Below are 114,327 nucleotides of genomic sequence, written 5' to 3'. Positions count from 1 at the left end.
GTACCGCCTGATGAGCCGCCTCGACTACCTGCCGTCGTCGCCGACGCTCTTCAACTCCGGCACCCGCCACCCGCAGATGTCGTCCTGCTACCTCCTCGACTCGCCCCTCGACGAGCTGGACTCCATCTACGACCGCTACCACCAGGTGGCGCGCCTCTCCAAGCACGCGGGCGGCATCGGCCTCTCGTACTCGCGCATCCGCTCGCGCGGTTCGCTGATCCGCGGCACGAACGGGCACTCCAACGGCATCGTGCCGTTCCTGAAGACCCTCGACGCGTCCGTCGCGGCCGTGAACCAGGGCGGCCGGCGCAAGGGCGCCGCGGCCGTCTACCTGGAGACGTGGCACTCCGACATCGAGGAGTTCCTGGAGCTGCGGGACAACACCGGCGAGGACGCCCGGCGCACCCACAACCTCAACCTCGCGCACTGGATCCCGGACGAGTTCATGCGCCGCGTCGCCGACGACGGCACGTGGTCGCTCTTCTCGCCGTCCGACGTGCCCGACCTCGTCGACCTGTGGGGCGAGGAGTTCGACACCGCCTACCGCGCGGCGGAGGCCGCCGGGCTCGCGCAGAAGACGATGCCGGCCCGCGACCTGTACGGCCGCATGATGCGCACCCTGGCGCAGACCGGCAACGGCTGGCTGACCTTCAAGGACGCCGCCAACCGCACCGCCAACCAGACGGCGGAGCGCGGCAACGTCGTCCACTCCTCGAACCTGTGCACCGAGATCCTGGAGGTCACGGACGACGGCGAGACCGCGGTCTGCAACCTGGGATCGGTCAACCTCGGCGCCTTCGTGCGGGAGGGAGCCGACGGCGGGGAGATCGACTGGGAGCGCCTGGACGCGACCGTCCGCACGGCGGTCACGTTCCTCGACCGTGTCGTCGACATCAACTTCTACCCGAGCGAGCAGGCCGGCCGCTCCAACGCCAAGTGGCGCCCGGTGGGCCTCGGCGCGATGGGCCTCCAGGACGTCTTCTTCCAGCTGAAGCTGCCCTTCGACTCCCCCGAGGCGAAGGCCCTGTCCACGCGGATCGCCGAGCGCATCATGCTCGCCGCGTACGAGGCGTCCGCCGACCTCGCCGAGCGCAACGGCCCGCTCCCCGCCTGGGAGAAGACCCGTACCGCTCGCGGCGTGCTGCACCCGGACCACTACGGCGTCGAGCTGACCTGGCCGGAGCGCTGGGCCGCGCTGCGCGAGCGCATCGCCGCCACCGGCATGCGCAACTCCCTGCTGCTCGCCATCGCGCCCACCGCGACGATCGCGTCCATCGCGGGTGTCTACGAGTGCATCGAGCCGCAGGTCTCCAACCTGTTCAAGCGCGAGACGCTCTCCGGCGAGTTCCTCCAGGTCAACTCCTACCTGGTCAAGGAGCTCAAGCGGCTCGGCGTGTGGGACGCCCAGACCCGTGAGGCGCTGCGCGAGTCCAGCGGCTCCGTGCAGGGCTTCAGCTGGATCCCGGCCGAGGTGCGCGAGCTGTACCGCACGGCGTGGGAGATCCCGCAGCGCGGCCTCATCGACATGGCGGCGGCCCGTACGCCGTTCCTCGACCAGGCGCAGTCCCTGAACCTGTTCCTGGAGACGCCCACCATCGGCAAGCTCTCGTCCATGTACGCGTACGCCTGGAAGTCGGGCCTGAAGACGACGTACTACCTGCGCTCACGCCCGGCGACGCGGATCGCGCGCGCGGCGTCCGCCGCCCCCATCCCCGCCCAGCAGGCCGCCGACCCCGACGCCGTCGCCTGCTCCCTCGAAAACCCCGAGTCCTGCGAGGCCTGCCAGTAATGACCACCCCGACCGACAAGACCGAGAAGAACCTGCTCGACCCGGGCTTCGAACTGACCCTGCGTCCCATGCGCTACCCGGACTTCTACGAGCGCTACCGGGACGCGATCAAGAACACCTGGACCGTCGAGGAGGTCGACCTCCACTCGGACGTCGCCGACCTCGCGAAGCTGTCGCCCGGCGAGCAGCACATGATCGGCCGGCTGGTCGCGTTCTTCGCGACGGGTGACTCGATCGTCTCGAACAACCTGGTCCTGACGCTGTACAAGCACATCAACTCCCCCGAGGCGCGCCTGTACCTGTCGCGCCAGCTGTTCGAGGAGGCCGTGCACGTCCAGTTCTATCTGACGCTCCTGGACACCTACCTGCCCGACCCGGAGGACCGCGCGGCCGCGTTCGACGCGGTCGAGGAGATCCCCTCCATCCGCGAGAAGGCCCAGTTCTGCTTCAAGTGGATCAACGAGGTCGAGAAGCTGGACCGCCTGGAGTCGAAGGCCGACCGCCGCCGTTTCCTCCTCAACCTGATCTGCTTCGCGGCCTGCATCGAGGGCCTGTTCTTCTACGGCGCCTTCGCGTACGTCTACTGGTTCCGCTCGCGCGGCCTGCTGCACGGCCTGGCGACCGGCACCAACTGGGTCTTCCGTGACGAGACGATGCACATGAACTTCGCGTTCGAGGTCGTCGACACCGTTCGCAAGGAGGAGCCCGACCTCTTCGACGACGAACTCCAGCAGCAGGTCACCGACATGTTGAAGGAGGCCGTCGCGGCGGAGCTCCAGTTCGGGCGCGACCTGTGCGGTGACGGCCTGCCCGGCATGAACACCGAATCGATGAGTCAGTACCTGGAGTGCGTCGCCGACCAGCGTCTCCAGCGCCTCGGCTTCGCGCCGGTCTACGGCTCGGAGAACCCCTTCTCCTTCATGGAGCTCCAGGGTGTCCAGGAACTGACGAACTTCTTCGAGCGCAGGCCGTCGGCGTACCAGGTGGCGGTGGAGGGCTCGGTCGGGTTCGACGAGGACTTCTAGGCGACGGTCGTGAACTCGGCGCGGCGGGACGGGCGTTCGGCGTCCCGCTCCGCCTGCCGGGCCTGCCGGATCTGCCGGTCGATCCGGCGGTCGTGGGCGATCCCGTAGAGGGACGGGGCGGCCAGGAGGAGGAAGACGAAGAGGACGGTGAGGGCGTTCATCGCTGTGTTCATGTCCTCTACTTTCGTCCTCCGCGGACACATCCGGCAGTGGCAGGACTGCCACTGACCCTCGAATTACTGCCAGTCATGCGGCACACTGGACGGCATGCTGAAGAACGTGGCCGCAGTGCTGCTCGACGGTGTGCATCCTTTCGAACTCGGCGTGGTCTGCGAGGTGTTCGGCCTCGACCGGAGCGAGGCCGGGCTCCCCGTGTACGACTTCGCGGTGGCGTCCGCCGACGGGCCGACCCTCTCGACCCACGCGGGCTTCACCGTCTCCACGCCGCACGGTCTGGAGCGCCTGGAGGAGGCCGACCTCATCGCGGTGCCGGCCGCGAGCAGGCGCGACAGCCACCCGCCCGAGCTGCTCGACGCGCTGCGCCGGGCAGTCGACCGGGGCGCCCGGGTGCTCAGCGTGTGCTCGGGCGTCTTCGTGCTCGGCGCGGCCGGACTGCTCGACGGGCGGCGGTGCGCGGTGCACTGGCGGTACGCGCAGGAACTCGCCGTCGCGTTCCCGCGCACCCGGGTCGACCCCGACGTCCTGTACGTCGACGAGGGCTCGGTCATCACCTCGGCGGGCACCGCCGCCGGTATCGACGCGTGCCTGCACATCGTCCGTGAGGAACACGGCGCCGAGGTCGCCAACGCCATCGCCCGCCGCATGGTGGTCCCGCCGCATCGCGACGGCGGCCAGGCCCAGTACGTGGAGCGGCCGCTGCCCGTCACTCCCTGCGACACCGTGGGGGGCGTACTGGCGTGGATGGAGGCGCATCTGGACGAGACGCTCACGGTCGAAGAACTCGCGGCGCGCGCCCATATGTCGCCGCGCACCTTCGCGCGCCGCTTCCAGCAGGAGACGGGGACGACGCCGTACCGCTGGCTGCTTCGCCAACGGGTGCTCCTGGCCCAGGAGTTGCTGGAGGGCACGGACGAGACGGTGGAGTCGATCGCCGGCCGCGCCGGCTTCGGCAACGCGGCGGCGATGCGGCATCAGTTCATGAAGGCGCTGGGCACGACGCCGAACGCGTTCCGCAGGACGTTCCGGGTACGGTCCGCGGCCTAGGGTCTTTCGTTTGGATCAGGCTGGATCAGGGAGCGGGGTCTGGTGCGTGCAGCTGCAAGGCGGAGGAGAGCGGCGGCGCGGAGCGTCGGCAACCGACGACAACGCCGCAGATGTGCGTGCCAGACCCCGCGAGCCCAGCCTGATCCAAACGAGAGGCCCTATGCGCGCGGGGGCTGATCGGCCCCCGCGCACCCGGCGTGATCCAAACGAGAGGCCCTAGGCCTTGCCGCGCTCCTCCACCCGCAGCAGCGCCCGCTTGGGCTGGAGCGTGATCCCGATGCGGGCCGTGCTGTCCGTCTCCGCGGCCGGAACCAGTCGCCAGCGGGGCGTCACCGTGGCCAGGATGATGGCCAGTTCGGCCATGCTGAAGTGATCTCCGGGGCACTTCCGGTTGCCGACGCTGAACGGCATCATCGCGCTCTGTCGGCTTTCCGCGGCGCGTTCCGGCAGCCAGCGGTCGGGGTCGAACTCCAGATGGTCACGGAAGGACCGCGGATCGCGTTGCATCGCATACGGGCTGTAGACGATGTCGGCACCGGCCGGAATGTGATAGCCGCCGAGCTCGGTATCGACGGCGGCCTGGCGCGTCAATATCCATACGGCGGGCCGTATGCGCATCGCCTCCGTGATGACATTGCGCGTGTGGATTAGGCCCTTGAGGTCGGCGAATGCGACGGGGCGCCCATCCGTCACGGATTCAACCTCCTCGTGCAACCGGCTTTCCTGCTCGGGGTGTTCCGCGAGGAGCTGGAACGTCCACGTGAGGGTCGAGGCGACATTTTCCGCGCCGGCCACGACGAGGGAGACGACTTGGTCGTGCACCTCCTGCTCGCCGACCGTTTCGCCATTCTCGTCCTCGGCGCCGAGCAATGCCGCGAGCAGATCACCCGGATTGACGCCCGACGCGCGCCTCTCGGCAATGATCTCGTCCACCAGCCGATGCAAATCGGCCAACGCCCGCTCGAATCGGCGATTGGCCGGAAGTGGCAGCCGGTAGAAGGGTCCGACGGACAGGACCATGCGCCGGTACAGGCCGCTGAAGACCGTGTGCAGCGAGGAGCTGAGCCGGTCGGCGCGCTCGTCGACCGAGTCGACGTGCAGGACGGAGCGGGCGACGATCCGGACCGCGGTGCGGAACACCTCGGCGCCGATGTCGACCGTGTCGCCGGGCTTCCAGCGCGCCGCCATGGCGCGCGCCTCCTCCTCCATCACGGTCGCGTGGTCGGCGATGCGGTCGGTGCGGAACGCGGGCTGGATGGTGCGCCGCTGGCGCCGGTGCATGGGCCCGTTGCTGGTCGCCACGCCCTTGCCGAGGAGCACTCCGAGGGTGTCCCAGAGGGGTCCGCCGACCATGTAGTCGGGGCTCTTGAGGAGCGCGGCCACGAGGTCGGGGTCGCAGACCGCGTACGCCGTCTTCGGGCCGAGCCTGAGGCGGACCAGGTCGCCGTCGGCGCGCAGTCCCGCGACGAAGGTGAGGGGGTCGCGCACGAGGTTCCAGGCGTGCCCGAGGAGGGGCGCGCCTCCGCCGGCGTACGGCGGCGTGCGCCGCTCGCCGGGCTCCGCGACAGCCGGAACCGAGGATTCTGCCGATTCGACGGTCATTCGTCACCTGCCTGGTCGCTGATGTACGGAGGAGTGGCCCGGTCGTCCCAGCTGTCCACCTGATAGCGGCCCGACTCGTGGTGGAACCAGTACACGGAACTGAACCAGTTCCGCATATTGGAGACGCACGACCTGAGTGCCACGGCGAGGCTCTCGCCCGCTAAAGTCCCGTCGGCCGCTTCGTCCGCCATCCGCAGGACTTCGGGCTCCGCGTCCAGGAATTCGGAAATGCATCCGCAGACCCTTCGACGGACTTCTTCCACGGCCTCTTCGAGAGAAAGCCCCTCGTGCTGGATAAGGCTTATCCCGAGGTTGTGGAGTTCATCCCCCGCGAGTTCCTTGGGCAGCGAGCAGAGGTCGTTGTACCAGGCGGCGAAATCTTGGCACGCGAGTGCGGATCGCCGATAGGCAGGGCTTTCGAGCACCCATTCCGGGAGCTCGTACTGTGCGGTCGGCTCAAGGAGATCGAGCCATATCCAGTGCGCGAAGGTGTTCCTTCGGAGTTCGATGTACTCCTCGACCGAAGGGACCGTTCCCGAGGTCCGGTTACGGAATTCCTGGTCGTACGCGTCGATCACCACGTGGAAGTGGCGGGCGAACCGGGCGTTCCATGAACGGGTGAGGGAGCCGTTCAGCCGGACCATGCTGTCGGCGAACGCCGCAACCAGAGGGTCCTTGTGGTGCAGATGGAGCTGGGGCGCCTCCAGTGCCGCATGGAGCTGGACGGCGAGGCGTCGCCAGGCACCGCCCCGGCCGTGGATCACGTCGCGGTCATGACGGTCGTCCCAGACGAAGAACCACGCGCTGTAGTCGCAAATCGCGGAGAGGAGGTCGTCGGGGGCTCCTATGTAGTAGCCCGCCATGAGGTCGGTGTAGCAAAGGCCATCGGCATATTTCTCCACCTTGTCGGCCGGCATGAGCCGCTTTTCGAGCAGCCAGGACCGCGTCTTCTCCTGAAGCTTTGGCCAATACGGGTGCAGGTTGCGAGGAAACGCCTCCTCGATCACCGGTAGCGCCAGCGCCGGTGGGACCGCTGTCTGCGTCTGTGGCTGTGTCTGCACCCGAGTCCGTGAAGTGCTGTGTGAGAAAGCAGGCACGAACAAACCCCTCTCAGCCGCCTGGTGGCGTGCGCCCCTGTGCTGTGCCGGGCGCGCGCCGTTGCGTATCCCCGCACTTTCTATTCAGCACTACAACTGACCGTTCTGGGAACGGATTTGCCCCCTCACTACCCCCGCACGCCGGAAAAGTCCCCTTAGGTGACTGATTCTGGATCATCTGGGGCCGATCCGGTTCGCACACCTGACCGCTGGGGCGCCCCGGGCCCCGAACACGCGAGCGGCGTCCGGCCAGTTGGGAACCTGGCCGGACGCCGCTCGCACGTCACTCGGGTGCACTGGGGCCCCAACGGGCCCTGCCCGCTCAGTCGTTGGGAACGACCTCGTAGCGCGGGGTGCCCTCGGCCATCTGCTTCAGGGCGTCCTTGCGCTCGCGCTTGGAGAGGCGGTCGATGTACAGGTACCCGTACAGGTGATCCGTCTCGTGCTGGAGGCAGCGCGCGAAGTAGCCCGTGCCCCGGACCTTGATCGGGTTGCCCTTCTCGTCCTGCCCGGTCACCACCGCGTAGTCGGGACGCGCGAGCGGCGCGTACGCCGTCGGCACGGACAGGCAGCCCTCGTTCGAGTCGTCGAGGCGGCGCTCGTCCGCGGGCAGCTCCTGGAGCACGGGGTTGCAGACCACGCCGGTGTGGCGCGCACCGTCGTCGTCCGGGCAGTCGTAGACGAAGACCTTCAGATCGACGCCGATCTGGTTGGCGGCGAGGCCCACGCCCTCCGCGGTGCGCTGGCTGGCGAACATGTCGTCGACCAGCTGCGCGAGCTCGTCGCCGAATTCGGTGACGTCCTTGCACTCCTTGTGCAGGACGGGGTTCCCGACGACGGTGATCGGCCGCGACGTGCCGCGCGCGACGGCTGCCTCCTCGCGGGCGGCGTTGTCCTCGGTGTCGAGGACGAAGCCCTCGTCGTCCACGGGGAGCACTGCGGAGTGCTCGTGCTCGGTGTCCTGCTGCGCCATGTCCGACGTACGCCTTCCGGTACCTGCTGCGACAAATTTTCCGGGGTACAGCCTACGGGGACCGGTCAGCAGACCTCTTCAAGGTCCCGCCAGTCCCGGGAGTCCGGGCTGTCCGCGACCCAGCCGTCGAGCAGCCCCCGCACGAGCGCCGCGGGCGCCGCGACTCCGCACTCGCGCTCGGGCACCCACAGCTGGCCGTCAGTGCGGTGGCCGAGCGGACCCGGGTGTCCGGGCTCGCTGTGGTCGTGCGGATCCAGGTGCTGACCGTCGCCCTCGTCGGACGGCATCCGCGACTCGGAGCACATCCGGCACAGCAGCCGTACGGAGGACGACCAGTCCTCGGCGGCGAACCCGGCGTCGGAGGCGAGCTGCTCCAGGGCGTCCCGGTCGGCCTCGGTCGCGGCCTCCAGGAGAACGACCCAGGTCGGGACGGGCGAGGGGGCCCACAGCTCGATCTCGTCGAACACGGGGTACGAGTGTCCGGCGGCCGTCGTCCGCTCCCCGTGGGGCACGCCGTCGTGCAGCACGACCTCGCCCCAGCGGCGCCCGGAGGACGGCAGCGGGATGGACAGGACCTCCATCCGGGCGGGGTCGAGCCTGCGCCCCCACACCACCTCGGCCTCGCCCTCCGGCGACAGGCGCACGGCGGCACTGCCCAGGTCCATGCCGGTCGGCTCACCGGCGGCGGCCGCGCCGCCCGGCACCTTCAGGCCGTACGCCTGCCAGGCCCGCCGCGCGAGCGGCCAGTCCTGCAGGGCGGTGGCCGCGATGCCGACGTTCCACCAGTCCGGGGCGCCGCTCTCGCGGTCGAGGAGGGCCACCGCGCGCAGGCCCGCGGCCCGCGCCTGCTCCCAGTCGTGGCGGAACTTGTGCAGCAGCGCGAGGTTGAACCAGGACTCCGACAGCCACGGCTCGAGGTCGGCGGCCCGGGTGAGCAGGGCCCCGGCGTCCTCGTACCGGCCGTCGCCGATGAGCGTGAACGCCCGATCGGTGGCCTGCCGCCATGAGGCGGAGGGCCGGTGCCGTCCCTTGCCGAAGATCCTCACGATTCCCGCCTGCATTCCCGCCTGTCGGTCCGGGGGACAGCGCCCTCGGGAGGCCTTCCCCCAAGGAGCACGGCCGGGACCTGAGCCCCCGGACATCCTCTTCTTCGCATCCAACCACGTGCGGCCGGACAGCCGCTCATTACCCATGGGTTACCCAGCCGGGGGCAGGGTCACCCCGCCCCTCGACACGACCCTGGCCAGGGATTCCACCACATCGGGCTGGTAGTCGCGCCCCGTGGCCAGACGCAGTCGCTCCAGGGCGGTGAGGGGCCCCTGAGGGCCTTCTCCCCGGGCCATCTCGTCGTATGCGTTGGCGGTGCGGACGATGCGCGCGGTGAGAGGCTGCTCACGGTAGGGGTCGGCCTGGCGCTCGACGACGACGGCGACCTCGGCGTCCACGCCCGTCTGGCGCACGACGGCCCCGCCGAGCAGTGCGATCCGGCGCTGCTCCTGGGCGGGCAGGGCTGCCGTGGCACCGTCGGCCACCGGGTCGACGAGGGACAGCTGGCCGATGTCGTGCATGAGGGCGGCGTACTCCAGGACGGTGAGGTCGGGTTCGGAGAGTCCCAGCTCGCGGCCCACGGCACGGCTGAGCGCCGCAACGCGCAGGGCGTGGCCCTGGGGCGTGTAGCCGGCGATCTCGGTGGCGCGGGCCAGCGAGGTGATCGTCTGTCGGTACGTGGTCCGCACGGCGGCGTACCGGCGGAAGGCGAGCTGGGTCAGGAGCAGGGGCAGGCAGAAGACGGGCAGCGCCCACAGTCCGGCGACGGCCACGGCGAGGGCGATGACGGCGCCGGTGGCGCACACCGCGGACCCGATGCCGATCATGGCCCGCAGCTCGTCCCTGAGCAGCGGCCCGAACGGCCAGCCGGTACGGGCGTGTGCCATGGCCGCGGCGAGGACGGCGTCGCACAGCGCGGTCAGGACGAGCAGCCCGACGAGCAGCAGCGCGTAGGCCGCGCCGTCGCCGAGCCAGGCTCCGAACCTGCCCTGGTTGTACAGGGGTTGGAAGCACACGGCGGCGAAGGCGACGGTGAGGACGCGCCGCGCCATGTGGTCGGCGGACGGCCCGTGCCCGGCCGCGAGGTGCGGTACGGAGCCGACGAGCGCGGCCGCGACGCAGACGGCGACGACCTGGAGCGCTCCGTGATGCGTCGCCTGCCCCGCCGTCTCTCCCAGGAGTGCGTACGCGAGCGCGCCGGCGGCCCCCAGGGGTGCGGGCTCCCTGTCCCCTCCGGGTGCCCCCCAGCGGGCGAGTTCACCGACGGCGATGAGCACCCCGAAGGCGAGTGCGGTCCCGGGTTCCTCCAGGCCGTCCTGGAGGGTGGCGGCGAGGGAGACGGCGGTGAGCCCGACCGCGAGGCCCTGGACGGCCGCGATCGTGGTGCGCGCCCGGCCGCTCCCCGGCCCAGGGGAGCGCGTCCACGTCACCGCGACGCCGCCCGCCGCACGGCGCGGGCCCGGGGCACCTGCCCGGCGGCCTCGTCCGCGGTCACGGCGGGGTTCCAGCCGTGCCGCCCGAGCGCCCGCACCAGCGCCCCGACCATCTGCGGGTCGAACTGCGCGCCCGCGCACCGGGTCAGTTCGGCGAGGGCGACACCGACGGGCCGCGCCCGCGAGTAGGACCGGGTGGACGTCATCGCGTCGAACGCGTCCGCCACCGCCACCACTCGCGCGAACTCCGGGATCTGCGCCCCCGTGAGCCCGTAGGGGTACCCGCTGCCGTCCATCCGCTCGTGGTGATGCAGGATCGCCGCCCGCGCCTCCCCCAGGAACCCGATCCCGCGCACCATCTCGTGCCCGTACTCGGGGTGCAGCTCGATGATGCGACGCTCCTCGGGGGTCAGCGGGCCGTCCTTGCGCAACAGGCGGGTCGGCACGCCGAGTTTGCCGACGTCGTGCAGGATCCCGGCGAACCGCAGGACCTCGGCGCGCTCCTCCGCCATGCCGAGTTCGCGGGCGATCATCATGGATGCCTGGCCGACCCGCTCGCTGTGGCCGCGCGTGTATCCGTCCTTGATGTCGACGGCCTGCACGAGGGCCCGGATCGTCTCCTGGTGGGCGGCGCGCTCGCGGTGGTACTGGGCGAACACCCAGCAGGAGATGTACATCGGCAGCAGCACGAGCAGCGCGGCGAACGGTCCGTACGGGCTGCGCCACAGGACGGCCATCATGAGGCCGGCGAGGCCGTGCACGGCGACGGGACCGAGGGCGCGCGGGAAGAGGCCGCGCCAGGCGGCGCGCAGCGGGACGCGTTCGGCGGTGGCGAGGATGCCGCCGTCGAGCAGGGCGAGGACGGCGCAGAAGACGAGGACGGCCGCTCCGGCGGGCACGAGCGCGTACGGGAAGTGGGGCGCGGACACCGCCGCGGTGCCGCCGAGCGCGCCGTGGACGCGGGCGGCGGCCCAGGTGGCGAGGGCGAGCTGGGCGGCGCGCCAGACGCGGCGCAGGCCGGCCGGGCGCCGGTCCGTCCGGGCGACGAGCGCGCCGGGGACGGCGACGAGCGCGGCGGCCGCCGGCGGCAGGAGGAACGCTCCGGCGAGCAGGACCGGGAAGAAGGTGCCCATGCCCTTGGGTACGCGCCGCCCGATCACGCGGCACTGGCCCGCCTGTTCGCATCCCGTGTAGAGGGCGGCGAGGAGTCCGACGGCGGGCCACGGTGTGGCCGGGCCCGCGGCGGGGACCAGGCACGCGAGGGCGCCGCCGGCCGCGCACAGGACGTAGCCGAGGGCCATTGGCGGAACCGCGCGCATATCGACCCCCCTCCCCGTGATCCCACTTCAGGTTCCGGAGAATAGAGCGGGCGGGAGGGCGCGCGGGCGGCATCGCGAGGATTCCCCGGGCCACCCGACGGCGGATTAGCACATTCGAGTGACGGGGGCGGAGAACTAAGGGCGGGGAACCGGCCGGGAACGGCGGGGTACACCGGGGAACAGCGGCGGGACGTGACGTATCGCCGTCACGTCCCGCTCATCACCGCTCGGCCTTACGGCCGCCCGCTCAGGCTTCCCGCAGCTTGGGAGCCGACGCCGTCACGTCCTGGTCGGGCACGGCCTGGCCCGACCGGATCAGGTCGATGCGGCCCATGACCTTCGACCGCAGGTCGCTCGGTACGTCGTCCTGGCCGCAGCACCGCTTGACCAGCTTCTTCACGGCCTGCTCGAGGCCGTACTTCTCCAGGCACGGAGAGCACTCCTCGAAGTGCGTCTCGAACTTCGTGCAGTCGCTGTCCGGCATCTCGTGATCGAGGAACTCGTAGAGATGGTCGAGGACTTCACTGCAATCCGTCTCGTGCGGCTCTCCGCAGCTCATGAGCCCGAGCCTTTCGCTTCGTTCGACTCTCCGGCACCGGCCGGGACCAGTCCGCGGTCGCGAGCGTAGTCCTCGAGCATGCCGCGCAGCTGACGACGGCCCCGGTGGAGCCGGGACATCACCGTCCCGATGGGTGTCCCCATGATGTCCGCGATCTCCTTGTACGCAAAGCCCTCTACGTCGGCGAGATAGACCGCGATGCGGAACTCCTCGGGGATCGCCTGGAGCGCCGACTTCACGTCCGAGTCGGGCAGGTGGTCGAGCGCCTGCGACTCGGCGGAACGCAGTCCGGTCGACATGTGCGACTCGGCGCGCGCCAGCTGCCAGTCCTCGATCTCCTCAGCGGCGCTGCGCTGGGGCTCACGCTGCTTCTTGCGGTACGAGTTGATGAAGGTGTTCGTGAGGATGCGGTACAGCCACGCCTTGAGGTTCGTGCCCTCGCGGAACTGGTGGAACGACGCGTACGCCTTCGCGTAGGTCTCCTGCACCAGGTCCTCGGCGTCGGCCGGGTTCCGCGTCATGCGCAGCGCGGCCGAGTACATCTGGTCGAGGAACGTGAGCGCGTCACGCTCGAAGCGCAGGCTGCGCTCCGCGGCGGTCTCCTCGGGCTCTTCCGCCTGGCCGTGTTCGGTCCCTGCGTCGGTGCCAGTGACCGGACCCACCTCCTCCAACGACGTGGCGGGGCCGAAGGAGACCCCACTCGAATCGGAGAATAGACGACCCTCGGTCGGGGCGGCCTGGCGATCGGCTCCGCCCGCCGTCCGAATGGGGGCGGTCTTCGCCGCGTGCAGCACGCTCCACTCCAGGTCAGCGGCGCTGCTGCGGCTCGGGCAGATGGTCGAACCCATGCGGCGGACTTCCTCTCGTAAGCACTCGTGACAACTCGTGACTTCTCGCAAGTCTTCGACAGCACTCTCGTACCGTCTGTTCCGCACAACAGACGCCCGCGCCGCAACATTCCCGGGCGTTACGCGAGTGATCCGGCCCACTGCACGACGGCGTCCACGATGAGTGCCACGGCCTCGTCCTGGCCGATGTCCGCCCGCTTCGGCACCGCGAACCCGTGGTCCCCATAAGGGATTTCGACCAGCTCGTACGCGGTGGAGCCGGGGAATTCGGCGGGCCTGCCGAAGGGGTCGTTGCCGCCCTGGACGACGAGGGTGGGAACGCCGGCGCCGAGGAGTTCGTCGGCCCGGGACTTCTCGGGGCGGCCCGGCGGGTGCAGCGGGAAGCTCAGGGCGAGAACGGCGGCCGCGCCGAGTTCCCTCGCCGTGCGGCACGCCACGCGCGCGCCCGCGCTGCGTCCGCCCGAGACGACCGGCAGCCCGGCCTTCTCCAGGGCGGGCCACACCCCGCGCCAGCCGACGTCCAGGGTCTTCGGTGCGGGTGCCACCTTCTTGCCGGCCACCCGCCAGGGCTGCTCGACGAGGGCGACGGTCACTCCGTGTGCGGGCAGCTCGGCGGCGATGGCCTTCAGGTCACGCGCCTCGATGCCGCCCCCCGCGCCGTGGCTGAGGGCCAGGACGTGCCGGGCCTTCTTCGCGGGGGCGGCCGGATGCCAGGTGATGCGGGCCTCGCCTGCGCCGGTCTCGACGGTCTCGGTCCTGGGCGCCGCCGCCCTCGTCGTGTTCTTGGTCACGTTCTTGGTCACGTCAGAAGAGTGTGCCCTCCTCGGGCCCCTCCAGCTCCTTGAGCAGCTCCGGCCCGTTGTTGCGGACGTTGCTGACCGACGTCGACACGGGGTACGCCCGCATCAGCCCCTCCGGCGGCGGTGCGAGCAGCGAGGTGAGGTCGTCGACGTCGGTGCGCGCCGGGTCGAGCCAGGCGTCCCAGCGGTCCGGCGTGAGCATGAGCGGCATCCGGGGGTGGATGTCGGCCAGCGAGCGCGGCCCCTCGTCGGGTGCGACCGCGAGCGGCGCGGTCTCCGCCTCGGTCGTGATGACCGTGCAGGTCACCCACCAGGCGAGGGGGTGCTCGTCGGGCAGGGTGCGGTCGCGCCAGAACTCGTACAGACCCGCCATCGCGAACACGGAGCCGTCGGCGGGCGTGACGAAGTAGGGCTGCTTGCGCGGCCGCTTCTTCTTGCCCTCGACCTCCAGGTCGCGCTCGCCGACCCCGGTGACCCACTCGTAGTAGCCGTCGGCGGGCAGGATGCAACGGCGGCTCGAGAAGGCGCGGCGGAAGGACGGCTTCTCGGACACGGTCTCGGCGCGGGCGTTGATCATCCGGGCGCCGCCCTCGGGTGTCTTCGACCACGACGGCACGAGGCCCCACTTGAGAGTGCGCAGCTGGCGAACCGGATTCCGGTCGGCGGCGTCCTTCACAGGGCGGTCGAGAACCGCGTAGACCTCTTTGGTCGGGGCCACGTTGAAGTCGGGCGCGAGGGTCTCCTCGGGCTCCCACTTCTCGATCTCAAAGATTCCTGCGAGATCCTCGGGCCTACGACTCGATGCATACCGTCCGCACATACGTGCCACAGTGCCAGATACTGGCCCGCCAGAGGGAGCCGCTCCAGCCATGTACGTCACCGCGAGTACCGGTGCCGCCGACCTGTGGGACCGGGTCTTCGGCAGCCAGTCCGACCCCGATCAGTGGGTGGTGTTCGCCACAGCGGCGGTCGCCCTCGCCGCGATCGTCCCGCACAACATATGGCGGCTCTCCCGCAACGCGATCACCATCGCCCACGAGGGCGGGCACGGCATCGTGGCCCTGCTCAGCGGGCGCCGTCTCGACGGCATCAGGCTGCACTCGGACACCAGTGGTCTCACGGTCAGCCGCGGCAAGCCGTCGGGCCTCGGCATGATCCTGACCGCGGCCGCCGGCTACACCGCTCCCCCGCTCCTCGGCCTCGGCGGCGCCGCGCTGCTCGCCGCGGGGCACATCACGGCCCTCCTGTGGCTGGCCACGGCCCTGCTCGTGGCACTGCTCGTGATGATCAGGAACGCGTACGGCGCGCTGACCGTGATCCTGACCGGCGGCACCTTCGTGCTCGTGTCCTGGCTGGCGGGGCCGCAGGTGCAGGCGGCGTTCGCGTACGTCGTCGTGTGGTTCCTGCTCCTGGGCGGCGTGCGGCCCGCGTTCGAGCTGCAGAGCAAGCGCAGGCGGGGCGGGGCCGGGGACTCGGACGCGGACCAGCTGTCGCGCCTCACGCACGTGCCGGCGGGGATGTGGCTTTTCTTCTTCCACGCCGTCTCACTGTGCTCACTGCTCGGCGGGGGCCGCTGGCTGCTCGGACTGTGACCCATGCCCCCGGGTGGGGGCTCGTGATCCGGCCCGATCGCCTGAGCCCACTAAAGTAAAGGCATGACCGAAAACCCCGCGCACACCTCTCTCTGGCCCGCCCCGCACGCGAGCGGCCCCGTCTTCGCGACGGTCCATGTGCCGGGGTCGAAGTCGGTCACCAACCGCGCGCTCGTCCTGGCCGCGCTCGCCGCCGAGCCCGGCTGGCTGCGCCGCCCGCTGCGCTCGCGCGACACGCTCCTGATGGCTGCCGCCCTGCGCGCCATGGGCGTCGGCATCGAGGAGGGCGTGGGCCCGGACGGTTCCGGCGAGGCCTGGCGCGTCATTCCCTCGGGGCTGCGCGGCCCGGCCACGGTCGACGTGGGCAACGCCGGCACGGTCATGCGCTTCCTGCCCCCGGTCGCGGCGCTCGCCGACGGCCCGGTGCGCTTCGACGGTGACTCCCGTTCGTACGAGCGGCCGCTGAACGGCGTGATCGACGCGCTGCGCGTGCTCGGCGCCCGGATCGACGACGACAGCCGCGGATCGCTCCCGATGACCGTGCACGGCAGCGGTGCCGTCGACGGCGGCCGGGTCGAGATCGACGCGTCCTCCTCGTCGCAGTTCGTCAGCGCCCTCCTGCTGTCCGCGCCGCGCTTCAACCAGGGTGTCGAGGTGCGCCACGTCGGCGGCCCGCTGCCCTCGATGCCGCACATCCGGATGACCGTCGACATGCTGCGCACGGTCGGCGCCCAGGTCGACACTCCTGAGTCCGGCGGCGAGCCGAACGTCTGGCGGGTCACGTCGGGCGCCCTGCTCGGCCGCGATCTGACGGTGGAGCCCGACCTGTCGAACGCCCAGCCGTTCCTGGCCGCGGCCCTCGTCACCGGCGGCACGGTCGTCATCCCCGACTGGCCGGAGCGCACGACGCAGCCCGGCGACCGGCTGCGCGAGATCTTCACCCTGATGGGCGGCTCCTGCGAACTGACCGAGCAGGGCCTGGAGTTCACCGGCTCCGGTTCGATCCACGGCCTCGACGTGGACCTGAGCGAGGTCGGGGAGCTGACGCCCGGCATCGCGGCCGTCGCGGCCCTCGCCGACTCCCCCTCCACGCTGCGGGGCGTGGCGCACCTGCGCCTGCACGAGACGGACCGCCTGGCCGCGCTCACCAAGGAGATCAACGAGCTCGGCGGCGACGTCACCGAGACCGCCGACGGCCTGCACATCCGGCCGCGCCGCCTGCACGGCGGGGTCTTCCACACGTACGACGACCACCGCATGGCCACCGCGGGCGCGATCATCGGCCTCGCCGTGCCGGGCGTGGAGATCGAGAACGTGGGGACGACCGCCAAGACCCTGCCCGACTTCCCCGACCTGTGGGCCGGGATGCTGGGGAACTGACGGGCGGATCGAGATCATGCGCCGCTACGGCAAGAACCCCGACGAGGACGACATCCGCGTCCGCCCCAACCGCAAGGGCAACCGCCCGCGCACGAACATCCGCCCGAAGCACGAGGACGCCGCCGACGGCATGGTCCTTACCGTGGACCGGGGCCGCCTCACCGTCCTCATCGACGACATCCCGGTCACCGCGATGAAGGCCCGCGAACTGGGCCGCAAGGCGGCCGTGGTGGGCGACCAGGTCTCCGTCGTCGGTGACCTGTCCGGCAAGAAGGACACCCTCGCCCGCATCGTCCGCATCGGGGAGCGCACCTCCGTCCTGCGCCGCACGGCCGACGACGACGACCCGTACGAGCGCGTGGTCGTCGCCAACGCGGACCAGCTCGCCATCGTCACCGCCCTCGCGGACCCCGAGCCGCGCCCGCGCATGATCGACCGCTGCCTCGTCGCCGCGTACGACAGCGGCCTCGACCCGCTCCTCGTACTGACCAAGTCGGACCTCGACCCGCCGGACAAACTCCTGGAGATGTACGGGGCGTTGGGCGTCCCCTACGTCGTCACCAGCCGCGAGGAGCTGGAGAGCGGGGCCGCGGTCGGCCGGGTGCGCGAGCAGCTCGACGGCAAGATCACCGTGTTCGTCGGCCACTCGGGCGTCGGCAAGACGACGCTGGTGAACGCGCTGGTGCCCAAGGGCAGCCGGCGTACGACGGGCCATGTCAACGCGGTCACCGGCCGCGGCCGGCACACGACGACATCCGCGCTCGCGCTGCCCCTGCCCGACGACAGCGGCTGGGTGATCGACACCCCGGGCGTGCGCTCCTTCGGCCTGCACTACGTCGACCCGTCCCGCGTCATCAACGCCTTCCCCGACCTGGAGCCGGGCACGGAGAACTGCCCGCGCGCGTGCAGCCACGACGAGCCGGACTGCGCGCTCGACGAGTGGGTCGCTCAGGGACATGCCGATCCCGCGCGTCTGTACTCACTGCGGCGGCTGCTCGCCACGAGGGAGCGGCGCGAGGGCGACTGACCTCAGCGTTGTTTGCGACCGGGCCGCGACGGTAAGTGCATAATCGCACCAAGCCGGACGCAAGATCGAAACCGTACGAAGCGGTCACGGAAGTCGAAGATGCTGGAGGCAAGCACATGGCGTGGCTGCTGGTCATCGTGGCGGGGATTCTCGAGACCGGCTTCGCGGTCTGCCTGAAGCTCTCGCACGGCTTCACCCGGCTCTGGCCGACGATCGCGTTCTCGTGCTTCGCCCTCGGCAGCTTCGGCCTCCTCACGCTCGCGCTGCGCAAGCTCGACGTGGGCCCCGCGTACGCGGTGTGGACGGGCATCGGCGCCGCGGGCACCGCGATCTACGGCATGGTCTTCCTCGACGACCTGGTCTCCGTCCTCAAGATCGTCTCGATCTCGTTGGTGATCATCGGGGTGATCGGGCTTCAGCTGTCGGGCTCGGCGCACTGAGCCGCCACGCTCACACGACGTCCCGTACGCGCGGGAAGTGACAGGCCGCGCTCTGCTTCCCGGCCACCGGACTCGCGGGCACCTCGCGCTCGCAGCGGTCCTTGTCAGCTCCGGGGAGGTCCGCGTAGACGGGGCAGCGCGCCCGGAAACGGCATCCTTCGTAGCGCCGCGTCGGGCTCGGCGGGTCCCCGGCGAGCAGGATCCGGTCCCGCTGCCGTGCCCGCTCCCGCTCGGGGTCGGGCAGCGGCACCGCGGACAACAGGGCCTGGGTGTAGGGGTGCAGAGGCCCCTCGAAGACGTCGGCCACGGGCCCGGACTCGACGGTCCGCCCCAGGTACACGACGCTCACCCGGTCCGCGACGTGCCGCACGACGGACAGGTCGTGCGAGACGAGGAGATAGGCGAGGCCGAGTTCCGCCTTGAGCCGCTGGAGCAGGTTGAGGACGCCCGCCTGTACGGAGACGTCGAGCGCGGAGACGGGTTCGTCGAGGACGAGCAGCTCAGGCTCGACGGACAGGGCCCGTGCGATCCCGACGCGCTGCCGCTGGCCGCCGGAGAACTCGTGCGGAAAGCGCTCCGCGTCGGCGGGGTCGAGGCCGACCTGTTCCAGGAGTTCGGGGATCCGGCGCGCGATCGCCGTCCGGTCCGCGCCCTGGGCGCGCAGCGGCTCGGTGATGATGTCGCCGACCGGCATTCGGGGATCCAGGGAGGCCATCGGGTCCTGGAACACGATCTGCACGCGCCGCCGCAATGCCGCCCGCCCCGCCTTCCCGAGGCCGCCCACGGACTGCCCGAACAGCTCGACGTCCCCGGCCTCGGGCCGTGCCAGTTCGAGGAGTTCGAAGAGGGTGGTGGACTTCCCCGACCCGGACTCGCCGACGAGCGCGAGGGTCTCTCCGCCGCGGATGTCGAGGTCCACCCCGTCGACGGCGTAGACGCTCCCGACCCGCCGCCGGAAGGCGCTCCCCTTGAACACGGGAAACGTCCTGGCCAGCCCGCGCACCTTCAACACGGGCCCCGCCGGGGGACGTTCACCGCGATCGGGGATCCCGGGCACGGGGAAGACGTCCTGCGGGGCGAGTCCACGGACCTCGTCGGCGCGCACACAGGCGGCGCGGTGAGGCGCCGCCGAACCCGCGGCGGCCCGCAGTGGAGGCACCTCGCTCAGACACGCCTCCACCGCCATGGGGCACCTGGGCGCGAACGCGCACCTCGCGCCCAGCTCCCCGGTCCCGGGCGGAGCCCCCGGCACGGGCACCAGCACGTCCGCCGCCCCGTCGAGCCGCGGCACCGCCCCCATCAGCCCCAGCGTGTAGGGCATCCGGGCCTCCCGGAACACGTCGTCCACGGGCCCGCTCTCGACCACGCGGCCGGCGTACATCACCGCCACCCGGTCGGCCATCCCCGCGATGACCCCCAGGTCATGGCTGACCAGCACGACGGCCGCACCCGTCTCGCGCTGAGCCCTCCGCAGTACGTCGAGCACCTGGGCCTGGATCGTCACGTCGAGCGCCGTCGTCGGCTCGTCGGCCACGATGACGTCGGGGTCGTTGGCCACGGCCATCGCGATCATGGCCCGCTGGCGCATGCCCCCGGAGAACTCGTGCGGGAAGGCGTCGGCGCGCGCGGCCGGTTCCGGGATCCCGACGAGGTCGAGCAGTTCTACCGCGCGTGCCCGCGCCGCTTGCGCGGACACCTTCTGGTGGGCCCGCACGGCCTCGGCTATCTGGTCCCCGATCCGGTACACGGGCGTGAAGGCCGACAGGGGATCCTGGAACACCATCCCGATCCGGCTGCCGCGCACCCGCGAGAGATCCCGGTCGGACGCGCCGACCAGCTCCTGCCCGTCCAGGCGCACCGATCCGCGGACGGCGGCGTTGGCGGGCAGCAGGCCGAGGAGGGCCAGCGCGGTCGCGGACTTCCCCGACCCCGACTCGCCCACCAGGCCGAGGACCTCTCCCCGCTCCAGCGTCAGGTCCACGCCGCGTACGGCGGGCTTCCCGTCGAAGTCGACCTGGAGCCCGGACACCTCAAGCAGCACGGCGCGCCCCCTTCCTCTTGTTGGCCCGGCTCGTCGGGTCGAACGCGTCGCGCAGTCCGTCCCCCACCAGGTTCACCGCGAGCACGAAGACGATGAGGAGCCCGGCGGGGAAGAAGAACATCCAGGGGTAGGTAATGGCCGCGCCCGTCGACGAGGCGATCAGGGTCCCCAGCGAGACGTCGGGCGCCTGTACGCCGAACCCGAAGTACGACAGCGCCGTCTCGCTCATCACCGCGCCGCCGACCGCGATCGTGGCGTCGATGATCAGGAACGAGGCCACGTTGGGCAGGACGTGGCGCCAGATGATCCGGAAGGCGCCGACGCCCATGTAGCGGGCGGCGCGCACGAATTCGCGCTCCTTGAGGGACACGGTCATCGAGCGGACCACCCGCGCGGTGATCATCCAGCCGAAGACGGCCAGCAGCCCCACGAACGCGAACCAGCCGCCGCCCCGCAGCCGCGGCGAGACGATCGCGATGATGAGGAACGAGGGGAAGACGAGGAGCAGGTCGACGACGAACATCAGCGCCCGGTCCGCCCAGCCGCCGAAGTACCCGGCGCACGCGCCCACCAGCGCCGCGAGCCCGGTCGAGAACAGGGCCACCAGAACCCCGATCACCAGGGACTTCTGGAGCCCGCGCACGGTCTGCGCGAAGACGTCCTGACCGATGCGGTTGGTGCCCCACCAGTGGTCGGCCGACGGGCCCTCGCGCAGGGCCGTGTAGTCGACCTTGCTGTACGTCCACTCGGCGAGGTACGGGCCGAGCACGGCGAGGGCGACGAGCAGCAGCAGGACCGTCGCCCCGGCGAGGGCGCCGCGGTGGCTCAGGAAGCGGCGTGCGACGACCCCGGCCCGGCCCCGGGGGCGTACGGCCGGGGGCACCGGGTCGAGCACGGCGCTGGCGGTGGTGGTCATGGCAGGGGACGTCCTCGGGCGTCAGGCGCGCCGGACGCGCGGGTCGAGTGCGGCGTGCAGGGCGTCGGCGAGGAAACCGGACAGCAGCACGACCACGGCGGCGAACACATTGACGGCGACGACGGAGTTGACGTCGTTCTTGCCGATGGAGGAGACGAACCACTCGCCCATGCCGTGCCAGCCGAAGATCGTCTCGGTGAAGGTGGCGCCCGTGAACAGGGCGAGGAAGCCGTAGCTGAAGAACGTGGACATGGGGATGAGGGCCGTGCGCAGTCCGTGCCGCAGCAGCACCGTGCGCCGGGTCAGCCCCTTCGCCTGGGCCGTGCGCAGATAGTCGGCGCCGAGCACGTCGAGCATGGCGGAGCGCTGGTAGCGGCTGTACCCGGCGACGGCGCCGAGGGCGATGGAGATCGTCGGCAGCAGCAGGTGCACCGAGCGGTCCTTCAGGACGGCCCAGAAGCCGGAGTCGACACCTGGGCTCTTCTCGCCGGTGAACTGGATGAGGTCGGTCCCGGTCCGCTGGTTGAACCAGATGGCACCGATCTTGAGCAGTACGGCCAGCAGGAAGACCGGGGTCGAGAGCAGTGCGAACGACGCGAGGGTCAGCGCCCGGTCGGACAGCCGGTACTGGCGCACCGCCGTCCACGCCCCGGCGATCACCCCGACCACCGTGCCGGTGATGGTGCCGAGCAGCAGCAGGCGCAGGCTCACCCCGATCCGCCGGCCGAACTCGGCGGCGACGGACGACCCGTCGATGGTCTGCCCGAGATCGCCGCGCACGGCGTGCCCGGCCCAGGTCAGGAACCGTTCGGCGAGCGGTTTGTGGTCGTTGACGCCCATCGCGGTGAGGTGGTGGTCGACCGCCGAGGGCGACAGGGGCGGCTGGCGGCCCTCGTAGTACGCGCGCGGGTCGAGCGCGAGCGAGGCGATCAGGTAGGAGAGGCAGACGGCGACGAGCAGCAGGACCACGTAGTAGCCGAGCCGCTTGGCCAGATATGCCGACACCGTTCCTGCCCTTCGCGGATTGCGCCGAACTCTCGTTGAAACACACCTTTTGACGACCGGGGACCGTGTCCGGCACCCCTCATCGGCCGTCATCGGCGCAGGTCATCGACTTCCAACTCCAGCATGATCGCGGCTTGTTGCTGTTTTGTGAAGAGCGCATGTCAAGACCGCCGTACCCTTCCGCCGTCAACTCCCGTGGGTCTACGGTCTCGGCTGACATGCGGCCGCTCCGCCGCCGCAGCCCGGACCGGAGGAAGACCCATGCGCAGATCCACCCTCACCGCCGTCGCCGCAGCCCTGTCGGCCACCCTGGTGCTGGCGGGCTGCGGGTCGTCCGACGACGACAAGCCGGTACGGAAGAAGGCCGCGCCGGCCGTGGACGGTCAGGACGTCAACGCGCATCCGGTGAGCGATCTCCGGCAGGGCGGGACGCTGAAGATGGGCCTGTCGACGTGGCCCGCTAACTTCAACTGGAACACCCCCGACGGCTACCAAGGTGACGCCACGGAGGTGGACGCGGCCCTGCTGCCCGACCTGTTCGACAACGACGCCAAGGGCGCCCAGCACCTCAACCCGAACTTCCTGGTCTCGGCGAAGGTCGTCTCCACGGACCCGCAGGTCGTGGAGTACGAACTGAACCCGAAGGCCAAGTGGTCCGACGGAAAGCCGCTGAGCTGGAAGGACTTCGCCGCTCAGTGGAAGGCCCTCAACAACACGGACAAGGACTACGAGGCCGCCGTCACCGACGGCTACGAGCAGATATCCAAGGTCGAACAGGGCAAGGACGCGCACGGCGTCCGGATCACCTTCGACAAGCCGTACGCCGAGTGGCAGAACCTCTTCGACCCGGTGTACCCGGCTGCGTACATCGACACCCCGGAGAAGTTCAACAAGGGCTGGACGCAGAAGCTCCCGGTCACCTCGAACGCCTTCAAGATCAAGAACATCGACAGGACGGCCCAGACGATCACCATCGTGCCGGACCCGGCCTGGTGGGGTCCCAAGCCCAAGCTGGACTCCGTCGTCTATCGGATCGTCGACTTCACCGCGACCACCGAGGCGTATCTCAACAAGGAGATCGACTCCGCCACCGCGCTGCTGCCCGAGGACTACAAGCGCCTCGTGAAGTCCGCCGGCACGGACATCCGGCGCGGCGCGCGCTGGGACGAGGTGCACATCGCGCTCAACGGCGCGCACGGCCCGCTGAAGGACGTCCGCGTGCGCCAGGCGCTCGGCAACGCGATCGACCGCAAGGGCATCAACGCCGCCTTCAGCAAGGACCTCTCCTTCGAACTGAAGCCGCTCGACAACCACTTGTTCATGCCCAACCAGGAGGGCTACCAGAACAACTCGGGCGAGTACGGCAAGTACGACCCCGAGAGGGCGGACAAGTTGCTCGACGCGGCCGGCTGGAAGTCGGCCGGTGAGGGGAAGACCCGCACCAAGGACGGCAAGGAACTCACGCTCGATTACACGCTCAGCGCGGGCAGCTCGTCGGCCCAGGTCGACCAGGCGGAGCTGGTGCAGCAGCAGCTGGCGGCCGTCGGCATCAAGGTCACGCTGAAGAAGGTCCCGGCCAACGACTACTTCACGAAGTTCGTGAACACCGGCAACTTCGACCTGACGAGCTTCCGCAACGTCGACGCCGTCTTCAAGAACATCGTCATCCCCACCTTCGTGCAGCCGCAGGGCAAGAACCTCTTCCAGAACTACGGCTCCATCGGCTCCCCGAAGATCGACGCGCTGCTGAAGAAGGCCCAGCAGACCACGGACAGGACCGAGGCGGACAAGCTCTACAACGAGGCCGACAAGGAGCTCTGGAAGATCGGCCACTCCATCGAGCTGTACCAGCGGCCGCAGATCGTCGCGGTCCGCTCCGGCCTCGCGAACTACGGCGCCGAAGGCCTCGCCAGCAGCGACTACACGAAGATCGGCTGGCTCAAGTAGGCCGTCCGGTACGTCACTTCACGCGGTGACGTCCCGGCGCCGGTGCGGCAGCGCCTCCCTCACGAGGCGCCCCGCCCCGCCGTCGCCCGGCGGGGCGAGCAGACAGGACAGGGCGAGCCGGACGGCGAGTTCGCAGTCGCGGGCCAGCTGGTCCGCCTCCGCCCGGGGCCGTCCCGCCGAACGGAGCGCGGCCGCGGCCCGCTCACGGACCAGCTTCACCAGGTCGCCGGGGCCAGGGAGCGGACCGTCGGCCCGGCGCTGTGCGGGCACGGTCGACGAGGAGGTCACGCCACCGGGCGCCGGGGCCGGCAGCCGCTCGCCCCAGCAGCCGGTCAGCACGGCCCGTACGAGCGCGCTGGAGCCGGCAGCGGTGACGGTCCACTCGGCGACGGCCTCGACCCCGGCCTCCTTCAGGGCCCGGTCGGCGCCGGCCAGATAGGCGTCGGCCTCGCGCCGGACCAGGGCGCGCGCGAGGCCTTCCTTGCTGCCGAACTCGTTGTAGAGGGTCTGCCGGGACACCCCGGCGACGGCCGCCACGTCGGCCATGCGCACCAGGGGCCAGGGGCGCCCGGCCAGTGCCGTACCGGCCGCGTCCAGCAAGGACTGCCGCGCTGTGGGCATCGTCGCCTCCCCACGCCGTAGCGGCTCAACCGCCAGGGTTGACGTGCCCGTGGGCCCTGTCAATAGCCCTCGCGGGCCGCCGGGCCCGGCGCCCTGTGGCCCGGGACCGACCTCGATCGATACTGTTCACCCATGCCCGACTATCACGATGATCTGCGTCTCGCCCACGTCCTCGCGGACGCCGCCGACGCCGCGACCATGGACCGGTTCAAGGCCCTCGACCTGAAGGTCGAGACCAAGCCGGACATGACGCCGGTGAGCGAGGCCGACAAGGCCGCGGAGGAGCTCATCCGCGGCCAGCTCAAGCGGGCACGGCCGCGGGACGCGATCCTCGGCGAGGAGTACGGCATCGAGGGCACGGGCCCGCGCCGCTGGGTCATCGACCCGATCGACGGCACCAAGAACTACGTGCGCGGCGTGCCGGTCTGGGCGACGCTCATCTCGCTGATGGAGGCGGGCGAGGGCGGCTACCAGCCGGTCGTAGGCGTCGTCTCCGCGCCGGCTCTCGGCCGCCGCTGGTGGGCGGCGAAGGGCGCGGGCGCCTACACGGGCCGCAGCCTGACGTCGGCCTCGCGCCTGCACGTCTCCAAGGTCGGGCGCCTCGCGGACGCCTCCTTCGCGTACTCCTCGCTGAGCGGCTGGGAGGAGCAGGGCCGGCTCGACGGCTTCCTCGACCTCACGCGCGCGGTGTGGCGCACGCGCGGTTACGGCGACTTCTGGCCGTACATGATGGTCGCCGAGGGCGCGGTCGACATGGCGGCGGAACCCGAGCTCTCCCTGTGGGACATGGCGGCGAACGCGATCATCGTGACGGAGGCGGGCGGCGTCTTCACCGGCCTCGACGGGCGCCACGGCCCGCACAGCGGCAACGCGGCGGCGTCGAACGGCCTGCTCCACGGCGAGCTGCTGAGCTACCTGCAGACGTGAGCGTCGCGCCGCTACGGCGCGCGGAAGCTCCGTAGCGGCGCAACGGACCTTCCGCGCCCCCTTGTTGACGGCCCGAACGGCTGCGACTCTGAGAGTCCCCCCACTTGTGAACTTGTGAATCCGTTCTCCAGGTCGGGACCGGAGGCAATCCTTCGGCATCCCGGAGGTCGCGGATTCACCAAGGAGGTGGCTCACGCCCATGCTCGTCCGCGACGCCATGAGCACGATGGTCCTCACCATCGGCCCCGCCCACACGCTGCGCAGGTCGGCCCGTCTGATGTCCGAGCGCCGCGTCGGCGCGGCGGTCGTCCTCGACCCCGACACCTGCGGAATCGGCATTCTGACCGAGCGCGACATCCTCAACTCGCTCGGCCTCGGCCAGAACCCGGACCACGAGATCGCCGGCACCCACACCACGACCGACGTCGTCTTCGCCTCCCCGGCGTGGACGCTCCAGGAGGCCGCCGAGGCCATGTCGCACGGCGGCTTCCGGCATCTCATCGTGCTCGACGACCAGGAGCCGGTCGGCATCGTGTCGGTCCGCGACATCATCCGCTGCTGGGCCCCGGCCCGCCGCCGGTCGACGACGCTGGTGAGCTAGGACCTCACCTTCGCCACACAAGAGGGCCGGCCCCCGAAAGGAGCCGGCCCTCTGCCTGCGTCAAGCGTCCCGGTCAGCCGCGAAGGGCCTGGACCGCAGCCTCGAGGCGCTTGCCGAAGTCACCGTCCGCCTGGCGGAAGTTACTGATCGCACGCTCGGCGATGTCGTCGCGCGAGACGCCCGCGATGTTGCCCGCGAGGTTCTCGATCAGGCGCGCCTTCTCGTCCTCGGACATCAGCCGGTAGAGGTTGCCTGCCTGCACGAAGTCGTTGTCCTCCGCGTGCGAGGGGGCCTCGTGGTTGCCGGTGCCGCCGGTGACGGATGTCGACACCCACAGCGGCCGGTCCGTCTGGAACGGGCCGCCGAAGGAGTTCGGCTCGTAGTTCTTCGCGCCCTGGTGGCGGCCGTCGTACAGGAAGCCGTCACGGGAGTTGGTGCGCGCCTCGGTGGCGTGCGGGCGGTTCACCGGCAGGTGGTCGGCGTTGATGCCGACGCGGTAGCGGTGCGCGTCCCCGTACGCGAAGAGGCGGCCCTGGAGCATCTTGTCGGGCGACGGGCCGATGCCCGGCACGAAGTGCGCCGGCGAGAAGATGCTCTGCTCGACCTCGGCGAAGACGTTCTGCGGGTTGCGGTTGAGCTCCAGCTTGCCGATCTCGATCGCCGGATAGTCCTCGTGCGGCCACACCTTGGTGAGGTCGAACGGGTTGAAGCGGTACGTCGCCGCATCCGCCGCCGGCATGATCTGCACCTGCACGGTCCAGGACGGGAACTCGCCGCGCTCGATGGCCTCGCGCAGGTCGCGCTGGTGGGAGTCGGGGTCCTCGCCCGCGAGCTTCGCCGCGTCGGCCGCCGTCAGGTTCTCGATCCCCTGGTCGGTCTTGAAGTGGTACTTGACCCAGAAGACCTCGCCGGTCTCGTTGTTCCACTGGTACGTGTGCGAGCCGTACCCGTTCATGTGGCGCAGCGTCGCCGGGATGCCGCGGTCGCCGAAGAGCCAGGTGACCTGGTGCGTCGACTCGGGGCTCAGGCCCCAGAAGTCCCACACGTTGTCGGCCTCCTGCGAGCCCGTGTACGGGTCGCGCTTCTGCGTGTGGATGAAGTCGGGGAACTTGATGGCGTCCTTGATGAAGAACACCGGGGTGTTGTTGCCGACGAGGTCGTAGTTCCCCTCCTCGGTGTAGAACTTCAGCGCGAAGCCGCGGGGGTCACGCACGGCGTCCGCGGAGCCGAGGCTGCCCGCGACGGTGGAGAACCGCAGGAACGTCTCGGTCTGCTTGCCGACCTCGGAGAGGAACTTCGCGCGCGTCCACTGCGAGACGTCCCGGGTCAGCGTGAACGTGCCGTACGCACCGGCGCCGCGGGCGTGCACGATGCGCTCCGGGATGCGCTCGCGGTTGAAGTGCGCGAGCTTCTCCAGCAGCGCCTGGTCCTGAACCAGTACGGGCCCGCCGACGCCCGCGGTCTCGCTGTTCTGGTTGTCCGCGACCGGCGCTCCGGCCTCCGTGGTGAGCGGTCCCTGCGACGTCACGTGCGCCTCCTGCCCCGGTGCAAGCACCGGCTCCACTGGAGCGGCTGTTGCCGCGCCCTCATCTGCTGCAAGTCCTGTCCTTGGCCAAAGCCAGGTTCGATCCTACAATGGACATTGTCTAAGTCAAGCAAGGTTCCAAAGTCACACCCGTTCGGGACCTGGTCCCCCCGCCTGTTAGGCTGACCCTCATGAGTGACCTGTTGGAACGACTGCGCGGACGCGGCTGGCGTATGACCGCACAGCGGCGCGTCGTGGCTGAGGTCCTCGACGGCGACCATGTCCACCTGACGGCCGACGAGGTGCACGCGGCCGCAGTCGCCAAGCTCCCCGAGATCTCCAGGGCGACGGTCTACAACACGCTCGGCGAGATGGTCTCCCTCGGCGAGGTCATCGAGGTCGCCACGGACAAGCGCGCCAAGCGCTACGACCCGAACGCGCACCGTCCGCACCAGCACCTGGTCTGCGCCCGGTGCGGCGCGATCCGGGACGTCCACCCGAGCGGCAACCCGCTCACCGACCTCCCCGACTCCGAGCGCTTCGGCTTCACGGTCTCGGACGTCGAGGTGACCTACCGGGGCGTCTGCCCGAACTGCGCGTCGGCGTAGCGCAGCACACCACCCTTTCCGAAGAGGGCCCGCACCGGACGGTGCGGGCCCTCTTCGCGCGCCCCTCCTCGCGTACCCCCCCTTCGCGCACCCCTCTTCACCGAGCCCCTGGCGCGCCCCTTTGGTCCGCATCTCAACAACCCACCCCCTTCCCCAATCTGACGACCCGTCATATCGTCGGCGGCGCCCACCTCCACCGCACCCCGGGAGGAAAACCGTGGGAGAGCCGCACCCCAAACTCCAGGCCCGCACACTCACCCGGTCCTTCGGCCGAGGCCACCGCACGGTGGCGGCCCTCGGCCCCCTCGACCTCACCATCGCCCCCGGCGAGTTCACCTGCGTGGTCGGCCCGTCCGGCTGCGGGAAGTCCACCCTCCTGCGCATCGCCGCCGGCCTGCTGCGCCCCACCGCCGGAGAGCTGGCCATCCGCACCGACAGCGACCGCCCGGCCGCGATGATCTTCCAGGACTACGGGATCTACGACTGGAAGACGGTCCTGGCCAACGTCCGCTTCGGCCTCGACATCCAGAAGGTCCCCCGCCGCGAGGCCGACGCCCGCGCCACCGACTGGCTCACCCGCATGGGCCTCGCCGACTTCGCCGACGCCTATCCGGCCGCGCTGTCCGGCGGCATGCGCCAGCGCGTCGCCATCGCCCGCGCGCTCGCCGTCGAGCCCGAGATCCTCCTCATGGACGAGCCGTTCGCGGCCCTCGACGCCCAGCTGCGCACGATCCTCCAGGACGAGCTCCTCGACCTCACCCAGACCACCCGCACCACCACCCTCTTCATCACCCACAGCCTGGAAGAGGCGATCGTGCTCGGCGACCGCGTCCTCGTGATGTCGGCGCGGCCGGGCCGCATCATCGCCGAGCGCCGCCCTCCGTTCGCCCGGCCACGCACCGGCGACATCCGCTCGACGCCCGAATTCACCGCACTGAAGGGCGAGTTGTGGGATCTGCTGCGGGGCGAGGTACGGCGCGACGAGGTGGTCCCGGCATGACGACGACCGCCCCGAAGGAAGACACGACGCTCCTGGTCAGACGGCCGGGCCCGCAGGAGCTGCACCCCGCCCGCACCCACCGCAGGCGCCGCGCCCTCGAACTCTCGCTCGCCGTCGCCGTCCCCCTCGCCCTCGTCCTGCTGTGGCAGCTCGCCGCCACCCAGGCGTGGATCGACGACCGCGTCTACCCGGCGCCGTCCACGATCCTCGTCGACGGCTGGCACCGCGCCGCGGACGGTGACCTGTGGCCGGACGTGTGGGCCACCCTCAAGCGCGTACTCGCCGGATACGCGATCGGCACCGTCACCGGATACGCCCTCGGCCTCCTGATGGGCTCGCTCTCCGTGGTCCGCGCCGCCCTCGAACCGATGCTGGACGCCCTCTACGTCGTCCCGAAGCTGGCCCTGCTGCCCGTCTTCCTGAACATGTTCGGCCTCGGCGAGGGCCCGCAGATCGCGCTGGTCGCCACGACCGTCTTCTTCTTCGTCTGGATCTCCACGATGGCGGCGGTGCTCGCCGTCCCCTCCGGCCACCGGGACGCCGGGCAGGTCTTCGGCGCCTCTCCGTGGCAGATGTTCCGGCACGTCCTGCTTCCGGCGTCGCTGCCCGCGGTCCTGGTCGGCGCCCGCATCGCCGCGGGCGTCGCGGTCCTCGTGATCGTCGCCTCCGAGCAGATCGCGGCCACGAACGGCCTCGGCCACCTGATCTTCGACGCCCGCGCCCTGTTCCAGAACGACGTGATGTTCGTCGGCATCGTCTGCGTCGCCGTGCTCGGCGTCGTCTTCTCCGAACTGGTGCGCATCGCGGGCCGGCTGCTCACCCCGTGGGCGCCGCGCGACCGCGGCCGCGGCCAGTCCTGACCTCCACCGCCCCTTCCCGTACGGAGAACCCATGCGCACCAGACTCGTGTGTACGACCCTGCTCGCGACCGGCGCCCTGTTCGCCTCGGCCGGCTGCGGCGGCAACAGCACCTCCTCTTCGGACACCGCGGCGAAGCCCCGCACGGTCAAGGCGGTGGCGGGCTGCGGGAAGACCGGCTGGACCGATCCGTCGGACCTGGCCACCGACCGCGCACCGGCCCGCTGCGACAAGGGCACCCCGGCCCCGGTGAAGCTCACGAAGACCCGCAAGCTCACCATCGCGACCGGCACCCTGAGCGCCGAGTACGTGGCCCCGCTCGAACTGGCCGTACAGAAGGGCGAGTTCAAGAAGGATGGCCTCGACGTCACCCTGAAGGTCCTGCCGACCCCGGACGCGCTCCCGCTCCTGGCCAAGGGCGACATCGACGCGCAGTGGGCCGCGCCCGAGGCCGCGGTGATGAACGGCATCAGCGGCGGCTTCGACATCAAGTGGGTCGCCGGGAACTTCTCCCCCGACCCGAAGTCCAAGAGCGGTATGTGGGTGCGCCTGAAGAAGGGGCAGAGCCCGGACCACGTCCCGATGGCGGGACGCAGGCTCGGCACGATGATCGGCAAGGGCTCGGTCATCTCGTACCCCATGGACAAGGCGCTCAAGAAGCACGGCGGCGGGCTCGACAAGATTCAGTTCCAGCAGCTCGGCTCGGCCGACGTGCTGACCGCGCTCCAGAACGGCGGGGTCGACTCGGCCTGGCTGCTCGACCCGGTGTGGCGCAAGGTCGACGGCGACAAACGGTTCGCGTTCCTGGGCGGCCAGCCGCTCGGCGAACCCCTCGGCGGCCTCCTGTTCGGCCCGAACCTCCTCAAGGAGGACCCGGACGCCGGGGTCGCGTTCCTGCGCGCGTACATCCGCACGGTGAACACGTACTTCGCGGGCGACTACAAGAAGGACCCGGCGTTCGTCACCGATCTCGCAGGGCTCCTGAAGACCGACAAGGCCGTACTGGAGTCGACGCCGTCGCTGCGGATGGACTGGGAGATCAGGGCGGGCACGACGGACCGGCTCCAGGCGGCGTACCGCGCGGCGGGCGTCTCCAAGGGGGCCTCGCTGCCGGAGGACAAGGTCGTGGACCGGGCGCTGTACGGGGAGGCGGTGGGCCACAAGCCGTGACGCCGGGCTCAACTGGCCGGTACCTGGCGGTACCTGGCCACGAAACAGAGCTGAGGCCCGGAACCATTGGTTCCGGGCCTCAGGCCTTCAGTAGCGGGGACAGGATTTGAACCTGCGACCTCTGGGTTATGAGCCCAGCGAGCTACCGAGCTGCTCCACCCCGCGTCGGTAAACACGACTGTACGCGAACGCCCCCGACCAGCGCAAATCCCTTCCGGCGCCTGCCCTGCGGGGCGAAATGAGGGTCTGATGGGGGGCGTGGCAGGGGCCGGTCCAGGCCCCGCCACCCGCCACACCCCCATATGCCTCCGTTACGCGGACAGCTCCGACCGCAGCGCGTCCCGCAGCCGCCCGGCCCGCTCGGACACCTCCGCCGGACCGAGTTCCACGGCCCGGTGCGCCCACCGCTGTCCCTCGACGAGGTCGCCGCGGCGCGCGCACAGCAGCGCGAGCCGCAGCGCCGCGCGCCCGTGCCCGGCGTCGGCGGCGCGCGTCCACCACAGCGCGGCCTCCGGCTCGCTCCCCTCGCGGGCGAGCAGCAGCCCGAGGTTGAACGCGCCGTTGCGCGATCCCGCTTCCGCGGCCTCGCGGTACCAGCGCGCCGCGCAGACGATGTCGCCCCGCGCCGCGGCCAGCATCCCGACCCGCACCTGCGCGCGCCGGTGCCCCTGCTCGGCGGCCCGCTCGTACCACTCCTCGCACTCGGCGCGCTCGCTGACGCACTCGCCGAGCGCGGGGGGTCCGGCCGGGGGCTGCCGTGCGTCGAGGACCGTGGCCAGGCGGTACGCGCCCTCCGCGCTGCCCCCGCCGGCGGCGCACCGCAGATGCCGCTCGGCATCCCGCTCGTCGCCGTCCCGCAGCCGGGCGATCCCGGCCTGGAGCGCGGCCTCGGTGTGCCCGCCCGCCGCGGCCCGCTCGTACCACTGGAGGGCGGCGCCCTCGTCGCCCCTGCTCGCGTACAGGATGCCGAGGTTGAAGGCGGCGTCCACGCTGCCCGCCTCGGCGGCCTTGGAGAACCACGGTTCGGAACCCGCCGCGTCGCCGCCCTGCAGGAGCAGCACCGCCAGCGCGTTCGCCGCCTCGCGGTGACCCGCGTACGCCGCACGCCGGTACCACTGGTCGGCCTGCGCGGTGCGGCCCTGCTCGGCGCAGAGCAGGCCGAGGTTGTACGCGCCGTTGATGTCGCCCGCGTCCATGGCCGCGCGGTACCAGCGCTCGGCGGTCTGGTTCTCGCCGCGCTGGGCGTGCAGGGCGCCGAGCGCGTTGGCAGCGTTGCCATCGCCCTCCTGGGCGGCGCGCAGCCACCAGATTCCGGCGCTCTCCTCGTCACCGGCGTCGCGCAGCAGGAAGCCGAGCGCGCAGGCGGCCCGGGGCTCGCCGTCCTTCGCGGAGTTCAGGTACCAGCGGCCTGCCTCCTTGAGCTCGCCGCGCTTCTCCAGGATCGCGCCGAGGTGCAGGGCGGCCCGGCGGTGACCACGCGCGGCCGCCTGCCGGTACCACTGCTCGGCCTCCGCGGCCGCGGGCAGCTTCCTGCGGGCGCCGGTCGCGGTCGCGTCGCCGGGGGCGCCGCTGTCGTCGTCGGCGGGCGCGGGCGCACCACGCAGCGCCCCCTCGGGGCGCTCCTGTGCGGCGCGCCGGTCGAGGGTGCGGGCGAGCCGGTAGGCGGCCTCGCGGTGGCCGTGCTCGGCGGCGGCACGCATCCAGCGCTCGGCGCCGACGTCGCTGCGGTGTTCGAGGAGGTCGGCGAGCGCGTACGCACCGAGGGCGTGGCCCTGTTCGGCGGACTGACGCAGCCAGTATTCGGCGGCGGGCTCGTCGCCGCGCTCGCGGTGGTGGCGGCCGAGGGCGTGCGCGGCGGGGGCGGATCCGGCGACGGCGGCGATGCGCCACCAGCCGGCGGCCTCGTCCGCGTAACCGCGCTGGAGCAGCAGGACGCCGAGGTTGTTGGCGGCGGCGCGGTCGCCCGCGGCGGTGGCAGCGCGCAGCTGGGGCTCGGCTCCGTCGAGGTCACCGCGGCGCAGCAGCATGGCTCCGAGGACGCTCATCGCCTCGACGTCGCCGGACTCGGCGGCCGGCCGATGACGTGCTTCCTCTGCGGCCGCCCCGGGTTCCTCCCGGTCGGCCGGCTGCACAAACCGCCCTGTCTCCAACAGAGTTGCCTTGTCCCCCATAACGTCCATCGTCGCACCACCTGCAACCTGGGTACACCTGGTATACCGCAGCCAGTGAGGTCACTTCAGCGTTTTGTCGACATACCCACAGAGAGATAAGTGAAACACAAAAACTTCAACTACCCCCGAGAGAAGCACGCTTCGCACATACAGGCGCTTCCGCGCACACGACGAAGGCCCGGATCCTGAAAGATCAGGATCCGGGCCTTCGTCTTCAGTAGCGGGGACAGGATTTGAACCTGCGACCTCTGGGTTATGAGCCCAGCGAGCTACCGAGCTGCTCCACCCCGCGCCGTTGTGTTCAAACCGTACCACGGCGCGAGGGGGGTCTTCGCTCAGCTGCTCGAGCCCCCGCTGTCCTTGCTGGTGTCCGTGCTCTACTCCGCGTTCTTGTCGTTGCCGGCGCTCTGATCAGCGCTCTCGTCGCTCGACTTGTCGGCGCTCTTGTCGGCGTTCTTGCCGTCGCCCGCCGCCTTGTCGGCCGCGGACTGTGCCTTGTCGGCGCGCTTGAGGGCGTCCTCCAGCTTGTCCTGCGCGTCGGCGTAGGCGTGCAGGTCGCCCTTCTTCATGGCGGCCTGGCCCTCCTCGAAGGCCTTCTCCGCGTCCGCGAGGGCTTCCTTGACGGTCGAGTTCTCCGGTGGCTTCGTCGTGTCGCCACCGGGCTTCTCCGGCTCGGCCGGCTGCGCGCCGTCCACCCCGAACGCCTGGTTGAGCGCGTCCCCGAGGTTGTCGGCGAATCCGGTTCTGTCGCCGTAGGAGACCGCGACCTTGCGCAGCAGCGGGTACTCCGCGTTGCGCCCCTGTGCGTAGATCGGCTCGACGTAGAGGAAGCCCTTGTCGAGCGGCACCGTCAGCAGATTGCCGTACAGGACCGTCGAGTCGGCGCCCTTCATGTCACGGACGAAGTTCGCCACGGACGACAGGGAGTTGAGCTTGTTCTGCACCTGTTCCGGGCCGTACACCTTGTCCTCGGTGACCCGCAGCAGTCTTATCGTGCCGTAGTTCTTGCTGGTGGCGTCCGCGTCGACCGCCATGAACGCGCGCAGGTTGGGGCGCCCGCTCGGTGTGAACGTCGTCGTCAGCGAGAACTGCTGGTCACTCTGGCCCGGCATCTTCATGGACAGGTAGTACGGCGGGACCGCGCTGTTGTCCCTCTTCGTCGGGTCGTTCGGGACCTGCCAGGCGTCGGACGCGTTGTAGAACTGGTCGGAGTCCGTGACGTGGTACAGGGACAGCAGCTCGCGCTGCACCTTGAACATGTCCTGCGGGTACCGCAGATGGTCCTTGAGTTCCGTCGGGATCGCGCTCTTGGGCTCGACCGTGCCGGGGAACGCCTTCTTCCAGGTCTTGAGGACCGGGTCCTTGTCGTCCCACGTGTACAGCTTCACCGTGCCGTCGTAGGCGTCGACGGTGGCCTTCACCGAGTTGCGGATGTAGTTGACCTGGTTCTGCTGGGCCACCACCGCACGCTGGTTGTCGCCCTCGTTGAGGGAGTCGGCCGTCGTGTCACCGAGCGTCGTACGGGACGCGTACGGATACCCGTTCGACGTCGTGTAGGCGTCGACGACCCACTGGATCTTGCCCTTGACGATCGCCGGGTACGCGTCGCCGTCGATGGTCAGCCAGGGGGCGACCGCCTCGACGCGCTCCTTGGGCGTGCGGTTGTAAAGGATCTTCGAGCCGTCGCCGATGGCTCCCGAGTACAGGATCTGCGGCTCGCTGAAGGAGACCGCGTACGCGGCACGGTTGATCGGGTTGGAGAGGCTGACGCCGCCCTTGCCGTCGTAACTCGTGGTCTTCTGCGTGCCGTCGTCCTGCTCGTAGTCGAGCTCCTTCTGGGGCCCGCCGACGATCGAATACTGGCGGGTCTTCTCGCCGTAGTAGATCCGCTGCTGGTACGCGCCCAGGGTCCCGCCGGCCGGCAGGCCCGACTCGGTGAACAGGGGTGCGCCCGGGGAGTCCGGGTCGGTCTGCGTGCCCTTGGCCGCGACCGCTCCGAAGCCGTGCGTGTAGGTGAAGTGGTCGTTGATCCAGTTCCGCTTCTCGACGCCCGCGAGGTTGAGCTCACGCAGGCCGATGACCGTGTCCTGGCCCTTGTAGCGGTCCACATCGAGGGTCTTCGGGAACTGGTAGTACTTCCGCTCCTGCTCCAGCTGCTGGAACGTCGGCGAGACCACGTTCGGATCGTTGACCCGGTAGCTGGCCGCCGAGTCGGCGTCCGTGCGCTGCTGCTTGGCGTCCTTGACCGTGCCCTTGCCGGTGTAGTCCACCGGGGAGACCCCCGCGATGCCGTACGCCTTGCGGGTCGCCTCGATGTTCTTCTCGATGTACGGGGCTTCCTTGGACTGCTCGTTCGGCTGGACCTGGAACTTCTGGACGATGGCCGGGTACAGGCCGCCGATCAGGATCGCGGAGAGCACCATCAGGCCGAAGCCGATGACGGGCAGCTGCCAGGTGCGTCGCCACAGCGTCGCGAAGAACAGCACGGCGCAGATCGCGGCGATGCAGAACAGGATGGTCTTGGCGGGCAGATACGCGTTCGCGTCGACGTACCGCAGGCCCGTCCAGTTGTCCGTCGCCTTGAAGTCGCTGGACTTCACCGCGAGCCCGTATCGGTCGAGCCAGTACGCGACCGCCTTCAGGGCCACGAACACGCCGAGCAGCACGGAGAGATGGCCCGTGGCCGCAGCGGTGGCGCGCGCCCCCGGGCTCGTGATCCGCAGTCCGCCGTACAGGTAGTGGGTCAGCGCGGACGCGATCAGGGAGAGGATGGTCGCCGCGAAGCCGAAGCCGAGCAGGAACCGGAACCACGGCAGGTCGAACGCGTAGAAGGCCACGTCGAGGTGGAACTGGGGGTCCTTCTGGTGGAACGGCACGCCGTTCACCCACATCAGCCACGTACGCCACTGGGTGGCGGCGGAGGCGCCCGCGATGAGACCGACCAGGGCCGTGATGCCGAGCAGCAGCCACTTCTTGTACGGCGCGATGCTCATGCGGTACCGGTCGAGGCTCTGCTGCTCCATCGACATGGCGCTCAGCGGGGGCCGCAGCCGGTGCGCGAGCCAGACGTTCAGTCCGACGGCGATCGCCATCAGCAGGCCGAAGACGAAGAACAGCCCGATCTTCGTCCACAGGGTGGTCGTGAAAACGGACGAGTAGTTGACCGATCGGTACCAGAGCCAGTCGGTCCAGAACCCCGCGAACATGACGAACGCCATGCCCAGTACGGCAAGGACGCCCAGCGTCATGAGCAGGGAACGGACTCGCCGGGACGGTCGGCCCACTCTGATCCGTGGCCCCGTCGGGCCTCCGCCGCGGTCCGGCATCTGGAAAGCCAAGGTGCGCACCTCGAAAAGTTCGAAATCGATCGGTCAGGCCCCCGTGATCGCGGACCCATCACCTATGCAACTTACTCACGCTTTACTCAGTTCCCGGTTCCGGGTACTAACGAGGCAGGATTGTGACCATGTCCAACACTCCCATGGCAGCGAGCCCGCTCACCCGGGCCGTACTCGAGATCGACGAGTACGCCTCCGGCCTCGGCTGGGACCAGCCCGCCCGCCTCTTCGCCCTCGTCGACACCGCCCGTCTGCGGGCCCAGGAACCCGGCCTCGCGGCCCAGCTCGGCCTGGACGGCGAGCAGGAGACCGCGGCCTTCACCCCGATCGAGCAGGACGAGGTGCCCGCCGACAAGCCGCTCGACGAGTTCCTCGGCACCATCGCCTGGCCCGACGCGGTCGTCGGCTGCGCCCTGACAGTGGAGCGGATGATGCTGCCACCGTCCGCGGAGGCGTCCGTTCCTGAGGGGCTGGGTGAGGCGGAGCTCGCCCGGTGGGTGGCGAAGCACCCGGGCCGTCAGGAGGTCCGGATGACGGTCGCGGTGCTGCGTGACGGTGCGCGCGAGTCGGCGCTGCGACTGCGCGAGAAGGACTCCCCCACCGAGGTCCTCACCGGCTCGGACCTGGTCCCGGGCCTGGCCGAGGCCCTCGCGGCGACGTTCGCGGAGTAGCACCCCCACTGCACGAGAGGGGGCGCCGCACACAGTGCGGCGCCCCCTCTCATGAACCTCTTGTCACCCCTTGACCGTGCACTTCGGCAGGTCGGCGGTGTTGCCCGAGCGGATGTCCTTGAGGGCGTTCATCGCGTCGTCGATGGTGTTGACCTTGACGAGGGTGAGTCCGCCCGGGACGTCCTTGGCCGCCTCGGCGCAGTTGTCCTTCGGGGTCAGGAAGTAGCGCGCGCCCTTGCTGCGGGCGCCGACGGTCTTCATCTGGATGCCGCCGATCGGGCCGACCTTGCCGTCGTCGTCGATGGTGCCCGTGCCGGCCACGAACCTGCCGCCGGTGAGGTCCTCGGGCGTCAGCTTGTCCACGATGCCGAGCGCGAACATCAGTCCGGCGCTGGGTCCGCCGACGTCGGCGAGCTTGATGTCGATGGCGAACGGGAACGTGTGATCGGTCCCGGCCTGGATGCCGACGATCGCGCGACCGTCCTTGGCCTTCTCCGTGGTGACCGTGACGTTCTGCGTGCGGGTGGCCTGCTTGCCCGCCTTCTCCGCGGCGGCCGCCTCCTTGACGGGCACGATCGTGAAGGAGACCTCCTCGCCCGGCTTGTGCTTGGTGACGAGCTTCGCGACGTCGGCCGGCTTCTCGACCTTGGCGCCGTCGACGGCCTTGATCACGTCACCTGCGTGCAGCCGTCCCTCGGAGGGGCTGCCCTTGATGACGGACTGCACGATCACCCAGGACTTCACGGGGATCTTCAGCTCGTTCAGGGCGGAGACCTTGGCGCTCTCCTGGGACTGGCTGAACTCCTCGGCGTTCTCCTGCGAGGACTGCTGCTCGGTCTTGCCGTCGGGGTAGAGCGTGTCGTGCGGCACGACGATGCTGTCGTGCGCGAGCCAGCCGTAGACCGCCGAGACGAGGTTCATGTTGTAGTCGGCGCTCGTGACCCGGACCGTCGTCATGTTGAGGTGACCGGTCGTCGGGTACGTCTTGCGGCCGGAGATCTGGAGCACCGGCTCGCCGTCGTGGTCCCCGAGCGTGTTGACCGTCGGTCCCGGGGTCATCTCCGCATACGGAACTTTGATGAGCACTCCCGCGCAGAGCAGCGCGATCAGCATCAGGGTCGAGGCGAGCATCGTCGCGGTGCGGCGTGGCATGGAACGACAGTACGGGACCGGTCTGTCAGTGCACCGCTGGGGCGTCCGTCCGGGACTCGACCGCGGGCAGCGAATCCGCCTCGGGATCGAGAGGAGGGTCGAGAGGATCCGTTTCCGTACCGGTGTGCGATCGCTCCATGGCCTCGCGGAAGCGGGCGTACCCGTTGAGCTCCGACACGTCGCCGGTCCTGCGGTTCCGTGCGGCCCAACTGCCCCACAGACCGGCGCCGACCGCTGCAACAAGCGGAATGAGCAGCCACAAAAGTGCCGCCATGCCGGACCTCCGACGCCGTGAGCCACTGCAACTGACTGATCAGCAGATTAACCATCCGCTGCGTCAACGCTCGCCTCAGGGGTGCAGTTACGCAACCGGAACCCCCCGTGCGGCCGAAGCCGGTGAGCGTGGCGGGCGTTCTGGGCGGTCAGCAGGCGCCGACCCACTCCTCGGTGCCGTCGGAGAACTTCTGGTGCTTCCAGATGGGCACCTCGTGCTTGAGGTCGTCGATCAGCTTGCGGCAGGCCTCGAAGGCCTCTCCCCGGTGCGGGCAGGAAACGGCGACGACGACCGCGATGTCGCCGACCGCCAGATCGCCCACTCGGTGCACGGCCGCGAGGGCACGCACCGGGAACTGGGCGACGACCTTCTCGGCGACGGTCCGCATCTCGTCCTCGGCGGAGGGGTGGCACGAGTACCCGAGCCCGTCGACGTCGGCTCCGCCGTCGTGATTGCGCACCGTCCCCACGAACAGCGCCGTGCCGCCCGCCGCGTCCTCCCCGACGGCCCGGAACACCTCGTCCACGGACAAGGGCGTGTCTCGGATCGCGAGGAGCCGGATGGGATCCTGCGCCGACTGCTCTCCGGGGTGGTCGTTCGTGGTGCGTGCCATGAGGTCATCGTGCCGTACGCGGCCACCGGCACGGAATAGAGCTTTCCACCGGCACGCGCGCGTGGTGGCTTGGAGCCTCCTACAGGGCGGGCCGGTCCGCGTGTCGGTCGGGGCGGGCTGTCAGATCCTGCGCCTGGCCTTGCGGGCCCGGCGCACCACCGCGGCCGCGCCGAGCAGAGCGACGGTGGCTCCGGCCGCTCCGGCCGCTGTCGCGTCCTTGCGTCCGAGACGGCGGCCCGCGACGGTGTGCCGCCCCGAGACCTCTTCGAGGAGTTCGGCGAGGACCTCCTCGTTGGTCCACTGGGGGCGCCAGCCGGCGTCGTGCAGCCGGCTCACGCTGACCACCCAGGGGTACATCGTGTACGCGAGGTCACCGGCGGGGGACGGCGTGAGCCCGATCCGGTGAAGCCTTGCCGCGGCGCCCAGGGCGACCGCGGAAGGCAGCTCCATGCGGCGGATCCCGCTGAGCTCCTCGACCTCCTCCTGCTCCAGCCAGCCGTCGCAGCCGACGGCGAGTTCCCCTTCGACCTTCTCCAGGACGGCGTACTCGAGGGCGCTGCACAGGTCCTCGACGTGGCAGAACTGCCAGGCGGGCCGGGACCCTGCCACGACGAGGAGCCGCGGAGACTCGAAGTACCTGGTCAGGGCGGTGTCGGTGCCGCCGACGAGGGTGGCGGGCCGGACCACTGTCACGTTGAGTCCGGGGTGGGCGCGCGGCGCGCGGCGGGCGAGTCGCTCGACCTCCAGGAGGTCGCCGACGCCGGTGGCCTCCGCGGTCGCACGCAGTTCGGCATCTTCGGAAAGGGGCAGTTCGTTGTCCTCGAGCGCTCCGTAGACCATCGCCGAGGTGCACAGGACGACACGGTGGACTCCGGCGGCGGCCGCGGCGGTGAGCACCGTCTGGGTGCCGCGCACGTTGTACGCGGTACGGGCGGCGGGGTCGGTCTCCAGGTCGAGGTCGAGCGCGAGGTGTACGACGACGTCCGCTCCGCGCAGCTTCTCGGCGATCGCCGGGTCGCGCACGTCCAGGATGTGCCAGGTCGCGGACGCGCACTCACCGCGCCGCTCGTCGATGGCCAGGACCTGCTTGATCTCGCCGGACGCAGCGAGGCGCTCGGTGAGGAGCGCGCCGACGCCGGAGGCGGCACCGGTGACCGCGACGACGGGGCCGCGCCCCACGGAACTGGTCGAAGGGTTTCGCGCTGCGCGAACCTGTGGATCTGGGGAACTCACCGGGCGTCTCCAGCGGTTGTATTCAGTACGTACGTGTATGACGTGTACGTCCAGGAGACATCCATCCTGCCGCAGGCCGTGAGTCGGCGGAGCACCGAGGCCCTATCGCGTCACGGTGTCTACGCTGGGTGTGTAGTCGGGCAAACGCCGCCGGGACAGAACCGGTGGCCTTACCAGCCGAGGAACCCCGTGAGTGACACCCCATTCGGATTCGGCCTTCCGCCGGAGGAGCCGGACGACGGCGACGAGGGCAAGAAGAAGGATCAGCAGGGCGGTGGCGGTCAGGGACCTGCCAACCCCTTCGGTTTCGGAGGACTGCCCGGCGCGGGCGGCGGGGACAACCCGTTCGCCGCGATGTTCGGTTCCCTGAACCCCAATGACCTGGGAGCCGCCTTCCAGCAGCTCGGCCAGATGCTCTCGTACGAGGGCGGCCCGGTGAACTGGGAGATGGCCAAGGACATCGCCCGTCAGACGGTCTCCCAGGGCACCGCCGACGGCACCAAGGACGCGAGCGTCGGCCCCGCCGAGCGCTCGCAGGTCGAGGAGGCCGTGCGCCTTGCCGACCTGTGGCTCGACGACGCGACGTCGCTGCCGTCGGGCGCCGGGTCCGCGGTGGCGTGGAGCCGCGCCGAGTGGGTCGAGGCGACCCTCCCGGTGTGGAAGGAGCTCGTCGACCCGGTCGCCGAGCGCGTCGGCCTGGCCATGGGCGACGTCCTTCCCGAGGAGATGCAGGCCATGGCCGGCCCGCTCATCGGGATGATGCGCTCCATGGGCGGCGCCATGTTCGGCTCGCAGATCGGGCAGGCCGTGGGCGTCCTCGCGGGCGAGGTCGTCGGCTCGACGGACATCGGTCTGCCGCTCGGCCCGGCCGGCAAGGCGGCGCTCCTGCCGGTGAACATCGAGGCGTTCGGCAAGGACCTCGGCATCCCCAAGGAGGAGGTCCGGCTCTACCTGGCGCTGCGCGAGGCCGCCCACCAGCGGCTCTTCTCGCACGTGCCGTGGCTGCGCTCGCACCTGTTCGGCGCGGTCGAGGGGTACGCGCGCGGCATCAAGGTCGACACGGCGAAGCTGGAGGACGCGGTAGGCCAGCTCGACCCGCAGAACCCGGAGCAGCTGCAGGAGGCGCTTCAGCAGGGCATGTTCCAGCCGGAGGACACTCCGGAGCAGAAGGCCGCCCTGGCCCGCCTGGAGACCGCTCTCGCGCTCGTCGAGGGCTGGGTCGACGCCGTCGTCCACGCGGCCGCGAAGCCGCGCCTGTCGTCGGCCGACGCGCTCCGCGAGACGCTGCGCCGCCGCCGGGCGACCGGTGGCCCTGCCGAGCAGACCTTCGCCACGCTGATCGGCCTGGAGCTGCGCCCGCGCCGCCTGCGCGACGCCTCGCGGCTGTGGGCCTCGCTGACGGACGCACGCGGTGTGGACGGGCGCGACGGCCTGTGGGCGCACCCGGACATGCTGCCGACGGCCTCGGACCTCGACGACCCGGACGGCTTCGTCCACCGCGAACAGCTGGACTTCTCCGAGATCGACAAGATGCTCGGCGAGGCCGCGAGCGGACGCCTGGACAAGCCGAACCTCTCCAAGGAGGACAGCCCGAAGAGCGACGGTCCTACGGACGGCTCCCAGGACGGCCCCAAGAACAGGTCCGACAGCTCCGACGACTCCAGGGACGACGAGGGCAAGTGACGCTGCACGACGACGCGGTCCTCGTACTGAAGGCCTACGAGGGCCAGCCCGAGCTGCGGCAGGCGTACCTGGACCACCTCTCCGCCCATCCCGAGGACGGCATGTGGAAGGCCTGCACGGACGGTCATCTGACCGCGAGCGCGCTGGTCATCGACCCACCACGCGGGCGGGTGCTGCTCACGCTGCACAAGAAGCTCCAGATGTGGCTGCAGATGGGCGGACACTGCGAGCCGGGTGACCCGACGCTCGCGGACGCCGCGCTGCGGGAGGCGACCGAGGAGTCCGGCATCCCGGGCCTGACACTCCTGCCGGGCGGCCCGGTGCGGCTCGACCTGCATCCGATCCCGGGACCGTGCACACGGCATCTCGACACGCAGTACGCGGCTCTCGCTCCCGCCGACGCGGTGGCCGCCATCAGCGACGAGTCGCTCGACCTGCGCTGGTTCCCGTATGACGAGGTCGCGGACCAGGCGGACGACTCCGTCGTCCGCCTGGTGGAGGCGACGCGCGCCCGACTGTGAGCGGGCATGTGTAAGGGGCGGCCACCGCGGTGGCCGCCCCTTACACATGCCCCATGACACATGGTCACTCAGGACACATGGTCACCCTTTGGGTCAGCTCCAGACGTTGCCCTGGTTCTGCCCGCGGGCGCCCTGCTGGCCCATTCCGTACTGGGCGCCGAGGCCCTGGCCGATCACCGCGTTCTGCGGGGGCAGCAGCTCGCTGGGCTGCACGAGGGCGTAGCCCTGGCCCATGAAGCTGAGCTCCCAGCCCTCACCCGTGTTGCCGCGGCGCCGCCACACTCCGGAGGAGTGCGTCTGGGCCTGCATCTGCACGCGCAGGCCGTTGGACCAGGCGACGATCGCGTCCGCGTCGGCGTTCACGTACCGGTCCGGGGTGACCTGGAGCATGAGCGGCTGCCCCGACGTCATCAGGGCGACCTTGCCGCGCCCGGTGATGTTGAGCTGGTACTTGCCGGAGCCGGAGATGCCGTACTGGCTGTCGACGGCGACGACCTGGTAGCTGAGCGAGGAGTCGAGCGCGAGGACGTAGCTGCTGTCCACGGTCAGACCGTCCTGCTCGACCTCCACCACGTGGATGAACTGGGCGAGGTTGGCGAGGTAGACGGTGCCCTGCCCATGGCAGCGCATCAGGTCGAGGCCCTCACCGGTGTTGGCGCGGGCGCGCCGCTGACCGGAGGTCTGGATCTCGCCGTCGAACTCGACAAGGCCCTGGTAGGCGACCATGGCGCCCTTGCGGGCGAGGATGTCGTCGTGGCCTTCCAGGGTGACCCGCAGCAGCTGCGGGTTCTGGACGGCGTAGCGCTCCTGGGTCTGCTGCTCGGAGTGCGCGAAAAGCGGGCTCTGCATGGTGTTCCGTTCCCCCTCAGCCCCGGACTCGGAGGCGGTCGGTGCTGTCCTCACTGGGCTGTACGACGACGATGCCTTCCCCGGAGAAGCCCATCTGGTAGGCCTCACCGCTGCCGCGCCCGATGAGCGATCCGGCCTTGAAGCTGCGCTTGCCCTTCACCTTGAGGTTCGGGGACCAGGCGATCAGCGCGTCGGGGTCGACGTACGTCTCGTCCTCGCCGCGGCCGCAGTCGACGACGATGGGGGTACCCCGGGACGTGAGGGCGACATAGCCCTGCCCGGAGATCTTGATGTTCCACAGGCCCTGTCCGGCGAACTTGGCGAGGCCCTTGACGCGCTCGACGCCCCACTGGAGGTGCGCGTCGAAAGCGAGCAGGTTCGTGCCGTTCACCGAGATCGAGTCGCCACCGAGGTTGATGACGACGATCTCGGCGCCGTAGTCGGCGAGATAGAGGATGCCGTCGCCGGTGGCCTTCATCAGTGGCGCGCCCTCGCCGGTCATCCAGTCGCGGGCGATCTGGCGGACAGCGGGCGGGTTGGGCTCGTACTGGACGAACCCTTCGTAGGCAACCATCGAGCCCACGCGCGCGAGAAGGTCGTTGCCGGTCTGCATGGCGACCTTGAGCATGTTGGCGCCGTGGTTCTCCATGCGGGCGGCTACCGGGGTCGGGGCGTAGCCCGCGAGCGGCTGGTTCATGACGGGCTCCCTCAGACCTCGAACGGCTGGACGACGATGAAGTTCCCTGGCGCACCCCGGAACTGGAGGTTCACGCTCTCCCCGCTGTGACCCGGGTAGGCGTTGTAGCGCATGCGCACCTGGCTGGACACGATCGCCTGCGCGGCGGCCGACCAGGCGACGACCGCGTTGCAGTCGGCGAACGTCGTCGGCGTCACGGGCAGCACGACGGGCGTGCCGTGCGTCTTGACGACGACCGTGCCCGTGCCCTGGAACTGCATGACGAACAGGGCGCCGCCGGGAATGCCGTGCCCCTCGATCCGCCGCACCTCGTGCTGGAGGCTCTCGTCGAACGCCAGAACGTTCTCCGCGGATACGCAGATCGCGTCGCCCTGGAGCTCGATGGGGTGCAGGTGCGTGGCCTCCTCCGCGAGGAAGACCTGGCCGCGGCCGGTGCAGCGCATCAGCTGCATCTCCTGGCCGGTCGCGTTGCCCACGATCCGGCCGGCGAAGCCCGCGCCCTTGTAGCCGAACTCGACCTTGCCCTGGTAGAGCACCATGCTGCCCTGACGGGCGAGCACCGGCTGGTCGCCGCCTGCGCCGAGGTCGACGCGGATCAGCTTCTTGTTCTGCAGGGTCCACCGCTGACCGGTGGGCGCCTCGCGGAACGCCGAAAGCGCCGCGGCCACACCGGCAGCGCCTCCGCCCTGCGGCGCACCCTGAGGCGCCCCGTACGGCGACGGAGCAGTCTGCTGGCCCGGGAACTGCCCGGGCGGCTGCTGTCCGTATCCGGGAGGCGGCGTCGGCTGCCCGTAGCCCGGAGGCGGGGTCGGCGCGTGGGGCTGCTGTCCGTAGCCGGGAGGTGCGGTCGGCTGCCCGTAGCCGGGGGGCGGGGGCGCGGTCTGACCGGGCACCTGTCCGATGGGCGGCGCGTGCGGAGAGGGCGCGGCCGGCGGCTGCATGGTGCCGGGCGGCGTGGCCAGCGGCGCGACGATCGTCGGCGCCGCGTGCACCGACGGCGGGGCCGGAGCGGGCGCGGGCGGCGGCGTGGCTCCCTGCGGCGGCGCGAAGCCCTGCTGGGCGGGCTGCGGGGCGGGCGCCGGCGCTGCGGGCGCGGGCGCGCCGAACGCGGGTGGCGCCGTGGCCTGCGCGGGCGGCGCGAACGACGGGGCACCGGCCTGCGGCGGCGCGGCGACGGGCTCCTCCTCGGCGACCTCACCGCCGAAGTTCTTCAGCAGCGCGTCGAGTCCGCCGTCGAACCCTTGCCCGACGGCCGCGAACCGCCAGACGTCCTTCAGGTAGAAGTCGCCCAGCATCACGGCACGTTCGGTCGAGAACTCCGTGCCGTTGAACGAATAGCGGGCCACCTCCTCGCCACCCGCGACGATCCGTACGTATCCGGGGGCGATCTGCGACATCTGCCCGGCGCCGTCGATCGTCGCGGTGAACGACAACTTCTGGATGTTCGCCGGGATCCGGTCGAGGGTGATGCGGAACGACTCGCTGTCGCCGGCCTGCGCGCCGAGAAGCTGAATCGACTCCTCGGGCGATTTCGGCTGATTGAAGAAGATGAAATACCGGTCGTCCGAGAGCCGTTCGTCGGCGTCAAGACCGAAGCAGCTGATGTCGAAGGTCAGCCCGGGACCCGTGATCTGCACGCCTACGTACAGATCGGTGCCCGCGGTGAGGTCACTGATCCTGGCCTTGTGGCCGCGTTGGAATTCCCTGGCCATGCGTAACGACCGTCCCCCATCCCGAAGGTGAATACGTCGCGTCAGGCTAACCGCAATCACTGACAGCGGCGGCAGCCGGTACAGCCCTGGTACACAACGGGCACGTGGCGGGCGGAATCGGCGTAGGGCGACGGACGGTCAGCCCTGGACCATGGAAGGTCATTGAGACTGACTTCTTGGACCGCCACTCCTGCACCTGGGCCGTCACTCCTGGGCAGTCACTCTTCGCGAGCGGCAGGCAGGTGCGGCAGCCGGTCGGCCGCGACGACACCCTCGAGATAGCCCCGCGCCCGCTCCGTGCGCGGATACGACTCCAGCAGGCGCCAGAACCGCGGCCCGTGACCCGGCACCAGCAGATGCGCCAACTCGTGTACGAGTACGTAGTCGACGACGTACTCCGGCATGCCCTGCAGCCGGTGCGACAGGCGGATGCTGCCCTCGGACGGCGTGCACGACCCCCAGCGGGTGTTCTGATTCGTCACCCAGCGCACGGACGTGGGGCGGGCCCGGCCCTCGAAGCACTGCTCGGACAGCCGCTCAGCCCGCTCGGCGAGCTCCGCGTCCCCCAGGACCCGTTTACTCTCCTGCGCGGCCAGCTTGTCGAGCATGACGTTGACCCAGCGCTTCTCCTCGGCGTCCGACATGCGGGCCGGGATGAGGACGACGGTCCGGTCACCCTCGCGATACGCGGAGACCGTTCGGCGCCGCCGGGCGCTTCGGCGGACCTCTACCGCGCTCGACCTCGGGCCGCTCGGCGGCGGGCTGGTCGTGCTGCGCTGCGTGTTCGTGGCACGGTGCAGTGGGTCGGCGGGCACGCCCCGACGTTACCCGCTGCACATGGGGGAAGTCCCGCCTCCGGGAGTCTTCGGTGCGGCCCCGCGCCCCTCCCGCGCGATTTATACGACTAACGCCCACCCCCTGTGGATAACTTTTCACACGGATTCTCCCCGCCGTGCATCCTGGCAATCGACCGACAAGCCACCCGGGAATTCCGGACCGCGATCACGTCACCGACGCCACCGACGCCACGACGTCACCGACCTCTCCAACCTGACCACCGCCATCGCGATCGCGATCACCATCACCAGAGCGAGAGCACAGGCACATCACGGGGGAACAGATGGGCACTTCACCGCCGACAGCCATGCATCCGATCCTGAAACCGGCACTGCGACGCGGCTGGCGCGACCTCAATACCGTCCAGTTCGGTGTAGCACCCGCCCACGCCGTCGTACTCGGCCCGGTCGACACCGCGACCGGCACCTTCCTCACCCTCCTCGACGGAACCCGCGGCGTGGAGCTGCTGCGCGACGAAGGCCGCCGGATGGGACTGCCCGACGGCCATGTCGACGCCTTGCTCCATCGGCTGACTAGGGCCGGACTGCTCGACGACGCCACCGGCGGCGGCCCTGCCTTCGACGCACTACGCAAGCGCCGAGGTGTCCTCGACCGACTCCGCCCCGACCTGGCGGCCCTCACCGTCCAATCCCCCGAACCCGCCGCGGGCGCACGGAAGTTGGCGGCCCGCCGCGCCATGCGCGTCCAGGTCCGGGGAACCGGGCGGGTCGGCACGGTCATCGCCTCAGTCCTGTCCGCCGCCGGCATCGGCCACGTCGACGTACGCGACGGAGGCTGCGTCGAACCATGGGATGTCGCCCCGGGCGGGCTCCCCGTCGAATCCGTCGGAGAACGCCGCGACGCGGCCGCGCACCGAGCTGTACGCAAGGCGGCACCCGACCGCCCGCCCCGCCCCGACCGCCGCTCCGGCCCACCCCGATCCGCGGCCCAGACCCAACCCCAATCCTCGTCGGAGAACCAAGCCCTGCCCTCAGCCGAGGAACCAGCCCTCTCCCTCGCGATCATTGCTCCGCGTGACGGCCTGTCCGCCCACACCCCCGACCCACTCGCCGCCGAAGAACTCATCGCCGCGGGCACGCCCCACTTCTACGCCGGAGTGGTCGAGGCCACCGGAGTCGTGGGCCCCCTGGTACTGCCCGGCGGCACCGCCTGTGCCGGCTGCCTGTCTCTGGACCGCACGGACCGCGATCCCACCTGGCCCCGGCTGCTCGCCCAATGGCGCTCCGGACGTCAACAGCAGGTACCGGCATGCGACCTGGCACTCGCCACGGCCGTCGCCGGACTCACGGCAGCACACGCACTTGCCTTCCTCGACGGCGAACTGCCCTCCAGCACCGGCGCTCGCTGGGAGACCTCGGCTCCCGGACTCGACTGGCACGCCCGCCCGGTATGGGCGCATCCGGACTGCTCGTGCGGAGCAGGTCAGAGAAGTAAGGGGGAGCAGACCTCCGAGGGCGGAGAGCAGCACGACACAATGGCCGGGTAACCGCCGCGGGCGGCACGGCAGGCTGGGACTTGGAGGGGCGTATGTCTGATCTTCCCCGGAAGGCGGTAACCCGGACCGCCAAACTGGCCGCGCTGCCACTCGGCTTCGCCGGGCGCGCGACCTGGGGCCTCGGCAAACGCATCGGCGGTAAGTCGGCCGAGATCGTGGGGCGGGAACTGCAACAGCGCACGGCTGACCAGCTCTTCAAGGTGCTCGGCGAGCTCAAGGGCGGAGCCATGAAGTTCGGGCAGGCCATGTCCGTCTTCGAATCCGCCCTCCCCGAAGAGGTCGCGGGCCCCTACCGCGCCGCGCTGACCAAACTGCAGGAAGCCGCGCCACCGATGCCCACCAGGACGGTCCACGCCATCCTCGCGGAACGGCTCGGCGACGAATGGCGAGAGGACTTCCTGGAGTTCGAGGACAAGCCGGCGGCAGCCGCCTCAATAGGGCAGGTCCACCGCGCCATCTGGCACGACGGCCGCGAGGTCGCCGTCAAGGTGCAGTACCCGGGAGCCGGCGAGGCCCTGCTCTCCGACCTGAACCAGCTGGGCCGCTTCGCCCGCCTCCTCGGCCCCCTGATCCCCGGCATGGACATCAAGCCACTCATCACGGAACTGCGCGACAGGGTGTCCGAGGAGCTCGACTACGGGCTGGAGGCGCAAGCCCAGCGGGCCTGCGCCGAGGAGTTCGCAGACGATCCCGATGTACACGTACCCGACGTGGTGCACCAGTGCGACCAGGTCCTCATCACCGAATGGATAGACGGAACACCGCTCTCCGAGGTGATCACCGACGGCACCGACGAACAGCGGGACCGGGCGGGACAGCTCCTTGCCCGCTTCCTGTTCTCGGGCCCGGCCCGCACCAGCCTGCTCCACGCCGATCCGCACCCGGGAAACTTCCGGCTGCTGCCCGACGGGAAAGACGGCTGGCGACTGGGAGTCCTCGACTTCGGCACAGTGGACAGGCTCCCCGGCGGCCTCCCCGAAACCATCGGCACATCACTACGCATGACCCTGGCGGGCAATGCGGAAGCGGTCTACGAACTGCTGCGCACAGAGGGCTTCGTCAAGGAGACGATCGACCTCGAACCTGACGCGGTGCTCGATTACCTGCTGCCGATCATCGAGCCGGCCCTGGTGGACGAGTTCACGTTCACGCGCGGCTGGATGCGCAGTCAGGCCGCACGCATCGCGGACCTGCGCTCCCCCGCCCACCAGCTCGGCAAGCAACTGAACCTGCCGCCCTCCTACCTCCTGATACATCGCGTGACCCTCAGCACCATCGGAGTCCTGTGCCAACTCGGCGCGACGGTACGGCTACGGGACGAACTGGAGAGGTGGCTACCGGGATTCCTGGCGGGGGACGAAGAGCCGGTGGACGAAACCGCCGGCGTCACAGCTCACGGCACGGCCGGCGGCGCAAGTGACGACGCGGCCGACGGCACGGTCGAGGGCGGCGCAGCCGACGCCACAGTCAAAGAGACAACGGCGGGAGCAGCGGCGAGCGCGGAGACAACCGAGGTCCCCTCGACTGCTGAGGCATGATCAAAATTGGGGCGGGGCGGGGTGGGAGGGGCGGGGGGGGGAGGGAAGCCCCCCAAGGAAAGTCCCGCCGAAGCTCACCACCACTCCGAATCAAGCCGCCCCTCAATAGCCCTCAGGTTCTCTCGGGCGCAGCGTTCGCAGTAGTGCCGGCCGGTCCCGTTCTCCACTGAGTAGGTCCAGGTCGGCGGGGCGCCCTGGGCAGTGGTGCCGCAGAGGGCGCACACGATGCTGCCGGGTGCGCCGGGTTCGGGGCACTGCGCTGAGTCGCCGTCGGGAAGTGACGTCACGTGGTGACGATATCTCCGTCTTCCGAGCGTGCGGGGCAACGCACCGCGGGGGCCGGTCCGTTGTGGATCGGCCCCCGCGGGGTGGGTCACTGCATGACCGCCATGGCGAGCGCGCGGCGGGCGCGCAGCGATGCGCGCTCGGCGCGGCGCTGCATCCGGCGGGCCGTTGCCAGGCGCAGTGCGCGGCGTTCGGCCTCGGCGGAGCGCAGCCGCTCGTGCATATGCGCACGAGCCAGCGCTTCTGGGATGAGTTGCATCTCTCGGGTCCTGTTCTGGCGCGAGTCGTTCGCGTCGGTGGTGGTGAAGTCTGGGGTCGCAGAGCCGGTGGGCTCGCTGGTGGACGGCTTCATCGGGGCCTGCTTCTGGGGGTCGTGCGTCAGGGGGCGGTCGATCGTTCCTCGCGCGTTCATGCCGCGACCGGGTTCTTGCGCGGACGGCCACGCGGCCGCTTCCGGGCTACGACGACGCCCTGGACGAACAGCTCGCCGCCCCAGACGCCCCAGGGCTCACGCCGCTCCTTGGCGCCGGCGAGGCAGGCCTCGACGAGCGGGCAGGTGCGGCAGAGGGACTTGGCGTACTCGACGTCCGCCGGCGACTCCGCGAAGAAGACCTCGGGGTCGTAGGCGCGGCAGGGGACGGGTACGCCGAGGTTCTCGATGGCGTCGTCGAGCGCGGTGAGCGTAGTCAGGGGGTTCAAGGTGGGGTCCTCCGTGAGACCGGGCGGGGGGAGAGTGTCTGAAGGCGGTACTGACGGGGCGTGCGCTTCGAGTTGCACGGTGTTGTTTCCTCGTCTGGTCGTTCCGGCCTGTGGGCCGGGTGGCGGTGGTACCGGGTCTTTTCTTGTCCCGAGGCCCCTTCGTTCTGTTGTCCCGTGCGGGCAAAACAGAAGGGCCGCGGATCCCGGGTGGGGTTCCGCGGCCCTGAAGGCGCCGGCCTGATCGAAGATCAGGCTGGATCACTCCAGGGTTCGAGCCCACGGAAGGCCCACATCGTGTGGTGGTGCGTCGTCTGCTTCCGGGATCCGGCACCGGCCGCCGCAGCGGCATAGGCCTGGGCCTGTGCCGTTGCTACTGCTTCCGGTGCCTTGGTCGGTCGCTCATTGCCCTCGCGGACGGGAAGGCCGGCGAGAGACAGGAAGGACTCCGGACGGGCGGCGGGAATGCCGGACGCACCGGTGCCCAGGTTCGAGAAACCGAGCAGGCAGGAAGCGACGACCGAGCGATCGGTCATTTTGGCGGTGCTGATGAAGCTGGCGTTGATGCTGATCACTGGAATTCGCCTCCTCTCGGCGTCTCTGGGACCGGTGTGAACCGGTCCGACGGCTTTAGTACAGCACGGAACCAGGGCCTCGGAGAAGAGGCGCTGTTCCCGTGCTTAAGAACCTATGGGGATTGCTGGGGCATGCGCAAACTATTTTTTCGACGAGTTTGTATCAGTCGTCCTCGTTGGCTCCTCCAACGCCATCATCCGGGGCCCCACCTGCGCAGATGGTGAGGACGTCGGTGCCGAACCGGTTGAGCTTGCGCATGCCGACGCCGGGGATGCGGGCGAGTTGGGCGGCGTCTTCGGGTACGGCTTCGGCGATGGCGATGAGGGTCTTGTCGGTGAAGACGCAGAAGGCGGGCTGTCCGAGCTGTTGTGCCTGGTCGGCGCGCCAGTCGCGGAGTCGCTCGTAGAGGCCCTCGTCCATGTCGGAGGGGCAGTCCTCGCAGCGCATGAGCTTCATCTCGCCGGCGTCGGTGAGGGTGCGTCCGCAGACGTGGCAGCGGGCGACCGTTCGGGCGGTGCGGCGTCGGACTGGTCCGGTCGTGGTGCGGGGCGTCGTCGGTGTGCCGTGTTCGATGCCGCCTTGTCCGGTGCTGGTGTTGCGGGTTGTGGTTCCTGAGGTGCCTGGCCGAATACCGTCGAGGAAGCGGCTGGGGCGGCGGTTGGGGCGGCCGCCGGGTGAGCGGGAGAGGGCCCAGGACAGGCTGAGGTGGTGGCGGGCCCGGGTGACCCCGACGTAGAGGAGGCGGCGTTCTTCCTCGATCTGTTCGTCGGTCTTGGCGTACGTGATCGGCATCATGCCTTCGGCAAGGCCGACGAGGAAGACGGCGTCCCATTCGAGGCCCTTGGCGGCGTGCAGGGAGGCGAGGGTGACGCCTTCGACCGTGGGTGCGTGCTGGGCGGCGGCGCGTTCGTCGAGTTCGGCGACGAGGTCGGTGAGGGTGGCGGTGGTTTTGGCGCGGGCGAAGTCTTCGGCGAGGCGCACGAGGGCGGCGAGGGATTCCCAGCGTTCGCGGACGGCTCCGGAGCCGTCCGGGGGTTGGCTGGTCCAGCCTTCGCCGGAGAGGACGGCGCGGACCTGGGAGGGCAGGTCGACGGCGTCGTCGAGGAGGGAGTCGTTGTTTCCGAAGCGGGCGGCGCTGCGGAGGGCGTGGCCGGCTTTGCGTACTTCTGCGCGTTCGAAGAAGCGTTCTGCGCCGCGTAGCTGGTAGGGGATGCCGGCGTCGGCGAGGGCTTGCTCGTAGATCTCGGACTGTCCGTTGGTGCGGAACAGGATGGCGATTTCGCCGGCGGAGACTCCGTTGTCGATGAGGGCGCGGATGCGACGGGCGGTGCCTTCGGCTTCGGTGGGTTCGTCGGCGTAGTCGGTGTAGGCGGGTTCTGGTCCTCGGTCCCGCTGGGAGATGAGTTCGAGGCGGTGTTCGGCGGCGCGGCCTCGGGCGTGGGAGAGGAGGGTGTTGGCGAGGTGGACGACCTGGGGGGTGGAGCGGTAGTCGCGGACGAGTTTGACGACGGTGGCGCCGGGGTGGCGGTTGCGGAAGTTGAGGAGGTGGTCGGGGGTGGCGCCGGTGAAGGAGTAGATGGTCTGGCTGGCGTCGCCGACGACGCAGAGGTTGTCCCGGTCACCGAGCCAGAGTTCGAGGAGTCGCTGTTGGAGGGGGCTGACGTCCTGGTATTCGTCGACTACGAAGTGCTGGTACTGGGAGCGGACCTGGTCGGCGATGTCGTGGCGGTCCTGGAGGATGCCGACGGTGAGCAGGAGGACGTCTTCGAAGTCGATGAGGGTGCGGTCGCGCTTGAGGGTTTCGTAGGTGGCGTAGATCTGGGCGGTCTCGGCGTTGTCGCGGGGGGTGAGGCGTCCGGTTTTGGCGGCTGCTGCGGCGTAGTCGGCGGGGACGGTCTGGGTGACTTTGGACCATTCGATTTCGGCCGTGACGTCGCGGAGCTCGCCGCGCTCGAGGCGGATGTGGCAGGCGGCGGCTGCGTCGGCGACGAGCTTGATCTTGCGGTCGACGATGCGGGGGAGCTCTCCGCCGACTGCTTTGGGCCAGAAGAACTGGAGCTGGCGCAGGGCGGCGGCGTGGAAGGTGCGGGCTTGGACTCCGCCGGCGCCGAGGTGGCGCAGGCGGCCGCGCATTTCGCCTGCTGCGCGGTTGGTGAAGGTGACGGCGAGGATGCTGTTGGGCTGGAGGATGCCTGCGCGGACGCCGTAGGCGATGCGGTGGGTGATGGCGCGGGTCTTGCCTGTGCCTGCGCCGGCGAGGACGCACACCGGTCCGTGCAGGGCGGTGGCGACTGCGCGCTGTTCGGGGTCGAGCCCGTCGAGCACCGCGTCGGCCGTGTCCGGAACCTGCGGGAAGAGGGTGGAGTGCGTTGCTGCTGTCACCCCGCCATGCTGCCAGGTCCGTGGGGGCGGGTGCGTCGCGTTGTCCACAGGGGGCGGGTGCAGTCGTATTAATGCGGTGCGTGTCACGTCTGCGGGTGTATGTGGGTGTGGTGGGCGTCATGCGTGGGCGGTGGCTGGGATGCTCGGGCGGGGTCGGGAATGGTGGCCGGGTCGCTTACGTTCGAGTCATTGCGAACAAGCATTCCGAGCCGTGAAGGAGCATGAGGAACATGCCGGGGACTGTGACGATGTACAGCACGACGTGGTGCGGCTACTGCCGTCGGCTGAAGGGCCAGATGGACCGCGAGGGCATCGAGTACAACGAGGTCAACATCGAGCACGACCCGGATTCGGCGGCGTTCGTCGAGAAGGCGAACGGCGGGAACCAGACGGTTCCGACGGTTCAGATTGTTCCGGCGAACGGTGGGGCTGAGGTCGTCATGACGAACCCGAGCCTTGCGCAGGTCAAGCAGGCGCTCGGTGGCGCCGCCTGATCGCTCCTTCATGTAGACCGGCCCCTGCTTCGGCGGGGGTCTTCTGCATTCCTGGTTCGTCGACGTGATTCCGTGCCTGACCTGCCCGGGGCCAGGCCCTGGGACAGGTCATATCAGATCACGCCAGATCGGTCAGATCAGATCGGATCGGATCGGATCAGGCCAGATCGGATCAGGTCAGGGTGCGGCTTATACGGCGTCGCCTGGCTTGGGGAGGGGCTTGCCGTACCAGAGTTCGATGAGGCGGGCGGCGATCGAGATTCCGTAGGGGGGCATGACCTCTCCGGACTCGAACGCGGCGCGCAGGTCTTCGCGGGAGAACCAGCGGGCTTCGTGGATCTCTTCGCCGTCGACGTTGATCTCGTTCGAGGTGGCGCGGGCCATGAAGCCGAGCATGAGGCTGGAGGGGAACGGCCAGGGCTGGCTGGCGACGTATTCGACGTCGGGGCCGACGACGACTCCGGCTTCTTCGAAGACCTCGCGGCGGACGGACTGCTCGATGGACTCTCCGGGCTCGACGAAGCCGGCGAGGGTGGAGAAGCGGCCTTCGGGCCAGTGGACCTGGCGGCCGAGGAGTGCGCGGTCCTCGTCGTCCGTGACGAGCATGATCACTGCGGGGTCGGTGCGGGGGTAGTGCTCGGCTCCGCAGGCCTGGCAGCGGCGGATGTGGCCCGCCGCGGCGATGACGGTGCGTTCGCCGCAGCGGGAGCAGAAGCGGTGCAGTCGCTGCCAGTTCTCGAGGGCGACGGCGTGCACCATGAGGCCGGCGTCCCGGGGGGACAGGAGAAGTCCGGCTTCGCGCAGGCCGGCGGGGCGCGCGGACTGGTCGATGCGGCCGGGGAGGGTGTCCTTCTGGAGGGCGAAGTAGCTGACGCCGTCGTCGTCCGTGCCCAGGAAGTAGCGGTGGGCTTCGGTGAGGGGCGCTTCGAAGGACGGGGTCATGACCAGTTCGGTGGCGCCGTCCGGCGTCTCGTCGATGAGCACCTGTCCGCCGGAGACCACGAAGACGCGGGTGGTGGGGTGGCTCCAGGCTGCGGCGAGCCAGGCCTCGTCGAGGCGGTGGTGTGCGGCGCGGTCGATGCCGCTGGGTGCGGAGAGCGAGAGCGGACGGTCGGTTGTGCGGTCGGTCCAGGTGGTCACTGGTGCTTCCAACTCCCCCGGTGGAATGGGTGTTTCGGCGGGACGGTTCGGCTGGGCGGGTGCAGGGCGTGGCGGGTGGGGTGGCTCAGTGTGCATCGCGCCAGTTCTCCGCGAGGTCGCCCCACAGGTGGGCGGCGGTTTCGACGCCCTTTTTGAGGAGGTCGAGTTCGACTTTCTCGTTGGGTGCGTGCCAGCCGTCGGAGGGGACGGAGATGCCGAGGAAGAGGACGGGTGCGTCGAGGACGTCCTGGAGGTCGGCGGCGGGGCCGGAGCCTCCTTCGCGCGTGAAGCGGATCTTCTGGTCGAAGGCGAGGTTCATGGCGCGGACGACGGACTGGAGTGCGGGGTGGTCGAGGGGGGTGAGGCAGGGGCGGGTGGCGGCGCCGAAGGTGATGGTGTGGCGGATTCCGGCGGGGAGCTGCCCGGCGACCCAGTCGGTGACGGCCTTTTCGACGTGGTCGGGGTCCTGTCCTGCGACGAGGCGGAAGGACAGCTTCAGCGTTGCTGAGGAGGGGACGATGGTTTTGCCGCCGGGGCCTTGGTAGCCGCCGCCGATGCCGTTGACCTCGGCGGTGGGGCGGGCCCAGATCCGTTCGAGGGTGGTGTGGCCGGCCTCACCGTGGGTGGCGTGCGACTTGGCGGTGCGCAGCCATTGGGCTTCGTCGAAGGGGAGCTCGGCGAAGAGTTCCCGTTCGCGGTCGGTGAGGGGGGTGATGCCGTCGTAGAAGCCGGGGACGGCCACGCGCGCCTGGTCGTCGTGGAGGGCGGCAACGAGGCGGGCTGCGGCGGTGGCCGGGTTGGGTACGGCGCCGCCGAAGGATCCGGAGTGGATGTCCTGGTCGGGGCCGTGGAGTTCGATCTCGCAGTCGGCGAGGCCGCGCATTCCGGTGCAGACGGTGGGGGTGTCCTCGGACCACATGCCGGTGTCGGAGACGATCACGGCGTCTGCGGTGAGGCGGTCCCTGTGCTGCTCGACGAGGGCGCGGAAGTGGGGGGAGCCGGATTCCTCTTCGCCCTCCACGAGGAGCTTGAGGTGGACGGCGGGGGTGGTGCGGCCGGTGGCGGCGAGGTGGGCGCGGACGCCGAGTGTGTGGAAGAACACCTGTCCCTTGTCGTCGGCTGCTCCGCGCGCGTGGAGGCGGTTTCCGATGACGACGGGTTCGAAGGGGTCGGTGTGCCAGCCGTCCTCGCGGGCCGCGGGCTGGACGTCGTGGTGTCCGTAGACGAGGACGGTGGGGGCGTGCGGGTCGTCGGAGGGCCAGTCGGCGAAGACGGCGGGGGCGCCGGGTGTCTCCCAGATCTCGGTGGTCGGGAATCCGGTCTCCCTCAGTTTCGCGGCGAGCCAGTCGGCGCTGCGGCGTACGTCGGGTGCGTGGTCGGGTTGGGCCGACACGGACGGGATGCGGAGCCATTCGGCGAGATCCTGGAGGAACGCGTCGTGGTGGGTCTCGATGTACGCACGGACGGTGCTGACGGCGTTGTCAGCGTTGTCGATGGACTGGCTCATGTTCCCGAGCCTATCCGTCCGCGGGGGTGTGCTCGTGCGGCGGTTCGGATGCTGTCCGGTCGCCGGGGCCGGGGGTGGGGCCTTCGAGGAGGAGGCGTTCGAGTTCGGTACGTCCGGGGAGGTCGCGGGGGGTGACTGTCTCGCCGTCGCGTACGTAGACGAACGTCGCTTTGACGGCCTCGGGCGCGAGGCCGTGCTGCTCGGCCCAGGCGAGTCGGTAGACGGCGAGCTGGAGGGGGTCGGCGCTGCGGCCGCGGGTGGTCTTCCAGTCGACGATCTCGTACGTGGTGTCGTCGCCGTCGCCTTCTTTGTAGACGGCGTCGATGCGGCCGCGGATGACGCGGCCGGCGATGGCGAGCTGGAAGGGCGTTTCGACGCGGTGGGGGGTGCGGTGGGCGTAGGACGTGCGGTCGAAGGCTTCCTTGAGGGTTTCCAGGTCTCGTTCGTCGGCGATGTCGGCCTCGCTGCCGGGGAGCTCTTCGGGGTTGAGCAGGGGCAGGCGGAGCTCTTCGAAGCGGGATTCGACCCAGGCGTGGAAGCGGGTGCCGCGGCGGGCGGCGGGCTGGGGCGGGCGGGGCATGGGGCGGGCCAGGTCCTGGGCGAAGCCGTCGGGGTCGGCGGCCAGGCGCAGGAGCTGGGAGGCGGTGAGTGTGGTGGGGAGGCGGACGTCGCGGACGGCTTGGCGGGAGCGCAGGAGTTCGCCGGTGAGGGCGTCGAGGTCGCGGTCCCAGGAGGCGAGTGTGCGGGTCTCCTCCGGGGTGAGCCGGTGGCGCTCGGTGGGCGCGATCTCTGTGGGCGCCGGGTCAGGGTGGGGGCGGGTGTCTGCGTCCTGGGGCGTGGTGGGGTGCGGGATGGCGCCGAGGTGGGTGTCGGCGGGCGCGTGCGGGGCGTCGTGCGCGTGCGGGGAGCCGTACGTGTGCGCGCCTGCGGCGCCGGGCGCGGGCCGGTTGCCGTCCGGGTGCGCGTGCGCGTCGTGGTGCGGGGCGTCGGCCGCGGGCTGCTCGTGCGCGGGGGTGCCGGTCGGGTGCGGGAACGGGGGGCGTTCTTGGGGCAGCGCGTCCCAGTCGTCCCACTCGTCCCAGTCCGGTCCGGGGCCGCCTTCCGGTGAACTGGGGAAATCGCCCTCTTCATAAAGAGGCTCGTCTTCAAGAGGCTCGTCTTCGAAGAGGGGCTCTTCGTCCGGCAGGGCCGGCCAGTCCGGGTCCGTGTACGTGGCCGGGTGGGCCGTCTCGTGGGAGTGGGAGAGGGCGTCGGCCGGGGTTTCGAGATGGGCGAGGACCGTGGCCGCGGCCGCGCGGCGGCGGGCCATGGCCGCGTCGTCGAGCGGCAGCGGCCACGCGTGTTCGGCGGATGCCTCCTGGAGCGCCGGGTTCTCCTCGTCCGCCTCCGGTTCGTCGGCCCAGGCCTCGATCTCTCCGTGTCCGGCAGCGCAGTGGTCGTACAGCGCCTGGAGGAAGTCGGAGGGGCCGCGGGGCCGCTTCTGGGCGGGGCCCCACCAGTGGCCAGAGCCGAGGAGGAGGCTGCGGGGGCGGGTGTAGGTGACGTAGCCGAGGCGGAGTTCCTCGGTGCTCTGGTGTTCCTTCATCTCTTCGTGGAAGGCCTTCATGCCCTTGGAGTCCCACGCTTCGATGTCGGGCAGGGTCGCGGCGTCGCCGCGCAGTTCGTGCGGCAGGACCTTGCTCTGGGCGGTCCACTTCTCGCGGCCCTGGGCGCTGGGGAACGTCCCGGTGACGAGGCCGGGGACGGCGACGACGTCCCATTCCAGGCCCTTGGACTTGTGGGCGGTGAGGACCTTCACGGTGTTCTCGCCGCCGGGCAGCGCGTTGTCGAGGCCCTTTTCGTACTGGGCTGCGGTGCGCAGGAAGCCGAGGAAGGCGAGGAGGGTGGCGGAGCTGTCGTTCGCGGCGAACGAGGCGGCGATGTCGAGGAAGTTGGAGAGGGTCTCGCGGCGGCGGGCGGCCAGCGCGTGCGGTGAGGCGGCGAGTTCGACTTCGAGGCCGGTGACGGCGAGGACGCGGTGGAGTACGTCCATCAGCGGGTCGGCGAGTGAGCGGCGCAGGTCGCGCAGCTCGGTGGCGAGGCGCGCGAAGCGTACGCGGGCCTGCGGTGAGAAGGGCAGCCTGTCGTCGCCGGGTTCGTCGAGGGGGGTTTCCAGGAACGTGTCGAGGGCGTCGGCGAGCGATATCACTTCGGAGGGGTCGACCCCCTCGACGGCTTCGGCGAGACGGCGGTCGGGGTCGTCGTCGGGGCCCCCGCGTGCGTGGGCGACGAGGAGGCGGGCGCGGCGGCCGAGGAGGGCGAGGTCGCGGGGGCCGATGCGCCAGCGGGGGCCGGTCAGGAGGCGGACGAGCGAGGCGTTGGCGCCGGGGTCCTGGAGGACTTCGCAGACGGCGACGAGGTCGGCGACCTCGGGGAGGTGGAGGAGGCCGGAGAGGCCGACGACCTCTACGGGGATGTCGCGTGCGACGAGGGCGCCCTGGATGGCGGCGAAGTCGGTCGCGGTGCGGCACAGGACGGCGATCTCGCCGGGGGCGGTGCCGGTGCGTACGAGGTGGGCGATGGAGTCGCCGAGCCAGTCGATCTCCTCGGCGTGGGTGCGCAACAGGGCGCAGCGGACGATGCCGTCGCGTTCGGCGCCGGGGGCGGGGCGCAGGGCCTCCACGCCCGCGTGGAGTGCGCGCAGGGGCTGGGCGAGGTCGTTGGCAAGGTCGAGGAGGCGGCCGCCGCTGCGGCGGTTCTCGCTGAGGGAGTGGCGGGCGGCGGGGCGGCCGTCGGTGTGGGCGAAGTGTTCGGGGAAGTCGTCGAGGTTGGCGACGGAGGCGCCGCGCCAGCCGTAGATCGCCTGGCAGGGGTCGCCGACGGCGGTCACGGGGTGGCCGGTGCCTGCTCCGAAGAGGCCGGCCAGGAGGATCCGCTGGGCGACGGAGGTGTCCTGGTACTCGTCGAGGAGGACGACGCGGAACTCGTCGCGGAGGATGGCGCCGACCTCGGGGCGGGTGCGGGCGAGGGTGGCGGAGAGGGCGATCTGGTCGCCGAAGTCGAGGAGGTCGCGGGCGCGCTTGGCTTCGCGGTACCGGGTGACGAGGCCGGTGAGGTCGAGGCGGGCGGCGGCGGCCTCGGGGACCTTGCGCAGGTCGGCGTTGGTGAGTTTGCGGCCTTCGAGGGTGTGCAGCAGGCGGGTGTCGTAGGCGCGGAGTTCGTCGGGGTGGACGAGGTGTTCGGCGAGCTCGCCGTCGAGGGTGAGGAGGTCGCTGACGAGGTCGGCGAAGGAGCGGGTGAGGGCCGGGTAGGGGCCGGGGGCTTCGCGCAGGACGCGGGCGGCGAGCTGGAAGCGGGTGGCGTCGGCGAGGAGGCGTGCGGTGGGTTCGAGGCCGATGCGCAGGCCGTGGTCGGTGAGGAGGCGGCCGGCGAAGGCGTGGTACGTGGAGATCACGGGTTCGCCCGGGGGGTTGTCCGGGTCGATGGCGTCGGGGTCGGTGACGCCTGCCTTGATCAGTGCCTTGCGGACGCGCTCGGCGAGTTCACCGGCGGCCTTGTTGGTGAAGGTGAGGCCGAGGACCTGTTCCGGAGCGACCTGTCCGGTGCCGACGAGCCAGACGACGCGGGCGGCCATGACCGTCGTCTTGCCGGATCCGGCTCCGGCCACGATCACCTGCGGGGCGGGCGGCGCGGTGATGCAGGCCGTCTGCTCCGGGGTGAACGGGATCCCGAGGAGCTCCTTGAGCTGCTCGGGATCGGTGAGGCGTGTGGTCACCTCATCGAGGCTAACCGGCCCCACTGACAGCGCCGGCCCGATCCGGTGGAGGCGCGCGTCACTCGGCTGGAGGCGCGCGTCACTCGGCTGGAGGCGCGCGTCACTCGGCTGGAGGCGCGCGTCACTCGGCTGGAGGCGCGCGTCACTCGACGACGTGCTTGCCCTCGGGTCGGGCGCTGCATGAGGCGCGGAACGCGCAGTGGGTGCAGTGCTGTCCGCTGGTGGGGGTGAATCGTTCGTCGAGGACCTTGCCGGCGGCGGTCGCGAGGAGGTCACCGACCCACGCTCCCTCCCCCTCGCCTTCCCCGTGTTCGCCGAGGGGTTGTTGCGCCTGGACCTTGGGGAGCGTGTCGCCGCCGTCCTTCTTGGCCGCGCCCTGGCGCAGCTGGACGAGTTCGGCTCCGCCGGGTTCGGGGCGTTCGCCGTCGAAGGGTTCGTCGACGGCGCCCTCACGGACGGCGAGCTGGTAGACGGCGAGCTGGGGGTGGCGGGCGACGTCGGCGGCGGAGGGCGCCTGCTTGCCGGTCTTGAAGTCGACCACGTAGGCGCGGCCTTCGGTGTCGCGTTCGACGCGGTCCATGGAGCCGCGGATGCGCACTTCGTAGGAGCCCGCTTCGAGGGTGACGTCGAAGGCGTGCTCGCTGGCGACGGGGGTGCGCACGCGACTGGAGTCGACGTGCCAGCGGAGGAAGCGTTCGAGCGCCACGCGCGCGTGGTCCTTCTCCTGGGCCGACTTCCAGGGGGCGTCGAAGGCGAGGGCGTCCCAGACGGAGTCGAGGCGTTCCATGAGGACGGCGAGGTCGGCGGGGGTGCGTCCGGAGGCGACCTCGTCGGCGAGGACGTGGACGACGTTGCCGAAGCCCTGGGCGGCGGTGGCGGGGGCGTCGGCCTTGACCTCGCGGCCGAGGAACCATTGCAGGGAGCAGGTGTTGGCGAGCTGGTCGAGGGCGCTTCCGGAGAGCACGACGGGCTGGTCGCGGTCGCGCAGGGGGATCTTGCTCTCGGTGGGGTCGTCCATGCCCCACCAGCGGTAGGGGTGCGCGGACGGCACGAGGGGGCGTCCGTCGTCGTCGGTGAGAGCGGCGAGGCGGGCGAGGCGCCGGGCGGCGGCGTCGCGCAGTGTGTCGGAGGCGCGGGGGTCGACGGTTGTGGCGCGCAGTTCGGCGACGAGCGCGGCGACGGCCAGGGGGCGGCGCGGGCGGCCGATGACGTCCTGGGGGTCGACGCCGAGTTCGGTGAGGAAGCGGGACGGCTGGTCGCCGTCGTCGGCGGGTGCCTTGACCGCGGTGACGACGAGGCGTTCACGCGCGCGCGTGGCGGCCACGTAGAACAGTCGGCGTTCTTCGGAGAGGAGCGCTCCGGGGGTGAGGGGTTCGGCGAGGCCGTCGCGTCCGATGCGGTCCGCTTCGAGGAGGGAGCCGCGGCGGCGCAGGTCGGGCCACAGGCCTTCCTGTACTCCGGCGACGACGACGAGGCGCCATTCGAGGCCCTTGGAGCGGTGGGCGGTCATGAGGCGTACGGCGTCGGGGCGTACGGCGCGTCCGGCGAGGGTGTCGGCGGCGATGTCCTGGGCCTCGACCTCTTCGAGGAAGTTGAGGGCGCCGCGGCCTCCGGTGCGTTCCTCGGCGCGGGAGGCGGTCGCGAAGAGGGCGCATACGGCGTCGAGGTCGCGGTCCGCGTTGCGTCCTGCGGCACCGCCTCGGCGGGCGGCGCGTTCCAGGCGCTGGGGCCATGAGGTGCCGTTCCACAGCTGCCAGAGGGCTTCCTCGGCGGTGCCTCCGGAGGTGAGGACGTCGCGGGCCGCGTGCAGCAGGGCGCCCAGGCGCTGGGCGCCGCGGGCGTGGGCGGGGTCGTGGGTGGCGAGGCGTTCGGGCTGGGCGAGGGCGCGGGCGAGGAGTTCGTCGGAGGGCGGCGGTACGTGGTTGCCGGCGTTGCGTTCCTCCTCGCGCAGGGCGCGGCCGAGGCGGCGCAGGTCGGCGGCGTCCATGCCGGCGAGGGGTGAGGCGAGGAGGGTGAGGGCGGTCTCGGTGTCGAGCCAGACGGGGGGTTCCTGATCCGGGTCGCCGTCGGGTTCGGGGGTGTCTTGCGCGACGCTGAGGGCGATGGCCCTGAGCGCGGTCAGCAGGGGGGTGACGGCCGGTTCGTGGCGCAGCGGCAGGTCGTCGCCGTCGATGTCGAGGGGGACGCCCGCTGTGGTGAGGGTGCGGCGGATCGCGGGGATGGAGCGGGTGCCTGCGCGGACGAGGACGGCCATGTCGTTCCAGGGGATGCCGTCCTCGAGGTGGGCGCGGCGCAGGATGTCCGCGATGTTGTCGAGTTCGGTGCCGGAGGTCGGGTACGTGTAGACCTCGGCGCGGCCGCCGTCGTGTGCGGGGGTCAGTTCGCGGTGGGCGCGGACCTTGTCGGCGGGCAGGCGGGTCAGGGGCATGCGCCGGGTGATGCGGCGGGTGGCGTCCAGGAGGTGTGCTCCGGAGCGGCGGGACGTCGTGAGGACCTCTACGGGGGCGGGCGTTTCGTCCGCGCGGGGGAACTGGTGGGGGAATTCGAGGATGCCGTTCACGTCGGCGCCGCGGAACGTGTAGATCGACTGGTCGGGGTCTCCGAAGGCGAGCAGGGTGCGGCCGTTGCCGGCGAGGGCTTGCAGCAGCCGGACCTGGGCCGGGTCGGTGTCCTGGTATTCGTCGACGAACACGGCGTCGTAGCGCGTGGCGAGTTCGTCGGCGACGGGGGTGCGGTGGGCGAGGAGGACCGCGCGGTGGACGAGTTCGGCGTAGTCGAGGACGCCGTGCAGGTCGAGGACGTCGAGGTATTCGGCGAGGAAGGTGGCGGCTGCTTTCCAGTCGGGGCGGCCGATGCGGTGGGCGAAGGCGTCGAGTGCGGCCGGCCCGAGGCCCAGCTCGCGGCTGCGGGCGAGGACGGCGCGGACCTCGTCGGCGAAGCCGCGGGTGGTCAGGCAGGCGCGCAGTTCGTCGGGCCAGCGGACGTGGGCGAGGCCGGCCTGCTCGAGGCCGATCTGGCCGGCGAGCAGTTCGCGCACGGCGACGTCCTGTTCGGGTCCTGACAGCAGGCGCAGGGGTTCCGCGAACAGGCCGGCGTCCTGGTGGGCGCGGACGAGGGCGTAGCAGAACGAGTGGAACGTGGTGGCCTGTGGCGCGTGGGCGGCGCCGATGCGCAGGGCCATGCGGTCGCGCAGTTCGACGGCTGCCTTGCGGCTGAAGGTGAGGACGAGGATGCGCTCGGGGTCGGTGCCTTTGGCGATACGTGCGGCGACGGCCTCGACGAGTGTGGTCGTCTTGCCCGTGCCCGGTCCCGCGAGGACGAGCAGCGGGCCGTGGCGGTGGTCAACCACCGCGCGCTGCCGTGCGTCCAGACGAGGGGGGTCCACCGGGGCCGGCGGGGTACGCACCAGTCGGTACGCGCCGGGGATCCCCTGTCGTACCTGGCGGTGCGGCAGGTTCCGGGTGGAGGAAGAGGAGCTCACGTGGATCGCTGGTCCTGGTGGGTGTGCTGGGGGGACGGGGAGGCGGCCGGCCGTCCGAGCGGGGCGGTGGCTGCGGGGTGAGGGAGGTGCGCGCCGTCGACGCTACGCCGTCGAGTGTGGCGGAAGCCGGGCTTCCGCCGGGTCCCCCGGGTCCCGTGCGGCACGGGTGTGCCGCGACTCACGAACGTACGCGGTGGTGGCGAAGTGCCCCTCTCGCCCCGTTTCCCCCGTACGGGGCACAGGCTGCTCGGACGGGGGCGCGATGGCGGAGGCTGTCAGGTGTGAGATTCCGCGCGTTCTACGCCGTCCCATCGCGCGTGCCTCATGTCGAGGCGCGGGATGTGCCCCTCGGACGCGCGGGAGGCTTCGCGCAGGGGGGTGTTCTCCGCGCGGTAGTGCCCCATGGCGTCGAGTTCGTGGCCGGGCAGCAGCACGCCGTCCGAGCGCACCACACGCCACCATGGAACGGCTCCTCCGTAGAGGGCCATCACTCGGCCGACCTGGCGCGGGCCGCCCTCACCGAGCCATTCGGCGACGTCCCCGTAGGTCATGACGCGCCCGCGCGGGATCAGCTCCGCGACCTCGAGCACCCGCTCCGCGTACTCCGGCAGCTCTCCCGCCGCACCGCTCTCCTCGCTCATCCGACCCATCCTGCCGCACCTCACCGACACTGCGACGGCCCGGTCACGGGGCGTGAAGAGGCGTATGAAGAAGCACGAATCCGCGGTTGCGGGATACTTTGCTCCCCCGCATCGCACCCTGATGCCCCCCTGTGTCAGTGGGACGTGCCACCATCGTGCGGGCGGTGACCGGTGATACGAGATCAAGAAGAAACGACGGAGCAGCAGGGCGTGCATCCCGATAAGGCGGAGGGCACCTCTGGGGCTTCGGCGCGCCCGGACGGCGAGGAGGCCGACCGGTCTCCCGTGACCGAGCGCCCCGGCCACCCGGCCGCGGAGCACCCGGCGGACGCGTCGGCGAAGACGGGAGAGGCCGGGCCCGAGCGGACCGAGGTCCCTCTCGTCGACCCGGAGTGCATCGACGCCGACGCACACTCCGAGCAGGTCGAGGGCGACGAACCCCTCCTCCCCGCGCGCGTGCACCGCCCCTCCGACCTGATGCGTCTTCTGGTCGGCGTTCTCGCGATCGCCGTTCTGCTGGCGGTCGCCGCGTTCGCGCACGGCACGACCTCGGGCCTTCAGCAGGACATCAGCAAGGGCACGGGCGCCGCACCCGACCTCATGATCAAGTTCGCGGGTCTCGCGTCGAGCATCGCGATCCTGCTCGTACCGGTCGCCTTCGCGATCGAGCGGCTGATCAAACGCGACGGGCTGCGGATCGCCGACGGTGTGCTCGCGGCCGTCCTCGCGCACGGAGTGACGCTCGCGACGGACCTGTGGGTCGCCCAGGGCGCACCACAGCCGATCCAGGACGCCCTCACCCGGCCGTCACCGGGCGACATCCACGCGCTGACCGATCCGGTGCACGGCTATCTGGCGCCCGTCATCGCCTACATGACGGCCGTGGGGATGTCCCGCAGACCACGCTGGCGCGTGGTGCTGTGGGTGGTGCTGCTGCTCGACGCGTTCGCGATGCTCGTCACCGGCTACACGACGCCGTTCTCGATCATCCTGACGGTCCTGATCGGCTGGGCGGTCGCCTACGGGACGCTCTACGCGGTCGGGTCACCGAACGTGCGGCCCACCGGCCAGACGCTACTCGCGGGCCTGCGGCACGTCGGCTTCCACCCGGTGAGCGCGGCCCGAGAAGAGGCCCACGAGGGCACTACGGAGAACGGCGACAGAGGGCGGCGCTACTTCGTCACCCTGGAGGACGGCCCCCCGCTGGACGTCACCATCGTCGACCGGGAGCAGCAGGCGCAGGGCTTCTTCTACCGCGTGTGGCGCCGGCTGACGCTGCGGGGCATCACCACGGGCCGCAGTCTCCAGTCCCTGCGCCAGGCGCTGGAGCAGGAGGCGCTCCTCGCGTACGCGGCGATCGCGGCCGGGGCCAACGCCGCGAAGCTGATCGCGACGTCCGAGCTCGGCCCCGACGCGGTGATGCTCGTGTACGAGCACACGGGCGGCCGCTCGCTGGACTCGGTGCCGGACGAGGAGATCACCGACGAGCTGCTGCGCGACACCTGGCACCAGGTGCAGGCGCTCCAGTCACGGCGTATCGCTCATCGGCGCCTCACCGGCGACGCGATTTTGGTGGATCGTTCCGGCACGGTGATCCTCACGGATCTCCGCGGCGGCGAGATCGCGTCCGGCGATCTGATCCTGCGCATGGACATCGCGCAGCTCCTGACCACGCTCGGCCTTCGTGTGGGCGCAGAGCGGGCCGTGGCGTCCGCCGTGGGAGTGCTCGGCCCCGACGCGATCGCCGACTGTCTGCCGCTGCTCCAGCCCATCGCGCTGAGCCGTACGACGCGCGCGACGCTGCGCAAGCTCGGCCGTGAGCGTTCCGAACGCGAGCGCGAGGCCGTGCTCGAAGCGTCGCGCAGGGCGAAGCAGGCCCGCCTGGACGAGGCCTCCGTGTCTGAGGCCTCCCTGGCCGAGGAATCGACGGCTACGGAGAGGGCGGCCGAGAAAACACTCTCCACGGGGCCGGTCGCCGCGCAGACGACGCCTCCGTCGGCGAAGACCACCGCCAAGGTCGGACGGCAGACGGAGAAAGCCGAGCGGCAGGCGGAGAAGGCCGAGCGACAGGCCGAGAAGAAGGCCATGGACGAGGCCCTGGACGAAGCACGCGAGGAGGATCTGCTCACCCAGATCCGCCACCAGGTGCTCCGCATCCGGCCGCAGGCACCCGTCGAACCGGTCCGCCTGGAGCGCGTCAAACCGCGCACTCTCCTGAGCTTCATCGCGGGCGCGATCGGCGCGTACTTCCTGCTGTCGCAGCTGACGCACATCGAGTTCGGCACGCTGTTCAATGAGGCCCAGTGGGGCTGGGTCGCCGCCGCCGTCCTGTTCTCGGCGCTGAGCTACTTCGCCGCGGCGATGAGCCTGCTCGGGTTCGTGCCGGAGCGGGTGCCGTTCCTGAGGACGGTCGCGGCGCAGGTGGCAGGCTCGTTCGTGAAGATCGTGGCACCGGCCGCCGTCGGCGGTGTGGCGCTCAACACCCGCTTCCTGCAACGCTCGGGCGTGCGCCCAGGGCTCGCAGTGGCCAGTGTCGGCGCCTCCCAGCTCTTCGGCCTGGGCGCCCACATCCTGATGCTGCTGACCTTCGGCTATCTGACCGGCACGGAGAAGACCCCGTCCCTGTCGCCGTCCCGGACGGTCATCGCGGGTCTGCTGACCGTCGCGGTCCTCGTGCTCGTGGTGACGTCGATCCCGTTCCTGCGGAAGTTCGTCGTCACGCGCGTACGGTCCCTGTTCGCCGGCGTCGTACCGCGCATGCTGGACGTGCTCCAGCGGCCGCAGAAGCTGCTCACCGGCATCGGCGGCATGCTCCTCCTGACGGCCTGCTTCGTGATGTGCCTGGACGCGTCGATCCGCGCCTTCGGGAACGAGACGACGACGCTCAGTCTGGCCAGCGTCGCGGTCGTGTTCCTCGCGGGCAACGCGCTCGGTTCCGCCGCTCCGACGCCGGGCGGTGTCGGAGCGGTCGAGGCGACCCTGACGGTCGGACTGATCGCGGTCGGGCTGCCCAAGGAAGTCGCGGCCCCGGCCGTGCTGCTCTACCGGCTCCTGACGCTGTGGCTGCCGGTCCTGCCGGGCTGGCTCTTCTTCAACCACCTGTCCCGGAAGGGCTCCCTGTAGGAACGCGTTTCCGAGGAGGGTCCCCCTGTAGAGGCACGTTTCAGGCAGGGTCCCCGTAGAGGCACGATTCCCGGAAGGGTCCCCGTGCAGGCACGATTCCCGGAAGGGATCCCTCTACGGGGGCGTTCGCGGGAAAGGGTCCCTCACTCGCACGGCCCCCGCCCCGAGCGCCTCGTGGACCGTCGCCGCAGGATGGATTCATGCCCAATCCGTCCCGGCCGCGTGCCGCTGTCCTGGCCGCCACCGCCGTCCTCCTGACCTCCGCTCTCGCGGCGTGCGGCAGCGACTCCAAGGACGTGGACCCGACGTCCCAGTCCCTCAGCTGGAAGGACTGCCCCCCGCCCTCGGAGTCGGAGGGCGGCGGCCCCGCGCCGTCCCCGCTGCCGGGCGGCGCCACCTGGCAGTGCGCCACCATGAAGGCACCACTCGACTGGGACAAGCCCAAGGGCGACACGATCGGCCTCGCCCTCATCCGCGCCAAGACCTCGGGCCCGAAGGACAAGCGCATCGGATCGCTCATCTTCAACTTCGGCGGACCCGGCGGTTCCGGAGTCACGACGCTGCCCGCGTTCGGCAACGACTACAAGAAGCTGCGCACCCGCTACGACCTGGTGAGCTTCGACCCGCGCGGTGTCGGCCGCAGCGACGGCGTGAAATGCGAGAACGACGAGCGGCTCGACGAGTATTTCCAGCAGGACGCCATCCCCGACACCTCCGCCGAGACGAAGAAGCTCGTCGGCAACATCACCCAGTTCAACGACGCCTGCGAGAAGAACTCCGGGCAGGTCATCCCGCACGTCGCCACCACGGACGCGGCCCGCGACATGGACCTGATGCGGAAGGTGCTCGGCGACGACAAGATGCATTACTTCGGGATCTCGTACGGCACCGAACTGGGCGGCGTGTACGCCCACTTGTTCCCCAAGAACGTGGGCCGCGCCGTCTTCGACGGTGTCGTCGACCCCACCCAGAACTCCGAGGAGGGCTCGCTCAGCCAGGCCAAGGGGTTCCAGCTCGCCCTCGACAACTACGCGAAGGACTGCACCTCCAAGGTCGAGGACTGCCCGGTCGGCGACACCCCCGAGGAGGTCAAGGCCAAGATCGCGAAGCTGCTCAAGGACCTGGACTCCAAGCCCATCCCGGGGATCTTCCCGCGCGACCTGACACAGACGGCCGCGACGAACGGCATCGCGCAGTCGCTGTACTCCAAGGACTTCTGGGAGTACCTCACCGAGGGCCTCGTCCAGGCCTACGACGGCGACGGCAAGATCCTCATGATCCTTTCGGACTCCATGAACGGCCGTAACGAGGACGGCAAGTACAGCAACATCCAGGCCGCGAACGTCTCCATCAACTGCGCCGACGACAAGCCCCGCTACACGCCGGCATTCGTCGAATCGAAGCTCCCCGAGTTCCGCGCCGCCTCTCCCCTGTTCGGCGACTATCTCGCGTGGGGCATGCTCAGCTGCACGGACTGGGCGATCCCCGGGGCCGCGGAGCACCCCGACGTGAGCGCGGCCGGATCGGCGCCGATCCTCGTCGTCGGCAACACGGGCGACCCGGCCACCCCCTACGAGGGTGCGAAGAAGATGGTCAACGCGCTCGGCAAGGGTGTCGGGGTGCAGCTCACGTACGAGGGCCAGGGGCACGGCGCGTACGACAGCGGGAACAAGTGTGTGCGGGGTGCCGTGGACGGCTATCTGCTGAACGGGAAGGTGCCGAAGGCGAACTCGGTCTGCAAGTAGCCGCAGGGCTAAGCGTGTTCGGCTCGGTGCACGGCTTGCCGATGCCGCTCTGTCGAAGTCGAAGGTGATTGCTCTGCCGCAGGTGATTGTCAGTGGCGCTGCCTAGGATGGTCTGACTGTCTTCGGATCGGAGGCAGGCGAGGGGGATCGCCAGGGGGAGGTGCCCGTGTCGCGTCACGTTCGTTCGCTCGCGCTGCTGGCCGCGGGGCTGCTGGTGGCCGGTGCCGCCGCGGGCTGCGGCGGGCCGGGAGACAACGGCGGGGACGGTGAGGGGAAAGGGCGCACGCAGCCCGCGCCCTCGACGTCACCGTCTCCATCGTCACCGTCCCGCTCGGGGAAGGCCGGCCCCGGATCGCTTCCCTCCACGCTCACGTCGCAGCGGCTCGACTGGGGCCGCTGCAAGGCGACCGACGACGGCCCCGCGCCCGGCTCCGGCTGGCAGTGCGCGACGCTGAAGGCGCCGCTCGACTACGGGAAGCCGGACGGGGAGACCATCGGCATCGCTCTCATCCGCGCCAAGTCCACGAGCGGGAGCGGACGTTCCGGCTCACTCCTGTTCAACTTCGGCGGACCGGGCGGTTCCGGGGTCTCGATGCTGCCCGCCTTCGCGCCGGACTACGCGAAGCTGCGCGAGCGCTACGACCTGGTGAGTTTCGACCCGCGCGGCGTCGGCGCGAGCGAGGGGGTGCGCTGCCGCGACGACAAGAAGATCCAGGCAGCGGAGTCCGTCGACCTCACGCCGGACACCCCCGCCGAGGAGCGGGCGTACTTCAAGGACGCCGCCGACTTCGGCGCGGGCTGCGCCCAGAGCGCCGGCAAGCTGCTCGGGCACCTGTCGACCGACGACACGGCCCGCGACATGGACCTGGCGCGCCAGGCGCTCGGCGACGACAAGCTGCACTACATGGGCGTCTCGTACGGGACCCAACTGGGCGGTGTGTACGCGCACTTGTTCCCCAAGAACGTGGGCCGGCTCGTCCTGGACGCCGTGGTCGACCCGGCCGCGGACACCATGGGCCACGCGGAGAACCAGGCGAGGGGCTTCCAGCGGGCCCTCGACGACTACCTCAAGTCCACCGGCCAGGATCCGGATCAGGGGGCTCGGAAGATCGCCGCCTTGCTGAAGCGGATCGACGCGAAGCCGCTGCCGACCTCGGGCAGCCGCGTGCTCAACCAGTCGCTCGCCACGATCGGCATCACCGTCACCCTGTACAGCAAGAGCAGTTGGCCCGCGCTGACGCGTGGCCTGGAGGCAGCGGAGAAAGGGGACGGTACGGCGCTGCTCGCGCTGGCAGACGCGTACAACGAGCGCAGTCCCGCCGGGCATTACAGCTCGCAGAGCCATGCGCAGCGGGCGATCTCCTGCCTCGACGACAAGGAGCGGCCGACGCCCGCGGAGGCGAAGAAGCGGCTCGCCTCGTTCCGTGAGATCTCGCCCGTCTTCGGGGAGTTCATGGCCTGGGACACGGCGGGCTGGTGCCACGGCTGGCCGGTGCCGGGCCAGTACGCGACGCCCGAGGTGAGCGCGCCGGGGGCCGCCCCGATCCTCGTCGTGGGCAACACGGGCGACCCGGCGACCCCGTACGAGGGCGCCCGCAGGATGGCCGACGAGCTCGGCAAGGGCGTCGGCGTCGAGCTCACCTGGAAGGGTGAGGGCCACGGCGCGTACGCCAGCGGGTCGAGCTGCGTCGACTCGACGGTGAACGGCTATCTCCTGGAGGGCCGAATACCGCGCGACGGGAAGGTCTGCTCCTGACGCGGACGCCCATGCGGCGCCCGGTGCGGCGTCCTATGACGAACGGGCCCCGCACGCGAGGTGCGGGACCCGTTCGGAAAAGCTGCCCCCTGACCGGCCTCGCGGGCCGGCGGGCGGTCTAGTAGATCGGCTTCTCGGGCTCGATCTGGTTGACCCAGCCGATCACGCCGCCGCCGACGTGCACGGCGTCCGCGAAGCCCGCGGACTTCAGGACGGCGAGGACTTCCGCACTGCGGACACCCGTCTTGCAATGCAAGACGATCTTCTTGTCCTGCGGGAGACTCTCCAGGGCGGTGCCCATGAGGAACTCGTTCTTCGGGATCAGCCGGGCGCCGGGGATCGAGACGATCTCGTACTCGTTCGGCTCGCGGACATCGATGATCTCGATGTTCTCGCCGTCGTCGATCCACTCCTTGAGCTGCTTGGGAGTAATCGTCGAGCCGGCCGCCGCCTCCTGGGCCTCCTCGGACACGACGCCGCAGAAGGCCTCGTAGTCGATGAGCTCGGTGACGGTCGCGTTCGGTCCGCAGACCGCGCAGTCGGGGTCCTTGCGGACCTTGACCTGGCGGTACTGCATCTCCAGGGCGTCGTAGATCATCAGGCGGCCGACGAGCGGCTCGCCGATACCCGCGAGGAGCTTGATCGCCTCGGTGACCTGGATGGAGCCGATGGACGCGCACAGCACGCCCAGGACGCCGCCCTCGGCGCAGGAGGGGACCATGCCGGGGGGCGGGGGCTCCGGGTAGAGGCAGCGGTAGCACGGGCCGTGCTCGGACCAGAAGACCGAGGCCTGGCCGTCGAAGCGGTAGATCGAGCCCCACACGTACGGCTTGTTGAGCAGCACGCACGCGTCGTTGACCAGGTAGCGGGTCGCGAAGTTGTCCGTGCCGTCGACGATCAGGTCGTACTGGCTGAAGATGTCCATCACGTTCTCGGCCTCAAGCCGCTCTTCGTGGAGGATCACGTTCACGTACGGGTTGATGCCGAGGACGGAGTCCTTCGCGGACTCGGCCTTGGAGCGGCCGATGTCGGCCTGGCTGTGGATGATCTGGCGCTGGAGGTTCGACTCGTCGACCTCGTCGAACTCGACGATGCCGAGCGTGCCCACACCGGCCGCGGCCAGGTACATGAGCGCCGGCGAGCCGAGGCCGCCGGCGCCCACGGCGAGCACCTTGGCGTTCTTCAGCCGCTTCTGCCCGTCCATCCCGACATCGGGGATGATCAGGTGGCGGGAGTACCTGCGGACCTCGTCTACGGTGAGCTCAGCAGCTGGCTCTACCAGGGGTGGCAGCGACACGGGGGCTCCGTTGATCGTCATTTCCGAACAGTGGTTCTTGCGTCAACACTGCCACGCCCCCCTTCATTCCGAGACACCCGTTCCGACCCGCGAGACGATGTCGTCCCAGTACCCGGGCATGGCCTCCCAGGGGTCGGCGGCGCCGCCGCGGTCCGTGCGGTCGGTGAAGTAGATCGTCCCTGCGCCCTGCCAGCGGGCGATGCGCAGCGCCTCGTCGAGGTGCCCGCGGGGCACGCCGTGCACGAAGTGGCAGAAGCGCTCGGGCGGGTAGTCGGCGGTCCACTCGGCGACCTGGGACCAGCGATAGTCGCTCCACGGCCCGGAGAAGGTCACCAACTGGTCGGCGGTCTCGGCGTATCCCGGGTACGGGTGCGTGCCGTGGCCGAGGACGATGTGGGCGTCCTCACACAGGGCGCGCAGTGTGGTGACCATGCGGCGGACCTCGGGGAGGGCGGACCGCTCGGTCGGGCAGCGGTCGAGGGAGAACCCGTCGACGCGGTACCAGTCGAGATAGCGGTGGGCGTCGGAGACGACCTCGCCGAACGAGCGGGCACCGTAGGTGAGATCGAGGTGCCCGAGGACCCGTACATCCCGGTTGCGCAGTTTGCCCGCGGCTTCGAGGCAGTGCGGGTCGGGGCGGGCCCCGGGTCCGCCCGCGACGTTCAGGACGACCCAGTGCAAGGGGGCGCCGGGGCGGGTCAGTTCGGCCCATTCGACGGGCGCCATGAGGGGGTGTGCGTAGCCGGGGATGCCGAAGCCGAGCCGTATGTCGGTGCTCGGGGTCCCCGGGGCGGTCGGAGTCAGATACGGCATGCCGCTTCCATCCAGATGTCGGCGAGTGATTCCTCGAGGTTGATGCGGGGGCGCCAGCCGAGCCGGTCGCGCGCGGTGCGCACGTCGGCCTGCTGCCAGCTGCCACAGCCGTCCGGGTACGGGTACGCGGCGGGTGCCATGTGGTCGGGGTCGGAGCGGGGGTGGCCGAGCGTCGGGCGGACGGGGCCGCCTGGTGTGTCGAGCTCGTGGAGTGCGCCGCCGAAGCCGGCGACGCGGGCGAGTACGGACGCCGCGTCCCGCAGGCGGACGGCGCGGCCCGAGCCGATGTTGATGACGCCCTGCGCGGCGGAGAGCGAGGCGGCGTGGACGGCGCGGGCCACGTCGCGTACGTCGATGAAGTCGCGCTGCGCACCGAGTCCGCCGAGTTTGAGTTCGCCGTCGCCGGACTGCATGGCGCGGCGCATGGCCTCGGCGAGACGGCCGAGCGGTGAGCCGGCGGGGGTGCCGGGGCCGGCCGGGGAGAACACGCGCAGGACGACGGCGTCGAGGCCGGAGCCGAGGACGAGTTCCGTCGCGGCGAGCTTGCTCACTCCGTACGGTCCGCCGGGCCGCGGCACGGCGTCCTCGGCGGTGGAGGAGCCGGGCTGTGAGGGCCCGTACTCGGCTCCGCAGCCGATCTGGACGAGGCGGGCGCCGCAGCCGCTGCGCCGCAGGGCCTCGCAGATGGTGGCGACGGCGACGGTGTTGTGGCGGGTGAGGTCGCGGGCGCCGCCGCGGGTGGCTCCCGCGCAGTTGATGACGACTCCGGGGTGGACCGCGTCGAGGAAGCGGGTCAGTGCGCCCGGACTTCCGGTGGCGAGGTCGAACCGTACGTCCGCGTCGTCCCCCCTGCCGAGCGCGGTGAGCTGCACGGCGGGGTCGGCCAGGAGGCGGTCGGCGACGAAGCGGCCGAGGTATCCGTTGGCTCCGATCAGCAGCACCCTCATCGGGCGGCTCCCCGGGTGAGCTTTCCGAGTTCTCCGGGAAGTCCTGGACGCCCGGGGTGTCCGGATGGTCCGGGGCCTCCGGGGGGAGGGGTGGTCATCTCGCGTTCTCCTTAGGGGTGTTGCCGTGGGGCTTCGGAAGGCCCGCGGTGTCGGCCCCGCGGGAGGGGAGCGGCCGGCGGGCCGCTTCGTGTGGTCGTACGGCGTCGGGCGCGGTCACGGAGTGGTCTCCGTGGGCGCGTGGGCGGAGGCCCGGGTGAGGGTGCGGGCCGCGTGGACGAGGAGGGTGAGTGCGGCGGCGCCGCAGGCCAGGGCGGGCACGGTGCCTGGCCCCCAGGCCTCGGTGGCCGTCTCTACGGGGACGGCGAGGAGGCCGCAGCCGGGGACCCGGCCGGCGAACACCGTGGCGACGGCGAGCACCTCGGCCGCGGCGGCGGCGCCCAGGACGACGGCGGGGGCGTGAGTGCGGCCGTGCGCCGTGAGCAGGCGGGCGAGCAGCAGGAGTGCGCCGAGCGTTCCGGCGCCGGCGTATGCGGCGTCCTGTCCGAGTGCGGCGGCGGCCACCCCGATGAGGGTGCACAGCGCGCACAGGAAGAGCGCGAAGACGGCGAGGAGGAGGGGGCGCGCGGAGGCGGCGAACTCGTCGAGGCCCCGGCTGGAGGCGAGCCTGCGGCGGGCCACGGCAGCGAAGAGCCTGGCGCACCAGGCGCCGGGCGCGACGGCGAAGGCGAGGGCGAGGAGGGGGGCGGTGGCGGGGGGCCAGGCCTCGTCGGGGCCGCCCGCGACGGCCGCGCTCAGGAGTCCGTCGCCGAGGAGGGCGTAGGCGAGGAGCCAGCAGGTCCAGGCGCGGGCGGCGGGCACGGTGTGGGCGGTGGCGCGCAGCGGGCCCCGGCTCAGGGCCGCGCGGAGTGCGGCGTAGACGGCGAGGATGCCGCCGGCCCCGACGGCGAGCCGCAGCCGTCCGTCGGTGAAGTGCAGTCCTACGAGGGTGAGGGTGCCCAGCGCGCCGGGCAGCAGCGCGAGGGCGGCCCAGACCGGGCGCCGGCCGCGCGGCGTGTCGGGGACGGTGTGCCGGGTTTCCGGTTCGATGTCGCTGTCGCGGGGCACGCGCGCGTACATCTCTTCGGCGAGCGAGAAGACGTCGCGGTGCCGGAAGCGGGCGGCGGTCCGGTCGGTGACGCCGTGGGCCTCAAGTCCCGCGGCGATCTCCAGAGGGTCCACGGCGCGCTCACACAGCTCGCGGTGCCGGTGCATCAGGGCTTTCACGGGGTCCACGCCGGTACGGCGACGGCTGCCGCCGGTGGCCTCGTCGCCTTTGGCGGGGCTGGTGTGGTGGGCGGAGGGGGATGCAGGGGGTGTATCGGGGAGCGGGCCGCCCGTCGACGCGGAGGTGGACGCGGCACCGGCGCGCGTATCGGGGAACGAGCTCCCCGTCGACGCGGACGCGGCACCGGCACGCCAGGCCGCGGGTTCGTTCAACAGTGCTTCGTCGGCGGGGGCGGGATCGGGGTCGGGGTCGGGGTCGAGCCCACGGTCCAGGGGCCCGGGATCAGCCTTCGGCTCCGATTCCGGCTCCGGCTCACGCCGCTCCGATTCCGGCTCACGCCGCTCCGACTCCGGCTCACGCCGCTCCGACTCCGGCTCAGCACGCCGCTCCGATTCCGGCTCGTCATCCGTCCCCGTAACCGACTCAGCACCCGACCCCAGCCCCGTAACCAGCTCATCGCCGGCCCCAGACACACGCTCAGCCCCGGACGCACGCTCCCCCAACGCCTCCTGCGACCCCGTGCCCCACGCGTCCGCGCCGCCCGGCACCTGCGGGGCGTCCAAGCCCGCCGCACTCACCACCGTCTCGCCCAGCCCGTGCCCGCTCACGCGTCCCCCTCGCCACCGGGAAAGGCCCCGGCCAACTGCTCCCGCTCACCGGCCGGCCGCTGCCCGCCACCGCCCGAGCCCCCCGCCTCGCCCTCCCCATCCGCCCCACCCGGCCTATCCACCCCGTCCGCTTCCGCCCAACTAGGCGCACCCCCCGAAGCGGACCGCCCCGCCAGCCACGTGCCGAAGCCTCCGCCCGACTCGCTCGTCGGTGCGGTCCAGCGGCCCGGTACATGGGCCTCCGGAGGATTGGCGAAGGGCAGGGGTTCGCCCGCGTCGTCCACGGGTTCACGGCGCACGGGACAGTGCGAGACGATCTCCAGGTAAATGCCGTGAAATGCCGTGATGTTCTGCTCGACGGTGAAGAGTTCGAGTGCTCGTGCCCGCGCGGCCGCGCCGAGCCGTTCTCGGCGCCCCGGGTCACGCAGCAGCGACACACACGCCTCGGCGAGCGCCCGCGGATTGCGCGGCGGGACCACCAGGCCGGTGCCGCCGATGACCTCGACGACGGCGCCCGCGTCGGTCGAGACCGTCGCGCGTCCGCAGAACATCGCCTCGACGAGGCTGATGGGGAACCCCTCGACGATGCTCGACAGGACGACGACGCTCCCGGCGGCGTACGCGTCCGCGAGGTCGGGCGTCTCGGGCCCGCCGATCTCCTCGAACGAGACCGGGTTGTCGCCCATCGCGTGGGCGCCCTCCGCCTCGTCCGGGAAGAGCTGGGCGGCCAGGGCCTTGCAGTGGGCGAGGTACGCCGCGGCTTCGGGTCCTTCGGCGGGTGCGCCGACCAGGCGAAGGCGGGCCTTGGGCTCTTCCTTGCGGATCTCCGCGAAGGCGTGGAGCAGGGAGATGAGGTCCTTGGAGGGTTCGATGCGGCCGACCCAGACCAGGGTGCCGGGCTCCCCCGGCTCCTCGCGCTCCCCGATCTCGGCGAAGCGGGAGGCCTCCATGCCGGGGTGGACGGTGCGCAGTTTGGCGCGGTCGGCACCGCACCGCTCCTGCCAGCGCCGGGCGTGCGTGTTGCCGGGGGTGATGATCGCGGCCTGCCGGTAGGTCTCGGCGGCGAGGCGGCCGTGGAAGGCGGCGAGCATCGCCCGTACGGGGGCGCTCAGGTCGGCGTCGCCGGCCGCGATGTAGTGGGCCCGCAGCTGTACGCCGTACTCCGTGACGAGGAGGGGGACACCGGAGAAGTGGTGGGCGACGAGTCCGGGCAGGGCGGCCGGGCCGCCGGAGGTGGCGTGGCACAGGTCGACCGAGCCGAGGCCGTCGTCGCCGTACCAGTCGAGGGAGAGCGGGCGCAGGGCGCGTTCGATGTGTCCGGCGACGGCGAGGAGGTCGGGGACCCGGGCGGCGCGGGCCGCGCGCAGGGCGCCCGGTGCGCGGCAGGCGCGCTCCAGCGTGCGCACGGCGGTCTCGGAGCGCAGGGCGCCGACGAGTCCGCCTTCGTCGCGGGCGAGTTCGGCGAGTGTGTACAGCGCGTTGCCGAAACGGTCCGCCTCGGCGTTGGAGGCGTGGGAAGCGCTGGAGGCGTCGGTGGGCGTCACGCCCGCGAGGCCGGCGATGTCGGGGGAGGCCCCGGTGCAGACGGCCGCTGCCAGCTCCGCGTACGCGTCGGCGAAGCGTCGCCTGCTCCGGCGTCCGTGGCCGATGCCGTCGTCGTCGGCGGTCCACATCGGCGCGGTGTGCACCCGGCTGACCTGCGGAGGCAGTTCGATCCAGCCGCGGTCCTCCTGGTCCTGGCTGCGGCTGAGTGCGTAGAGGTCGAACTCGTGCTGCTCGAGCCCGCGCACGAGCCGGTCGCACCAGAGTCTGGCGTCACCGCTCACATACGGATAGCCACCCTCCGTAAGCAGTCCGATGCGCACGAGTACACCCCCGATCTCCTGTCCGAGGAGCCGCCGTTGGGCCGGTGGCTCAGCGGGACGAACGTATGCGGACATGCCGGTGGCGTGATGGACGGTTGTCCATCACGCCACCAAAAGGGGTGAACGGCCGTAACTTTCCCGTGCGGGTAGCGTTCTGTCGCGCTACACGCTCATTCAGTCACGGAGTGTCATGCTGCGGCCAGCTCCCTGCGGGCGGTGCGTCGACGCGCGGCGACGGCCGGATCGAGCGCCGGCACGGCGGCGAGCAGCTGCCGGGTGTACGGGTCCTGCGGCGCTCCGTAGACCTCGTCCACGGTGCCGTGCTCGACGACGCGCCCCTTGCGCATGACGGCGACCCGGTCGCTGACCTGGCGGACGACGGCGAGGTCGTGGGCGATGAAGACGAGGGCGAGGCCCAGCTCGTCCTGGAGTTCCCGCAACAGGCCGGTGACCTGGGCCTGGGTCGTGACGTCGAGGGCGGAGACCGCTTCGTCGCACACGATGATGCGCGGCTCGGCGGCGAGCGCGCGGGCGATCCCGACGCGCTGGCGCTGGCCGCCGCTGAACTCGTGCGGATAGCGCCCGTAGTGCGCCGGGTCGAGCCCGACGCGCTCCAGGAGTTCCTCGACCCGGCCGCGCACCTCTTTGTCGCCGCGCGCCCGCAGCGGGTCGGCGACGGACTCCCCCACGCTGCGGCGGGGGTTGAGGGAGGAGACGGGGTCCTGGAACACCATCTGCACGCCGGCGTCGGCGTGCGCCCCTGGGACCCGTAGCTGCCCGGATGGGACCCGTACCTGCCCGGACGTCGGTTCGAGGAGCCCGACGAGCATCCGCCCGAGCGTCGTCTTGCCGCTGCCGCTCTCGCCGACGATCCCGAGGGTCTCGCCCCGGCGCACGGCCAGGGAAACCCCGTCGACGGCTGCGACGGCGCGCTTGCCGCGCCCGAACTCCCGTCGCAGGTCGACCGCTTCGAGCAGGACGTCGCCCGAAATGTCCGCACGCGGCAGGCGGGGAGCGTCGACGCGGGGGACGGCGCCGAGCAGTTCCTTCGTGTACGTGGCGGAGGGCGAGCCGAGGACGTCGGCGACGGCTCCGCGCTCGACGGCGCGGCCGTGCCGCATCACGAGGACGTCGTCGACGCTCTCGGCGGCGACGCCCACGTCATGGGTGACGAGGATGAGGCCCATGCCGGTCTCCTGGCGCAGTCCGTGGAGCAGGTCGAGGATCTGCGCCTGGACGGTGACATCGAGGGCGGTGGTCGGTTCGTCGGCGACGAGGAGGGCGGGTTCGCAGGCCAGGGCCATGGCGATCAGGGCGCGCTGGCGCATGCCGCCGCTGAACTCGTGGGGGCGTGAGCGCGCGCGGCGTGCGGCGTCGGGGATGCCGACCCGGTCGAGCACTTCCACGGCACGCGCGCGTGCGGCGCGCCGGGACGCCTTGGAGTGCACGCGGTACACCTCGGCGATCTGGTCGCCGACGGCGTAGTACGGGTCGAGGGAGGACAGCGGGTCCTGGAAGACCATCGCGGCCGTCCCGCCCCGCAGCCGCCGCAGCGCCTCGTCGTCGGCCTCCTGTACGTCGGTGCCGGCGATCCGCACGGACCCGGTGACGCGGGCGCCGGTCCCCCGGTGGAGGCCGAGGAGCGCGGAGGCGACGGTGCTCTTGCCGGATCCGGACTCGCCGACGATGCCGAGCGCCGCGCCCTCCTCCAGGCGGAAGGAGAGCGTGTCGACGGCCCGCAGGTCCCCGAACTCGACGGTGAGGGCGTCCACTTCGACGAGGCTCATGACAGGACCACCCGTCGGTCGGCCACCGCGTACAGGACGTCCGCGACGGCATTGGCGAGTACGACGAAGAAGCCGGTGACGAGGACCATGCCGACGACGACCGGCAGGTCGACGACGTTGACGGCGTGCACGAGTTCGCGGCCGAGGCCGGGGATGCCGAACAGGGTCTCGCTGAGCACGGCGCCGCCGAACATGGAGCCGAAGTCGTTGGCGTTCAGGGCGATGACGGGGGCGACGGCGCCGCGCAGGGCGTGCCGTCCGATGATGGAGCGTTCGCCGACCCCGTAGGCGCGGAAGGTGCGCACGTGGTCCTCGGCGAGGGTCTCCAGCATGGAGGCGCGGGTGAGGCGCGCGTACTTGGCGGCCTCGATGAGGGCGAGCGACAGCCAGGGCAGGAGCAGGTTCCACGCCCACTGTTCGGGGTCGTCGGTGAAGGGCACGTACTGCGGAAAGGGCAGCCACTGGAGCTGTCCGCAGACGACGATCATCAGCAGCAGGCCGATGACGAAGACGGGCGTGGCGGTGCCGGCGAGGGTGATGCCGGTGAGGATCCGCTCCGTGGGACGGCCGCGCCGCCATGCGGACAGGACGCCGGTGCCGACGCCGAGGATCAGCCACAGCACCATGGCGCCGAGCGCGAGCGAGGCGGTGGCGGGCAGCTTGGTGAGGATCAGCTGCGTGACCTGCTGGTCGGTCTGGTACGAGAAGCCGAGGCAAGGGGCGTCGCAGTGCTGGAGCGCGGTGCCGGTGGAGAAGTCCGTTCCCACGAAGATGCCCTGGAGGAAGTGCCAGTAGCGCAGGTACAGCGGGTCGTCGAGCCTCAACTGGTCGGCGACCTGCTGCACTTGGGCGGGCGAGCAGCGGGGGCCGCAGCTGATCTGGGCGACGTTGCCGGGGGCAGCGTAGAAGACGACGTAGATGATCACGGAAATGGCGAGGAGGGTGACGGCGGCGCCGATCGCCCTGCGCAGCAGGAAGCCGGTCATGCGCGGGCCTCCCGCTTGCGGCCCGTGCCGATGCGCAGGCGGGACGCGGCGCGCGGGTCGAGCGCGGTGCGTACGCCGTCGCCGAGGACGGTGAACGCGAGCACGGTCACGAAGAGCGCGCCGGCGGGCAGCAGTAGGTACTGCGGTGCGGCCTGGTACCAGACGTCGGCGGCGGTGAGCATCTGTCCCCAGGACGGTGTGGGCGGTTTGACGCCGACGCCGAGGAACGAGAGGGCCGCCTCGACGGTGACGTTCGTCGGGACGAGCAGGGACGCGTACGTGATGACGGGTGCGGCGAGCGACGGGAGGAGTTCGCGGCGGGCGATCTGCCAGGTCGGCCAGCCGCTGAGCCGGGCGGCGGCCACGAAGTCGCGTTCCTTGAGGGTGATCGTCTGGGCGCGCACGATCTTGGCGGTGCCGCCCCAGGCCACGAGCCCGATCACCAGGGCGACGAGGACGGGCCGGGGGAAGCCGCTGGGCACGATCGTCATCAGGGCGAGCGCGAGGATCATCAGGGGCAGCGCGACGATGACGTCGGTGGCGCGGCTGAGGATCTGGTCGACCCAGCGGTTGCCGAGCCCGGCCGCGATGCCGACGGTGACGCCGAGCAGGACCTGCACGAGGGTGGCGGCCAGCGCGACGCCGAGGGAGACCCGGGCACCGTAGACGAGTCGGGTGAACAGGTCGCGGCCGGTCTGCGGTTCGATGCCGAGCCAGTGCTCGGCGCTCACCCCGCCGAACGGGCCGACGGGCACGCCGCCGCGCGCGGAGTCGATGAGGTGGGGGTGGTACGTGTTCGGGTCCTGGCCCTCGATCAGCGCGAGGAGCGGGGCCCCGAGCGCTATCAGGACGAGCAGGGCGACGACGGTCGCCGCGACGAGAGCGGCGCGCTGCGTGCGCAGGCGCCGCCAGAACTGACGGGCTCCGGAGACGGGGGCGGACGCCGTCAAGGCGCCCGCCCCTGCGGTCTCCGGGGCCACAAGTGCCTCGGTCATCGCGTCACTTCACCGAGACCTGCGAGATGTCGAGCACGCCGGTCCAGTCGCTGATGACGATGTTCTTGACGTCCGGTCCGTACAGGCGCTTGTACACGGGGTGGAACAGCGGCACGGTCAGCGCCTGCTCCCCGATCTTCTTGTCCAGTGCACCCCAGCGCTTGGCGGCGGCGTCAAGATCCGTCAACTTGTTGATCGAGTCGATCTCGTCATTGACCGACTTGTCGTTGAGGAAGCCGGTGTTGAAGTTGGCGCCGTCCTTGACGATCTGCCGGCCGTCGAAGATCGGGGCGAGGAAGGGGCCGCCGGAGGGCCAGTCGGCTCCCCAGTGCGCGAGGAAGAAGCCGGGTTCCTTCTTGGCGCTGTGCGCCTTGTCCCTGTAGTCGTTGTCCTCGAGTCCCTGGAGCTTGACGGTGATGCCGGCCTTCTTCAGGGCGTCCTGGAGGGCGGTGGCGATCTCCGGGCTGGTCTCGAAGTCCTTGGCGTCGGAGTGCGTGAGGGTGACGGTCAGGCCGTTCTTGTAACCGGCCTCCTTGAGCAGCTCCCTGGCCTTCTTCGCGTTGCCCGAGGCGCCGGCCGGGAAGTGGTCGTACGCGGTGTAGCCGAAGGACTTCTGGTTCGGCAGGTACGTCGTCGCGGGCTCGGCGAGCGAGGAGCCGCCGGCGGCGTTGATCACGGACGAGCGGTCGACAGCGTACGAGATCGCCTGGCGCACCTTCGGGTTGTCGAACGGCTTCACCTTCGGGTTGAAGGCGATGTAGTTCGTGTAGCCGAAGTGGCCGGTGCCGACGCGGGCGGCGAGCTTCTTGTCGCCGCTGACCTTGGCGAGTTCGGCGGGGCCGAGGTTGGTGTCGGTGGTGACGGCGGCGGCGTCGGCGCCCTGACCTGCGGAGAGCCGCTGGTTGATGACGGACGAGTCGAGGCCGGAGCGGACGTCGATCCTGTCCGGGTAGGCCTTGCGCTCCTCGTCGGTGGTCGCGGACCAGTGCGTGTTGCGCGCCAGGACGAGCCGCTCGCCGTCGTTCTCGTTCTTGACGACCTTGTAGGGGCCGGACGAGACGGGGTGCTCCTCGTACTTCGTGCCGGTGTCCTTGGCCTGGGGCACGGGCGTGAACTGCGTCTGCGTGGCCAGGAAGGGGAACTCACCCTCGGGCTTGTTCAGGTGGAAGACGATGGTCCGGTCGTCCGGCGTCTCGATCGAGTCGAGGCCCTTCTTGTCCTTGTAGGGGCCCTGGTAGTCGGCGCCGCCGATCAGCCAGTCCCTCAAGTACGGTGCTCCGCCTGAGAGTTCGGCGGCGAACGACCGCTCGATGCCGTACTTGATGTCGGCGGACGTGATGGGCGAGCCGTCCTCGTAGGTGACGCCCTTCTTCAGGGTGTACGTCCATACGGTCGCGTTCTTGCTGGGCTTGCCCAGGTCGGTGGCGAGGTCGGGGACGACCTTCGCGCCCGCTGCGCCGTCCTCGCGGTTGCGGGTGGTCAGCGTGCGGAAGACGAGCGAGGGGACGTTGCCGCCGCCGGAGGTGTAGAGCCGCGCCGGGTCGAAGTCGGACTGCGGGATGGAGTTGAGAACGGTGAGGGTTCCGCCCTTGCGCGGCTTGGCGTCGGAGCTCCCCCCTGCGTCGCTGTCCTTGGGCCCGGCGCAGGCGGCGGCGCCCGCGGCGAGGACCACGCTGACGGATGCGGCGGCCACGCGGCGCGCTATGACGGACGGTTGACGCATCGGAAATCGACCCCTTGGGGAATGTGCGCTGCGCAGGGCAGCAGAGGGCAGGCAGGGAAATGCGCAGAACTCGCCCGAGGCACGTCGACAGCCGGAAACCGCGAAACCGGAAACCCTGAGAAGAAATAAGGGTGGATACCGGAAAGGGGAGATTAAATGCGACGCAGCACGCCAGGGGCGGGCGTCAGCAACAGTGCACGTCGGCGACGCACAGCGCGGTCACGCCGATGAGCGTGAGCTCAATGGCGGTGCGCGAGGATGCGTGGCGGTGCGGCATGCGGAGAAATATGAACGAACTTTCGCCGGATGTCAAAGCGGCATCAGCGCCTGCGGATCAACTCTTCGGAAAGGCCCAGGGGTTGGGCTTGCAGGTGATTCCGTCGAAGGTCAGGAACTTGGTCTGCTGCTGCATGACGGGCGCCAGCGTGCCGTTCTTCGTACAGGTCACGTGGTTGAACCCGAGCCGGTGCCCGACCTCGTGGTTGATGAGCATCTGCCGGTAGAGATGGATCTTGTTCCCGTACGTCTTCGACCCCTGCGCCCAGCGATAGGCGTTGATCATGACTCGGTCGGTGGCGGCGGAATCGCAGGACACATTGTCCTCGGTCGTGTCGAGTCCGGATTTCTCGCACCAGACACCGGTGGTCCCCGGACTGGCGAGCGTGATCACGAAATCTGGCTTTCCAGAAGAAATCCGCTCGAAAGTCCTGCCGCCGTCATGGGCCCAACTGCGGTCGTCATTGAGGGTCTTCTGCACGGCCTGCGCGAAGAGCGCGCCGTCGAGCCCGAGCCCGTTCTCGACGTCGATCCGGTACCGGAACTTCTCCCCCTTGCCCGGCGCCTTGTCGAATCCGGGCACCGCCGTGAACTTCCCGGACCCCTTGAGCTTGGCGGACAGGGGGTACGTCTTGCCCATCTTCTGGTCGTACGTCAGCGGGGTGACGGGCCGCGCCTTGCCTCCGGGCGTGGCCCGGTTGTCCGAGCGCGACGCCGACCCGGTCGTCGACCGCTTGCCGGGTCCGCCCGCGGACTGCGCGTGGGCGTCGGCCCCGTCGCCGCGCCCCTGGACGACGTGCCCGGCGACGACGACGGCGAGCACGGTGGTCACGGCGGCGGCCGCGATGCCGGTGTACGTACGGCCCTTGCGCCGCTTGTCGCCCGGTTCCTCGCCCTCGGTGAACTCGGCGGACTCGGTGGACTCGGTGAACTCGCCGAAATCCGCGGCGAGTTCGCCGCTCTTCTCGTCCCAGTCGGTGACGTCGGCGTAGGGATCGGAGGGGAGGGCGGGCGAGGCGAAGGCGTCTACGTAGTCCTGTCGCGGCCTGCTCCGCGGCGTCGGCACGACCGGCGCGGCCGCATACCCGACCCCCATCCGGGTCTCACCGCGGGCGCCGCCCTCGAACTGCTCGGGATGCCCACCCCGCACATGCGGAACGCCGTGCGCGGGCGTGCCCTGCGGGAACCCGTGGGATGGCGTCACACGGGGCGACCCATGAGCCGGAGTCCCCTGCGCCGGGAAGCCGCGAGGCGGAGTCGCCTGCGGGAAGCCGTGTGCGGGAGTCGCCTCGGCGAACCCACGCGACGTGGGCCCCTGCGGCGGAGCCGCCTGCGGAAAGCCGTGTGCGCCGGTCGCCTCGGAGAACCCACGCCCCGGCCCGGCGGTCGGCGGCGCGCCTCGGTCGCGGTACGGGGAAGGCCCCGGCTGCGCCTGTCCGCGCGCAGGGCCCTGGGGCACCTGCCCTCGCGGAGCGGCCTGCTGGGCCTGGGGTCCCGGGGTGGTGGGACGTGGGGCATCGGGGGTGCCGCGTCGGCGACGGCCGCGGCCTGCCGCGACCGCCTCCGAGTCATCACCCAGTGCCGGCGCCGGCGCCGGCCCCTTGCGGCTATGCCGTCCCACTCGCCGCCTCAGCTCCCCGCCCGCTCGTCTCGTCGCTCTCGGTCAATTCCCCTGCGTCGGCGAGGAGTTCACGCATCGCCGTGGCCACTGTCTCCGGATACTCCATCATCGCCACGTGCCCCGCGTCCGGCAGCGTCAGGAGCCGCGAGGAGCGGAACGTCCGCGCGGCCCGCGCCGCCATCCGGTAGGACACGAGCTGATCGCGTCCACCGTAGACGAGGAGCGTCGGTGCGAGGACACGTTCGGCCTGACGCCACAGCCCATGCTGCCCGCCGAGGGTGTACGCGTTCACGACGCCACGCGCCGAACGGGCCATCGCGTCCCAGAAATACGGCAGTTGAAGCCGCCGCTCCATCTCCTCGACGGCGGCCTCGTACCCCTCGGGGGTGACCCGGTCGGGATCCCCGTAACAGAGTGCGGTGACGCCGCGCACTCGCTGCTCGGCGGTCCAGTCCTTGGTGAGGCGGGTGAAGAGCGAGGCCACGCCGGGTACGGCCAGCAGTGCGGTCGGGACCGCCGTGCGCTGCACGCGGATCTCCGGCAGCGCGGGCGACACGAGCGTGAGGGTGCGCACGAGATCGGGCCGTGCGGCCGCGACCCGTGTGGTGATCGCCCCGCCGAGGGAGTTGCCGACGAGATGGACGGGCCCGCGGCCCGCCGCGTCGAGGTGGCGGATGACGGCGCGCGCATGGCCGGTCACCGAGTAGTCCCCGTCGTCCGGCGGCGGCGAGTCACCGAACCCGGGCAGGTCGAGCGCCTCGCCGTCGACGACGTCCGCGAGGAGCGGCATCAGGGCCGACCAGTTCTGGGAGGAGCCGCCGAGGCCGTGCACGTACAGCGCGGGCGGCAGCCCTTCGTGGGTGCCGGGGCGGGAGCGGATGGTGAGCGTGAGCCCCGGGAGGCCTACCGAGCCGAGCCGCTCGCCCTCCGCGACCCTGACGGTGGCCGGCTTGGGCGCCACGGCCGCGACAGCGGCAGGCACACGCGGCGACTCGGTCGAAGACATGCGGGATATGTTACGAGACGATCACGCAATGGATCGTGTGTTCGCCGTCACAGATCGCATCGCGCCCCGTTCCGGTGTCTCCTACGCTCAGATCTGGGCACCCGCCCACATGAGGACGTACAAGGACACATGAGGGAAGGGAGCCGCCATGACGGTCGACCCATCCGACCCCGACACATTCGAGGCGCAGGAGGATGACGCGGAGTTCGGCGTCGAGGCCCCTGAGGCGGACGCGGCCGAGCAGCTCACGGAGCTGTCGCCGCACCGGGAGGACCCTCCGTCGGACGCGGACCCGGACGCCGCGAACGAGGCGGACCGCGCCGAACAGGCCCGCGTAGTGGATCTGGACGAGGACGACTATCGGTGACCTGCCCGCATTTGCCCGCATGCGGACGGTTTCCATAGCTGTCCGGTCCGTGAAATTGTGCGTTCGCAGCGCGCACACCACGGTTACCGAAAAGTACGATGGCGAAGCGGCGCATACCGCAACGGACAATCTTGGGAGGCGGCGTGACAGCCATCGAGCAGACAGAGGCAGCGCGCCCTCGGGGCACGCGCCTGCCGCGCCGTGCCCGACGTAACCAGCTCCTGGGCGCGGCCCAGGAGGTATTCGTCGCGCAGGGCTATCACGCGGCGGCCATGGACGACATCGCGGAGCGCGCGGGCGTCAGCAAGCCGGTGCTCTACCAGCACTTCCCCGGCAAGCTCGACCTCTACCTGGCCCTGCTCGACCAGCACTGCGAGGCGCTCCTGCTGGCCGTGCGCACGGCCCTGGCCTCCACGTCCGACAACAAGCAGCGGGTCGCGGCCACGATGGACGCGTACTTCGCCTACGTGGAGGACGAGGGCGGCGCGTTCCGCCTGGTCTTCGAGTCGGACCTGACGAACGAGCCCGCGGTGCGTGAGCGGGTGGACCGCGTCAGCCTGCAGTGCGCGGAGGCGATCTCCGACGTGATCGCCGAGGACACCGGCCTGTCGAAGGACGAGTCGATGCTGCTCGCCGTCGGCCTCGGCGGCGTATCGCAGGTCGTGGCGCGCTACTGGCTCTCCAGCCGGTCGACGATCCCGCGCGACAAGGCCGTGCAGCTCCTGACGTCCCTGGCCTGGCGCGGCATCGCCGGCTTCCCCTTGCACGGCAGCGACAACCACTGAGAACCACTGAGAACCGCTGACAACCACTGACGACCCGCGGCGCACGGCGGCGCACCTGTTCACGGGCTTGTTCGCTCCTGGCGTGCACCGTGGACGCCGGGTAGGTCCCCTCACCGGGCTAATGTGTGCTGGGTACGGCGCGGTCGCCCGCGCACATCACGGATCGTCGGAGGGACAAGGCCGTGGAGGTCAAGATCGGCGTGCAGCACACGCCCCGCGAGATCGTTCTGGAGAGCGGCCAGACCGCCGATGAAATCGAGAGCGCGGTGTCCGAGGCGCTGTCCGGCAAGGCGCAGCTGCTGACTCTCGTGGACGAGCACGGCCGCAAGGTCCTGGTGCCGGCCGAGCGCCTGGCGTACGTGGAGATCGGTGAGCCCGCGGTGCGCAAGGTGGGCTTCGGCCCGGTGTAGAGCCACACGCGCGGAGCACGGAAGACATACGGGAAAGGCCCGGTGGCAGCTGCCACCGGGCCTTTCCCGTGCCTGTTCCCGACGCCCCGGCCTTCACAGCGCGAGCACAGCGAACCCATACGGGGAGGATTGCATTCCGCGGCCCGGGGGTACACCGGTCAAGACCGATTTGCACCCCGGCCCATGCGGGAGGGACTCCACACGATGCTCTTGGAAGCGCTCGGCTCCGCCTTGCTCGGCCTCGGCCTTGCCTGGGCCGCGACTGTCCGCCTGCCCCGCCGGCTTCCGCCGCGGGCGCTCGTACTGCCGACAGGAATCGCGGGTGCGCTCTTCGGGGCATTTCTGACCCACACCGCGCTCGGCTCCGGCCACTTCCTCGCCACCCTCGGCGGTGCGGTCGTCGTGGGCGCGGCGTTCCTGTCGCTGCTGCTCCGCCCCGCTGCCAGGGTCCGCCGGTCGGCGCCGGCCTGATCCGAACGAGAGGCACCGGGCCGTGACCGACCGGTGGTGACGCGGCCTCAGGCCGCGAGCCCCAGCGCGGCCATCCGCTTGGTGTGCGCCTCGGTGATCCGCGAGAACATCCGGCCGACCTCCGCGAGGTCGAAGCCGTCGGCCACGCCGCCGACGAGCATCGTCGACAGGGCGTCCCGGTCGGCGACGACCCGCTGCGACTGCGAGAGCGCCTCGCCCATCAGGCGTCGCGCCCACAGCGCGAGCCGCCCGCCCACGCGCGGCTCGGCCTCGATCGCGGCCCGCACCTTCTCCACGGCGAAGCTGGCGTGCCCGGTGTCGTCGAGCACGGCGAGGACGAGGGAGCGGGTGTCCGAGTCGAGTCGCGCCGCGACCTCGCGGTAGAAGTCACTGGCGATCGAGTCGCCGACGTACGCCTTGACCAGGCCTTCCAGCCAGTCCGACGGCGCGGTCTGCTTGTGGAAGCCGTCGAGCGCGGCGACGAAGGGCTCCATCGCGTCGGTCGGCTCGACGCCGATCGCCGAGAGCCGGTCGTGCAGCTGCTCGAAGTGGTGGAATTCGGCGGACGCCATTTTCGCGAGCTCGGCCTTGTCGCCGAGCGTCGGCGCCAGCTTCGCGTCCTCGGCGAGCCGCTCGAAGGCGGCCAGCTCTCCGTACGCGAGTGCGCCGAGCAGATCCACCACCGCTGCGCGGTAATGGGGGTCGACGGATGCCTTCGCCCAGTCCTGGGCGGCGATTCCGGTGGGTTCGGCGGCTGCGGCGGCGGTATCGGGCGTCTCCATGAAGCGCACAATAGCTCGCCGACCGCCGCACGGAAGTCCCTGGTCAATGACTGTGACGACGACTACGTGACCAATTCGGCCATCGCACATGCGCGATTCCGGGGTATGGTGGTAAAGAGCCCGCCGGGTACGAGCAGCACTTTCACATGTCTGTTTGTGCGCGTTTCGACGGGCCTCATGAATGAGGATGCCCGGTCGGTGGCCCGATCGGCTCCGACCCGACAGCCCTCCGGGCGGTACGTCACACGACGTACGGCAAGAGGAGGGAATCCCTCAGCGGTACGAGCGCTCGAGCGTCGGCAGTGGTCCCGCGTCACCCGGCCCGCCCGCCTCTCGCTGGCGACCGGCGATCAATCGGCACGGTCACGACCCCCGCGTTCGCCTCGCACCGCGTCTCACAGAAGAGGCAACACCCTGACTACGCAGCAGCTTTCCACGTTCCGAGAGCTCGGGATCCTTCCCGAGACCGCCGAAGCCCTTGAGGCCGTCGGCATCATCACCCCCTTTCCCATCCAGGAGATGACGCTCCCCGTAGCGCTCTCCGGCACCGACGTCATCGGCCAGGCCAAGACCGGCACCGGCAAGACGCTCGGCTTCGGGCTTCCGCTCCTCGAGCGCGTCACCGTCCCCGCGGACGTCGAGGCAGGCCGGGCGAAGCCCGAGCAGCTGACCGACGCCCCGCAGGCACTCGTCGTCGTCCCCACCCGTGAGCTGTGCCAGCAGGTCACGAACGACCTGCTGACCGCCGGCAAGGTGCGCAATGTGCGCGTCCTCGCCATATACGGCGGCCGTGCCTACGAGCCGCAGGTCGAGGCCCTCAAGAAGGGCATCGACGTCGTCGTCGGCACCCCGGGCCGTCTTCTCGACCTCGCGGGCCAGAAGAAGCTCAACCTGAAGCACATCAAGTCCCTCGTCCTCGACGAGGCCGACGAGATGCTCGACCTGGGCTTCCTGCCCGACGTCGAGAAGATCATCAACATGCTTCCGGCGAAGCGCCAGACGATGCTGTTCTCCGCGACGATGCCCGGCGCCGTCATCGGCCTGGCCCGTCGCTACATGTCGCAGCCGACGCACATCCGCGCCACGTCGCCCGACGGCGAGGGCGCGACGGTCGCGAACACCTCGCAGCACGTCTACCGCGCGCACAACATGGACAAGCCGGAGATGGTCGCGCGCATCCTGCAGGCCGAAGGCCGCGGACTTGCGATGATCTTCTGCCGCACCAAGCGGACCGCCGCCGACATCGCCGACCAGCTGCAGAAGCGCGGCTTCGCGTCCGGCGCCGTCCACGGCGACCTCGGCCAGGGCGCGCGCGAGCAGGCCCTGCGGGCGTTCCGCAACGGCAAGGTGGACGTGCTCGTCTGCACCGACGTCGCCGCTCGCGGCATCGACGTCGAGGGTGTGACGCACGTCATCAACTACCAGTCCCCCGAGGACGAGAAGACGTACCTGCACCGCATCGGCCGTACGGGCCGCGCGGGCGCCAAGGGCATCGCGATCACGCTGGTCGACTGGGACGACATCCCGCGCTGGCAGCTGATCAACAAGGCGCTGGACCTGAAGTTCCCCGACCCGGTCGAGACGTACTCGTCGTCTCCGCACCTCTACGAGGAGCTGAACATCCCGGCCGGCACCAAGGGCGTGCTGCCGCGCGCCGAGCGCACCCGGGCCGGTCTGGCCGCCGAAGAGGTCGAGGACCTCGGCGAGACCGGTGGCCGTGGCGGGCGCGGCGGCCGTGGTGGCCGTACGGCCGCTCCGGCTCCCGTCGAGGAGCGCGAGCGTGAGCCGCGTCCGGCGCGTACGACGCCGCGTCGCCGTCGCCGTATCCGTAACGGCGAGCCGGTGGCCGCACCGACGGTGAACGAGCCGAGGACGGCTCCCGCCGAGCCGGTGGCCGCCCGCGAGGCCGCGGACGCCACGGTGGTCGAGCCGCGTTCGCCGCGTCGTCGCCGCCGTACCCGTGCGGGCGCCGCTCCGGAGGCCGTCGTCGAGACCGCCGCCGTCGCGACGGCCGAGGCTGTCGCCGACACGGTCGAGGCGACCGAGGTCGCGGAGACCAAGCCGAAGCGCACCCGCAAGGCCGCCGCCCCCAAGGCTGCCGAGGAGGCCGCCGACACCGCTGAGGCGACGGTCCCGAGGCCGCGCCGCCGCACCCGCAAGGCCGCACAGCCCGTCGTGGACACAGTGGACACGGTCGAGGCCGCCGTGTCGGTCGAGGCGCCTGCCGAGACCAAGCCCAAGCGCACCCGCAAGGCGGCGCCCAAGGCCGAGGCCGTGGCGGACACTGTCGAGGCGACCGAGGTCGCGGAGACGAAGCCGAAGCGCACCCGCAAGGCTGCCGCCCCCAAGGTGGCCGCCGAGACGGTCGTCGCCGAGGCGGCCGAGACCAAGCCGCGCCGCCGCACCCGCAAGGCCGCGGAGGCCGTGGTGGACACGGTCGAGGCTGTCGAGTCGGTCGAGGCGCCCGCGGAGACGAAGCCGAAGCGCACCCGTAAGGCCGCGGCCCCCAAGGCGACCGCCGACGCGGCCGCCGAGGTCACGGAGACGAAGCCGAAGCGCACGCGCAAGGCCGCGGCCCCCAAGGCCGCCGCCGAAGCGCCCGCCGAGGAGGCAGCCGCCAAGCCCCGCCGCCGCACCCGCAAGGCCGCGGAGCCGACGGAGAGCTGAGCAGGACCACGTAACAAGCCCGATGGCCCGGCGCCCGCGAAAGCGGGGCCGGGCCATCGGCGTTCACGGTCACGATCACGCACGTCGCAAAGAGCAGTGCTCCCTCCCCGAATGACCCGCGGCGGCCCTGCGGTTAGCCTCGTCGCATGAGTCGGCCTCCCGCATTCGTCCCGCCGCCCGGCGCCGTCGCCCACGCTCTTTCGACCGAGCGCGGCGACTTCGCGGCCATCAGTGCCGGTCCGCGGGAGGCCGGGCACACCGGCACCGCGCTCCTGCTGCCCGGGTTCACCGGCAGCAAGGAGGACTTCATCGCCCTGCACGTGCCGCTCGCCGCCGCCGGGTACCGCACGGTCGCCGTGGACGGCCGCGGCCAGTACGAGTCGACGGGCCCGCTGCACGACGAATCCCCTTACGCACAGCGGGAGTTGGCCCGCGATGTGCTCGCGCAGGCGGCCGCTGTGGACGACGGGACGCCGCTGCATCTGGTGGGCCATTCGCTCGGCGGCCAGATCGCGCGGGCCGCCGTGCTGATCGACGCGACGCCTTTCACCTCGCTCACCCTCATGTCCTCGGGGCCGGCCCAGATCTCGCCGTCGCAGCAGGAGCGCGTCAAGCTGCTGCGCGACGCGCTCGCCGTGCTCGACATGGCGCAGGTGTGGGACGCGATACAGGCGCTCGACGCACCGGAGGAGACGGACGCCCCCGGAGCGGGCGCGGACGACGCCGGCGCCCTGCGGCACCGCTGGCTGCTCAACAGCCCGGCGCAGCTCATCGCGACCGGCCGCCAGCTGTGCACGGAGCCCGACCTGGTCGACGAACTGGCGGCCGTCCGGCTGCCCAAGCACGTCCTGTCGGGCGAACGCGACGACACCTGGCCGGTGCAGCTCCTGGACTCCATGGCCGTACGCCTCTCGGCCCGCAGGACCGTCATCGCGGGCGCGGAGCACTCCCCGAACACGGACCGCCCCCTGGAGACCGCGGCGGCCCTGGCCGAGTTCTGGGACCTGCACCCGCCCGTCGTCTAGGGTCTTCCGTTCGGACTAGTACTGCGCCTGGAGGTGGCTCCAGAAGCCGTCCCGCAGGGCGCGCCGCAGGTCGGACTGTCCGCGCAGCGAATACTGCAGCAGCGCCTCCGCCTCGACGAGCAGTTCCTGGTCGACGGGGCCGGGCAGATACGGGTGCCCCGGCAGCAGCTCCACCAGCGACTCCCTGCCGCGCGCGGCGAGCCACTTCGCGGCGACCTGAGCGCCGACGAAGCGCACGTCCTCCCGCGAGGGGCGGGGCGTGCCCGTGTTCTCGTACGTCGCCGTGGCGGTGCGCCGGGACACGTACGGCTTGAAGAACGCCAGGTCGAACGTGCGCTGGCTGTCGACCTCCCACAGGAGCGGGTCCGCCTGGTTGCGGCCCTCCGGCGCCTCGATGCCCCACAGGTGGACGCGTGCGCCGTAGCCCTGCGCGGCCTCGACCGCGGAGACGAGGTCCTCGTCCCCGCCGATGAGCGCGGCGTCGCTGATGGCGCGGTGCCGGGCGAGCGACTCGAGGTCCGTGCGGATCAGGGAGTCGACGCCCTTCTGCTGGTTGTGGGCGTTGAGGTTGCCGAGCCTGACCTTGACGTCGGGCAGCTCGGCGATCGACTGCTGTTCGTTCGTGTGGATGCGGCGCCGGGCGCCGTCGTACCAGTAGACGCGCAGCAGCCGGCTGTCCGCGAAGATCGTGCGGGCCTTGTCGATGAGGGCGTCGACGATCCCTTCGGCGTCCAGGTCGAAGGCCCTGCGGTCCTCGGTCCCGGTGACGAGGCGGCCGGCGGCGGCGTAGAGGTATCCGGCGTCCACGAAGATCGCGTGGGTGGACGGGGTCTTGGCCACTTCGGCGAGCACGCGCTTGAGCAGCTCGTTCGTACGGTCCAGCTCCGCGCGGATGGCCGTCAGGTCGTCGTTCATATGCGCCCATTGTCCCGGCCGTCACGCTGCGAACACAACCGGTCCCGCTACCCGTGGGTAATTAGTCTCGCGAAAAATTTCCTTAGCGTAGGGAATGTTTGCTGGGGGCAACCCGTTGAACCCTATGAACGCGGGGCACTGAAGCCACGCAATCCACTCTTAACGGTCAGGCAACCGCCTGGCCGTACGACGGGGCAAGACTGTTGACCCGTACCAGTAGTTCTCCTCCGGAGGATGACCAGACGAAGGGAGAAGCGGTTATGCGCTTCGAAATCATGCGACTCGACGATGTCGACGGAACCGCCGTGGACAGCACCGTCGTGGACGCCGCCTCCGTCAACCGGATCGTTCAGCAGGCGGCTGCCATCGGGCAGCGCCTCTACATCCGCCCGGCCGAGTCGCCGGCCTCGTAACGCGACGACGACTCCTGATACACCGTTCGCACATCGAATAACACGCTGAATACGCTTCTCAATACGCTTCAGAGCCCCCGTACGGGATCCGTACGGGGGCTCTTTTGCGTGCGCGGGGCGGGGCTCGGCGTCGGAGGTCTCGGCGTCAGGAGCCCTGGATCACCTGGGTCACGCCGTTGATAATCTGCTGCACCGCGATCGCGGAGAGCATCATGCCCGCGAGGCGCGTCACCAGGACCACGCCGCCGTCCTTGATGACGCGGATGATCAGCAGCGAGTAGCGCATCACGAACCACAGGACGACGTGGATGGCGACGATCGCCGTCCACACCGACATCTGCGTCGCGGCACTGTCCGCCTTCTGCACGGCGAGGATGACGGACACGATCGCGCCGGGGCCCGCGAGCAGCGGCATGCCGAGCGGCACGAGCGCGACGTTCACGTCCTTGGTCTGCTTCGGTTCGTCGGTCTTGCCGGTGAGCAGGTCGAGCGCGATGAGGAGCAGCAGCAGTCCGCCCGCGATCATGAGCGCGGGGACGGAGACATGCAGGTAGTCGAGGATCTGGTGGCCCAGGAGCCCGAAGACCGCGATGACGCCGAAGGCGACACAGACGGCCTGGAAGGCCATCCGCTTCTGCACCTTGGCGGGCCGGCCCGCGGTGAGCGCGAGGAAGATCGGGGTGATCCCAGGGGGGTCCATAATCACGAATAGCGTGAGAAAAAGGGATCCGAAAACAGCGACATCAAACACGGGTGTGGCCTTGCGAGTGGGGTCCGCGGGATCAGCCGGGACGCGTCGTGCGTGGGGGTGCGGTGCGTGAGCCCGCACCGGGGCATGGGAGAGGCGGCCCGCCGGATCGCGGCAGGGCGCGGGCTACGCGGCGGTTCCGCCGGCGCCGGGTACGGGAAACGCCCCGGTGGCCCGGCGCGTGATTTCCCCGTACACCTCGGGGTCGGTGGTGAACTCGCCGAGTACGCAGGTCTTCCGGCTGCCGTGGTAGTCGGAAGAGCCCGTGGCCAGGAGGCCGAGGTCGGCGGCGAGGCCGCGCAGGCGGACCCGCGTGGCCGGATCGTGGTCCATGTGGTCGGTCTCGATGCCGTCGAGTCCGGCCGCGGCGAGGTCCGCTATCGCCGACTCGGGCACGACCTGTCCGCGCTTGGCGGCCGCCGGGTGCGCGAAGACGGTGACCCCGCCCGCGGCCTTGACCAGGCGGATCGCGTCGAAGGGGTCGAGTTCGTGCTTGCCGACGTACGCGCGGCCGCCGTCGGCGAGCCAGTCGGGCGTGAAGGCGTCGGAGACGGATCCGACGACGCCGAGTTCGACGAGGGCCTCCGCGACGTGCGGGCGGCCGACGGACCCGTCGCCGGCGATGCGGGCGACCTGTTCCCAGGTCACGGGCACGCCGAGGTCCTGGAGCCTCGCGACCATGCCCTGCGCGCGCGGCACCCGGTCGTCCCGTACGAGCTCGCGCTCACTCAGCAGCTCGGGCTCGTCGGGGTCGAAGAGGTAGGCCAGCATGTGCAGGCCCACGCCGTCGAGGCGGCAGGAGAGTTCGGCGCCGGTGACGAGCGTGAGTCCGGCCGGCAGCGCGGCCATGGCCTGCGCGTACCCGCGGCTCGTGTCGTGGTCGGTGAGCGCGACGACGTCCAGACCGGCGGCGGCCGCGTTACGCACCAGCTCGGCCGGGGTGTCCGTGCCGTCGGAGGCGGTGGAGTGGGTGTGCAGATCGATGCGCACGCGCGTACTCCAGGCTCTGGACGGACGGAAGGGGACGCTCAAGGATAACGGGGATCCGGAGCGCCCCCGTCACCCTCGTCCCCCCAGGTGACCCCTTACGACAGGATGCGCGGCGACAGCGCGCCGCACGGCAGCAGATCGACCTCGGCGCCCGCGTCGCGCAGGTCGGTCAGGACCAGCTCGTCGTACATCAGGAGCCCGGTCTGCTCGGGCCACACGATCGCCCACACCCACAGGCCGCGCGCCTCGCCCGCGAAGACCGCGCGGTCGTCGGGGGTGCCGGAGACGTGCCACATCGGGGTGGGCCGTCCGGCGGCGAGGATCTTGGCCTGGGGCGGCTTCCCGATGGTCATGTACGGGCCGGGGTCGGGGCCGTCGATGCCCGCGTAACGGGCGCCGAGGCCGACGCCGAGCTCCTCCGCGACGATCAGCAGCTCCCCCGCACCGCCGAGCGGTCCGGGGCCCGAGCACGCCACCGCGGTCGCCCTGCCGCCCGTGCGGTCGTCGCCCGCGCTGGCCACTCCGGTGAACAGCCACCCGACGGGCAGCGGCCATGGCATCCACACCGGCACCTGGGCGCGGTGCACCACGACACCGAGCGCCTCGACACTGGGCGGGATCACGGGCTGCATCGGATGCACCGTCCCGTGCTCGTCGCACTGCCAGGAGTCGGAAAAGAGGCCGGGAGCCCTGACCCGGCCACCACACTTCGGGCAACTGGGTTCGCCCCTCATAAGGCCCAACGGTCCTCCCCGTCTCCCGCTCCGTCAAGGACGATCACCCGTCCGGAGGGAGACAGAGGAGTTGCGCTGGAACAGCGGGCGCGCATCGAGTAGCCCAAGGCAATCTCTCGGCACCCACCGGGGGAGGATCGTCAGGACTTCGTCGGGACTACACGCTCTTCGCCAACTCCGTCGTCCTGATCGAGAACCGCATCGCCCTAATCGAGAGTTACGGACCTGCGCAGCGGATCGCGCAGGTCCGTGCCGCTGTTCAGCCACTTCTCCTCGAGAGCCGCCGCGCCGTGCACGCGCTTCCACGCCGCCTCGTTCTGCGTCATCGGCAGCAGCGGCAGGAACCGTACGGGATCCAGCGGATCGTCCAGTTCCAGGTCCTCCACGAGGCCCCCGGACTCCGCGACGAGCACCGACGTGAACGGGGCGCCGGGCCACAGGGGCTCGCCCACGTCCAGCGAGGCGCCGGCGGCCACGACAACCCCCTCGACCTGCGGTGACGCGGCAAGCACGGCGAGCGGGCGCAGCACCTTGTCTGTGTCGGCGCGGCCGGCGCGCACCGACAGCACGAGCTCCGCGCGCGGGCCCTTGAGCGGGTCGGCCAGCGCGGACGTCGGGTCGGCCATCGGGGCGGCCGACATACCGAGCGTGGCGTAGCGCACGAGGCCGGTGTCCGCCGGGTCCGTGAAGCGCAGCACCTCGATGCGTTCGGTGCCGAGGAACGTGACCGCGGCGCGCGCGTCCGGTTCACCGAGGGCCGTACGCAGCCGGGCCTCGACCAGAGCAAGAACATCTCCCATGCCGCGAGCATAGAACTCGCATGCAATGGGTAAAGGGTGGGATCGCTTCTTCAGTCGGCTGATAGTCTTGGCCGCTGGTAGGGGCAGCACGCCAAGCGTTGCTTTCGAGCCCCTGACCTACATACGTCCCTTGCGAGGGATGAGACGTCGTCCCTCACGGGGGACCGGCCGGAGGAGGTGGGGCTGCAATGGACCGAAGTCGACCGTGCAGTACCACCCGCTCTTCCGGCCACTGAGCCGCATTTTCCCGGCTTTCCGCGCACGCTCCAGTCTGTCTGCGCACCACGGAAGAGCACTTCGTTTCCGCCTGATCTGAATCAGTAGCGAAGCCGCCACCGCGCCGGTGCGGTGCTCCCCGCTTTGTGGACGTGCACACAGGATCCGCAGTCAGGACGTCCTCATTCCGGTTAGCGCCGACCCGTATGGCCACCGGCGGCTCCCGCCCGCGAAGGAGCCTGCCCATGTCGATGATCCGTGACCTGCGCGCCGCCGTCCGCCCCGCTCCGCGCGAGACCGGCAGCACGTCAGCCCCGTACGACACCACCCGCGACCCGTCGACGTCCACGGCCGTCGTCGACTGCGCCGTCTACCGCGACGGCGCCCGCGTCCACGACACCGACTGCCTGACGCCCGCCGGCGCGATCCGCAGGGCGCGCCGCGGGGGCGGCTTCGCCTGGATCGGACTGCACGAGCCGACCGAGTCCGAATTCGCCGGTATCGCCGCCGAGTTCGGGCTCCACCCGCTCGCCGTCGAGGACGCCGTCCACGCCCACCAGCGCCCCAAGCTGGAGCGCTACGACGACACCCTGTTCACCGTCTTCAAGACCATCCACTACGTGGAGCACGCCGAACTCACCGCGACGAGCGAGGTCGTGGAGACCGGCGAGGTGATGTGCTTCACCGGGCGGGACTTCTTCATCACCGTCCGGCACGGCGGGCAGGGCTCCCTGCGGGCCCTGCGGCACCGGCTCCAGGACGACCCCGAGCTGCTCGCCAAGGGCCCGTCCGCCGTCCTCCACTCCATCGCGGACCATGTCGTCGACGGGTACCTCGCCGTCGCCGACGCGATGCAGGACGACATCGACGAGGTCGAGACGGACGTCTTCTCGCAGACGGGCAAGGGCGCTCCGCGCGGCACCGACGCCGGGCGGATCTACCAGCTCAAGCGCGAGGTCCTGGAGTTCAAGCGGGCGGTGGCGCCCCTCCAGCGGCCGATGCAGCTGCTGAGCGAGCGGCCGATGCGGCTGGTCGACCCGGACATCCAGAAGTATTTCCGTGACGTCGCCGACCACCTCGCGCGCGTGCAGGAGCAGGTCGTCGGCTTCGACGAACTGCTCAACTCCATCCTCCAGGCCAACCTCGCGCAGGCGTCCGTCGCACAGAACGAGGACATGCGCAAGATCACGTCCTGGGCGGCGATCATCGCCGTACCGACGATGGTCTGTGGCGTGTACGGGATGAACTTCGAGCACATGCCGGAACTGCACTGGCGGTTCGGCTACCCGCTCGTCCTGGGCGTCACGGTGGGCGCGTGCTTCGCGATCCATCGCATCCTGAAGCGGAACGGGTGGCTCTGAACAGCCGAGGGACAGGCTCTAGGCTGACGCCCATGACGGATCAGGCCAGCCCCTCTCCCGACCACAGCGCCTCGACGAGCGGCTCCGCGGCGTCCCTGCTGCTGGACCAGGCCCTCGTCGAGGAGGCCACCAAGAAGTCCGGCCTCATCTGGGTACGGGGGGCCTCCGGCCCCGAGCGCGCCCTGTGGCACGTGTGGCACGAGGGCGCGGCGAACCTGGTCGGCGACGGGCCCGGCGAGCAGCCGCTCCCCGGCCTCGCCGACGGCGGGCCGGCGACCGTCACCGTGCGCAGCAAGGACAAGGGCGGGCGCCTCGTGGGCTGGGCGGCCCGGGTCGTCGAGCTCACCCCGCACTCCGAGGGGTGGGAGGCGGCGGTCGCCGAGCTGAAGGGCAAGCGCCTGAACGCGCCGGACGGCGAGGCCATGCCGGAGCGCTGGGCAAGCGAGTGCCGGGTGCTCCGCCTGGAGCCGACGGGGTCCACGCTCGCGCCGTCGTCCGAGGCACTGGCTGCCGCGCCGCTCGCCACCACGGCAACCACCCGCCACGAGGCCCCGGCGGCGCTCCCCAGCCTCCTGCTCCGCCGCAAGCGGCGCGGGAAGTAAGGGCCCTTGCGAGGGCCCTTGGGTGCCCAGGGCCTCAGGTGCAACAGAGCTCCTCAGGACTCCGGGAGCTGGGCCCCGTAGTCCACCGTCTCGCCCTTGCCCGGCTCGCGGAGCGTGAAGTCCTTGCCCCAGTCGGTGAGTTGGAGCGTGCCCGCGCCGCCCGCGCGTTCCAGGCGCAGCGGGTACGGAGTGCCTTCGAGTGAGACGTCGAGCGTGCCGCCGGCGCCCTTGTCGCCGGTGAGTTCGACCGTGCGTACGCCGCCCGCCGAACCCCGGTCGCCCTTCTCCACCTTGCCGTGCAGCGTGAGCAGGCCGTCCAGGAGCGCGCCCTTGACGGTGAAGCCGCTCAGGCGTTTGTAGGCCGGGTCGCCCTGCGGGACCTTGACGTACTTGCCGTCGAGCTTGTCCGCGGCGGCCGCCGTGTCCCCCTGTGCCGTGCCGCCCGAACCCTTGCCGTCCTGGTGCGTCCAGAAGTCCGCGTCGGCCTTCAGGAACAGATGCTCCTTGACCCGCAGCAGCTGGAAGGTCCGGCCGCCCGCCGTGACGGATCCCGTGCCGCCCTCGTCCTTGAGCCGCATGTCGATCTTGTACGAGTGTCCGCTGCTGACCACCGTGCCGGAGAGATGGACGGCCCCGGCGCCCTGCGCGGCCTTGACGGTGCGGCTCTGGATCTTCGGGGCGGTCAGTTCGGCGACGCCGTTCGTGCCCGCGTCCGGATCCTCGCCGCTGCACGCCGCGAGCCCGAGGCACATCACTCCCACCAGAAGAATCCCAGGGGAACGGCGGGCCAGGGGAAGTACGGTCACGGCTCGCGCTACCTCTCGTACGACGTCTTGCTCGGCGGCAGAACGGCAGCGTACCCGTGTCACCTGCGGTGAACGGAGCCAGTCCGTCCGGACGCAGCGCAAAGGCGCACGGGACCGGGACGGGCTAGCCTGAAGCACACCTTCAGGACAAATGCGGACGCAAAGGAGGCCCGGCGCATGGCGGCAGGCGCCCCCCGGATCTTCGTCTCGCATCTCTCCGGCATCGCCGTCTTCGACCCCAACGGCGACATGGTGGGGCGCGTCCGCGATCTCGTCGCCATGCTGCGCGTCGGCCGCCGCCCGCCCCGGCTGCTCGGGCTCGTCGTGGAGCTCTCCACGCGGCGCCGCATCTTCCTGCCGATGACCCGCGTGACCGGCATCGAGTCCGGCCAGGTCATCACCACCGGCGTGCTGAACGTGCGGCGCTTCGAGCAGCGGCCCACCGAGCGGCTCGTCCTCGGCGAGATGCTCGACCGGCGGGTGCGGCTCGTCGAGTCCGGTGAGGAGGTGACGGTCCTGGACGTCTCCATCCAGCAGTTGCCGGCCCGCAGGGACTGGGAGATCGACCGGGTCTTCGTACGCAAGGGCAAGGGCGGCGGCGCGTTCCGCCGGGCCAAGGGCGAGACGCTCACCGTCGAGTGGTCGGCCGTCGACGGGTTCTCGCTGGAGGAGCACGGGCAGGGCGCCGAGAACCTCCTCGCCACGTTCGAGCAGCTGCGCCCGGCCGACCTGGCCAACGTCCTGCACCACCTCTCCCCCAAGCGCCGCGCGGAGGTCGCGTCGGCCCTGTCGAACGAGCGGCTCGCGGACGTCCTGGAGGAGCTGCCCGAGGACGACCAGATCGAGATCCTCGGCAAGCTCAAGGAGGAGCGCGCCGCCGACGTCCTGGAGGAGATGGACCCGGACGACGCGGCCGACCTGCTCCGCGAGCTGCCCGAGGACGACAAGGAACGGCTGCTCGCGCTGATGCAGCCCTCGGACGCGGCCGACGTGCGGCGCCTGATGGCGTACGAGGAACGGACGGCGGGCGGTCTGATGACGACCGAGCCGATCGTGCTGCGGCCCGACGCGACCGTCGCCGACGCGCTGGCCCGGGTCCGCAACCCCGACCTCTCCCCCGCGCTCGCCGCGCAGGTGTACGTGTGCCGGCCGCCGGACGAGACGCCCACCGGCAAGTACCTCGGCACGGTGCACTTCCAGCGGCTGCTGCGCGATCCCCCGTACACGCTGGTCTCGTCGATGCTCGACGAGGACCTCCAGGCCCTCGCGCCGTCCGCCGCGCTCCCGGTCGTCGCCGGGTTCTTCGCGACGTACGACATGGTGGCGGCGCCCGTCGTCGACGAGAGCGGGTCACTGCTCGGCGCGGTCACCGTGGACGACGTCCTCGACCACATGCTGCCGGAGGACTGGCGCGAGCAGGAGTTCCACCTGGCCGACGGGGAGGTGAGCCATGGCGCCGGCTGAGCGCGAGCGGGACGGGCGTCCCGAGGCCGCGCGGGCGCCGCGCTTCCGGCTCGACCTGCCGCGCCCCCCGCGCCGCAAACTGCTGCCGGACTACGACCCGGAGGCCTTCGGACGCCTCTCGGAGCGGATCGCCCGGTTCCTGGGGACGGGCCGGTTCATCGTCTGGATGACGGTGATCATCATCGCGTGGGTGGTGTGGAACGTCTCCGCGCCGAGCAGCCTGCGCTTCGACCAGTACCCGTTCATCTTCCTGACCCTGATGCTCTCGCTCCAGGCGTCGTACGCCGCTCCGCTCATCCTGCTCGCGCAGAACCGGCAGGACGACCGCGACAAGGTCAACCTCGAACAGGACCGCAAGCAGAACGAGCGGTCCATCGCCGACACCGAGTACCTCAGCCGCGAGGTCGCCGCCCTGAGGATGGGCCTCGGTGAGGTCGCCACCCGCGACTGGATGCGCTCCGAACTCCAGGACCTGCTCAAGGAGCTGGAGGACCACCGCGTGACCTTCCCGACCGCCTCCGCGTCGGACCCAGCTCACCGACGTGACGTAGACGACCGCTGACAGGGCTTTCCGGACAAGGGTTACCGCGCCGTACTATCGGCGTATGGCTACGGAAGACGCGGTGCGCGAAGCACTGGCGACGGTGAACGACCCCGAGATCCAGCGACCCATCACCGAGCTGGGGATGGTCAAATCTGTGGAGATCGGCGCGGACGGTGCGGTCGCGGTCACCGTGTACCTCACCGTCTCCGGCTGTCCCATGCGCGAGACCATCACGAAGAACGTGACCGACGCGGTCGCGGCCGTCGAGGGCGTCACGCGCGTCGACGTCACGCTGGACGTGATGGGCGACGAGCAGCGCAAGGAGCTCGCCGCCGCGCTGCGCGGCGGCACGGCCGAGCGTGAGGTGCCCTTCGCGAAACCCGGCTCGCTGACCCGCGTGTACGCGGTGGCGTCCGGCAAGGGCGGCGTCGGCAAGTCCTCGGTGACGGTGAACCTCGCGGCCGCGATGGCTGCCGACGGTCTGAAGGTCGGCGTCGTGGACGCCGACATCTACGGCCACAGCGTGCCGCGCATGCTGGGCGCCGAGGGGCGCCCCACCCAGGTCGAGAACATGATCATGCCGCCGTCCGCGAACGGCGTGAAGGTCATCTCGATCGGCATGTTCACGCCGGGCAACGCGCCGGTCGTGTGGCGCGGCCCGATGCTGCACCGCGCCCTCCAGCAGTTCCTCGCCGACGTGTTCTGGGGCGACCTGGACGTCCTGCTCCTCGACCTGCCGCCGGGCACGGGCGACATCGCGATCTCCGTCGCGCAGCTCGTCCCGAACGCGGAGATCCTCGTCGTCACGACGCCCCAGCAGGCGGCGGCCGAGGTCGCCGAGCGCGCCGGCTCCATCGCGGTCCAGACCCACCAGAAGATCGTCGGCGTCGTCGAGAACATGGCGGGGCTGCCGTGCCCGCACTGCGGCGAGATGGTCGACGTCTTCGGCACGGGCGGCGGCGAGCGCGTCGCCGAGGGCCTCACGAGGACGACCGGGGCGAACGTGCCGGTGCTCGGCTCCATCCCGATCGACGTCCGGCTGCGCGAGGGCGGCGACGAGGGCAAGCCGGTCGTCCTGACCGACCCCGAATCCCCCGCCGGCTCGGCCCTGCGCGCCATCGCCGGCAAGCTCGGCGGCCGCCAGCGCGGCCTGTCGGGCATGTCGCTGGGAATCACCCCGCGCAACAAGTTCTGACCCTCAGGGCTTACGCCGATGGGGCACGGTCGCGTCGACCGTGCCCCATCCGTGCACAGCGCCCGCTACTCGCAGGCGCCGATGTCCTTGATCTACTCGTAGGCGCCGATGTCCTTGATCATCGAGAAGCCCAGGCCGTACGCGCTCATGCCGCGCCCGTACGCCCCCAGGTGCACGCCCTCCTGCGTCGACCCGGCGAGGACCCAGCCGAACTCCGACTCCCGGTAGTGGAACGGCGTCGGGACGCCGTCCACCGGCAGGGACAGTGTCGTCCAGTCCGCGCCCTCGAGGTCGTCCGCGAGGGTCCACGCCGTCTCGGTCTGCTGGTCCAGCCAGTCGTCGCGCAGGGTGTGGTCCATCTGCCCCGGCCACGTGACGTTGAGCAGGCCGACTCCGGCGAGCCAGGCCGCCGAGGAGACCGAGGTCGCCTCCAGGACACCCGTACCGTCGGCGCTGCGCCGCACCGGGCTGGCCGCCACGCTCACGACGACCGCGAACCGCTCCTTGTCGCCCCTGCCTGCGGGCCCTTCGCTCCGCACGGTGGGCTCGTCGCCGTGCCCGATGGAACCGTGCTCCACGGCACCCTCCGCCGAGGTGCCGACCGGCATCAGCCACCGCGGGCCTGTGAACGCCTCGTCGAGGCCGTACCACGGGAAGGGCGCCAACAGGTAGCCGTCGACCGTGCGCCGGGCCGTCAGGACCTCGGGGGCCCCTTCCGCCGCGGGCGCCTGCGCGCCTACCCGACTCGTCGTCTCCATGTACCCGGCCGCCTCCTAGCTCAGTCGAACCGCGGCGGCCCACCCCCCTCGGGCGTCCTCGCCGCCGATCCGCGCAACAACAAGGCAGGATGCCACACCCGGACAGGAGACCCCGGGTTCCGACGGGTACGCGGGGCGGGTCGCCGGTGCGGGGGGGGCGCCGGTTCGGAGGGGCGCCCGTTCGGGGGGCTGGAGATGCAGGGGGCTGGAGATGCAGGGACGGGCCGGCCCCTGGAAAAGGGGCCGGCCCGCCAGGCCGCATGTCGCGACGGGGTCAGGTCGCGTCGGCGTCGTACGGCGGGTGGTCGTCCGCCGCCGGCTTCTCGGGCTTCTTCTGCATGTCGATCTTGGCAGGAGCCGAACCGGACGACGCGGCGGCGGCCCCGGAGCCGGACGACGCCTCGTCCACGCTCTGCACCGCCTCCGTGACCTCGGCCATCTCCTTCTTCAGGTCGAAGCCGTTCCGGATCTCTTTCAGCCCGAGCTCGTCGCTGTCCAGCCGCTTGCGGATGAACGTCTTCGGGTTGAGGTCCTCGAACTCGAAGTCCTTGAACTCCGGGCCGAGTTCCTCACGAATGTCTCGCTTGGCACTGTCCGAGAACTCGCGCACCTTACGGATCGTGCGCGTCACGTCCTGGATGACCTTCGGCAGCTTGTCCGGGCCGAAAACGAGCACGCCGAGGACGATGAGCGTCAGCAGCTCGGGTAGGCCTATGTCGTTGAACACCTTGCGCTCCTAGCGTGTCCTCAGGCCCGCAGCAGGTCTCCGTGGCAGGTCTTCCGGATTCCGGACCGGGTCCACGGTACCCGGCGTTGCTGTCTGCCGGGTAGCCACTGGGCTACGTCTGGGATCAGTCGTCGCACAAGCGCTTGCCGCCGACGCTCCACCGGGGCCGGGGCCGGGCCGGGGCGGAGCGTCTGACGCGCGCCGACAAGTGCCCGTCAGACACGCGCCAGGCGCCCGCCAGTTGCGTCAGCTCCCGTCCGCCGAGCCGAGGACTAGGGTCACCTTGCGCTCCTTGCCGTCCCGCTCCACGGCCAGGGCGAGGTGGTCCCCGGGCCGGTGGGAACGGATCTTGACGATGAGTTCCTCGGCGGAGTGGATACGCGCCCCGTCGACCGCGGTGACGACGTCACTGCCCTTGATCCCGGCCTTGGCGCCGGGGCCGCCCGGATTCACCGGCGAACCGCCGTTGTTGCCCTTCGTGGCGACACGCGCTCCGTCACCCGAGTAGTCCATATCGAGCGTGACGCCGATCACAGGGTGGGTCGCCCGGCCCGTGTTGATCAGCTCCTCGGCCACGCGCTTGCCCTGGTTGATGGGGATGGCGAAGCCGAGGCCGATCGAACCGGACTGGCCGCCCCCGAGGTCCGAGCCGCTGTCGGCGGAGCGGATGGCGCTGTTGATGCCGATGACGCGGGCCTGCGAATCGACCAGCGGGCCGCCCGAGTTGCCCGGGTTTATGGGCGCGTCGGTCTGCAGCGCGTCGACGTAGCTGACGTCGCTGCCGTCACCCTTCTCGCCGCCGGCCGTGATGGGCCGCTCCTTGGCGCTGATGATCCCTGAGGTCACCGTGTTGGCCAGGTCGAAGGGGGCGCCGATGGCCACGACGGGGTCGCCGACCTGGACGTTCTCCGAGTTGCCGAGGGCGAGGGGCTTGAGCCCGTGCACGCCGGTGACCTTGACGACGGCGAGGTCGTAGCCGGAGTCACGGCCGATCACCTCGGCCTTGGCGGTCTCGCCTCCGCTGAAGGTGACCGATATGTCACCGCTGCTGCCGGCCGGTTCGACGACGTGGTTGTTGGTGAGGATGTGTCCCCGGTCGTCGAGGACGAATCCGGTGCCGGTGCCCTGGGCTTCGGAGCCGCTGACGTGGATCGTGACGACGCCCGGCAGCGCGCGGGCCGCGATACCGGCGATGCTGCCGGGATCGCGCTTCACGGACTCGGCGTCGGCCTGCGGCAGTTCCACGTCGGAGGACGAACCGTCGCGCTCCAGATACGTGCCGACGAGGCCACCGATCCCTCCCGCGACGAGCGCGACCACGACGGTCCAGACGACGAGCAGCCGCCGCCCCCGCTTGGCCCCCTGCCGCTGCCCGTTCACTGGCGCGGGTGCGCTCCAGGGGTCATACCGCTGCCAGGGCCCTCCGGGCGGGGGCGGGTTGAGCCCGGGGCCGCCCGGGGCCGCCCCGGGCCCCTCCGCGCCACTCGCGAGCGGCGGCACCCCGTGGTGGGCCTGCTGTTCCACAGGGGCCGGTGCCTGATCCGCAGGGTGCGGGCCGGGCTGCGGGCCGGCGGCGGGGTGTGGGACGTACGGGGCGGCGTGAGGTACCGGTCCGCCGGCGTACGGCGGAGGCGTGCCGACTCCGGACAGCGGAGGTGTACCGGCGTACGGCGGAGGCGTGCCGACTCCGGACGGCATGACCGTGCCGTGGGCCGGAGTGGCGGCGGCCGGGTGCTGAGCCAGGCCGTGGGCCGAAGGCAGCGTGGGTGTGCCGTGGGCCAGGGACGGCATGGCCGTGCCCTGCGCAGGCGTGGCGGCGGCCGGGTGCTGCACCGGCGGCGCGGGCGCCCAGGGACCGGGCTCACCGTACGGCGGGGTGCCGTAGGGGTCCGGGGCATGCAGAGGACGCGGTCGCGCCTGCTGCGCGGCATCCTGATCAACCGTTACGGGTTCACCGGTCGCCCCAGCGGATCCCTCGGCCACCACTGCACCGGCAGCCTGCGGGGGTTCAACCTCGCCGGCCACGGCACCAGCACCGGCAGCCTGAACGGGATCGCCGGGACCTTCAGCGGCCACAACATCAACAACCGCGGCACGGTCTCCCGAGTTCTCACCGGCACCAGCACCAGCACCAGCACCCTCAACCGACGCCCCGTCACCCGAGCCCTCACCGCCCCCGGCGAACGCATCTGCCGTATCGGCCTGGGCGTCGGGCTCACTCCCAGCCGCACCACCGGCAGCGACCCCAACATCTTCTGGGCCCGCAGCCGGCGCGGCCGGCGCCAGTTCGAAGTCCCCGTCGTCGCGTGGAGCGCCCCCGTTGGGCCGGGGGCGGCTCCACCACTTCGCCTTTGTGGGCTTCCCCTCGTCCATGTTCCGCCGCTCTCCCCACACCTGGCCCGCGGCAACGACCCGCGGGCAGCTATACGGCGATCGCCCCAGTCGGACCGCCCGTCGGCGCCGCGCCCCGGGATCGCCCGGCGGGCGCGGCCGCTCACCATGGATTCAACCAGGTTCGCGGACCGGCGCGCAGAGGGCAGGGTCAGCGGGCGGAGGCCGTGGGCGTGCCGGAGGACGGCGCCGCGGGGGCCGCCGCGAGGCTGGACCCGGGGCTCGCCTCCGGACTCGACCCGGGACCTGCGAAAGCGGTGCCGACGCCTGACCGGGGCAATGCGGGGACGGGCGCGGCGGGACGTATCAGGGGAGACAGCGTCGTGGTCCTGCTGAGGAGCGCGGACGCGAGCGGGTATACGGCGCTCTGGGCACCCGGCTGCGTGGCCGCACCGGACAGCAGGGGTGCGCCCGACTCCGTGGCGGCGACCGGCGCGTTCAGCGCGCCGCCCGCCCGCTGGCCGAGCATGGGCGACACGTTCCGGCGGCGCTGCGTCTCGGCCGCCGTGGCGCCACCGGCGCTCTGGGTGCGCAGCGGTGTCGCGTTGCTGCCCGAACCGCCGCCCCGGACGTCGCCGCCCGCGTCGGCGGGGACGACGCTGGAGACGCCACCGAGCGCGATCGCGGCGAGCGACACCGCACCGGCCGCGGCGAACGCGAAGCGGCGCCCGCGGGAGGCCGCGCGGTCGCTGTCACCGCGGCCGACCTCATGGATGCGGAAGCCGCGCTCCGCGGCGGGGGCGCTGGCGAGCAAGGCGTTGTGACGGCCGGTCGGGGCATAGCCGAAGGGGTCGGGGTCTACTCCGAAGACCCCGTTCCCGAAGCCTCTGCCGCCGAGCCCTCCCCCGCCGAACGGGGTGCCGCCGCCGTCTGAGTCACCACCTCCCCCGGGGAGCCCCTGGAGACGGGCCAGGAAACTCTCGGTCGGGGGCGGCGGTGCCGCCTCGGCGAAGACGCTCTTCAGCCGCCGCTGCGCGTCGGCCTCGGCCTTGCACTTCGGACAGGTGGCCAGATGGGCGAGGCCCCGCTCGCGGGCGTCATGGCCCAGCTCGCCGTCGACGAGGGCGGCGAGCCGGTCTCCCAGATGATGCTCGGAGAGCTGCCGCTCGGCGGGGTCCGGACGTGATCCACTCACGCGGTCGCGCCCCCTCCTCCAAGCGCGGGAACGCCCGTGGTCGCGAGCGAGCGACGCTCGGCGCGTGCCTCGGGCGACCGGTGCTGCAGGGCCTTGCGCAGCTGGGAGCGGCCGCGGTGGATGCGGCTGCGGACCGTGCCGAGCTTGACGCCCAGGGTCGCGGCGATCTCCTCGTACGAGAGGCCCTCGATGTCGCACAGGACGACGGCCGCACGGAACTCGGGCGCGAGGGTGTCCAGCGCCTGCTGGACGTCCGCGTCGAAGTGCGTGTCGTGGAAGACCTGCTGCGGCGACGGCTCGCGGCTCGGCAGGCGCTCGGCCGCGTCGTCCCCGAGGGCGTCGAAGCGGATGCGCTGCTTGCGGCGCACCATGTCGAGGAAGAGGTTCGTGGTGATGCGGTGCAGCCAGCCCTCGAAGGTGCCGGGCGTGTACGTCGACAGCGAGCGGAAGACGCGGACGAAGACCTCCTGCGTGAGGTCCTCGGCGTCGTGCTGGTTACCCGTCAGGCGGTAGGCGAGGCGGTAGACCCGGCCGCTGTGCGTGCTGACGATCTCCTCCCAGGTCGGGGGAGTCCACGCCTGCGATTCCGCATCAGCGGCAAAGGTCGCGGTCTGCGCGGAACGGGCGGCGCTGGAACGGTCAGCAGTGTTGGTCACGGATTTCGGCTCACCCGCCGACCTGAGAAAGCGCCGCAGCGCTCCTCCCCGATCCACAGGCGCAGCCGCACCTCCCCTATCGGCTCTGGTGGTGTCCAGTGGAGCCCCTACCATAGCCACCTCGCCCGTTAGCTCCGGATAAGCGTTTTTACTGAGATTTGCCTGAGGGTGCCGGGCGCTTCGCCTGCGCTGTTTGCTCTGTCGGTCCACCGGCCACCCCCGCGCTCTTTCCCTCGCCGTTTTCTCCTGCCCTCTTAAACGCCCGGTCCCATCTGCGAGTTCCCGCCACCAACGGATACAGTCACGCGCAGGCAACCACGGGGACAGGAGAGGGCCATTACCGGCAACCGGCAGACGAGCTGGGCGTTCGCCGACGCCTTTGTCGCCGAGGACGACGCGCTGCGCTGGGCCCGGGACCGGGCCCGTGAGGCCGGCACCCGCCCGGTGTCGCCCGGCGCGGGCGCAGCGCTGCGGATGCTCGCTGCCACCGTCGGCGCCAAGGCGGTGGCCGAGATCGGCACGGGGACCGGGGTGTCCGGAATCCATCTGCTGCACGGCATGCGGCCCGACGGCGTCCTGACCACGGTGGATCTGGAGCCGGAGCGGCAGCAGTTCGCCCGGCAGGCGTTCCGCGCCGCCGGATTCGCGAACAATCGGGCGCGTTTCATCCCCGGACGGGCCCTCGATGTACTGCCGCGGCTCGCGGACAGCGGCTACGACCTCGTCTTCTGCGACGGCGACCGGACCGAGTGCCTCGACTACCTCGCTGAATCGTTGCGCCTGTTGCGACCTGGCGGGCTGGTCTGTTTCGAGGGCGTCTTCGCCGACGGCCGCACGGTCGATTCGGGTCCCCAGCCGGCGGAGGTCCTGCGGATGCGGGAGCTGCTCCGGGCGGTGCGCGAGGCGCAGGACCTGGTGCCCTCGCTGCTGCCGGTCGGCGACGGGCTGCTCTGCGCCGTGAAGCGCTGACGCCGCGTCGCCGCGTCCCGAACCCCGTACCCCGAACCTGTAAAAGATCTTCAGAGATCCTCTAAATACTGCCTGACCTGCAAATACACGACTGCCCCGGCGCCGCTTGCGGCACCGGGGCAGTCGACAGGTATGGTCGCTTCCGCGTCAGCCGACGACCTTCTTGAGGGCATCGCCGAGTGCATCGGCCTCGTCCGGAGTCAGCTCGACGACAAGTCGACCGCCGCCTTCGAGCGGAACGCGCATGACGATGCCCCGCCCCTCCTTGGTCACCTCGAGCGGGCCGTCGCCCGTCCGCGGCTTCATGGCCGCCATGCTCGTTCCCCTTCCTGAAACCAGCTCATCGCAGCCGACAACCCAGGTGTCACCGGCATCGAACACATTGCTTCTTGGCCATTATCCCGCATCGCAGGACCCGATGACCAACTTCGGTCGGCATCGCTTGCGCAACGCGGTTGAGCAAAACCACTCAATTCGGCAATGTGACTGCGATACTGCGCCCCCTTCACGACTCTCCCGCGACCTGATTCTTTGACGCAGGTCACATGCGTGGGCCCCGCCGCGGACCGTGATCTCCGTCATGCTGAGCACTGACGACGACCGAGCCGCATCAGTTGGAGGGGTTCCATGGCCGACAGCGTTCTCTATGAGGTGAGCGACGGGCTCGCGACCATCACGCTCAACCGCCCCGAGGCGATGAACGCGATGAACACCGAGTCCAAGGTCGCCTTCCGGGACGCGGCGCAGGCGGCCGCGGCGGACGGTGCGGTACGGGCCGTTCTGCTCACCGCCGCGGGTGACCGGGCGTTCTGTGTGGGCCAGGACCTGAAGGAGCACGTGGGCTCCCTGATGGCCGACCGCGAGGCCGGCACCGGCCGCACCATGAACACCGTGCGCGAGCACTACAACCCGATCCTGCGGGCTCTGACGCAGATGCCCAAGCCCGTCGTGGCCGCGGTCAACGGTGTGGCCGCGGGAGCCGGATTCGGCTTCGCGCTCGCCGCCGACTACCGGATCGTCTCGGACACGGCTGCCTTCAACACGTCCTTCGCGGGCGTCGCCCTGACCGCGGACTCGGGTGTGTCCTGGACGCTGCCGCGCGTGGTGGGCCCCGGGCGCGCCGCCGACCTGCTGCTGTTCCCGCGCTCGGTGAAGGCGCAGGAGGCGTACGAGCTCGGGATCGCGAACCGGGTCGTGCCCTCGGCCGAACTGGCCGAGGAGGCGCGGAAGCTGGCGCGTTCGCTGGCCGAGGGGCCGACGGTGGCGTACGCGGCGCTGAAGGAGTCCCTCGCGTTCGCGGCGGGTCACACGCTGGACGAGTCCCTCGACAAGGAGGACGAACTCCAGTCGAGGGCGGGCGCGTCGGAGGACCACGCCATCGCGGTGCAGGCCTTCGTCGCCAAGGAGAAGCCGAAGTACCTGGGCCGCTAGGAAGGGCCTCGGCAGGACGCGTGCGTGGCCCTGGGCGTGCGTGAGGTCCGTCCTCAGCGCTTGCGGGCCACGCAGTCCACCAGGTGGTCGTCGACCAGGCCGCAGGCCTGCATCAGCGCGTACGCCGTCGTCGGGCCGACGAAGCGCAGGCCGCGCTTCTTGAGTGCCTTGGACAGGGCCGTCGACTCGTCCGTGATCGCGGGCACGTCGCCGATGACGCGCGGCGCCGGGCGGGCGGCCGGGTCCGGGGCGTGCGACCAGATCAGGGTGTCGAGCTCGCCCTCTGGCCAGTCGGCGAGCACGCGCGCGTTGGCCACGGTCGCGTCGATCTTGGCGCGGTTGCGGATGATGCCCTCGTCGGCGAGGAGGCGCTCGCGGTCGGTGTCCGTGAACGCGGCCACGTCGGAGATCTTGAACCCGGCGAACGCGGCGCGAAATCCCTCCCGGCGGCGCAGGATCGTGATCCAGGACAGGCCGGACTGGAAGGCCTCCAGGGAGACCCGCTCGAACAGCGCGTCGTCGCCGTGGACGGGGCGGCCCCACTCCTCGTCGTGATACTTCACGTAATCCTCGGTGGACAGGCCCCAGGGGCAGCGCAGCGCCCCGTCCGGGCCCGGTACGGCACCGCCGGCGCTCTCGTCGCTCACTGGTGGTCCTCTCCGGGGTGCCGGCCGAAACCGGGTCCCTCGGGTCGCGTCTGGGCCCGCGCGCCCGACAGGGCGCTCTCCAGGTCGGCGATCCGCTGGTCCCGCTCGGCGAGTTCGGCGCCGAGCCGCCCGAGCGCGTCGTCCACCTCTGCCATGCGGTAGCCGCGCAGCGCGACGGGCAGGCGCAGGGCATCCACGTCGGCGCGGCCGACGGGCCGGTCGTGCGGCAGCGGGTCGGCGAACTGCTCGGGCGGCGCCTCAGGGAGCGCCCCGCTCTCGCCGCCGCCGAGCACGGCGAGCGTCACCGCGCCGACGACCACGACGAGCGCGACGACCAGAAACAAGAACATGACCATCTTCGCTGTCCCCTGGCTCGAAGCCCGGATCCGGTCCCGATCCCGGTCCGGAAACTGTCAGGGTCCGATCGTGCCATGAGGGTGTGACAGTTAAGGTCGCAGGCGACCGGTCGACAGGATTGACGCACAGCCGCAAGGAGAGTCACAGGGGATGCTCAGGCTTGGCCCGCGCGAGTTCGGCGCACACGAGCCGGTGATCATGGCGATCGTGAACCGGACCCCTGACTCGTTCTACGACCAGGGCTCGACGTTCCACGACGAGCCCGCGCTCGCCCGCGTCGAGCAGGCCGTGGCGGAGGGCGCCGCGATCATCGACATCGGCGGGGTCAAGGCGGGCCCGGGGGACGAGGTGAGCGCGCAGGAGGAGGCGCGCCGCACCGTCGGCTTCGTGGCCGAGGTGCGCCGCCGCTTCCCGGACGTCGTGATCAGCGTCGACACCTGGCGGCACGACGTGGGCGAGGCGGTCTGCGAGGCCGGCGCCGATGTCCTGAACGACGCGTGGGGCGGCGTGGACCCCAAGCTCGCGGAGGTCGCGGCACGTTACGGGAAGGGCCTGGTCTGCACGCACGCGGGCGGCGCCGAGCCGCGTACGCGGCCGCACCGGGTGGCGTACGACGACGTCATGGCGGACATCCTCGACGTGACGGTGGGCCTCGCCGAGCGGGCCGTGGCGCTGGGAGTGCCGCGTGAGTCGGTGCTCATCGACCCGGGGCACGACTTCGGCAAGAACACCCGGCACAGCCTGGAGGCGACGCGCCGGCTGGGCGAGATGGTGGAGACGGGCTGGCCGGTCCTGGTGTCCCTGTCGAACAAGGACTTCGTCGGCGAGACGCTCGACAGGCCGGTCAAGGAGCGGGTGATCGGGACGCTGGCCACGACGGCGGTGTCGGCGTGGCTGGGCGCGCAGGTCTACCGGGTCCACGAGGTGGCCGAGACCAGGCAGGTGCTCGACATGGTCGCCACGATCGCCGGCCACCGGCCACCCGCCGTCGCCCGCCGCGGACTCGCCTGACGC

The 114,327-nt window shown here is 70.9% G+C and carries 101 protein-coding genes and 2 tRNA genes (1 of these 103 only partly in view); 38 read left to right on the top strand and 65 right to left on the bottom strand.

The genetic code is table 11. The features are described from left to right. Positions 1-1,789 carry the 3' portion of a ribonucleoside-diphosphate reductase subunit alpha gene (locus AC07EJ_RS08440; RefSeq protein WP_389478628.1) on the top strand. Its footprint begins 608 nt before the window's first position, so the window shows 1,789 of its 2,397 coding nt (coding positions 609-2,397); the start codon falls outside the window, past its left edge; its stop codon occupies positions 1,787-1,789. Further along, positions 1,789-2,814 carry a ribonucleotide-diphosphate reductase subunit beta gene (locus tag AC07EJ_RS08435; RefSeq protein WP_389478627.1) on the top strand — a complete coding sequence of 342 codons (1,026 nt, stop codon included), beginning with the start codon at positions 1,789-1,791 and terminating at the stop codon, positions 2,812-2,814. Before AC07EJ_RS08440 ends, AC07EJ_RS08435 begins: the two co-directional genes overlap by 1 nt. Here the strand turns inward: AC07EJ_RS08435 and AC07EJ_RS08430 are convergent. Further along, positions 2,811-2,987: a hypothetical protein gene (locus AC07EJ_RS08430; protein ID WP_389478626.1), complete on the bottom strand. Its 177-nt coding sequence runs from the start codon at positions 2,985-2,987 to the stop codon at positions 2,811-2,813. The two genes, AC07EJ_RS08435 and AC07EJ_RS08430, sit on opposite strands and share 4 nt — an antisense overlap. A 94-nt stretch (positions 2,988-3,081) precedes the next feature. Here AC07EJ_RS08430 and AC07EJ_RS08425 point away from each other — a divergent pair, with 94 nt between their 5' ends. Beyond that, positions 3,082-4,038, top strand: a complete 957-nt coding sequence (locus AC07EJ_RS08425) for a helix-turn-helix domain-containing protein (protein WP_389478625.1) — start codon at positions 3,082-3,084, stop codon at positions 4,036-4,038. Positions 4,039-4,254: 216 nt separating this feature from the next. Here AC07EJ_RS08425 and AC07EJ_RS08420 read toward each other — a convergent pair whose 3' ends face one another. From AC07EJ_RS08420 to AC07EJ_RS08375, 10 genes are all read right to left on the bottom strand, one after another. Continuing rightward, on the bottom strand, positions 4,255-5,640 hold the full coding sequence (locus tag AC07EJ_RS08420) for a bifunctional albaflavenone monooxygenase/terpene synthase (RefSeq protein WP_478883973.1): 1,386 nt from the start codon (positions 5,638-5,640) through the stop codon (positions 4,255-4,257). Beyond that, positions 5,637-6,737, bottom strand: a complete 1,101-nt coding sequence (gene cyc1 / locus AC07EJ_RS08415; RefSeq protein WP_389478660.1) for an epi-isozizaene synthase — start codon at positions 6,735-6,737, stop codon at positions 5,637-5,639. Before cyc1 ends, AC07EJ_RS08420 begins: the two co-directional genes overlap by 4 nt. Before the next feature lie 322 nt (positions 6,738-7,059). Continuing rightward, on the bottom strand, positions 7,060-7,710 hold the full coding sequence (def, locus tag AC07EJ_RS08410; RefSeq protein ID WP_389478623.1) for a peptide deformylase: 651 nt from the start codon (positions 7,708-7,710) through the stop codon (positions 7,060-7,062). A gap of 65 nt (positions 7,711-7,775) precedes the next feature. Next, on the bottom strand, positions 7,776-8,756 hold the full coding sequence (locus AC07EJ_RS08405) for a tetratricopeptide repeat protein (protein WP_389478622.1): 981 nt from the start codon (positions 8,754-8,756) through the stop codon (positions 7,776-7,778). Positions 8,757-8,906: 150 nt separating this feature from the next. Continuing rightward, a complete protein-coding gene (locus AC07EJ_RS08400) occupies positions 8,907-10,136 on the bottom strand; it encodes an HD-GYP domain-containing protein (protein WP_389478658.1) in 1,230 nt (409 codons plus the stop codon). Between the two features lie 47 nt (positions 10,137-10,183). Further along, entirely contained in the window at positions 10,184-11,509 is a 1,326-nt protein-coding gene (locus tag AC07EJ_RS08395; protein ID WP_389478621.1) for an HD-GYP domain-containing protein, read from the bottom strand. A 247-nt stretch (positions 11,510-11,756) separates the two neighbouring features. Continuing rightward, positions 11,757-12,068 carry a mycothiol system anti-sigma-R factor gene (rsrA, locus tag AC07EJ_RS08390; protein WP_116510175.1) on the bottom strand — a complete coding sequence of 104 codons (312 nt, stop codon included), beginning with the start codon at positions 12,066-12,068 and terminating at the stop codon, positions 11,757-11,759. Next, a complete protein-coding gene (gene sigR, locus AC07EJ_RS08385) occupies positions 12,065-12,730 on the bottom strand; it encodes an RNA polymerase sigma factor SigR (RefSeq protein WP_199841903.1) in 666 nt (221 codons plus the stop codon). The genes rsrA and sigR overlap by 4 nt, the downstream gene beginning before the upstream one ends. A 305-nt stretch (positions 12,731-13,035) precedes the next feature. Continuing rightward, complete coding sequence (locus tag AC07EJ_RS08380; protein WP_389478620.1) at positions 13,036-13,719, bottom strand: alpha/beta hydrolase family protein; 684 nt, start codon at positions 13,717-13,719, stop codon at positions 13,036-13,038. 1 nt (position 13,720) lies between these two features. Continuing rightward, on the bottom strand, positions 13,721-14,536 hold the full coding sequence (locus AC07EJ_RS08375; protein WP_389478619.1) for an SOS response-associated peptidase: 816 nt from the start codon (positions 14,534-14,536) through the stop codon (positions 13,721-13,723). 49 nt (positions 14,537-14,585) lie between these two features. On the opposite strand from AC07EJ_RS08375, the gene AC07EJ_RS08370 reads away from it, so the two are divergent. The 4 genes from AC07EJ_RS08370 (at position 14,586) to AC07EJ_RS08355 (ending at position 18,155) form a co-directional block, all read left to right on the top strand. Further along, positions 14,586-15,308: a M50 family metallopeptidase gene (locus AC07EJ_RS08370; RefSeq protein ID WP_389478618.1), complete on the top strand. Its 723-nt coding sequence runs from the start codon at positions 14,586-14,588 to the stop codon at positions 15,306-15,308. A 63-nt stretch (positions 15,309-15,371) separates the two neighbouring features. Next, on the top strand, positions 15,372-16,688 hold the full coding sequence (gene aroA / locus AC07EJ_RS08365; protein ID WP_389478616.1) for a 3-phosphoshikimate 1-carboxyvinyltransferase: 1,317 nt from the start codon (positions 15,372-15,374) through the stop codon (positions 16,686-16,688). A gap of 16 nt (positions 16,689-16,704) precedes the next feature. Further along, positions 16,705-17,715 (top strand): ribosome small subunit-dependent GTPase A, encoded by a 1,011-nt coding sequence (gene rsgA, locus AC07EJ_RS08360; RefSeq protein WP_389478615.1) that lies wholly within the window; start codon positions 16,705-16,707, stop codon positions 17,713-17,715. Positions 17,716-17,831: 116 nt separating this feature from the next. Next, positions 17,832-18,155, top strand: a complete 324-nt coding sequence (locus tag AC07EJ_RS08355; protein ID WP_127832323.1) for a DMT family transporter — start codon at positions 17,832-17,834, stop codon at positions 18,153-18,155. Positions 18,156-18,165: 10 nt separating this feature from the next. Here AC07EJ_RS08355 and AC07EJ_RS08350 read toward each other — a convergent pair whose 3' ends face one another. The 3 genes from AC07EJ_RS08350 to AC07EJ_RS08340 are packed head-to-tail and all read right to left on the bottom strand — an operon-like array spanning position 18,166 to position 22,117. Continuing rightward, entirely contained in the window at positions 18,166-20,196 is a 2,031-nt protein-coding gene (locus AC07EJ_RS08350) for a dipeptide ABC transporter ATP-binding protein (RefSeq protein ID WP_478883972.1), read from the bottom strand. Then, entirely contained in the window at positions 20,186-21,112 is a 927-nt protein-coding gene (locus tag AC07EJ_RS08345; RefSeq protein ID WP_389478613.1) for an ABC transporter permease, read from the bottom strand. The genes AC07EJ_RS08350 and AC07EJ_RS08345 overlap by 11 nt, the downstream gene beginning before the upstream one ends. Before the next feature lie 21 nt (positions 21,113-21,133). Next, a complete protein-coding gene (locus AC07EJ_RS08340) occupies positions 21,134-22,117 on the bottom strand; it encodes an ABC transporter permease (protein WP_478883971.1) in 984 nt (327 codons plus the stop codon). Between the two features lie 261 nt (positions 22,118-22,378). Here AC07EJ_RS08340 and AC07EJ_RS08335 point away from each other — a divergent pair, with 261 nt between their 5' ends. Beyond that, positions 22,379-24,064: an ABC transporter family substrate-binding protein gene (locus AC07EJ_RS08335; protein WP_478883970.1), complete on the top strand. Its 1,686-nt coding sequence runs from the start codon at positions 22,379-22,381 to the stop codon at positions 24,062-24,064. A gap of 18 nt (positions 24,065-24,082) precedes the next feature. Here the strand turns inward: AC07EJ_RS08335 and AC07EJ_RS08330 are convergent, their stop codons facing one another. Further along, positions 24,083-24,685, bottom strand: coding sequence for a TetR/AcrR family transcriptional regulator (locus AC07EJ_RS08330; RefSeq protein WP_389478610.1), 603 nt, complete (start codon positions 24,683-24,685; stop codon positions 24,083-24,085). Between the two features lie 132 nt (positions 24,686-24,817). Here AC07EJ_RS08330 and hisN point away from each other — a divergent pair, with 132 nt between their 5' ends. Together hisN and AC07EJ_RS08320 are read left to right on the top strand one after the other, a co-directional pair. Continuing rightward, positions 24,818-25,612, top strand: coding sequence for a histidinol-phosphatase (gene hisN / locus AC07EJ_RS08325; RefSeq protein ID WP_100595971.1), 795 nt, complete (start codon positions 24,818-24,820; stop codon positions 25,610-25,612). A gap of 199 nt (positions 25,613-25,811) precedes the next feature. Continuing rightward, the gene (locus AC07EJ_RS08320) at positions 25,812-26,213 is read left to right on the top strand and encodes a CBS domain-containing protein (protein ID WP_389478609.1); all 402 of its coding nucleotides are present in this window, start codon (positions 25,812-25,814) and stop codon (positions 26,211-26,213) included. Between the two features lie 73 nt (positions 26,214-26,286). Here AC07EJ_RS08320 and AC07EJ_RS08315 read toward each other — a convergent pair whose 3' ends face one another. Beyond that, positions 26,287-27,768, bottom strand: a complete 1,482-nt coding sequence (locus AC07EJ_RS08315; protein ID WP_478883969.1) for a catalase — start codon at positions 27,766-27,768, stop codon at positions 26,287-26,289. A 161-nt stretch (positions 27,769-27,929) separates the two neighbouring features. Here AC07EJ_RS08315 and AC07EJ_RS08310 point away from each other — a divergent pair, with 161 nt between their 5' ends. From AC07EJ_RS08310 to AC07EJ_RS08295, 4 genes are all read left to right on the top strand, one after another. Next, the gene (locus tag AC07EJ_RS08310) at positions 27,930-28,346 is read left to right on the top strand and encodes a Fur family transcriptional regulator (RefSeq protein ID WP_362903855.1); all 417 of its coding nucleotides are present in this window, start codon (positions 27,930-27,932) and stop codon (positions 28,344-28,346) included. 217 nt (positions 28,347-28,563) lie between these two features. Beyond that, positions 28,564-29,346, top strand: coding sequence for an ABC transporter ATP-binding protein (locus tag AC07EJ_RS08305; RefSeq protein WP_329570501.1), 783 nt, complete (start codon positions 28,564-28,566; stop codon positions 29,344-29,346). Continuing rightward, complete coding sequence (locus AC07EJ_RS08300) at positions 29,343-30,206, top strand: ABC transporter permease (RefSeq protein ID WP_326711269.1); 864 nt, start codon at positions 29,343-29,345, stop codon at positions 30,204-30,206. The genes AC07EJ_RS08305 and AC07EJ_RS08300 overlap by 4 nt, the downstream gene beginning before the upstream one ends. 31 nt (positions 30,207-30,237) lie before the next feature. Further along, on the top strand, positions 30,238-31,374 hold the full coding sequence (locus tag AC07EJ_RS08295) for an ABC transporter substrate-binding protein (protein ID WP_389478602.1): 1,137 nt from the start codon (positions 30,238-30,240) through the stop codon (positions 31,372-31,374). A 91-nt stretch (positions 31,375-31,465) separates the two neighbouring features. Here AC07EJ_RS08295 and AC07EJ_RS08290 read toward each other — a convergent pair. The 4 genes from AC07EJ_RS08290 to AC07EJ_RS08275 all read right to left on the bottom strand — a co-directional run bounded on the left by AC07EJ_RS08290 (position 31,466) and on the right by AC07EJ_RS08275 (position 36,871). Continuing rightward, positions 31,466-31,539, bottom strand: a tRNA-Met gene (locus AC07EJ_RS08290). Positions 31,540-31,685: 146 nt separating this feature from the next. After that, a complete protein-coding gene (locus AC07EJ_RS08285; protein ID WP_389478601.1) occupies positions 31,686-33,554 on the bottom strand; it encodes a tetratricopeptide repeat protein in 1,869 nt (622 codons plus the stop codon). Between the two features lie 209 nt (positions 33,555-33,763). Further along, positions 33,764-33,837, bottom strand: a tRNA-Met gene (locus AC07EJ_RS08280). Positions 33,838-33,922: 85 nt separating this feature from the next. Next, complete coding sequence (locus AC07EJ_RS08275) at positions 33,923-36,871, bottom strand: UPF0182 family membrane protein (RefSeq protein ID WP_393582482.1); 2,949 nt, start codon at positions 36,869-36,871, stop codon at positions 33,923-33,925. Between the two features lie 140 nt (positions 36,872-37,011). Between AC07EJ_RS08275 and AC07EJ_RS08270 the strand changes: the two genes are divergently transcribed. Beyond that, on the top strand, positions 37,012-37,554 hold the full coding sequence (locus AC07EJ_RS08270; protein ID WP_362903847.1) for a PPA1309 family protein: 543 nt from the start codon (positions 37,012-37,014) through the stop codon (positions 37,552-37,554). 63 nt (positions 37,555-37,617) lie between these two features. Here the strand turns inward: AC07EJ_RS08270 and AC07EJ_RS08265 are convergent, their stop codons facing one another. From AC07EJ_RS08265 to AC07EJ_RS08250, 4 genes are all read right to left on the bottom strand, one after another. Further along, on the bottom strand, positions 37,618-38,706 hold the full coding sequence (locus AC07EJ_RS08265) for a YlbL family protein (protein ID WP_389478600.1): 1,089 nt from the start codon (positions 38,704-38,706) through the stop codon (positions 37,618-37,620). Between the two features lie 25 nt (positions 38,707-38,731). Then, positions 38,732-38,980 carry a hypothetical protein gene (locus AC07EJ_RS08260; protein WP_389478666.1) on the bottom strand — a complete coding sequence of 83 codons (249 nt, stop codon included), beginning with the start codon at positions 38,978-38,980 and terminating at the stop codon, positions 38,732-38,734. Positions 38,981-39,128: 148 nt separating this feature from the next. After that, positions 39,129-39,593: a molybdenum cofactor biosynthesis protein MoaE gene (locus tag AC07EJ_RS08255; protein ID WP_389478598.1), complete on the bottom strand. Its 465-nt coding sequence runs from the start codon at positions 39,591-39,593 to the stop codon at positions 39,129-39,131. Positions 39,594-39,713: 120 nt separating this feature from the next. Further along, entirely contained in the window at positions 39,714-40,826 is a 1,113-nt protein-coding gene (locus AC07EJ_RS08250; RefSeq protein WP_389478597.1) for an SDR family oxidoreductase, read from the bottom strand. 189 nt (positions 40,827-41,015) lie between these two features. Here AC07EJ_RS08250 and AC07EJ_RS08245 point away from each other — a divergent pair, with 189 nt between their 5' ends. Beyond that, a complete protein-coding gene (locus AC07EJ_RS08245; RefSeq protein WP_478883968.1) occupies positions 41,016-42,509 on the top strand; it encodes a zinc-dependent metalloprotease in 1,494 nt (497 codons plus the stop codon). After that, a complete protein-coding gene (locus tag AC07EJ_RS08240; RefSeq protein ID WP_389478595.1) occupies positions 42,506-43,030 on the top strand; it encodes an NUDIX hydrolase in 525 nt (174 codons plus the stop codon). The genes AC07EJ_RS08245 and AC07EJ_RS08240 overlap by 4 nt, the downstream gene beginning before the upstream one ends. A 93-nt stretch (positions 43,031-43,123) precedes the next feature. Here the strand turns inward: AC07EJ_RS08240 and AC07EJ_RS08235 are convergent, their stop codons facing one another. The 4 genes from AC07EJ_RS08235 to AC07EJ_RS08220 form a co-directional block, all read right to left on the bottom strand. Beyond that, positions 43,124-43,879, bottom strand: a complete 756-nt coding sequence (locus tag AC07EJ_RS08235; protein ID WP_389478594.1) for an AIM24 family protein — start codon at positions 43,877-43,879, stop codon at positions 43,124-43,126. Positions 43,880-43,895: 16 nt separating this feature from the next. Further along, entirely contained in the window at positions 43,896-44,576 is a 681-nt protein-coding gene (locus AC07EJ_RS08230; RefSeq protein WP_100596677.1) for an AIM24 family protein, read from the bottom strand. Positions 44,577-44,587: 11 nt separating this feature from the next. Next, positions 44,588-46,288: a TerD family protein gene (locus AC07EJ_RS08225; protein WP_478883967.1), complete on the bottom strand. Its 1,701-nt coding sequence runs from the start codon at positions 46,286-46,288 to the stop codon at positions 44,588-44,590. 218 nt (positions 46,289-46,506) lie between these two features. Beyond that, complete coding sequence (locus AC07EJ_RS08220) at positions 46,507-47,103, bottom strand: M48 metallopeptidase family protein (protein ID WP_389478592.1); 597 nt, start codon at positions 47,101-47,103, stop codon at positions 46,507-46,509. 329 nt (positions 47,104-47,432) lie between these two features. On the opposite strand from AC07EJ_RS08220, the gene AC07EJ_RS08215 reads away from it, so the two are divergent. Together AC07EJ_RS08215 and AC07EJ_RS08210 are read left to right on the top strand one after the other, a co-directional pair. After that, positions 47,433-48,632: a ThiF family adenylyltransferase gene (locus tag AC07EJ_RS08215; RefSeq protein ID WP_478883966.1), complete on the top strand. Its 1,200-nt coding sequence runs from the start codon at positions 47,433-47,435 to the stop codon at positions 48,630-48,632. 41 nt (positions 48,633-48,673) lie between these two features. Next, a complete protein-coding gene (locus AC07EJ_RS08210; RefSeq protein WP_393584582.1) occupies positions 48,674-50,179 on the top strand; it encodes an ABC1 kinase family protein in 1,506 nt (501 codons plus the stop codon). 74 nt (positions 50,180-50,253) lie between these two features. On the opposite strand, the gene AC07EJ_RS08205 is transcribed toward AC07EJ_RS08210, so the two are convergent. The 5 genes from AC07EJ_RS08205 to AC07EJ_RS08185 all read right to left on the bottom strand — a co-directional run bounded on the left by AC07EJ_RS08205 (position 50,254) and on the right by AC07EJ_RS08185 (position 54,118). After that, a complete protein-coding gene (locus tag AC07EJ_RS08205; RefSeq protein ID WP_389478589.1) occupies positions 50,254-50,466 on the bottom strand; it encodes a hypothetical protein in 213 nt (70 codons plus the stop codon). An 86-nt stretch (positions 50,467-50,552) separates the two neighbouring features. After that, positions 50,553-50,876: a hypothetical protein gene (locus AC07EJ_RS08200; RefSeq protein WP_326774205.1), complete on the bottom strand. Its 324-nt coding sequence runs from the start codon at positions 50,874-50,876 to the stop codon at positions 50,553-50,555. After that, positions 50,873-51,241, bottom strand: a complete 369-nt coding sequence (locus AC07EJ_RS08195) for a WhiB family transcriptional regulator (RefSeq protein WP_116510238.1) — start codon at positions 51,239-51,241, stop codon at positions 50,873-50,875. The genes AC07EJ_RS08200 and AC07EJ_RS08195 overlap by 4 nt, the downstream gene beginning before the upstream one ends. A 170-nt stretch (positions 51,242-51,411) precedes the next feature. Continuing rightward, positions 51,412-51,735: a hypothetical protein gene (locus AC07EJ_RS08190; RefSeq protein WP_389478588.1), complete on the bottom strand. Its 324-nt coding sequence runs from the start codon at positions 51,733-51,735 to the stop codon at positions 51,412-51,414. Positions 51,736-51,898: 163 nt separating this feature from the next. Next, complete coding sequence (locus AC07EJ_RS08185) at positions 51,899-54,118, bottom strand: ATP-dependent DNA helicase UvrD2 (RefSeq protein ID WP_389478587.1); 2,220 nt, start codon at positions 54,116-54,118, stop codon at positions 51,899-51,901. A 230-nt stretch (positions 54,119-54,348) separates the two neighbouring features. Here AC07EJ_RS08185 and AC07EJ_RS08180 point away from each other — a divergent pair, with 230 nt between their 5' ends. Further along, complete coding sequence (locus tag AC07EJ_RS08180; protein WP_116510243.1) at positions 54,349-54,612, top strand: glutaredoxin domain-containing protein; 264 nt, start codon at positions 54,349-54,351, stop codon at positions 54,610-54,612. A gap of 189 nt (positions 54,613-54,801) precedes the next feature. Here the strand turns inward: AC07EJ_RS08180 and nudC are convergent, their stop codons facing one another. The 5 genes from nudC to AC07EJ_RS08155 all read right to left on the bottom strand — a co-directional run bounded on the left by nudC (position 54,802) and on the right by AC07EJ_RS08155 (position 65,144). Next, complete coding sequence (nudC, locus tag AC07EJ_RS08175; RefSeq protein ID WP_362903820.1) at positions 54,802-55,752, bottom strand: NAD(+) diphosphatase; 951 nt, start codon at positions 55,750-55,752, stop codon at positions 54,802-54,804. 85 nt (positions 55,753-55,837) lie between these two features. Beyond that, positions 55,838-57,259, bottom strand: coding sequence for a dipeptidase (locus tag AC07EJ_RS08170; RefSeq protein ID WP_389478586.1), 1,422 nt, complete (start codon positions 57,257-57,259; stop codon positions 55,838-55,840). Between the two features lie 10 nt (positions 57,260-57,269). Further along, positions 57,270-61,013, bottom strand: a complete 3,744-nt coding sequence (locus AC07EJ_RS08165; protein ID WP_478883965.1) for a UvrD-helicase domain-containing protein — start codon at positions 61,011-61,013, stop codon at positions 57,270-57,272. Positions 61,014-61,155: 142 nt separating this feature from the next. Beyond that, a complete protein-coding gene (locus AC07EJ_RS08160; RefSeq protein ID WP_478883964.1) occupies positions 61,156-64,494 on the bottom strand; it encodes an ATP-dependent helicase in 3,339 nt (1,112 codons plus the stop codon). A 275-nt stretch (positions 64,495-64,769) separates the two neighbouring features. Continuing rightward, a complete protein-coding gene (locus AC07EJ_RS08155) occupies positions 64,770-65,144 on the bottom strand; it encodes an MGMT family protein (RefSeq protein ID WP_478883963.1) in 375 nt (124 codons plus the stop codon). A gap of 162 nt (positions 65,145-65,306) precedes the next feature. Between AC07EJ_RS08155 and AC07EJ_RS08150 the strand changes: the two genes are divergently transcribed. The 3 genes from AC07EJ_RS08150 to AC07EJ_RS08140 all read left to right on the top strand — a co-directional run bounded on the left by AC07EJ_RS08150 (position 65,307) and on the right by AC07EJ_RS08140 (position 71,759). After that, complete coding sequence (locus tag AC07EJ_RS08150) at positions 65,307-68,258, top strand: lysylphosphatidylglycerol synthase domain-containing protein (protein ID WP_389478581.1); 2,952 nt, start codon at positions 65,307-65,309, stop codon at positions 68,256-68,258. Between the two features lie 200 nt (positions 68,259-68,458). Next, complete coding sequence (locus AC07EJ_RS08145) at positions 68,459-70,003, top strand: alpha/beta hydrolase (protein ID WP_389478580.1); 1,545 nt, start codon at positions 68,459-68,461, stop codon at positions 70,001-70,003. A gap of 166 nt (positions 70,004-70,169) precedes the next feature. Then, the gene (locus tag AC07EJ_RS08140; RefSeq protein ID WP_478883962.1) at positions 70,170-71,759 is read left to right on the top strand and encodes an alpha/beta hydrolase; all 1,590 of its coding nucleotides are present in this window, start codon (positions 70,170-70,172) and stop codon (positions 71,757-71,759) included. 118 nt (positions 71,760-71,877) lie between these two features. Here the strand turns inward: AC07EJ_RS08140 and moeZ are convergent, their stop codons facing one another. From moeZ to AC07EJ_RS08080, 12 genes are all read right to left on the bottom strand, one after another. Next, entirely contained in the window at positions 71,878-73,056 is a 1,179-nt protein-coding gene (moeZ, locus tag AC07EJ_RS08135; protein WP_389478655.1) for an adenylyltransferase/sulfurtransferase MoeZ, read from the bottom strand. Positions 73,057-73,119: 63 nt separating this feature from the next. Continuing rightward, the gene (locus AC07EJ_RS08130) at positions 73,120-73,869 is read right to left on the bottom strand and encodes a spherulation-specific family 4 protein (protein ID WP_478883961.1); all 750 of its coding nucleotides are present in this window, start codon (positions 73,867-73,869) and stop codon (positions 73,120-73,122) included. Then, complete coding sequence (locus AC07EJ_RS08125; protein WP_389478576.1) at positions 73,857-74,816, bottom strand: NAD-dependent epimerase/dehydratase family protein; 960 nt, start codon at positions 74,814-74,816, stop codon at positions 73,857-73,859. The genes AC07EJ_RS08130 and AC07EJ_RS08125 overlap by 13 nt, the downstream gene beginning before the upstream one ends. Positions 74,817-75,029: 213 nt before the next feature. After that, positions 75,030-76,292, bottom strand: a complete 1,263-nt coding sequence (locus AC07EJ_RS08120; protein WP_478883960.1) for a hypothetical protein — start codon at positions 76,290-76,292, stop codon at positions 75,030-75,032. Positions 76,293-76,684: 392 nt separating this feature from the next. Continuing rightward, entirely contained in the window at positions 76,685-78,553 is a 1,869-nt protein-coding gene (locus AC07EJ_RS08115) for a DUF3492 domain-containing protein (protein WP_478883959.1), read from the bottom strand. Between the two features lie 188 nt (positions 78,554-78,741). Then, positions 78,742-80,340, bottom strand: coding sequence for a dipeptide ABC transporter ATP-binding protein (locus AC07EJ_RS08110; protein WP_389478572.1), 1,599 nt, complete (start codon positions 80,338-80,340; stop codon positions 78,742-78,744). Beyond that, entirely contained in the window at positions 80,337-81,326 is a 990-nt protein-coding gene (locus AC07EJ_RS08105; protein WP_389478571.1) for an ABC transporter permease, read from the bottom strand. The genes AC07EJ_RS08110 and AC07EJ_RS08105 overlap by 4 nt, the downstream gene beginning before the upstream one ends. Then, positions 81,323-82,321: an ABC transporter permease gene (locus AC07EJ_RS08100; RefSeq protein WP_478883958.1), complete on the bottom strand. Its 999-nt coding sequence runs from the start codon at positions 82,319-82,321 to the stop codon at positions 81,323-81,325. The genes AC07EJ_RS08105 and AC07EJ_RS08100 overlap by 4 nt, the downstream gene beginning before the upstream one ends. Before the next feature lie 4 nt (positions 82,322-82,325). Further along, positions 82,326-84,044, bottom strand: coding sequence for an ABC transporter substrate-binding protein (locus tag AC07EJ_RS08095; protein ID WP_389478569.1), 1,719 nt, complete (start codon positions 84,042-84,044; stop codon positions 82,326-82,328). A gap of 184 nt (positions 84,045-84,228) precedes the next feature. Further along, positions 84,229-84,321, bottom strand: coding sequence for an Ms4533A family Cys-rich leader peptide (locus AC07EJ_RS08090; protein ID WP_362903788.1), 93 nt, complete (start codon positions 84,319-84,321; stop codon positions 84,229-84,231). A gap of 57 nt (positions 84,322-84,378) precedes the next feature. After that, on the bottom strand, positions 84,379-85,941 hold the full coding sequence (locus tag AC07EJ_RS08085; protein WP_478883957.1) for a DUF3152 domain-containing protein: 1,563 nt from the start codon (positions 85,939-85,941) through the stop codon (positions 84,379-84,381). Continuing rightward, complete coding sequence (locus AC07EJ_RS08080; RefSeq protein WP_389478567.1) at positions 85,928-86,947, bottom strand: alpha/beta hydrolase; 1,020 nt, start codon at positions 86,945-86,947, stop codon at positions 85,928-85,930. Before AC07EJ_RS08080 ends, AC07EJ_RS08085 begins: the two co-directional genes overlap by 14 nt. 148 nt (positions 86,948-87,095) lie before the next feature. On the opposite strand from AC07EJ_RS08080, the gene AC07EJ_RS08075 reads away from it, so the two are divergent. The 4 genes from AC07EJ_RS08075 (at position 87,096) to AC07EJ_RS08060 (ending at position 88,980) form a co-directional block, all read left to right on the top strand. Beyond that, positions 87,096-87,314, top strand: coding sequence for a hypothetical protein (locus AC07EJ_RS08075; RefSeq protein WP_393584613.1), 219 nt, complete (start codon positions 87,096-87,098; stop codon positions 87,312-87,314). Between the two features lie 143 nt (positions 87,315-87,457). After that, positions 87,458-88,099, top strand: a complete 642-nt coding sequence (locus AC07EJ_RS08070; RefSeq protein WP_362903781.1) for a TetR/AcrR family transcriptional regulator — start codon at positions 87,458-87,460, stop codon at positions 88,097-88,099. A 182-nt stretch (positions 88,100-88,281) separates the two neighbouring features. Continuing rightward, on the top strand, positions 88,282-88,509 hold the full coding sequence (locus AC07EJ_RS08065; protein WP_389478563.1) for a DUF3107 domain-containing protein: 228 nt from the start codon (positions 88,282-88,284) through the stop codon (positions 88,507-88,509). A 204-nt stretch (positions 88,510-88,713) separates the two neighbouring features. Then, positions 88,714-88,980 carry a hypothetical protein gene (locus AC07EJ_RS08060; protein WP_389478561.1) on the top strand — a complete coding sequence of 89 codons (267 nt, stop codon included), beginning with the start codon at positions 88,714-88,716 and terminating at the stop codon, positions 88,978-88,980. 47 nt (positions 88,981-89,027) lie between these two features. On the opposite strand, the gene AC07EJ_RS08055 is transcribed toward AC07EJ_RS08060, so the two are convergent. Next, positions 89,028-89,762 carry a ferritin-like fold-containing protein gene (locus tag AC07EJ_RS08055; protein ID WP_389478560.1) on the bottom strand — a complete coding sequence of 245 codons (735 nt, stop codon included), beginning with the start codon at positions 89,760-89,762 and terminating at the stop codon, positions 89,028-89,030. Positions 89,763-90,281: 519 nt separating this feature from the next. Between AC07EJ_RS08055 and AC07EJ_RS08050 the strand changes: the two genes are divergently transcribed. Next, on the top strand, positions 90,282-92,429 hold the full coding sequence (locus tag AC07EJ_RS08050; protein WP_478883956.1) for a DEAD/DEAH box helicase: 2,148 nt from the start codon (positions 90,282-90,284) through the stop codon (positions 92,427-92,429). Positions 92,430-92,575: 146 nt separating this feature from the next. After that, the gene (locus AC07EJ_RS08045; RefSeq protein WP_389478557.1) at positions 92,576-93,454 is read left to right on the top strand and encodes an alpha/beta fold hydrolase; all 879 of its coding nucleotides are present in this window, start codon (positions 92,576-92,578) and stop codon (positions 93,452-93,454) included. Positions 93,455-93,469: 15 nt separating this feature from the next. Here the strand turns inward: AC07EJ_RS08045 and AC07EJ_RS08040 are convergent, their stop codons facing one another. Continuing rightward, on the bottom strand, positions 93,470-94,369 hold the full coding sequence (locus tag AC07EJ_RS08040) for an NYN domain-containing protein (RefSeq protein ID WP_389478556.1): 900 nt from the start codon (positions 94,367-94,369) through the stop codon (positions 93,470-93,472). 260 nt (positions 94,370-94,629) lie between these two features. Here AC07EJ_RS08040 and AC07EJ_RS08035 point away from each other — a divergent pair, with 260 nt between their 5' ends. Then, a complete protein-coding gene (locus tag AC07EJ_RS08035) occupies positions 94,630-94,782 on the top strand; it encodes a hypothetical protein (protein ID WP_165914635.1) in 153 nt (50 codons plus the stop codon). A 145-nt stretch (positions 94,783-94,927) separates the two neighbouring features. Here the strand turns inward: AC07EJ_RS08035 and AC07EJ_RS08030 are convergent, their stop codons facing one another. From AC07EJ_RS08030 to AC07EJ_RS08015, 4 genes are all read right to left on the bottom strand, one after another. After that, the gene (locus AC07EJ_RS08030; protein WP_389478554.1) at positions 94,928-95,533 is read right to left on the bottom strand and encodes a MarC family protein; all 606 of its coding nucleotides are present in this window, start codon (positions 95,531-95,533) and stop codon (positions 94,928-94,930) included. A 123-nt stretch (positions 95,534-95,656) separates the two neighbouring features. Next, on the bottom strand, positions 95,657-96,520 hold the full coding sequence (locus AC07EJ_RS08025) for a PHP domain-containing protein (RefSeq protein WP_389478552.1): 864 nt from the start codon (positions 96,518-96,520) through the stop codon (positions 95,657-95,659). Between the two features lie 95 nt (positions 96,521-96,615). After that, positions 96,616-97,254, bottom strand: coding sequence for a DUF6758 family protein (locus AC07EJ_RS08020; protein ID WP_389478550.1), 639 nt, complete (start codon positions 97,252-97,254; stop codon positions 96,616-96,618). 206 nt (positions 97,255-97,460) lie between these two features. Then, entirely contained in the window at positions 97,461-98,054 is a 594-nt protein-coding gene (locus tag AC07EJ_RS08015; RefSeq protein WP_389478549.1) for a suppressor of fused domain protein, read from the bottom strand. Between the two features lie 461 nt (positions 98,055-98,515). On the opposite strand from AC07EJ_RS08015, the gene AC07EJ_RS08010 reads away from it, so the two are divergent. Together AC07EJ_RS08010 and AC07EJ_RS08005 are read left to right on the top strand one after the other, a co-directional pair. After that, positions 98,516-99,631 (top strand): magnesium and cobalt transport protein CorA, encoded by a 1,116-nt coding sequence (locus AC07EJ_RS08010; RefSeq protein ID WP_389478547.1) that lies wholly within the window; start codon positions 98,516-98,518, stop codon positions 99,629-99,631. 32 nt (positions 99,632-99,663) lie between these two features. Further along, positions 99,664-100,233, top strand: a complete 570-nt coding sequence (locus AC07EJ_RS08005; RefSeq protein ID WP_389478546.1) for a hypothetical protein — start codon at positions 99,664-99,666, stop codon at positions 100,231-100,233. Positions 100,234-100,286: 53 nt separating this feature from the next. Here the strand turns inward: AC07EJ_RS08005 and AC07EJ_RS08000 are convergent, their stop codons facing one another. After that, entirely contained in the window at positions 100,287-101,039 is a 753-nt protein-coding gene (locus tag AC07EJ_RS08000) for a hypothetical protein (protein ID WP_389478544.1), read from the bottom strand. 177 nt (positions 101,040-101,216) lie between these two features. On the opposite strand from AC07EJ_RS08000, the gene AC07EJ_RS07995 reads away from it, so the two are divergent. Genes AC07EJ_RS07995 through AC07EJ_RS07985 form a run of 3 tightly spaced genes read left to right on the top strand, consistent with a single transcriptional unit; the run spans position 101,217 to position 104,242 of the window. Then, the gene (locus AC07EJ_RS07995; RefSeq protein WP_393584622.1) at positions 101,217-102,503 is read left to right on the top strand and encodes a magnesium transporter MgtE N-terminal domain-containing protein; all 1,287 of its coding nucleotides are present in this window, start codon (positions 101,217-101,219) and stop codon (positions 102,501-102,503) included. Next, entirely contained in the window at positions 102,490-103,065 is a 576-nt protein-coding gene (locus tag AC07EJ_RS07990) for a DUF1003 domain-containing protein (protein ID WP_389478541.1), read from the top strand. The genes AC07EJ_RS07995 and AC07EJ_RS07990 overlap by 14 nt, the downstream gene beginning before the upstream one ends. 43 nt (positions 103,066-103,108) lie before the next feature. Continuing rightward, on the top strand, positions 103,109-104,242 hold the full coding sequence (locus tag AC07EJ_RS07985; RefSeq protein WP_389478540.1) for an Mrp/NBP35 family ATP-binding protein: 1,134 nt from the start codon (positions 103,109-103,111) through the stop codon (positions 104,240-104,242). Between the two features lie 92 nt (positions 104,243-104,334). On the opposite strand, the gene AC07EJ_RS07980 is transcribed toward AC07EJ_RS07985, so the two are convergent. The 5 genes from AC07EJ_RS07980 to sigE all read right to left on the bottom strand — a co-directional run bounded on the left by AC07EJ_RS07980 (position 104,335) and on the right by sigE (position 110,023). Next, the gene (locus AC07EJ_RS07980) at positions 104,335-105,000 is read right to left on the bottom strand and encodes a hypothetical protein (RefSeq protein ID WP_389478539.1); all 666 of its coding nucleotides are present in this window, start codon (positions 104,998-105,000) and stop codon (positions 104,335-104,337) included. A 274-nt stretch (positions 105,001-105,274) separates the two neighbouring features. Continuing rightward, positions 105,275-105,727, bottom strand: a complete 453-nt coding sequence (locus tag AC07EJ_RS07975; protein ID WP_478883955.1) for a sec-independent translocase — start codon at positions 105,725-105,727, stop codon at positions 105,275-105,277. Positions 105,728-105,973: 246 nt separating this feature from the next. Continuing rightward, a complete protein-coding gene (locus AC07EJ_RS07970; protein WP_478883954.1) occupies positions 105,974-107,518 on the bottom strand; it encodes a S1C family serine protease in 1,545 nt (514 codons plus the stop codon). Between the two features lie 751 nt (positions 107,519-108,269). Next, on the bottom strand, positions 108,270-109,253 hold the full coding sequence (locus AC07EJ_RS07965; protein ID WP_389478536.1) for a zf-HC2 domain-containing protein: 984 nt from the start codon (positions 109,251-109,253) through the stop codon (positions 108,270-108,272). Beyond that, the gene (sigE, locus tag AC07EJ_RS07960) at positions 109,250-110,023 is read right to left on the bottom strand and encodes an RNA polymerase sigma factor SigE (RefSeq protein WP_389478534.1); all 774 of its coding nucleotides are present in this window, start codon (positions 110,021-110,023) and stop codon (positions 109,250-109,252) included. The genes AC07EJ_RS07965 and sigE overlap by 4 nt, the downstream gene beginning before the upstream one ends. A 156-nt stretch (positions 110,024-110,179) precedes the next feature. Here sigE and AC07EJ_RS07955 point away from each other — a divergent pair, with 156 nt between their 5' ends. Then, positions 110,180-110,878, top strand: a complete 699-nt coding sequence (locus tag AC07EJ_RS07955; protein ID WP_389478654.1) for an O-methyltransferase — start codon at positions 110,180-110,182, stop codon at positions 110,876-110,878. 147 nt (positions 110,879-111,025) lie between these two features. On the opposite strand, the gene AC07EJ_RS07950 is transcribed toward AC07EJ_RS07955, so the two are convergent. Beyond that, positions 111,026-111,193, bottom strand: coding sequence for a DUF3117 domain-containing protein (locus AC07EJ_RS07950; RefSeq protein ID WP_003966491.1), 168 nt, complete (start codon positions 111,191-111,193; stop codon positions 111,026-111,028). A gap of 312 nt (positions 111,194-111,505) precedes the next feature. Here AC07EJ_RS07950 and chcB point away from each other — a divergent pair, with 312 nt between their 5' ends. Next, on the top strand, positions 111,506-112,309 hold the full coding sequence (gene chcB / locus AC07EJ_RS07945) for a 2-cyclohexenylcarbonyl CoA isomerase (RefSeq protein ID WP_389478533.1): 804 nt from the start codon (positions 111,506-111,508) through the stop codon (positions 112,307-112,309). 53 nt (positions 112,310-112,362) lie between these two features. On the opposite strand, the gene AC07EJ_RS07940 is transcribed toward chcB, so the two are convergent. Beyond that, the gene (locus AC07EJ_RS07940; protein WP_389478532.1) at positions 112,363-112,956 is read right to left on the bottom strand and encodes a DNA-3-methyladenine glycosylase I; all 594 of its coding nucleotides are present in this window, start codon (positions 112,954-112,956) and stop codon (positions 112,363-112,365) included. Next, positions 112,953-113,312 carry a DivIVA domain-containing protein gene (locus tag AC07EJ_RS07935; protein ID WP_389478531.1) on the bottom strand — a complete coding sequence of 120 codons (360 nt, stop codon included), beginning with the start codon at positions 113,310-113,312 and terminating at the stop codon, positions 112,953-112,955. Before AC07EJ_RS07935 ends, AC07EJ_RS07940 begins: the two co-directional genes overlap by 4 nt. Positions 113,313-113,463: 151 nt before the next feature. Between AC07EJ_RS07935 and folP the strand changes: the two genes are divergently transcribed. Then, positions 113,464-114,324 carry a dihydropteroate synthase gene (gene folP, locus AC07EJ_RS07930; RefSeq protein ID WP_389478529.1) on the top strand — a complete coding sequence of 287 codons (861 nt, stop codon included), beginning with the start codon at positions 113,464-113,466 and terminating at the stop codon, positions 114,322-114,324. Positions 114,325-114,327 lie beyond the last annotated feature (3 nt).

The organism is Streptomyces sp. NPDC045026 (assembly GCF_056432625.1).
The sequence above is the reverse complement of the archived record's forward strand: the minus strand, read 5'-3'. Positions and strand labels throughout refer to the sequence as shown.

Bases quoted from the DNA above. Each gene is read 5' to 3' on its own strand.
- AC07EJ_RS08435 (WP_389478627.1), top strand. From the start codon at position 1,789: ATGACCACCCCGACCGACAAGACCGAGAAGAACCTGCTCGACCCGGGC.
- AC07EJ_RS08430 (WP_389478626.1), bottom strand. From the start codon at position 2,987: ATGAACACAGCGATGAACGCCCTCACCGTCCTCTTCGTCTTCCTCCTC.
- AC07EJ_RS08425 (WP_389478625.1), top strand. From the start codon at position 3,082: ATGCTGAAGAACGTGGCCGCAGTGCTGCTCGACGGTGTGCATCCTTTC.
- AC07EJ_RS08420 (WP_478883973.1), bottom strand. From the start codon at position 5,640: ATGACCGTCGAATCGGCAGAATCCTCGGTTCCGGCTGTCGCGGAGCCC.
- def (WP_389478623.1), bottom strand. From the start codon at position 7,710: ATGGCGCAGCAGGACACCGAGCACGAGCACTCCGCAGTGCTCCCCGTG.
- AC07EJ_RS08395 (WP_389478621.1), bottom strand. From the start codon at position 11,509: ATGCGCGCGGTTCCGCCAATGGCCCTCGGCTACGTCCTGTGCGCGGCC.
- rsrA (WP_116510175.1), bottom strand. From the start codon at position 12,068: ATGAGCTGCGGAGAGCCGCACGAGACGGATTGCAGTGAAGTCCTCGAC.
- AC07EJ_RS08375 (WP_389478619.1), bottom strand. From the start codon at position 14,536: ATGTGCGGACGGTATGCATCGAGTCGTAGGCCCGAGGATCTCGCAGGA.
- AC07EJ_RS08370 (WP_389478618.1), top strand. From the start codon at position 14,586: ATGTACGTCACCGCGAGTACCGGTGCCGCCGACCTGTGGGACCGGGTC.
- aroA (WP_389478616.1), top strand. From the start codon at position 15,372: ATGACCGAAAACCCCGCGCACACCTCTCTCTGGCCCGCCCCGCACGCG.
- rsgA (WP_389478615.1), top strand. From the start codon at position 16,705: ATGCGCCGCTACGGCAAGAACCCCGACGAGGACGACATCCGCGTCCGC.
- AC07EJ_RS08355 (WP_127832323.1), top strand. From the start codon at position 17,832: ATGGCGTGGCTGCTGGTCATCGTGGCGGGGATTCTCGAGACCGGCTTC.
- AC07EJ_RS08345 (WP_389478613.1), bottom strand. From the start codon at position 21,112: ATGACCACCACCGCCAGCGCCGTGCTCGACCCGGTGCCCCCGGCCGTA.
- AC07EJ_RS08335 (WP_478883970.1), top strand. From the start codon at position 22,379: ATGCGCAGATCCACCCTCACCGCCGTCGCCGCAGCCCTGTCGGCCACC.
- AC07EJ_RS08330 (WP_389478610.1), bottom strand. From the start codon at position 24,685: ATGCCCACAGCGCGGCAGTCCTTGCTGGACGCGGCCGGTACGGCACTG.
- hisN (WP_100595971.1), top strand. From the start codon at position 24,818: ATGCCCGACTATCACGATGATCTGCGTCTCGCCCACGTCCTCGCGGAC.
- AC07EJ_RS08320 (WP_389478609.1), top strand. From the start codon at position 25,812: ATGCTCGTCCGCGACGCCATGAGCACGATGGTCCTCACCATCGGCCCC.
- AC07EJ_RS08310 (WP_362903855.1), top strand. From the start codon at position 27,930: ATGAGTGACCTGTTGGAACGACTGCGCGGACGCGGCTGGCGTATGACC.
- AC07EJ_RS08300 (WP_326711269.1), top strand. From the start codon at position 29,343: ATGACGACGACCGCCCCGAAGGAAGACACGACGCTCCTGGTCAGACGG.
- AC07EJ_RS08295 (WP_389478602.1), top strand. From the start codon at position 30,238: ATGCGCACCAGACTCGTGTGTACGACCCTGCTCGCGACCGGCGCCCTG.
- AC07EJ_RS08285 (WP_389478601.1), bottom strand. From the start codon at position 33,554: ATGGACGTTATGGGGGACAAGGCAACTCTGTTGGAGACAGGGCGGTTT.
- AC07EJ_RS08275 (WP_393582482.1), bottom strand. From the start codon at position 36,871: ATGCCGGACCGCGGCGGAGGCCCGACGGGGCCACGGATCAGAGTGGGC.
- AC07EJ_RS08270 (WP_362903847.1), top strand. From the start codon at position 37,012: ATGTCCAACACTCCCATGGCAGCGAGCCCGCTCACCCGGGCCGTACTC.
- AC07EJ_RS08265 (WP_389478600.1), bottom strand. From the start codon at position 38,706: ATGCCACGCCGCACCGCGACGATGCTCGCCTCGACCCTGATGCTGATC.
- AC07EJ_RS08260 (WP_389478666.1), bottom strand. From the start codon at position 38,980: ATGGCGGCACTTTTGTGGCTGCTCATTCCGCTTGTTGCAGCGGTCGGC.
- AC07EJ_RS08255 (WP_389478598.1), bottom strand. From the start codon at position 39,593: ATGGCACGCACCACGAACGACCACCCCGGAGAGCAGTCGGCGCAGGAT.
- AC07EJ_RS08235 (WP_389478594.1), bottom strand. From the start codon at position 43,879: ATGCAGAGCCCGCTTTTCGCGCACTCCGAGCAGCAGACCCAGGAGCGC.
- AC07EJ_RS08230 (WP_100596677.1), bottom strand. From the start codon at position 44,576: ATGAACCAGCCGCTCGCGGGCTACGCCCCGACCCCGGTAGCCGCCCGC.
- AC07EJ_RS08225 (WP_478883967.1), bottom strand. From the start codon at position 46,288: ATGGCCAGGGAATTCCAACGCGGCCACAAGGCCAGGATCAGTGACCTC.
- AC07EJ_RS08215 (WP_478883966.1), top strand. From the start codon at position 47,433: ATGCATCCGATCCTGAAACCGGCACTGCGACGCGGCTGGCGCGACCTC.
- AC07EJ_RS08210 (WP_393584582.1), top strand. From the start codon at position 48,674: ATGTCTGATCTTCCCCGGAAGGCGGTAACCCGGACCGCCAAACTGGCC.
- AC07EJ_RS08200 (WP_326774205.1), bottom strand. From the start codon at position 50,876: ATGAACGCGCGAGGAACGATCGACCGCCCCCTGACGCACGACCCCCAG.
- AC07EJ_RS08180 (WP_116510243.1), top strand. From the start codon at position 54,349: ATGCCGGGGACTGTGACGATGTACAGCACGACGTGGTGCGGCTACTGC.
- AC07EJ_RS08170 (WP_389478586.1), bottom strand. From the start codon at position 57,259: ATGAGCCAGTCCATCGACAACGCTGACAACGCCGTCAGCACCGTCCGT.
- AC07EJ_RS08155 (WP_478883963.1), bottom strand. From the start codon at position 65,144: ATGGGTCGGATGAGCGAGGAGAGCGGTGCGGCGGGAGAGCTGCCGGAG.
- AC07EJ_RS08145 (WP_389478580.1), top strand. From the start codon at position 68,459: ATGCCCAATCCGTCCCGGCCGCGTGCCGCTGTCCTGGCCGCCACCGCC.
- AC07EJ_RS08130 (WP_478883961.1), bottom strand. From the start codon at position 73,869: ATGCCGTATCTGACTCCGACCGCCCCGGGGACCCCGAGCACCGACATA.
- AC07EJ_RS08125 (WP_389478576.1), bottom strand. From the start codon at position 74,816: ATGAGGGTGCTGCTGATCGGAGCCAACGGATACCTCGGCCGCTTCGTC.
- AC07EJ_RS08110 (WP_389478572.1), bottom strand. From the start codon at position 80,340: ATGAGCCTCGTCGAAGTGGACGCCCTCACCGTCGAGTTCGGGGACCTG.
- AC07EJ_RS08105 (WP_389478571.1), bottom strand. From the start codon at position 81,326: ATGACCGGCTTCCTGCTGCGCAGGGCGATCGGCGCCGCCGTCACCCTC.
- AC07EJ_RS08100 (WP_478883958.1), bottom strand. From the start codon at position 82,321: ATGACCGAGGCACTTGTGGCCCCGGAGACCGCAGGGGCGGGCGCCTTG.
- AC07EJ_RS08095 (WP_389478569.1), bottom strand. From the start codon at position 84,044: ATGCGTCAACCGTCCGTCATAGCGCGCCGCGTGGCCGCCGCATCCGTC.
- AC07EJ_RS08090 (WP_362903788.1), bottom strand. From the start codon at position 84,321: ATGCCGCACCGCCACGCATCCTCGCGCACCGCCATTGAGCTCACGCTC.
- AC07EJ_RS08080 (WP_389478567.1), bottom strand. From the start codon at position 86,947: ATGTCTTCGACCGAGTCGCCGCGTGTGCCTGCCGCTGTCGCGGCCGTG.
- AC07EJ_RS08075 (WP_393584613.1), top strand. From the start codon at position 87,096: ATGACGGTCGACCCATCCGACCCCGACACATTCGAGGCGCAGGAGGAT.
- AC07EJ_RS08060 (WP_389478561.1), top strand. From the start codon at position 88,714: ATGCTCTTGGAAGCGCTCGGCTCCGCCTTGCTCGGCCTCGGCCTTGCC.
- AC07EJ_RS08055 (WP_389478560.1), bottom strand. From the start codon at position 89,762: ATGGAGACGCCCGATACCGCCGCCGCAGCCGCCGAACCCACCGGAATC.
- AC07EJ_RS08050 (WP_478883956.1), top strand. From the start codon at position 90,282: ATGACGCTCCCCGTAGCGCTCTCCGGCACCGACGTCATCGGCCAGGCC.
- AC07EJ_RS08045 (WP_389478557.1), top strand. From the start codon at position 92,576: ATGAGTCGGCCTCCCGCATTCGTCCCGCCGCCCGGCGCCGTCGCCCAC.
- AC07EJ_RS08040 (WP_389478556.1), bottom strand. From the start codon at position 94,369: ATGAACGACGACCTGACGGCCATCCGCGCGGAGCTGGACCGTACGAAC.
- AC07EJ_RS08035 (WP_165914635.1), top strand. From the start codon at position 94,630: ATGCGCTTCGAAATCATGCGACTCGACGATGTCGACGGAACCGCCGTG.
- AC07EJ_RS08020 (WP_389478550.1), bottom strand. From the start codon at position 97,254: ATGAGGGGCGAACCCAGTTGCCCGAAGTGTGGTGGCCGGGTCAGGGCT.
- AC07EJ_RS08015 (WP_389478549.1), bottom strand. From the start codon at position 98,054: ATGGGAGATGTTCTTGCTCTGGTCGAGGCCCGGCTGCGTACGGCCCTC.
- AC07EJ_RS08010 (WP_389478547.1), top strand. From the start codon at position 98,516: ATGTCGATGATCCGTGACCTGCGCGCCGCCGTCCGCCCCGCTCCGCGC.
- AC07EJ_RS08005 (WP_389478546.1), top strand. From the start codon at position 99,664: ATGACGGATCAGGCCAGCCCCTCTCCCGACCACAGCGCCTCGACGAGC.
- AC07EJ_RS07995 (WP_393584622.1), top strand. From the start codon at position 101,217: ATGGCGGCAGGCGCCCCCCGGATCTTCGTCTCGCATCTCTCCGGCATC.
- AC07EJ_RS07990 (WP_389478541.1), top strand. From the start codon at position 102,490: ATGGCGCCGGCTGAGCGCGAGCGGGACGGGCGTCCCGAGGCCGCGCGG.
- AC07EJ_RS07985 (WP_389478540.1), top strand. From the start codon at position 103,109: ATGGCTACGGAAGACGCGGTGCGCGAAGCACTGGCGACGGTGAACGAC.
- AC07EJ_RS07980 (WP_389478539.1), bottom strand. From the start codon at position 105,000: ATGGAGACGACGAGTCGGGTAGGCGCGCAGGCGCCCGCGGCGGAAGGG.
- AC07EJ_RS07970 (WP_478883954.1), bottom strand. From the start codon at position 107,518: ATGCCGTCCCTGGCCCACGGCACACCCACGCTGCCTTCGGCCCACGGC.
- sigE (WP_389478534.1), bottom strand. From the start codon at position 110,023: ATGGTAGGGGCTCCACTGGACACCACCAGAGCCGATAGGGGAGGTGCG.
- AC07EJ_RS07950 (WP_003966491.1), bottom strand. From the start codon at position 111,193: ATGGCGGCCATGAAGCCGCGGACGGGCGACGGCCCGCTCGAGGTGACC.
- chcB (WP_389478533.1), top strand. From the start codon at position 111,506: ATGGCCGACAGCGTTCTCTATGAGGTGAGCGACGGGCTCGCGACCATC.
- AC07EJ_RS07935 (WP_389478531.1), bottom strand. From the start codon at position 113,312: ATGGTCATGTTCTTGTTTCTGGTCGTCGCGCTCGTCGTGGTCGTCGGC.
- folP (WP_389478529.1), top strand. From the start codon at position 113,464: ATGCTCAGGCTTGGCCCGCGCGAGTTCGGCGCACACGAGCCGGTGATC.